This window comes from Acinetobacter sp. AG3, assembly GCF_022343575.1.
Lineage (GTDB): Bacteria > Pseudomonadota > Gammaproteobacteria > Pseudomonadales > Moraxellaceae > Acinetobacter > Acinetobacter guillouiae.
In genome coordinates this window covers 1,384,118-1,499,460 of the sequence record NZ_JAKQZD010000001.1, presented here as the reverse complement: position 1 = coordinate 1,499,460, position 115,343 = coordinate 1,384,118, and the positions used below count along the sequence as shown (strand labels likewise).

The window sequence follows — 115,343 nt, the reverse complement described above, 5'->3', positions numbered from 1 at the left end:
CAGTGCGATTGCAACAGCCATTGCAACTGGCTTTATTGCATTCTGATATAAAGATTGAGACATTCTCTACCCACCCAAGGTTAAATGATAATCATTAACTTCATTCAGTTAAAATAATCTGTGTTTTCATGTGTTCTAAGTTATATGACGAAGCAAAAGTAAAAAAACCGCAATGAAATGCAGTTTTTTTAAATTTTAATTTTCTAAAGCAGCAGCAAATGCATGATTATCTACTTAGGTAACAAGATAAAAATTAATTATAGTGCATTGTATAGTTGACAACAGCATACACATTTTGAGGAGCGACAATTCCAGTCTTAGATGCATACATTACATAGTAGTCTACGACTGAAAAAAAAGTACTGATTATAATTTCACTTGACGCTTGAGTTCCCCAAGGCGCAGAAAAATCGATAATTCTATTCTTCCCAGTACGTATTTGAATAAAAACAGGATTTGTAGTGGGTGCACCTTCGGCTTTATTGATAGAGGTGGATCAGGAAATTTGAACAACACTTATAAGTGATATTTTGCTCCCCAAATGATGTTATAAACATCAATATATGGAGTATTTTATGGCACGTAGACCAAGAAGAAATCATTCAAATGATTTTAAAGCTAAGGTAGCACTTGCTGCGATTAAAGCAGAAAAAACACTTGCTGAATTGAGTGCTGAATTTGATGTTCATCAAAACCAAATTATCGACTGGAAAAATCAACTGATTTCAGCTTCCTCGCAAGCTTTCGATCAATCAAAAGCTCCAACAGAACCACCCATCGATCTAAAAAAACTACATGCAAAAATCGGTGAGCAGGCATTAGAAATTGATTTTTTAGAAGGTGTGTTGAAGAAACTGGGCCGCTTCAACCACAAAAGTTAATCGATGACTCACTTCAGATTTCAGTATCTAAGCAAGCTCAGCTGCTGAAAGTCTCCCGTGGTTGTTATTACTATCGCCCAAAACCTGTGAGTGCATCAGATCTGAAGCTGATGCGGTGTATGGATGAGTTACATATGCAATACCCTTTTGCAGGTAGCCGTATGATGCGTGATTTGTTGAATCGTCAAGGACATCATATAGGACGACGTCATACACGTACTTTAATGAAGAAAATGGGCATTAATGCGTTATATTGCAAACCAAATTTAAGCCAGGCTAATCAAGCTCACCGCAAATATCCATATCTGCTCAAAGGATTGGCTATTCAGCGCAGTAATCAAGTGTGGTCTACGGATATAACGTATATCCCTATGGCAAAAGGCTTTGTTTATTTATGTGCTGTGATTGATTGGCATAGCCGCAAGGTACTTGCGCATAGAGTATCGATTAGTATGGAGGTTACATTTTGCATAGAAACATTAAATGAAGCTATTGAAAAATATGGTCGACCTGAAATATTTAATACAGACCAAGGCAGTCAGTTTACCAGTGATGCATTTATTGATGTATTGAAATCAAATGACATCCAAATCAGCATGGATGGTAAAGGTCGATGGGTTGATAATGTGATGGTTGAACGATTATGGCGGAGCGTTAAATATGAAGAGGTGTATCTCAAAGCCTACAGCAATGTTTTGGATGCGAAGAAGCAATTAAACGCATATTTTGAATTTTATAATTTGAAACGACCTCATTCGAGTCTGGACAAAATGACTCCAGATGAGTTTTACTATGACCAGCTACCACAACAAAATAAGGTAGCTTAACTAGAGCAGAGTATCACTTATAAATAAGCTTTTAGTTGTTCAAACATGTGGGACCACCTCTGACCAATAAGCTCTTATCCGTTGTATCCAAGTCATTAGGTGGTGAACTTACACTCAAATGAATCCCTTTAAAAGCTGCAGTTGTTGCTGCATTACACCACCCTGTACCCGTAGCATTTGTTATCCTCATCTGAATGTATTTGGGCTTTGCTGTTAGAATTGAAGAATTAAACTCTGATTTAAGCACAGCAGGCATGCTAACTGTTAGATCTTTAACACCACTTACTGGACCTTGATAGCCTTGTAATGTACAGGTTTGATCCGTCACCACACCATTGACTGTTATCGTTCCATCTACAGCAAATGCGCTGGTACATAGCAAGCTTAAAGCCAAAGTACTCAATGTGGCTAAAGTCAGTTTCTGCATTCAATAAACCTCATAAGATTTGAATAAGTTTTAATTTTATCAATCATCAATAAACCTAAACTTCCTCAATAAAATCAACATACAAAATTTAATTATAGTGCATTGTATAGTTGACAACAGCATGCACATTTTGAGCATCGACAATTGCTGTCTTAGAAATATATGCTACATAATAACTTAAATATGCCACTGCATAAGCACCCTCAAAAACAGGACTTTTCGCCTGAGTTCCCCAAGGTTCCGAAATATCTACAGGTATTCCATTTCTAGTCGTAATTTGAAAAAAAATAGGATTTGTAGTGGAAGCATCTAAGGCTTTGTTGACCAATAAAGTTTTATCCTCTGTATCCAAGTCAGTAGATGGTGAACTTACACTCAAATGAATCCCTTTAAAGGCTCTAGATGTTGCTACATCACAAACACCCGTACCTGTAGCATTTAGTAACTCCATATAAATGAGTTTTTTACTTAACGGTACATTTGGATAAAACCCTGATTTAGGTACAGTGGGCAAGGTAAGCGTTAGATCTTTAGTACCGCTTGCATCACCGCCAGCACTATGTAATATACATGTTCCGTCAGTCACGACACCATTGACTGTAATGGTTCCATCTACAGCAAACACGCGACTACATGTCAAACTTAAAGCCAAAGCACTCAATGTGGCTAAAGTCAGTTTCTGCATTCAATACATCTCATAAGATTTGAATAAGTTTTAATTTTCTCAATCATCAATAAATCTAAACTTCATCAATAAAATCAACACACAAAATTTAATTATAGTGCAATGTATAATTTATCTTTGTCGTGAAATTTTGAGCATCAACAATCCCCGTTTTGGAAGCAACCGCGACTATGTAATATACATATGTTTCACCATCAGCACGGATACGTACTAAGCTTTTCTCCTGAGTTCCCCAAGCCGCAGAAAAATCTACAGGTTTACTGTTTTCAGTCTGCATTTGAAGAAAAATAGGATGTGCCTTAGAAGCACCACCTGCACCTGTGGCTTGATTCACGAGTAAAGTTTTATCTGTCTCATCCAAATCATCTGGTGAAATTGCACTCAGATGTATTCCTTTAAATGCTTTACTTGTTGCCACATCACAGTGAGCTGTACCTGCTGCATTGGTTAACTGTAGCGTAAATCCATAACGCATTGGCACTGGAACTGTAGGCGTAAACCACGATTTAGGTACAATACCTAATGGAAAAACGATATCTTTCGAACCAGTTGCATAACCACCATCACCTTGCAATGTACAAGTTTGATCCGTGACGACACCATTGACGGTAATGGTGCCATCTACAGCAAATACGTTTGTACATACCGTTAAAAGCAAAGTACTCAATGTGGGTAAAATCAGTTCCTTCATTGAATCCCCCTCCTTTATAAATTTTTAATCATTTTAAATTGCTCAATCTTCAGTAAACGTATACTTCCCAACCAAAAACAACAGAGGCAAATTTAATTATAGTGCAAGGTATAATTTATCTTTGCTTGCACAGTTTGAGCATCGACAATCCAATTCTTAGCAGCGTAATTTATATAGTAAGTAACGGCTGTACGAAGACCAAAATGAAAAACAATGCTTTTCGCCTGTGTTCCCCAAGGTGCAGAAAAATCTACCTGTCTAGCAGAACCAACACCAGTATCAGTCTCGATTTGAATAAAAATAGGATTTTTAATGGATACATCTGCAGCTTTATTGACCAATAAAGTCTTATCATCTACATCCAAGTCAGTTGGTGAAATTGCACTCAGATGTATCCCTTTTAAGGCATAACTTGTTGCGGCATCACAAACACCAGTACCATCAGCATTTCTTAATTCCATCATAAAGTACACTGACATTGTATTAAACTTTGATTTAGGTACAGTGGGCAAAGTAACCGTTAGATCTTTATTACCACTTACACCACTACTACCTTGTAATATACATGTTCCGTCAGTGATAACACCATTGACTCTAATGGTGCCATCTACTGCAAACACGTTGGTACATGCCAAAGTTAAAAGCAAAGTGCTGAATGTAGGTAAAGTCAGTTTATTCATTGAATCAGCCTTATAAAGCTTTAATAAATGCGATAATTTAACGATGCTGTGATTCACATTAGGAGACATGGTAATTTCAACGAAAATAGATAGATCTAAATATATAAACGCTGTTGCTGTTCACTTTAAAACTCTGCTTATTTCAAGCCAGAGCTTATTTTAATATTTATTTTTATTTTAAATTTCCAACAATTTAAAATAAAACTTCATGCTGACAAAAATATCCGCATATCACAATATTTTTAAGTTTACTTTTTATCATGCAAATTCATTACAAAAAATCATGTATAATTTTTTATTATTAAAATTCATAATCATAAATAAAACAAATGATCAAAAATTTATTTTTATTTTAATTTTAAACACCATTTACAACATATCAAAATATGACTAAACATCAATAAAAGCATTTTTCTCATTATAGATTTAACCCGACTAAAATAATATGTTTTATCATTTTGCAATCATATAAATGCCCCCATCATCCAGCTTCCTTATTAAGATCTTCTATACCCATCCAAAGTGTTACCCATCAACATCATTGACTGAATATTCATTAAAGCACTTATGATTTTTTATAAAATGATATTCAATCGATTTCGTTCATCAATCAAAAATGATCGTGTGGCGTAAATCATATTGCTATTCAAAGTGCTTTCTCTCTTTGTGAGAAAGCGAGGATGAGAGGATGAGAGGATGAGAGGATGAGAGGAATTTTTATATCGATCAGAGGTGGTCCCACATGTTTGAACAACTAAAAGCTTATTTATAAGTGATACTCTGCTCTAGTTAAGCTACCTTATTTTGTTGTGGTAGCTGGTCATAGTAAAACTCATCTGGAGTCATTTTGTCCAGACTCGAATGAGGTCGTTTCAAATTATAAAATTCAAAATATGCGTTTAATTGCTTCTTCGCATCCAAAACATTGCTGTAGGCTTTGAGATACACCTCTTCATATTTAACGCTCCGCCATAATCGTTCAACCATCACATTATCAACCCATCGACCTTTACCATCCATGCTGATTTGGATGTCATTTGATTTCAATACATCAATAAATGCATCACTGGTAAACTGACTGCCTTGGTCTGTATTAAATATTTCAGGTCGACCATATTTTTCAATAGCTTCATTTAATGTTTCTATGCAAAATGTAACCTCCATACTAATCGATACTCTATGCGCAAGTACCTTGCGGCTATGCCAATCAATCACAGCACATAAATAAACAAAGCCTTTTGCCATAGGGATATACGTTATATCCGTAGACCACACTTGATTACTGCGCTGAATAGCCAATCCTTTGAGCAGATATGGATATTTGCGGTGAGCTTGATTAGCCTGGCTTAAATTTGGTTTGCAATATAACGCATTAATGCCCATTTTCTTCATTAAAGTACGTGTATGACGTCGTCCTATATGATGTCCTTGACGATTCAACAAATCACGCATCATACGGCTACCTGCAAAAGGGTATTGCATATGTAACTCATCCATACACCGCATCAGCTTCAGATCTGATGCACTCACAGGTTTTGGGCGATAGTAATAACAACCACGGGAGACTTTCAGCAGCTGAGCTTGCTTAGATACTGAAATCTGAAGTGAGTCATCGATTAACTTTTGTGGTTGAAGCGGCCCAGTTTCTTCAACACACCTTCTAAAAAATCAATTTCTAATGCCTGCTCACCGATTTTTGCATGTAGTTTTTTTAGATCGATGGGTGGTTCTGTTGGAGCTTTTGATTGATCGAAAGCTTGCGAGGAAGCTGAAATCAGTTGATTTTTCCAGTCGATAATTTGGTTTTGATGAACATCAAATTCAGCACTCAATTCAGCAAGTGTTTTTTCTGCTTTAATCGCAGCAAGTGCTACCTTAGCTTTAAAATCATTTGAATGATTTCTTCTTGGTCTACGTGCCATAAAATACTCCATATATTGATGTTTATAACATCATTTGGGGAGCAAAATATCACTTATAAGTGTTGTTCAAATTTCCTGATCCACCTCTCAATACTCAAGGTATCAAATACAGTGCTACCAAAACTTAATCAGGAACTCAATCCGTTAGCAAAATCTACACAGGTAAAATATCAACCACCCATCTTATTAATGTATGGAGAAAAAGATATCTATACCCCACCCGAGTTTGGCCACCGGCTTAAAGTAGGGCTCGAACATGTAACACAAGTAGAAATTAAAATCTTCGCGGATGCAGAACATACTTATATTTATCGAGATTTCCCTGAACAATATTCAGAATGCGTAATACCCTTTTTAAAGCAGCATTTTGCTTAGAAACGGTTTTATTACAAACCTATCTCTAAAGGCTTATTCAGCACGATGATTCTTATATGAATAAGCCTGCAACTAAAATCGATGGAAAAATATTTTGTCCAGTTTGGAATGGCTCTGGATGCCGCTATTCGCTGAGATCGCGATCAATACAATAGCAGACAAATGTTGTGTAGCACCGTCAATGGACTTGAGTAGTCATCAGCTAAAATTTCGAATAGTGCCAAATTTGTGCCAAATAAAAAGGGAATCAAACTATTCGTTTGATTCCCTTTTTATTTGGCGGGAGCGGTGACAGTCAAATTTAAAATATAAAATATTGATTAATAACAATAAAAATATTTAAATTTAGTTTTTTACTGCTATTTTTACTACAAAAAAATCAACCAATAATTTTTGCGCTTAGTTATAAAAGATTCTTTAATTCATTGACTTGATGATTGTACCTCAACAATCATCACTTGCCGTAAAATACTTTTATATGTCTTTGACTACCCTGATCAAACGTATGTATGAATAGAAGTTTAAAGAAAATGGCTTAGGCTATATTGATCCTAAACAGAATCTAGTGATCACGACACATGGTTTTCGTTCTACATTCCGCGACTGGTCAGCCGATAAAACAGATTATCCACGGGAAGTTTGTGAGCATGTACTTGCCCATAAACTACCAGATGAAATTGAAGCTTATTACTTACGTGGAAGGTATCTTGAAAAACTAATGGCCGACTGGGCCATTTATATCATGCACAAACGGCCTGAAGCCATAAATTACAGCTAAAAAAAACTACGATACCAAATACAAAAGCAACTAATATAAAAATAAGAGATAAAGGAATTTTATCTCTTATAAATCTGAATTTTAATTGCTCATCTATCCAACTAATTTGATGTTCCCAGAAGAATTTGTAATGAGCATACCAATTACTAAAAAGTATCTGCTTACTGATACAAAGAGAAAAATATCTAGTTTCAATATCTTGTATCCTAACTTGATAGGCAGATACATCCGAATTTTCAGATAAACATTTGACATCAAAATATAACGATTTCAATTCATTAAAAAGTTTCGTTAATTCTTTGCCTGCATTCTCATATCTATTTTTGTCTTTATCATAAAAACTAATATACAGTCCACATATACCAATGATTACAAAAATAGCTGAGACTAATTTTGTTGACAGCGCATCAATTATTAGCCCAAGAATACCAACTGCCGTAGATATAAATCCAATCCATCCCGGCATCTTCTCAATGAGATCATATGTTGCAAAATTCTTTTTTGCTCCAAATCCGACGTTATATCCTGTTTCAGCAATGTATCTCAAAAGTTCCGCTTTATTCATCTTTAATCCTCAATGGGCACATGAATACGGTCACGAGCAACGACTACACCATTCTGAATGACATAACATTCAACTAAATGCTCACCATTGAAGCTTGAATATTCTTCAATCTGTTTATTTCCACTGTCCCAAATAATTTGCCCACGAATACAATTACGTCTTTTAGCCTCTTCACCTCTATTGAGAATTTTCCATTTAACTGAGTAATTTTGTAAATTTGTTGGCGTCGTATTTTCCTCAATATAGAAACTTAAGCTACGACCATGATTTAACTTTTTCCTTCTTCGTTTAAAGCCTCTTAAGAAGTCAATAAACTCCCCATCTTTGGTTACTCTAGACTCAATTTTGAGTTTGTAGCGAATATCTACAGGATATTGATCCTCAATAAATTGTTCCGTATGTTCATAGCGCATATCTTCGATACGAATAGACATACTCGCTTTTTGACTTGGTGCTTTAGGAAAATTACGACCATAAATCATTCTCCATTTAGAATAAGCTTTGTCATCCGTTCCTAATGAAATCGCTTCTAAACAAAGATCATAAGCATCTTGTGCAGCATTTTGGAATTTAGCCTTAACTTTTACATCTTGATTACTACCTAAAGCCTGATAATGATCACGGTCAGGTTGATCTACTAAAAATTTAAAAAAATCACGACTTAACCAATCGTAATATAGATAACTCTTATCATCATATTCAGTGGTAGATTTCATAAAATTATAAGCTAGTGTATCAATGAGCAATCCTCCCATTGATATACCATGCTTATTTTTCCATGCACGTACCATTTTGCATAAACGACGTAAATTTCGATTTTTAGCATCATTCATGACTTTCATTTCATCAATTTCAGCTTGTGGTTTTGTTATCTTCCAGCTTCCTCCATTATAAGTATCAGGATACTTATAAGACCCATCTTCCTGTTTAAAAACAGGTTGAACTTCAACATGAAAATTAGTGTATTGAACACATACGACTAAACGATCTACAAAAACTGTAGTACGAGGATAACGCTTTAAAATTGCATCTTTCGTATCTTTTAGGAGTCTAGACTGCCCACCATCCTCATACTCCTTCCATTTTGAAGAAGGCAGGATATACAGCATATCAAGATCAGAAATACCCTTAATTGCCGTCCAACGCCCATAAGACCCTACTTGTAGACAGTTATCTGTTTTAGATTCTGTGTTACGAAACTCTTGATTTAAAGCCTTTGTAATCTCTTGATATCTATTTGTAATTTGATCTTCATTATCAATTTTGAGATTACTCAAAAAATCTTGGAACATTTGTGAAACGGACATAATTTATCCTTTTAATTCAAGATAATTATTAATATAGTTTCACTTTAGCATAACCAAATAGGTTTAAAATATAACATACTAATTCATACGACAAATTATGACGCATAACTTAAATGTAAGACTTTAACTTTTATCACTTTAAAAACAACATTCACTATTTTGGTTTATCAAATGCTTGAAACCCAATTCTCTCTCAGCGATTACCTATCAACCGTACAGGAAGTCATTCGTCTGTCTTTTGATGAGCCTGTTTGGGTAAAAGCTGAGATACGTAACCTGAGTATCAAGGGTGGACACTTCTATCTTGAATTAGCTGAAAAGGAAGAGGATACAGATAAAGTCATTGCAAGCTGCAAAGCAACAATTTGGAAATTCACCGCCGTAAAAATTGTGCTCAAGTTTGAGCGTGAAAGTGGCATTGAACTTTCAAAAGACTTAAATGTTCTCATTAAAATAAAAGCCCGTTTTGATCCTCAGTACGGGTTTTCCGTCAACATTGAAGACATCGACTCTAGCTTTACATTGGGTGACATTGCCAAACGCTACCAACAGATTATTGCCCGCCTAAGTACTGAGGGCTTGGTGAATCTGAATAAGTCACTTCCTGCTCCTTTTGATATTGAAAATGTTCTGGTGATTGCACCAGAAAATGCTGCTGGTCTGGGTGACTTCAGGAAAGATGCTAATGCTCTAAATAAAGCTGGTGTTTGCCATTTTGTTTACCATACGGCCACTTTTCAGGGTAATACTGCTGCAAATAGTATTATGGACTCCTTAAGCTTAGGGCTACGCCAGTGGGCCAAGGATTATGTTGTTCCACCTGACCTTATTGTAATTATTCGGGGTGGTGGTGCCGTAAATGATTTAGCCTATTTAAATGACTATTATCTTGCTGCCCTACTCTGCAAACGAAAAGTGCCAATTTGGGTGGGCATTGGTCATGAAAAGGATCGAACCATTCTGGATGAAATCGCCCATCGTTCTTTCGATACGCCAAGTAAAGTAATTGCGGGTATTCGGAATATCATTTTAGAACGGTCACAAGACGTGATGGATTATCTGCAAACTATCAAGCTACTGTCTCAACATCAAATAACAGCATATCAAGGCCAGAATGACCAGTTGATGAATACCATCAAGACTCATGCCCAGAATCAGATCAATACAGCTAATAGAAATCTTGATTTGGTTAAGTCAACAACACAATATTTTGCCCAGCAGCAAATTAAAATTGCCTCCACACAGATTGAATCCTTAATGCGTGAGACCCTATTACAGAATCCTAGGAATGTGCTTGCCAAGGGCTATGCTATTGTACGGAATCAAAACAAGGCTATCCGATCTGTACAACAGGTCAGTTCAACTGTTTCAATTGAGATGCAAGATGGCTATATTCATGCCAGTGTAAGTGAGGTGACAAATCATGAGTAAAAATGAATTAAGCTTTAAAAATGGCTATGAACTGCTGAAGAAGAATGCTGCCCTACTGGAATCACAGGAAGAGCCAGACATCGACAACCTGATGAAGATTGTTGAAGAATCCATGACAGCTTACAAAGCATGTAAATCTAGAGTTGATGCAGTACAACAAGCATTGAATGAAACTTTTAAAGAAAACTAACCTTCATTGTTATGATTCAAATATCCCAACTTACTACAGAACAATTACCTCATGCACTCATGCTAGCCATGCGGCATAAAACTACTCCCACTATTGATTGGGAGCTATGTGGCAATATTCTCGAACATGAAAAGATTAGTTTAGTATTCTTTGGAACACATTGGGTTGCAATGGAAATTAATCCGTTTGGTAACCATACTAAAGCAACTCAGAAATCTGTTTCTGCATTAGATGCAGTTATCAAATGTTATATACAGATTAAACTTGGTGACGTTATAGATCTAAAAATTAATAAATAGGTTACTTGTCAACCAAACCGCTCTTTTAAAATCTTTTCACAAAAAAATAAATCATTATTTTGCAATTAAAAATAGTAAAAAACCAACACCATTCCTAATGAACGATGTTGGTTTTTTACTTACAGACTAATCTATTAAATATATGAGGATAGTTAGCCTATTTCTTTGGCTTAATATTAGTAATGACTTGATTTCCACCTTCTGCTTTTAATTCAAAATCAACTTTTTGTCCTACTGCAAGCCCATTTAACAACTGAGGATCAGCAACCTTAAAACCCATTGTCATTGCCGGCCAATTAATCGCTGCAATTGCTTCATGGCTTATTGTCAATATGCTTCCTTTAGTATCAATTGCAGTAATCACGCCAACAGCTTGGACCATTTCTGCTTTCTCATGAGACATATGTTCCATTGGTGCAGCAGAAGTCTTTTGCTCTGCCGCTTCATTTTTACTGCATGCAGTCAATGTTGTCATAGTAGCAACTAGGATCATAACTATTCTTAATTTAAACATGATAAATAACCTCTTTAGACTAAATAAGAAAGCTATCAATTCTTTGATAGCTTTCTTCGGATTAACAGCTGATATGCAGCTGGAATAACAAACATTGATAAAAGTGGAGCTGAAATCATGCCCCCAACCATCGGTAAAGCAATACGGCTCATCAATTCAGAACCTGTCCCTGTTCCCCAAAGAATAGGAAGTAGCCCGATTAAAATTACAGCTACAGTCATCGCTTTTGGGCGAACACGTAGAACAGCCCCTGTACGAAGTGCGTCATTGAGCTGTTGTTCAGTTAAGGATTTTTCAGAAGACTGCGTTTGTTGTATGGCTTGCTTTAAATAAAACAACATGACCACACCAAACTCTGCGGCAACACCCGCAAGTGCAATAAAGCCTACTGCTATGGCAATTGAAAAGTTATAGCCACTGAAATACATTGCCCAAATACCACCGATTAAAGCGAATGGTAGAGTCAGCATAATCAGAGCAGCATCTTGTACTTGTCTAAAAATCAAATAGAGCAATAGAAAAATGATCATCAAAGTAATTGGTATCACCACCTTTAGACGAGCATTTGCTCTTTCCATAAACTCAAATTGACCTGAATAACTAATACTCATACCCGCAGAGCGTTTCACTTGTTCATCAATAGATCGTTTCAAATCCTGAACAACAGAAGCTAAATCACGCTCTTGTACATCAACATAGACCCAGCCACTTGGGCGAGCATTCTCACTTTTTAGCATTGGGGGGCCATCAGTGATTTGAATATTGGCAATGCTACTCAAAACAATTTGCTGACCTGATTCAGTCAGAATTGGTAAATTCCTTAAGGCTTCAAGTGAATCTCGGATTTCTCGTGGATAACGTACATTAATAGGATACCTAGCTAATCCCTCAACAGTTTCCCCAATATTTTCCCCACCAATTGCTGATGACACAATTTGCTGTACATCGTTGATATTAAGACCATAACGTGCAGCTTGCTTTCGATTAATATCGATATCAACATATCGCCCACCAGTGAGTCGTTCAGCTAAAGCTGAGCTAACACCGGGTATCTTTTTGGCAACCTGTTCAATTTGTTGTGCGACCCGATCAATATCTTGCAAATCATTTGCTGAAATCTTAATCCCGATTGGGCTTTTAACCCCAGTTGCCAACATATCAATTCGGTTACGAATAGGTGGCACCCAGATATTTGTTAAACCCGGTACTTGAACGGCTTTATCCAGTTCTTTTACCAACTTGTCGGATGTCATACCTGAACGCCATTCAGATCGCGGTTTAAACTGAATCGTGGTTTCAAACATTTCTAAAGGTGCTGGATCTGTAGCTGACTCTGCTCGCCCAGCTTTACCAAATACCGTGGCAACCTCTGGAACAGTTTTAATCATTCGATCAGTCTGTTGAAGTAACTCAGAAGCTTTTGCTGCGGACAATCCCGGTAAAGCCGAAGGCATATACAGTAAATCACCTTCATCCATATTGGGCAGGAACTCTCCACCTAAGCGAGTTAAAGGGAAAAGACTGAGAAGAAAAATGAATGATGCACCAAATAAAGTTGTCTTTGGATAAGCTAAGACCTTATCCAACATCGGACGGTATATTTTGATTAGAAAACGGTTTAATGGATTGCATTGTTCAGAGGGTAACTTCCCTCGAATCCAGTACCCCATCAAAATTGGAATCAGTGTAATTGATAACCCTGCGGCGGCGGCCATGGCATAAGTTTTAGTAAATGCCAATGGAGAAAACAGTCGTCCTTCTTGTGCTTGTAAAGTAAAAATAGGAACAAAGGATAAAGTAATGATGAGTAAACAGAAAAATAAAGCAGGTCCAACCTCACTAGCAGAATGCGTAATGATGTCCCAACGCTCTTGTGTTTTTAAAACTTGATCAGGATGTTCATGTTGCCAAGCTTCGATATGCTTATGTGCATTTTCGACCATAACCACAGCGGCATCGACCATAGCACCAATTGCAATCGCAATACCACCCAATGACATGATATTGGCATTTAGTCCCTGATAATACATCAATAAAAAAGCTGACAAGATTCCCAAGGGCAAAGAAACAATCGCAACCATTGCTGAACGTAAATGCCAGAGGAATAGTCCACAAACCAAAGCTACTACAATAAATTCTTCAATCAGTTTATGGCTTAAATTTTCTACAGCCCGATCAATCAATTGACTGCGATCATATACTGGAACAACTTGCACGCCTTTCGGTAGACTCTGTTGTAATTCGGCAAGTTTTTCTTTTACAGCAGTAATGGTTTCACGTGCATTTTTACCAGCACGTAAAATCACGATACCTCCAACGGTTTCTCCTTGTCCATTAAGTTCAGTAATTCCACGACGCATTTCAGGTCCGAGTTGAATCGTTGCAACCTCTCCAAGAGTGATTGGGATGCCTAAACTGTTCGTACGTAATGGTATCTGCCGAAAATCTTCTAATGTTTTTAAATAACCAGAAGCTCTTACCATATATTCAGTTTCAGCCATTTCTAGGACTGAACCGCCAGTTTCCTGATTTGCCTTTTGAATTGCCTCAATGATACTTCGTTGAGTTATACCGAATGCTGCCATCTTGGTAGGGTCTAAAACAATTTGATACTGCTTAACCATTCCCCCAATTGTGGCAACCTCAGCCACATTCGGTACTGTCTTTAGTTCATACTTCAAAAACCAGTCTTGTATGCTTCGCAGTTGTGAGAGATCATGTTGCCCTGTTGGATCAACCAAAGCATATTCGTAAATCCAACCAACACCTGTAGCATCTGGTCCTAATGAAGATTTTGCATTTGTAGGCATTCGCCCTTGTATTTGATTCAGATATTCCAACACGCGAGAACGTGCCCAGTAAAGATCAGTATGTTCATCAAAAATGATATAAACAAACGAATCACCAAAAAAAGAATAGCCCCGAACAGCTTTAACACCGGGCACTGATAACATGGTCGTTGTTAAAGGATAAGTCACCTGATTTTCAACAATTTGTGGTGCTTGACCGGGAAAATTAGTTCGCACAATAACTTGTACATCAGACAGATCTGGCAAAGCATCAACCGGAGTATTTTTGACAGCCCAAGTTCCCCAAATGGCAAGAACTACAGCGGCGAATAAGACTAATACTCGATTTGCAATTGAAAAATGAATAATACGGGCGATCATGATGGTTCTCCCGTTTAGTTCTTCATAGATGTCATAGACATCTTGGAAATGTCAGAAATAACATAAGCATCCCCAACATGTGTAAAGCTAAAACTGACCTGATCTCCTTGCTGAATTTGGGTAAATGGTTGTACTGGTTGTTTAAAGCCCATGGTCATAGCCCCCCAACCCAACTCAGCAATTGCCTGATGTGAAATGGTAATGTCTTGAGCTGTAACTTTTTCCACTTTACCAATGCCTTGGTATATTGATGCCTTAGTTACTTGAGATGAAGTAATCGATTGTCCAGTGTTTAACTTATCCAGTACACCCTGTAAATTGGCCTCAGAATCAATTAGGAATTGTCCCGAAACCACTACTTTCTGACCAGCGTTCAAACCCTGTAGAATTGCTATTTTATTTCCATCACTCTGCCCTAACTGTACAACAACAGGTTCAAAACGCCCTTGTTCATGTGCCACAATGACGATATTACGAGTACCGGTACGTATAACAGCTTGCTCTGGCACAACTAAACTGCTTTGAGGATTGTTGGAGAGTTTGACAGAAGCAAACATTCCCGGCTTGAGTTGTCCCTCTCTATTGGGTAACTCAATACGAACTTTTATGGTTCTGCTTGTAGTATCTAGTGTCGGTAAAATATCAATAACTTTACCAGACACTTTTTGAGGATATGCAGCAAAAGTTGCTTCGACTTTAGCTCCTCGTTTTATTCCAGCAATTTGCGTTTCAGGCACTGCTGCTTCTAACCAAATTGGATTAATTCCTTTAATTGAGGCAAGTGTTTGCCCCATAGTTAAAGTCATTCCACTACGAACTTCTAATGAGTCAATGAATCCACTTATGGGAGCACTCAAAGTCATATTAGATTGTACTTGATGTGTCTGTTCGACTTGATGGATCACATTTGGTGGGATTCCCAAAAGCTGTAGGCGTTGTCGACTTGCTTGAATAAGAGAACGGTCTCCTATTTTAAGTACTGCCAAAAACTCGGTCTGCTCCCCAGTCCATTCTGGTATTGAAATATCAGCAATCGGACTCCCTTGAGTCACTATATCCCCGACTGCATGGCCATAGACACGCTGAACAAAACCACTTGCCCGTGTTTGCAGAATCGCTACCTGTCGTTCATTCGCTTGTAATATGCCATTGGTTAACAAAGTATTACCCATTACAACTTGTTCGACTGTGGCATAACGAATAGCTAGATTTTGTTGAAGAGATGGGTCAATCTTTATACCTGCACTTTCGGTCGTTCCAGAATCACCTTCATCAGCATATTTAGGGACTAACTGCATATCCATAAAAGGAGATTTCCCCGGCTTATCAAAATGCTGTTCTGGTTTCATTGGATCGTACCAGTACAATACTTTAGCGGTTGCTTGATCACTTACAGTTTGCTTTTTATCATTTTGATGAGCGTACCAATATCCAGCACCACTACCAATTCCTAAGCTACCCACAATCAAGCCAGTCATTACGAATGCTAATTTATTTTTTAACATTATCGTGACTCCTCAGCATGGTTTAAGGTCGGTTCTACAAAAGAAAAATAGAGCTGGGCTTTGATAATTGCTTGCTGTTGTTGTAAATCGATGAGGCGTAATCGCTGATTTAGTAATGCTTGTCGTGTCTCAATGACATCTGACAAATTGGCTTTACCAGCCTGATAACTTGCTAGCTGTAAATTTACTTTTTGTTTAGTCAAAGGAAGTGTACTTTGAACTGTACGTTGGATTTGTTGATCAAGGGCTTTTAAGTCCGATAGCCCCTCATCTAACATGGTGAGATGCTCGCGGTATTTTATCTCCTGATCTACTGTAATCCTGTTTTGTTCCGCTAAAATGGCTTGAACCAATGAACTACTACGTTTTTTTGAAAATACTGGTAGTTCTGTTGTCAGTTGCACACCAATCATATCTCCAAATTCAGGAGCACGGTGCTGATAGGCAAACTCGATACTCCAATCTGATTTTTGTAGGGCTTGAGCTTGCTTAAGTTTGGCTTCAGCAGTTTGCCTTTCTGCTTGAAATGCTTTCAATTCAGGATGTTGATGCAGATGATGATATAAACGTGATGTATCAAAATTAATTACAGGTTCTTGGCTAGGCAAACTTTCTATTTCAGTTGTACGACTAGAATCCTCACTGATTAATCGGTGTAATTCTAGCTTTGCTTTATTTAAATCTCGAAGTAAATCATCTTTTTGATCAAGTAAAACCGTTTTGTCCAGCTTAGGGGAAATCGCATTAGTAACCATAGTCCGACCAGATGTAACCTGTGTCTGCGTAATCTGGGATAACAATCCATTTTCTGAAAGAAGGTCATCATATAAGGCCAGTTTACGCTCAAGATAAAAACGCTTAAGCCATACCGATGCTACTTTTTGACGTAACTCAATACGAAGAATTTCTGTCTGAGCATTAGCTGAACCCAATTCAGCTTTTGCTAATTCTATTTCGGCCAATCTTTTGGCACGATTTGGAAAATCTTGCATGATGCCAATCTTTTGCATCGTCATGCCTTCTTGTGTGACTGACCATGCGGCATCGCCAGACACGGGGTAATTATCTAAGCCAACAAACAGTTTAGGATTGGGTAAGATACCGGAAGCTGAAACCATATTCTCAGCGCCTTCAATCTGAGCACTATTGGCCCTTAGAGTAGGTGCATATTGCTCAGCAAGCTTCAACGCTGTATCCAAAGTCAATGGCTGGGCATAAGCATGACCATAACTCAAGAAAAAACAGATCGTTGCAATTGAGCATCCACCCCATTTTAGGGACAGCTTTTCTTTATTAAAGTTCATATTTTTAGCTCTAAAATGATGTACACGCGCACGTGCAGAACATCCATAGAAAACTCTATGAATGATGATTAGTCATCAAATTAATTAGAGCGTGGGGGTTTCCATAAATTGGAAGGATCAGATGAGGTGAAATTTTGATTTAATGGAGAAAAAGTAGACTGTTCCACAGGGGAAGAAACCATAGATTGCAAAACACCTAGTGCTGTAGATCTATATGCAATTTTAGAAAATGACATAATACAATCTTGCTTAGACATACATGATGGATCATGTAATTGCTTCTTAATCTTTACTTCAGCTTTCATACAATCCATGTGCATAGTACTTGCTTTTTCATGATCTTCAGAATTCATCATTTGCATCGATTGCATATCTTGAGATGACATTAAACATGGACTATGTACAGATGCAGCTGCTGCTGCCGATCCTACGATAAGGATAGCAAATGATAAAAACAGCGAAAGGCATGTTTTTAACCAGTGCATAATGTCATGACCAAAATTTAAGCTTTTTTAGTTTTACAGATTCTTAGTAAAATAACAATCCTATAATTAATTTAAATAATTACTTAAACAAGAGCATGGTTGTTGATATGAATCAACAACCATGCTCTAGATTAAAAACGACTCACAACTTGATAAGTTATGAAAGAGAATAAGTAGGCCAACGAGAAAAGATAGATGGCCATTATGGTTGGCTGTTTCCAACTCCCTGTTTCTCTTCTGATAGTTGCCAATGTTGCTAAACAATGTGGAGCAAAGATAAACCAAACCAATAGTGACATCCCTGTCGCTAGTCCCCATCCATCAGGACCCGATATTTGAGATAATAAGGTTTGGGTAACTGCATTCTCATCACCAGACATTGCATAGATTACCCCTAATGCAGCAATAATCACTTCACGAGCTGCCATGGCAGGAATCAAAGCAATACAAATTTCCCACGTAAATCCAATCGGAGCAAATATTGGATGGATTAGATGTCCTAACTGTCCAGCAATACTATAATTGATTGGTGGCATTGTTGGGTTATCAGGTGGTAATGGGAACGTTACCAAGAACCATAATAAAATAGAAAGTGCGACAATAATTCCACCAACTCTTTTTAAGAATATAGTCGCTCTATCATAAAGCCCCAAAGCTACATTTCGAACATCTGGAATACGGTATGTAGGTAATTCAAAAATGAAAATACTTTCAGTTTTATCTTTTCTTACTAATTTCAGGAATAAAGAAACCAATAAAGCGGATACGATTCCTGACATGTAAAGCCCGAACAGAACTAGACCTTGTAAACTGAGCCAACCATAAACCAACTTGTTTGGAATGAATGCAGCGATCAGCAAAGCATATACAGGTAATCGTGCAGAACACGTCATCAAAGGTGCAATCATAATCGTTGCCAAACGATCTCTTTCAGAACTGATACTCCGTGTTGCCATAATTCCTGGGATGGCACAGGCAAAGCTTGAAAGCAACGGAATAAATGAACGCCCACTTAAGCCTGCTTTAGACATCAGTTTATCCAACAAAAAGGCAGCTCTAGGTAAGTAACCCGATTCCTCTAAAACTAAAATAAAGAAAAATAAAATAAGAATTTGAGGCATATAGGCAAGCACACTACCTGCACCCGCAATCACACCGTCAACAATCAAACTTCTTAGAAGTTGGTGCGAAATTAAAGGCCCAACAGCCCCACTAAACCATGTAATCGAATTTTCAATAAATGCAATGAAGGGTTGTGCCCAAATGAAAACCGCCTGAAACATTACAAACATGGTAAAGGTCAATATTAATAATCCAAAAAATGGATGTAAGAATATTTTGTCTAAGAAAGCCGTTCGTTTATCACCATTATCATTCTTCAATATGACCTGTTTTGTAATATCTTTGATTTGGTCGAAATGATTTAGATCAGAATGATAAGGGGAAATAAACAAATTTTTTTGGTCTAACTGCGTTAATAAACCCTGAATCCCTTTTGTCTTTACAGCTATCGATTCAACAACAGGAATACCTAAGAGCTGAGATAATTTTGATGTGTCAATCGAGATACCACGTTTTCTAACCTCATCCATCATGTTAAGAACAAGTAACATTGGTCTGTTTAAAGCTCTGACTTCAAGTACAAGACTTAAATGAAGATGAAGATTCGTAGCATCCACAACACATACAAAAATATCAGGTATAACTTCACCTTTTAACTCGCCAAAACAGACTGCTCTAGTTACTTCTTCATCTAAACTACTTGGCTTTAAACTGTAAGTCCCAGGTAAATCCAGTACTCGTACAGTATCGCCAGAAGGTAATTTAAAAAAACCCTCTTTCCGTTCTACCGTTACCCCAGCATAATTAGCAACTTTTTGACGAGTCCCTGTGAGGGTGTTAAAAAGTGATGTTTTACCGCAATTGGGATTACCAACGAGTGCAATATTTTTAGTGTTCATTGGTAATCTCTACAAAAATTCGTTCTGCTTCATTTTTTCTTAATGCGAAACGTGAGGTTTCAATTTGAACCAATACGGGGTCACCACCAAAAAGCCCTTTTGCAAGTACTTGTAAGGATTCACCTACTCTAAAGCCCAGCAGTTCTAAACGCTCTAGAACAGGATCATTTTTATCTTGATACTGATCACCCTTTTTAAGATCAATGATTTTTACAATTTGGTCTTGCTTTACTTGAAATAAATTCATTGTCTACACCTTATTTCAACGCCAAAATTTTTCTAGCGCCGTTAAGCACGAACAATGAAACGAGGATACCAATAATCAAATCAGGGTAAGCTGAGCTAGTCCATGTCACAAGTACACCGGCAAAAATGACTCCCATATTAACGATTACATCATTTGCGGTGAATATCCAACTTGCTTTCATATGGGCACCTCCATTTTTGTGGCCTGTCAGTAAATAGAGACAGGCAACATTTGCAATAAGTGCACAGAAAGCAATAATAATCATTATGCTAGATTCAGGCTCACTACCTAGAATAAAGCGCCTAATCACATCAACAATAACAACAAGAGCTAATGACAATTGAATCCAACCAGCGAAATGAGCTGCTTTTACTTGATACTTAGCTGCTTTTCCTACTACATAAAGTGCTATACCATAAACAGCAGCATCAGCAAACATATCAAGAGAGTCGGCAATAAGACCTGTAGATTCGGCAATAATGCCACTTATGAATTCAATAAAAAAAAGAACACCATTAATCGCTAATAATAATTTTAGTACTTTCGCCTGCTTAGTTGGATCAGGTGCTTCAGGCAATTCCCCCGTAGCTTTTACCGTTTCCACAAGCTTTGCACCAAAGCCAAGGGCTTCAAGTTTTGTGGTAATTTCATTAATCCCATTGGTATGGAAAACAACTAACTGTCTTTGCGCCAAATCAAAAGATAAACCTTTAACTTCATGCAAGGGAGAAAGTGCCATTCTTACCATTTGCTCTTCTGCCGAACAATCCATCTTCGGAATCAGAAAAGTACTAGCTTCTTGTGCTTGTTCTTTATTTTCATAAGCTTCAGTTTTATTTAATTTTGCCCCAAATCCAAGAGCTTCAAGTTTTGCAGTGATTTCATTACTTTCACCATTATGCAGAACTTTTAGGTTTCGGTTCGGCAAATCAAAAACCAAGCTCTTAACATCTACCAATGAAGATAAAGTCATCCGAACCATTTGTTCCTCTGCGGAACAATCCATTTTCGGGATGCTATAGTCACTGATGAAAGTCGCTGTATCTTCACTCCCCCTAATCTTTTCAGGTGAAGTTATCGAATCCGAACCACAGCATGAATTCGACTGCTTACTACAGCAGGAATCTTTTTCATCAGGGGTAGGTTCTTGCTGTACCTCATTATCGCAACAAGAACTTTTACTTTCTTCTGTAGCTAAATCTTTAATTTTACAAGAATCTGTTTTTGATTCATTTTGTTTTTGCTTAGTGTCTTCACAAGAACTTTCTTGATTACAACCGCAACCACTCATTGATGTGCCTATAGTCATATCTTCACGTATTGCATATTAAAATCCCTATAGCTACTATAGAGTCAATAGATCAGGTGACTTGAAATGAACTTAAAAATTGGTGAATTATCTCAGCTATCCGGTTGCCCTGTTGTTACAATACGGTTTTATGAAAAAGAAGCTTTATTACTAGCCCCTAATCGTTCGGAAGCTAATTATCGACTTTATAACAAAGACCACTTAGAGCGACTTCTATTTATTCTTAATTGCCGAACTTTGAATATGAGCTTGGACGAAATAAAAATTTTATTAGCATACAAAGACAAACCTTGTGGAAACTGTAGTTCTATTAACATCTTAGTTGATAAACATATTCATCAATTAGAGCAGAATATCCAAAAACAGATTCAGCTTAAGCAACAACTTTCTGATTTAAGAAGTAAATGCTCTGGTTTTTTGGAAATTAACTCTTGTAAAGTACTTGAAGGGTTATCCGTAAGTTTAAAATAATTAAGAATGAATAATGGAATATCACCATTATTCATTCTTAATAAAATATTTAGAAAACTAATTCAATACCTGCCCCGTATAACCACCCCTTTTCAGAATTTGTAGCTTCTTGAAAAGTTGTTAATTTCTGTCCTTTTTCATATTGATAAGCGACATCAACAAATGGTCTTATACGCTTATTAATCTCGTAACGAGTTTTTAGACCTGTCTTTAACTCAGACAAACCTGACTTTGTAGCAAAATCAGAATTATCATTAAACACAATATCTGCTGCAATATATGGCTGAGTAATTAGCTTTTGAGTGAGTAATAGATCTCGATCAAACTCAAAACTGGCTCCCCAAAAATTATTTTCACCACCATAAAGGTAGGCTTTTGTCTCAAAGAAATAAGGTGCAAGGCCTAATAATCCAATAACGCCATCAATGCGATTACTATTACGGTTATTTTTGTCCTCACTATACCTTACCCCAGCTTGTACATCCCAAAATGGTGCAACATTTCTACTGTAAAGAGCTGATACATCATATTTGGGATCATTACTCTCCGCTTTATTCATATTAGCTTCAACAAACATTCGATTTTCATCTGTTCCAATCAATGCTTCGAAACTCGAACCTAAGCTGCCCTTACCATCTTTATTAACTATCCACTCATTGGAAAATTTAGTTGTCTGATAAATTTGCCCACCATGCTCGTTCATATGATTTTGGCTAAAAGCTAAAGTTTCAGACCCTTTGCTGTTTGAAGACTTTTGATCAGTATTACGTTCAACATAGCCTAATCCGCCTGATTCGCGTAAAAGCACACTCATACTTGACGTACTCTTATTTAGATTTTCAGTCGAATTATCATTCGCAAATGCCATACCCGCTAAGCCAATTAAAGCAACAGATAAAATTGTTTTTGAATATAACTGTTTAGTGATGTGCATGTTGATTCACTCCCTCATGGCTAGTTTGAGGTTGGGCAACGATACTTTTCGTATCATCATCATTGCTATCTACATTTGCCACAATGAGTTTGTTCATCATTCCAGCTGCCATGTGATATAACAAATGGCAGTGGATAGCCCATTCACCCAATTCATCAGCAGTAAGTAAAGTTGTAACTGTTTTCCCCGGTGGCACAATGATCGTGTGTTTATTTGGCATATTACTTGGATCTTGACCATTTTCAAGCTGCATAAACATACCGTGCAAGTGCATTGGGTGAGCCATCATACTGTCATTCACAAATTTTAAGCGTATACGTTCCCCGTATTTCACTTTGAATGGTTCTGTCTCATTAAACTTCTTACCATTAATTGTCCAAATATAGCGCTCCATATTCCCACCAAGACGGATTTCCATTTCACGTTCAGGGGCACGAGTATCTGGTTGAGGATTTAGAGATTGTAAGTCACTATACTGGAGTGCTTTTTGACCAACGGGTGTTGAAGCATTCGCCCAACCATATACAACATCATCATTCTTTTCTTGTGTAGATGCATTAGATGTAGTCATTTGCATGGTATGGTTCATATCTGACATAGATTGATCATTAGAACTACCTGTCATAGATGACATATCGTGATCCATACCTTTCATTGAAGACATGTCATGGTTCATGCCTGACATAGATTGATCATTGGAACTACCTGTCATAGACGACATATCGTGGTTCATGCCCGCCATAGAAGACATATCATGCCCCATCATCCCCATATCTTCCATAGTTAATAAAGAACGAGGACGTGACTTCGGCATTTTGATTTGATTTATTGGAGGAGTATTTTCATCATGTAATGAACCAACTGAAAAACCACTCCTATCAATTGATTCTGCTTCAATTTGATAATTTGATTGTTTGGGTTCTACAATAACATCATACGTTTCAGCCGTTCCTATTCTGAATTCATCAACCGGAACAGGTTTCACTGGTTGCCCATCTGCACTGACTACCGTCATTTTCAAGTTAGGGATTCTGACGTCAAAGAATGACATTGCTGAGGCATTAATAAACCGAAGACGTACTTTTTCACCCGTCTTAAAATTACCAGTCCAATTTTGTTCTGGAGTCTTACCATTCATCAAAAAAGTATATTTTGTCACATCAGACATATCAGTCTTGAGCATTCGCATCTGGTTCCACATCGAACGGTCTTGCCATGTTGCTTTTAAACCATCTTTTTTAATTTGTTTAAAAACATCAAAAACAGTTTCACGACGGTTCTGATAATAGTCAGCTTCTTTCTTTAGATTATTCATGATTTTATCACTAGTTGAATCATGAAAATCTGAGAGCAATACAACATAATCCTTATCTGTTTTCTCAGCTACAGTTAAAGGTGTCCTATTTTTTGGGTAAATGACTAACGGACCATACAAGCCCTCTTGCTCTTGACCTTTACTATGCGAATGATACCAATAGGTACCATTTTGGCGTACCTTAAACTTATATTCATAGGTCTTACTAGGGGCAATACCATCAAACTGATTAAATCCGGGTACGCCATCCATGATGCCCGGTAAAATTAAACCATGCCAATGAATAGAAGAATCTTGTTTTTTTAGCTTGTTATGGACACGAATAATAGCATCATCACCTTCCTCAAATTCAAGAAGAGGTGCAACAAATTTCCCGTTGACCGTAATTCGTTTTAAAGGCTTACCTGTGATATTCACCGTTTGCTCAGCGATTGTTAAATCATATTCTTTAACCGCTGCCACAACCCAAGTTGATGAAAATAAACCTACTCCTATTAAAAGGACATGACTTAATTTTTTAGACATTTATTTCACCTATCTAATATAAAGATGGGGAGCTCAAGCAAACCAATTATTCGCTTTAATCTCCCCAATCTTTCATTTATCGTATTTGTTATTTATTTGATGTATTTGACATGTTCATCTTTGAGTGGTCCATGTTCATCATATTTGAATGATCCATATTACCCATTTTAGACTGATCCATATTCATCATCTTAGAGTGATCCATCTGAGACATATCAGCCATATTGCCATGCTCATGCTGACTATGATCCTGTTGGGTTTTCTCATCATTCTTCATATTACAAGGTTTTTGGCATTTCTCTGACATTTTTGAGTCCGCTTTAGTTTCAGTGACTACAGTGGTTCCCTGTTTAGCATCGGCTGCCCAAGACTGAGTTCCTGCAATTAAAGTTCCAATACACATAAGTGTAGTTAAGCTACGACGGAATAGAGTTTTCATGTTTTGCTCCAAAAATTAACTTTATGTAAATACCTTAAAGGCCTTCACTAAACATCTATGTGACATGAAAATGACATTTTTGTAATCTACAACGAATCACGTATTTATAACGTTATTATGTTCTTAATGAGTGATATGGGATTTTTATCAATGAGAATCTTACTAGTTGAAGATGAACAAAAAACCGGTGACTACCTTAAACAAGGTCTATCTGAAGCTGGGTATATAACGGATTGGGTAACGGATGGATTATCTGGTAAACATCAAGCGCTTTCCGAAGAATATGACCTCATCATTTTAGATGTGATGCTTCCAAAGCTAGATGGTTGGGATATCATTTATGATATCCGAAAAAGTGGCAAAACTATGCCTATTCTTTTTCTTTCAGCACGTGATCAAATTGAAGATCGTGTGAAAGGCTTGGATTTAGGTGCTGATGATTATCTAGTCAAGCCTTTTGCTTTTGCTGAGTTATTAGCACGAATTAAAAGCTTACTCCGACGGGGACAACAAAAAGAAGATAGTAACCTTATTACAATTGCTGATCTTGAACTTGATCTTCGTAAACGCCGCGTCACTCGCGCTGGGCAACGTATTGACTTAACAGCTAAAGAATTCGCGCTGATGGAATTATTTATGCGTAGACGTGGTGAGATATTACCTCGTACGCTCATTGCCTCTCAAATATGGGACATGAATTTTGATAGTGATACCAACGTTGTAGAAGTCGCTATCAAACGTTTGCGCAGTAAAATTGACAGTAATTTTAGCCCAAAGCTGATACAGAACATACGTGGAATGGGGTATGTTTTAGAGGTAGAAGATGACTCGTAAATTGTTTAATGCAATCAGCTTTCGTATAGCAATCATCTTTTCTCTTTCTACTGTTATCATCTTAATGATTATGGGGTTGGTTATTCACAAGCTCGTAATGCATCATTTTGAAGCTCAAGACCGAACTCAATTAGAAGGCAAAATTCAACTTATAGAGAATCTACTTGAACAGAACCCATCTAACTCTCAAGAACTAAATTTATATTTAAAAGATGCCTTAATTGGACATCACGATCTGATTGTTCAGATTGAACGTCCAACAGGTCAAGTTATTTTTAGCTCAGCACCATCAGTAATTCATCCCCAAGCACTCAACAAATCAAAACAAGATCCATGGCTTGAATGGAAAATTAAAAATAAGACTTATCGTGGCTTAATTTATAAAAAGACTTTTGATCATAATGACTCGTTTATATCAGCTCAGATTATTGTTGGAATCGATACCTCTGAGCATCTACATTTCTTAAATGACTTTAGACGTCAACTTTTATACATTGGATTTGTGGGTACAATTTGTTTAATGTTCTTAGGGTGGTTCGCAGCATGGCGAGGGCTACGTCCAGTACAACAAATGGCAAAAGTAGCAGAGGGTATCTCAGCCCAACATCTTTCTGAACGTTTAGAAGTCGAAAATACTCCAACCGAACTTAAATCACTGGCTGTCGCTTTTAATGATATGTTAGATCGGCTAGAAGCCGCAGTAGAAAAACTTTCAGATTTTTCATCTGATCTTGCTCATGAAATAAGAACACCTATTAACAATTTGATGACTCAAACTCAAGTATGTTTATCTCGTAGTCGAAATATTAATACTTATCAGGAAGTTCTATTTTCAAATTTAGAAGAGTTTGAGCATTTAGCTCGCATGGTCTCTGATATGCTATTTTTGGCAAAAGCAGAACATGGTCTACATTTACCTAACCTACAACAGGTTAATTTAGTTAAAGAAGTTTCAGCATTATTTGATTTTTATGATGCTATCGCTGCTGAAAAGGGAATGTCACTCGAACAGAGTGGTTCAGGTAGTATAAAAGGTGATCCTTTAATGCTACGCCGCGCTTTAAGTAATTTGTTATCGAATGCAATTAAATATGGCAAATCAGATTCGGTCATCAAAATCACATGCCAACAAAACTTTGATACAACAACATTCATCATTGAAAATGAAAGCTCCCCACTATCATCAGAACAACTTAATCGGTTATTCGATCGTTTTTATCGAACAGATGTATCTAGACAGAGAGTTGAAGAAGGTACTGGCCTTGGTTTAGCAATTACCAAATCTATTCTTGATGTGCATGGAGCTTCCATTCAAGCGACTTATAACGAGGGACATATTTCTTTTAAAATTATCTTTAAAAATTAGTGATATCTCGGTTATTAAGCACTCATTCTAATGATGCTTACCACTCATTAACTTACGCTAATGAGTGGTAAGTCGTGATTATTTTTGATGACGTAATCGTAAGGCATTACCAATTACCGATGCTGAGCTTAGGCTCATTGCTAATGCAGCAATCATAGGCGAGAGTAACCAGCCAGTAAATGGATACAGTACACCAGCAGCCAAAGGGATACCTAATCCATTATAGAGGAAAGCAAACATCAAGTTTTGTTTCATATTTTTAACAGTTGCCTCTGATAAAGAACGAGCAATTTCAATACCACGTAAGTCACCTTTTACTAATGTAACTTGGGCACTATTCATTGCTACATCAGTACCCGTGCCCATTGCGATTCCAATATCAGCTTGAGCCAAGGCTGGTGCATCATTAATTCCATCACCAGCCATAGCAACAATTCTCCCTTCTTTTTGCAATTTTGTGACCAAATCTAATTTATCAGCAGGTTTAACCTCACCATAAACCTCACTAATTCCTAACTTAGCCCCAACTGATTTTGCTGTAGTTAGCCCATCACCTGTTGCCATGATGATTCTTAAACCTGAGTCTTCCAACGATAAAAGGGCCTCTGGAGTGCTTGCTTTGATTGGATCTGAAACTGCCAGAAGACCTAGCAGTTTTCCATCGGCTGCCAAATACATAACACTGGCACCTTCAGCTCTTAATACCTCTGCTTGTGGAATAAGAGTGTTAACAGATATCCCTAATTGCTTCATCAGTGCCGTATTACCTAGAGCTAATTTTTGTCCGTTTATCTCTCCATTAACACCAATACCTGAACCTGATTCAAATGAAGTAGGTTTACTTAAAGTAAGATTTCGCTCACGGGCGGCACGTACAATTGCATTTGCTAAAGGATGCTCACTGCCCTGATCTAAACTCGCAGCTAAACGGAGGACTTCATTCTTTTCATATCCTGAAGTGGCTACTACTTTATTGAATGATGGTTGTCCTTCTGTCAAAGTTCCTGTTTTATCAATAATCAATGTATCAATTTTACGTAGATTCTCTATTGCGGCAGCGTCTCGAAAAAGTACTCCATTTGATGCACCTCGCCCTGTTGCTACCATAATTGACATTGGCGTAGCTAATCCCAAAGCACATGGGCATGCGATGATTAAAACAGCTACTGCATTGATTAATCCATAAACCCAACTAGGTTCAGGTCCGAATAGCCCCCACCCCAAAAAAGTTAGAACAGCAATACCTATAACCCCCATAACAAATCGTCCTGCAACATGATCCGCCATCCGCTGCATAGGTGCTTTTGAACGTTGAGCCTGAGCAACCATTTGCACGATTTGAGAAAGTACGGTTGATGATCCAACTTTTTCTGATCGCATCACCAATGAACCATTCATGTTCATTGTTGCACCAATGACTTGATCACCCACACGTTTTGTAACTGGCACAGGTTCACCAGTTAACATCGATTCATCTACAGAGCTTGAACCTTCTGTAATGACTCCATCAACAGGAACTTTTTCACCGGGGCGTATCCGTAATAAATCGCCTACGTGTACATGAGATAGTGGAATATCTTCTTCTATACCATCAACACTGATTTTTCTTGCTGTTTTAGGTGCTAGCCCAAGTAGGGATTTAATTGCCGCTGAAGTTTGGGAACGTGCTTTTAACTCTAGCACTTGACCTAACAATGTGAGAGAAATAATCGCTGCGGTCGCCTCAAAATACACAGCAACACGCCCCATAGATACAAATGAGTCTGGAAATACTTGAGGTACTATTGTTCCAACAAGGCTGTATATAAAAGCAGCTCCTGTACCAATTCCAATCAAGGTCCACATATTTGGACTCCGATTAAGGATTGACTGCCAACATCTCACAAAAAATGGCATTCCTGCCCACAAAACAATTGGTAAAGTCAGTACCAGTTCAATCCAGCTTTGCACCTTCATTTCAAACCAATTCAACTGATGTCCAAACATTGCTAAGAAAACCACAATAATGGTTAGCGGTAAGGTCCACCAAAATCTATGCTTAAAATTCTTGAGTTCTGGGTTTTTATCAGCGTCATCTAAGTCAGGAAGTAAAGGCTCTAACGACATGCCACAGATCGGACAGTTTCCCGCATGGTTCTGTCTAATTTCAGGATGCATTGGACAAGTGTATATCGTGAAGGTATTAACATTAGCGGGCTGATTAACTTCATTTGAATCCTCACCATCCTTCTTTTGTGGTTCTTTTAACGTAACTGCATTCTCAACTTTAGTAATATAAAAATGGGGATCACTTTTAAACTTTATGTGGCATTTTTCACTACAAAAGTAAAAAGTTCTATTTTTAACTTCTTCAGAAAAGTTGGATGCTTCTGTAACGGCCATACCACAGACAGGGTCAGTAAGTCTGTTATTGAGTACTTTGTTTTCATGATGGTGATGGTCCATAAAAACCTCCTTCATATTTAATTTTTTAAATTAATAATTTCATTAAGATGGAAATAGACTCCCTCTTATTAGTTTGTTTAATGATCATTGTTTTATTTAAAGTCAGTGTATCACTTGTGGTTTTTTAATTTTTAAAATGACAAAAATGTAATTTTGAAGTCATCGGGATGTTTCTCTCATCCTTTAATAATAAGCATGAGAAAGGTGATGACCAAGCAACCAATTGATGCATTTCATTCGGTCATTACTGAGCCCAAGATTAGTTTAAAGAGGATGAAGTAATGAAAATTTTCCAAAATAAAATGTCAGCTCTACGTAACACTCTCGTAGGTGCAACACTAATTGTTGCTGCTTCAAGTGCATTTGCACACGTGAAACTTGAAAGTGCAATTCCTGCGATCAATGCTTCTGTAGCAAGTCAACCAAAAAACATAACACTCAATTTTGGTGAAGAAGTCATGCTAATGAACGTTAAGTTACTTGATGCCCAACGTAAGGACATCCCTTTGAACTACCAAGTAACTCATGATATGAAAAAATCATTTGACGTAGTGGTTCCTAAACTAAAAAAAGGAAAATATACGGTGGTTTGGACCACAATGGGTACCGATGGCCATAACATGAATGGTGAATATAATTTCACTATTAAATCGGCAAAATAACAATGAGTGAAAATAGTCAACATGCCAGCAGCTTGCTGGCATGTTGCTATAATAAAGGGAGAGAAATATGATTCCTGAGACTTGGATATACGCAACATGGTTGGTTAAAGTCATTCTATATTTAGGGATTGCATTTATTATAGGTGGTGCTTTCTGCTATTTCTTACTTGGACGTTATGTTGAAATAAAGGGAACTATTCTCAAATACATAACTATTGGTACAGGATTAGGTCTTTTTTCAAGTGTTCTCGGCTTCTTCATTCTTATAGGAAGTTTTGCCAACACTGGCCTTTCAGGTATGTGGGATAGCAACTATATAAATATACTAGTCAATACTCCTACTGGACATGTCTATATCATTCGATCAATCAGTTTTGCACTTTTACTCATATTTATGATAGTCAAACTTAGTAAAGGGACGATTGATATTTCCAAAACTGAAGGAGCAATCTTTACCATACTGCTCACACCAATCGTTTTAAGTTTTTCACAACTCGGACACGTCACGAATTTACCCTTATTCGCTCAAGCTTTGTTATCAATACATGTACTTGTAATGTCCTTATGGATGGGGTCGCTTTATCCATTATGGAAAACAAGCAAAAAAATTAATGGCTTACCACTTAAAGAACGTATGCATCTATTTGGGCAAATAGCAGCCTTTATTGTAGGAATACTCATCGCTTGTGGTCTTAGTATTGCTTTATTACTCTTTAAAGATTTTAATACTCTAATCAATACACCTTATGGGCATGGATTTATTATTAAAATATTATTTGTCCTAAGTATTTTATTGTTAGCAGCCTTTAACAAATGGTATTTCACACCTCGCTTACAAGACCCGAAATTTGCGAAACAATTGGGCTATGCCATTTTATTTGAGATGTCATTAGGTCTATCAATTCTTTTAGCCACTGGTTATATCACCACTGTAGTCGGTATTGAGTAAAAAAGGATCACGCTATGACTTCATGGATGAAGTACAATTTATTATTTTTCATTTTTTTGAATACGACATCATGGGCTGAACCTAGCACTTCAAAAACGATTCGCTCCTTAGATGATACCGAATTACGTAATATCACTGATCATAATCATGGCGACACCAAAGTCGAAGAGAATAAAGACCATCATTCTAAAGATAAACAACTACGTAATGAAGATAGTAGACAACAAAAAGTTATAAATGGATTAATGTTACAAAAGCCTAACGTACTACCGCCCTCCAAATAAACGATACTTAAGTAATGTTTATTGATTCAATAAGTAGCTCAAATTTTTTAATAAAAAATAGTAGCAATATTACTGTTGGGGGCTTCTTAGCCCCCAACAGTATTTAATTCAGAGCTTGAACCGACTGCTGTAAGCCTTTCTGAATATCTTGAACATGAGTGAGATCATGCGTTTGCTGATGCTCTGTTTGAGATTCAACGCTGTAAAACTCCTCCACTATATCCAAACCCTCTTCACCTCCCACCTCAAAGCAGGCATTACCATAACCCTGCCGTGCCACATGATCCAAAGCCTCCTGATAAAACCCTGCTGCCTTGCTTTGTTCATCCATCTGTTTGGCTGAGCTAATCGCATCTTTCAGATTTATGCCATCACGTAAAGTTAAGTCCACGTAATAGATCGGGGTACGATAACTTTGCGTGGTGCTTTTACCTCTTAAAGTCAGTTGCAAAGGCAAACATGAAAGTAGATCACCTGATGCAGCATGGTAGTAACGCAGTCGTGCTGCCAAAGTGCGGATGCTGTTAAAGCCTGTGGTTCTAAAGATGAATGTGCCAAACTCATCCGATTCATCTAGGTTGACGTAGAGTCTGCCATAGGGTTTACACAAACCACTTTGTGCCAATGGGCATAAATCAGGTGATGGGCATGGATGTTGCTCAATGCCATTTTGCCCCAGTCGCTGACAGGTTTCCCCATTGCCTGAGCAGATTAAACGTCCTGTTTGTCGGTCAAATAAGCTGTACTCTGCCCGTAAGTTCAATTCAGGATCATTGAAGATCATGCGGACTGGAATGCTTCTCAGCTTTTGGTTCTGATTGGGCGCTTTGGCACGTAGTTGCTCATCCAGTGGATGTTTGACCCACCCATCTTTATTTTGGATTTGGCTGGTAATGGTAAATTGATCATCTTTTTCAGGCAGACGTTTTCCATTCTTTTCGACAATTTTGCCGATACTGATACGCCCCAACACAGGTGGGGTAATAGCTAAACCTTTAATCATGATGATGTACTCTATATAGATGTTGAAATGGCGTTTAAATTTGGATAAATAAATTTTGGGCATAAAAAATCCCATACTTGTTTGGGGTATGGGATCAGTTGGTTGGGGTGTTAGTTAAATTGAAATGGGTTACTTGGGTATCAGCCCTATCCACCATTCGGATAAATCTGAAAGCGTCGTGTTCCTGCTTTGGTTTGGGGAAATTGCTGTAGGTATTCAGGATGCTGTTTAAGCAATGATTTACTGTCTAGGCTGATTGAGTCTTGTGATTTCTTCCATGTGACTGAACCACCTGTAAATACCGCTCGCTCTGCTTCTTTCATCATCATTTGTAGTTGATGTTTCAGTTCATCAAAATACTGCTGGTGTTGTTCAACTTTATGTCGCTCCTCTAGTAACTGATTAAACAAATAATTAGCTTGTTCATTTTGGGTCAGGTCTTCTACTGTTAATGGAATCTGTTCAGGATAAAGTTGTTGCAAGGCTTTAGCTGCTGAATCCGAAGCATCTACACTGGGTGGAATACCTGTTTCGACACATTGCCAGAAATGACGTTCCGCATTAATGATGTGCTGAATCACAGTTTCATTACGAGTCACTTTATAGATTTTGGTTTCATGCCCACAGATCAAGGCACAAATATGCGCGGCTTGTTTACCTGTGACTGCGAGTTGATGTTGTACTTGGCAGAGGACATAAAGCGGTACGCCATCCCGCCATAGTTTTGCGCCATATTCCCCTACGGTTTTGCACTCCAAGATTTGAACTTCTTCACTACCCACCACGGCATAATCTAAGTTTGCTAACATGAAATGTTTGTCAGGGTCGGGATGTTGCAGTACTGCATTGACTCTGCGGACTTTATAATTGGTGTGCATACTGTAGTATTCAGCCACGAGCGGCTCTAATTGCTTGCCCCAATACAAAGGTGCATGACCTGTACTTTCATCTTCAATGGATTGTTTAATACGTCCTGTTTTAATCATCCACAGTTCGAGCATCGACATATAGGGGTTAAGTCCACAGGCTGCGGCACAATCACTACTGCCGATGCCTTGTCTGCGTATTTCTAACCATTCGGCTTGACTGAGTTTTTTGGTCTCCACGAAGCGTTTTGCAGTAAATAATTTTGGGGCAATAAAGGCTTGACTGGCTTGTTGAATAGATGGCTTTAATATGGCTGTATTCATGTTGAATTCCTATTTTTAATCAGGATTAAGATCAAGGTGATAAATAAAGGGCATAAAAAAACCACATCATCGGATGTGGTTTTAAGGGTGTAGCTTGGATGCAATTTAAATCTTTTGTTGAAGTGACATTACTTAGGCTAAATTATGGAGTAATTTAAACAATCATCCTTAGCGCCTGTTCTAATCCTCGCTGTTTTAAGCCTGCTCCTGCTCCGAACCATGCTGAATCCAGTCGATGATCTCGACTCATAGAGCGACGCTCATGGTCTGCAAATTCTGTGATAGAACAGAGTAAGCCATAGGCCGTTTCCTTGGCTGAGGAGAGCTCTGCGCCCCGTCCATGACCATTAAACATGGTCATCACTTTCGACATTGCACGCCCGTTCGGTTCTGCTTTTGTTACATTCGCTTTAATTGACTCAACTGGGTTGTTAGCCACTTTGCGATAGAACTGAATGATGCCTTCATCCTGTTCTGATGGGCTGAGTGTAGTATTGTTAAACACAGCATCGAAATAAGCCGCTGCTTCTTGTTGGGTGACTTTACGCTGACTGAGCTGTTTCATTTCATACATATGTTCATCCCATGCACACACTGAAATGCCCAATTGCTGTTTGATTTTATCGGCATCAAACTTGGTACTGTGGGGTACTTTGACCACACCTCGACTAGCATCCTGTCCTTTCAATGCAATGGCTAAGGTGTTGTTACACACCACTCTGATTGAAGTGAATTGTGCTGTGGTGGCAAGCGTACCATCGCAAGCGGTTGCCAATAAAATATAACCATTACTAACATCTTTGCCTTTCAGTGCGGTACTTTGTCCTGTTTTGGCTAATGCCCAGAATTTCTTACCGCCTTTGAGTACCCCTGCTGTTTCCAATTCAAAGCCTGATTGCACTGTTAAATCTTTGTAGAAATGTAGAATTTCTTTAGGCTGTACTTCTTGATAACGTTGACTGACCACAGATAAAGCCGCATGCGTGTCTGAACGGTATAAGACACGTTGTTCTTCATAAGGCATGATAATACTTTGCCCTCGTTGATTTTGTGCCATATAGCTGACATCGGAAGATTCGATCCGCCAATCCATGCCTGCCTGTTGTGCCCAGACTTCAATCGGTTGGTTTTGAGAAAGCTGATTGCCCAAGCCATGCCAAGGGGTTGTACCCACATATGCCATTTGTTCAATAAGATGTGCCATAAAATATAGTCCTAATTTAAGATAATGAATTTTTTGAATTTAAAAATGAATGTGATTTTTCAATCGTGGTGATTACGTTGAATGCTTGCTGAACATGCTATTTGCTAAAAGGTGGTCGTGCGTTATTTGGCGTTTGTTCGGCAATCACCAAAATCACACCACCCAACATGGCGCCTGCGATTCCACCAATAAAGGGCGAATAGCCCAAAGATCGTGCCAGTGACATGCCCAGTAGGGCTAAAGTGGTCGGTGAATTAGTCAAACCTAAGCCTTGCATCATGGGCTTCATCGTTCCTCGTTGCGGAAATATCCCTTCTTCTTCTTGATCAAAATCTCGATACGGCATAAAAAACTCCTGATGGTCAATAATGAATCTCTTGTGTATTCCCCTAAGCGATTAGGGAAATCTCATTCAGTTCTTCATTCAGGTGTTATGTATCTGAAATTATTTGCATTCTCTTTTTGATTATTTTTAGCTCGTTATCACAGCTTTGTCGGCAAATGAAATTGACCCTGATCGGGCTTGGCATTATCATGGGCGTGCTGACCTACATCGTCAGTCGGTTTTAGCAGACCGCAGATCCAGCACGATATATAAAATCAATTTTGTATGTCGTGAAACCCTCGTGTTCCCCCTTTGCGGTAGAACGGGAGGGGGACGCCTCGTGCGTGCTGGTTCCTTGGATCCCAGTCTGCTAACCCCCTTTCGTTCTGCCACCATTATTTAGCAGTAATTTGGTAGAACTTCTTATAATTCCAAGGAGTCAATCATGACTGTTTCTTTATTTTTTTCACTGCGCTTTATTCCGATTTTATCTCGCCTCACTCAGCCGAATCGTATCTCTACATTGCTTCGGTAATGAAGATCATTGCACGTCTGATTTTAATCGTCGCTGTATTGATCTGGCTAGGACCTGCTGTCATTGGATTTTTGCTGATGATGTTGCTGTTTTGGCTATTGGTTGAACTGGCTGGCTGGAACAAGCCTCCTCAGTAAATCATTTCATTTCTACGCCTTTTGAAGTCAGACACCATTCATGCTCTATTTATGGCGAGAATCATCATGTCTGTTTTTTATCATCTGCCCATTCTTGGGTTGGCACTGTTCACGGCTGTTGTATTAACAGGTTGTGAAAGTAAATCTAAACGTGACTTTAAGGCAGGTTGTCAATCGGGAGGTACCGATCGATCTAGCTGTTCCTGTGTCTATGACAAGCTCGAAGCGCATTATTCCCCTGCTGTGATGGAGAAACTGGCTCAACAAAATGTCAGTCGTCTTGATCTACCGCAAGATTTTGGCGAACAAATGTATCGCGCTGCACAAACTTGTCAAACATCTTAGGAGAGACACCATGCAAATCAAAAATTATCTGATTGGAATTTATATCGTGATTGCCCTGCTGTTTTCTGTTTATTTAAAGGGATGCAGTGCCACAGCCGATCGGAGCTATGCCTATAACTTAGGCAAAGCCGTGGTATGGCCGATCTCGATGTTTAATTAATGTCATTCAATTAAAAATGTATCGAACAACAATAATTAGGAATTAATTTAAATGAACAAACGAATCAAATGCTTTTTACGGTCAGGTGCTGTTTTTACCTGTCTATCTATAGGCTCAGTCTGTCATGCAGATATAAATCAAGTGATGACATTGATCAATACACCCGCCAATGCGCCCGTCGTGAAACGCTGTGAAGGTAATATTAACTGTAACGCCTTTGTTGCGATTAGCAAACAATGGCAAATCATCCCCAAAGGGGATCGTTTACGGTATTTTATTTATAGCGCTGATCTCAATGCCATGATTCGAGAAGGCAAGGATTTAAAGGAGCCAAAGTTAATGGATATTGATGACTTTGCTTATCAAGTCTTTGATTATCATGCTGAGAATGGCAATGACCGATGGCTGTACGTCAAAGGTTTAGCGGTGCTGAAGTATGTGCAACGTACTCAGTTTTCATCACAGTAAGAGGATGCCATCATGAAAAAATTAATCCTTGCAACTGTGATTGTATCAACACTCACCGCCTGCCAAAAGAAACCTGATGAGCATTCTTCTGTAGCATCCTCAGAGGCTCAAGCATCAATTGACGCCCAAACAGAATCTACGCCACAAGCCAAAGAGCAGGAAGCCGAAGCTGCTGCTATTGCCCATGATCTTTATGATCCTGACAGTACTTACTCAGGGGCTGAGAATATTGATATTCCACCACCTCAGCTTAAACGTGAGTTATTGGCAGGTGAAGCACTCGAAGTCAAATACCGCCCTGTTGATGCGTACCCAAACTTTCAAGTTATCACAAGTACTGTTTATGACACCACGCGTTTAAAAGTGGTTTCTGAAGTCAACGATGTGATTGATAAAGTCGAAATAGACAATCCAAACTGTAAAGTCGTGGGGCTAGAGCCTTTTACCACTAAATTTCCGAGTGTGTCTTATTACGGAGCAATATTTAATATTGTGTTAAAAGGCTGTTCTGCTGAGGAAATTAAGGAAGTTTATCTGTATACCACACATGGTAAAATCACTTATCGTGCCATTGTTGAGCAATGAGTGTTTTAACATCAATAAAACACAATCAACCAATAGGAATTATGTTTATTGGTTTAGTTAAGTTTAGAGGTAAAATAAGCAGGAAGTGATTTTAGCTCCCTGCCTCATCACTCATTTTTATGTTTAATTTCACTGTCAAATGATCACTAAAAAAGTAAAAAAATACTGCTCTTTTTAGCTCTTAAAATGCCATGTGAAAGTTATTCTGAGTTGTTCATAATTAAACAGTTTTTTCAAATCTTAATTTCGAAAATTTTGCCTAATTTGTTTGCCCAGTATCGTTTAAAATTCCTTTTTATCATACGTATTTTTTAAGGTCCATTTATCAATTATTACTTCGGTCTTCATGTGAACATTAAATCCCTATTCAGTGGCTTTGGCTTACCCACGCTGTAAGGTTGAGCACATTCGTGAATGTCAGTATTAGTACCGCCAATGGGGCGTATGTTTATCGGATTGGGTAATTTCTATATAGGATGTAGATTCTGTAAAGAATTAAACATCCTCAACTATCCTTTGAAAATTTAAATAGATTTTGATTGAATTACAAGCAATAATCATTAGTGACCTTTTAAACTTTTATAATTCTAAGGAAAATTAAATGCATAATATCTCTAATGATATTAAAGATTGGCTATACACTCAAAAGTACTGGCTACAAGAAGCTGCGGAACGTTTATTAAAAAATGATGACCTTACATCTAAAGACATCATTGAACTTGTAATATTATTAAAGGCTCCTTCTGCACCACAATCTTCGACTAAAAAATTATTTGCTGAATTAACATCAGTTCCTGTTCTCGATAGTGAATTAAGACTAAAAAGTATTGGAAAAATTTCTGGAATTGAAAATTTAGCACCTAGGCAACCATTAAATTTTGGGACTAATAATTTAGTAGTAGTTTTTGGACATAATGGTTCAGGAAAGTCTAGTTACTCCAAAATAATTAAAAACATTTCAGGGAAGCCACGTGCTATCACCTTAAAAGGAAATGTTTTTAAAGATCCTCCAGCATCTCAAAACTGTGAAGTTATTTACTCTCATGAAGCAAAAGAGCATATTTTAGATTGGCACACCCATACAGGTCCAGTAGATACTCTTCGAGTGATAGATATTTTTGACACTGATGAATCACAATACTATTTAGGGAAAGAAAATCCAATTTCATATACACCAAATTTAGTAAAACTATTTGAGGGTCTAGCAAAAGCTTGTGATGAGGTTAAAGAAAAGTTACAGCTTGAAAAAACTACTTTAATTTCCACTTTACCCGATATTCCTCAAATTTATTGGCAAACTGAAACAGCAAAACAGTACAAAAAGTTAAATGCAGCTATGTCTGAAAATGACGTAGAACTATTAACAACATGGGATGATCAACATGAAGTTAATATTAAATCCCTAGATGACCGTTTAAAGACTAGTGATCCGTTGGATGTTGCTAAAAAAAGTCAGGCTACACTTGATCAATTGAATTCACTAATAAAAAAAATAGAAGATGTAACCTCTCAATATAAAAAGCAAAATATTGAAAATATTAAGACTCTAAAACAAGCCTATGATAATAAAAAAAAACTAGCAGAAAATTCAGCACTAATTATTAGCGGTCAATTATTAAATGGCGTTGGTAGTGATGTTTGGAAAGCAATGTGGGAAGCAGCTAGAACGTACTCAATAACTTATGCATACCCTGCAACCAATTTTCCAAAACTAGATAATTCAAAATGTGTTTTATGCCAACAGGAATTATCTCTTGATGCACAACAAAGAATGTCAAATTTTGAACAATTCATCCAAGGAAAACTAGAAACAGATTCGAAAGCCGCAGAAGCTATATATACTAAAAGTATAAATTCATTAGTGACAATTCCATCACCTATTGATACTCAAACTTTTTGTGTTGCATCAGAGCTCAACGAAGATTGGATACGTTACCTGAATCTATATTTTGATAATGCTAGATTAATTAGAACTGCAATGCTAAGCGAGGAAAAACAAGATATTACAGAAATCATTACAATTTTTGAAGCTATTCAGAATTTAAAAATGCAAAGTTCAAACCTAGAAATCAAAATTGCACAGCTAAAAAAAGATGCAGAAAGCTTTAATCGTACTTTAGTTGAGAATGAAAAACTAAATTTAGAAATGAAACGATGGATGTCACAACAAGTTACTCAAATTCATAAAGAAATAAATCATTTAAAGCAATTAGTACAATATGATCAGAGGTGGATCAGGAAATTTGAACAACACTTATAAGTGATATTTTGCTCCCCAAATGATGTTATAAACATCAATATATGGAGTATTTTATGGCACGTAGACCAAGAAGAAATCATTCAAATGATTTTAAAGCTAAGGTAGCACTTGCTGCGATTAAAGCAGAAAAAACACTTGCTGAATTGAGTGCTGAATTTGATGTTCATCAAAACCAAATTATCGACTGGAAAAATCAACTGATTTCAGCTTCCTCGCAAGCTTTCGATCAATCAAAAGCTCCAACAGAACCACCCATCGATCTAAAAAAACTACATGCAAAAATCGGTGAGCAGGCATTAGAAATTGATTTTTTAGAAGGTGTGTTGAAGAAACTGGGCCGCTTCAACCACAAAAGTTAATCGATGACTCACTTCAGATTTCAGTATCTAAGCAAGCTCAGCTGCTGAAAGTCTCCCGTGGTTGTTATTACTATCGCCCAAAACCTGTGAGTGCATCAGATCTGAAGCTGATGCGGTGTATGGATGAGTTACATATGCAATACCCTTTTGCAGGTAGCCGTATGATGCGTGATTTGTTGAATCGTCAAGGACATCATATAGGACGACGTCATACACGTACTTTAATGAAGAAAATGGGCATTAATGCGTTATATTGCAAACCAAATTTAAGCCAGGCTAATCAAGCTCACCGCAAATATCCATATCTGCTCAAAGGATTGGCTATTCAGCGCAGTAATCAAGTGTGGTCTACGGATATAACGTATATCCCTATGGCAAAAGGCTTTGTTTATTTATGTGCTGTGATTGATTGGCATAGCCGCAAGGTACTTGCGCATAGAGTATCGATTAGTATGGAGGTTACATTTTGCATAGAAACATTAAATGAAGCTATTGAAAAATATGGTCGACCTGAAATATTTAATACAGACCAAGGCAGTCAGTTTACCAGTGATGCATTTATTGATGTATTGAAATCAAATGACATCCAAATCAGCATGGATGGTAAAGGTCGATGGGTTGATAATGTGATGGTTGAACGATTATGGCGGAGCGTTAAATATGAAGAGGTGTATCTCAAAGCCTACAGCAATGTTTTGGATGCGAAGAAGCAATTAAACGCATATTTTGAATTTTATAATTTGAAACGACCTCATTCGAGTCTGGACAAAATGACTCCAGATGAGTTTTACTATGACCAGCTACCACAACAAAATAAGGTAGCTTAACTAGAGCAGAGTATCACTTATAAATAAGCTTTTAGTTGTTCAAACATGTGGGACCACCTCTGATCAGTGGATAGCTTTAGCCAACTCTAGAACAGTTTCTGCTAAAGCTAGCAGTGTTGCAGATGCAGTAATAACTGAGTCATATGTAGCAAGGTTTAACCAAGAGCTTCAGAAACTAGGAGCAAAGCACTTAAAAATAGAACTAATAAAAACTAAAACAGCTAAAGGGCGTCCACTTCATAAACTGCAACTAAAAGCAGCTAAACATCAACTTCCAATTGAATCTATCTTAAGCGAAGGAGAGCGTCGAATTATTACTCTTGCAGCATTTTTAGCTGATGTCGCAGAAAAACCATTCAAAGCACCTTTCGTTTTCGATGATCCAATATCATCCCTTGATCAAACTTGGGAAGAAAGAACTATTGAGCGTTTGATTCAGTTAAGCCAAACACGTCAAGTTATTATATTTACACATCGTTTAAGTATGCTTGGTATGCTTACAGAAAAGGCTGATAATATTCATGCAATTCATATCAGACAAGAATCTTGGGGCGCTGGTGAAGCTGGAGAAATTCCACTATATGGGAAGAAGCCTGAAGCAGCTCTTAAAGATTTAAAAATTAGAAGAATTGCGCAAGCACGAAAGATACTAGACACAGAAGGTCAGGAGCTTTACTACCCACTAGCAAAAGCCATATGCAGTGACCTTAGAATATTAACAGAGAGAATTGTTGAGTTCGTTTTTTTAGCTGATGTTATCCAAAGACATCGTCGTGCAGTTAATACCCAAGGGAAAATACAAAAATTGGCACATATTACTTCTGAAGACTGCGACTTAATAGAGGATATAATGACAAAATATTCATGTTATGAACATAGTCAACCTTTAGAAGCACCAGTACAAATGCCTGAACCAAATGAATTAGATCTAGATGTAGATAAACTTTTGAAGTGGCATGCTGAGTTTACAAAGAGAGTTGCTTAGATTTGTTTTAAGCTAAACATGAAATTCGGATTATCTTGAAATGTGCAAATTTAGTGCACATTTCATTTAAAAAATTTCAAACCTCATACAGCTTCTTACCAAAGCTACGCATTAAATTTGAAAATGTGTATTATTGGCGACGAGCACGGATTAATGTACTAGATATCATAATGTTACAAAAATGAATAACATCACTATAGTTACGTAAGGAATATACGCTACGTCCATACTGACTATCCCCTTCATTTTCACGCTCTTCCCACTGATGCACTTGAATATAACCAGATGATGAATTTGCCCAAATTTCAAAAGCAACAGCATTGTGGCGATCAATATAAACTTTAAACTTTCTACTCCCTTCAGTAATTTCATAATTTTGTTCAGTTGCAACTTGCTTAATGATTTCAACCAATTTATCAAAGTCCATATTTTTCCTTGCGCTAGTTATTTAGAAATTAAGCTAGGATATATGTAACACATACAAAAGCTTTCTCAAATATTGATATAAGAATTTTAGAGCGGAATACTTCTCGATAAAGTAATAATCCTTTAAATATTCATAAAACTTATTAACACTACATAGAATGTGTAATGCTGTAATACATTACACATCCCTAACTACCTCAATCGTAGTAATCTGCACACAAGCTAAAACCTTGAGCTACAAGCAATTTTACTACGTTACAGCCTCTGCGTTTATCGATCTTATACTGTCCTTTACCAAAGCTCCGCATTCTAACCACTTTAGCTCTAAGGTGCTGATTGTCTTTTTCTGGATTCACCAAATACATGGCTGCATTGATGGCATTCTCAACTTGCTTAGGCTGAGAACGATGGATCATACCCACACCCAATGTTCCCTTCTGTGCAAATTGCTCCTTGTACTCAGGGGAGTTAGAGGTAAAGTAGTAGCCTTTGTTCGCTGTGATCTCACTCCAGCTTTGCCCAACTTGTATGGCCATACCAAAATCTTTTTGATGTTTATGCCCATCGTAGATCAGTAACACATGACAGTGGTAGCCCTTAGTCTCCCCTTGTTCAATCGCCCATACATAACCTTGTATATCTTTAAAACAAGTATCATGATTTTGTACCCGATTAATAAAGGTGCGTAGGTACTGATTAAACTGCTCAATACCAATTCCATGTTGATGCTCTAATGCTATGCTTAAATCTACCCGTATAAACAGCAATTTAGAATAATGTTGTGTCAGTTGTTTAATGTATTTTTCTAAACCATTCTTGTTATCACGTTCTTGTCGCTTAAATAATATCAATTCATCTTGAATATCACGATAAGCCCCTAGAGCAATGGTAGTCAGGTAATGTAATTGAAATTCTTTTAAATCACCAATACTGGTGATTGATGGTGAGCATAAATACTCATCTAATGCATGTACCATTCTTCGAAATACATTAATACTCGTACTGTACTTTAAATGCACTTGATATATGGTTTTAAATAAAGACGAAAGTACTTTTAATTCAGACTTAAACTGCTGTGGATTAAATTCTTTGATGCAGATTGAATGTATAAATTGATCTATCCTAATCAGCACTTCTGACTCATTTACACTTGTTGAGATTAAGCACATATAAATATCCTAGTGATGGTTTAATTCATATCACTAGGCGTTAAGTTATCTTTTACGTAAGAGCTCATAGTATGTAATCAACTGCGATCAATAGAATATTCATTAAATATATTCGATACCTATAAGATATATATATTCATTATATTAATAACCCACTAAATTCACTGTAGTAAATCACCGTTGTTCACTAGAACTTGAAGTCCTTATATTGCCTTGGATCAGTGAAAATTTGAGATAATGCATCAAGCTAAAGTTAAGTTATTGATCATCTGTATCGTCAGCATGATCTACAGACTCTTTTAAAGCTTTCTGTTTAATCGGCTGAGTAGAAGGTACATTCTTTCTACTAGCAACAGCTATACTACTTTTAATCAGTAGCTTAGCATCGGAGTTGTGATATTTAAATCCGTTTGTCTTCATAGTATTTTCTATAAAAATGCTATGGCTTAAGAAGGTTGGAATAATTTTTTGTAAAAAATCCGATTTCCTTTGCTTATTGGTTGATTCAATCAGCAAACGATTGAGTGAATATTCCTCATTAGTCTGCATGATTGATTTACCTTGTATTTTATGGCTTTTGAAATGAGGCTTTTCATTCATCTCTAAAATAGACTGTGATTTGTTTTTTACAAACTTAATCCACTTTATATTTAACCCTTGAATTATTGAGGTTGGGTCGGCAAATGCCCGATCATCAAATACAATAAACACATCAGCGTAAAAATGCCCTATTTCATCCTGGCGCCACAATCCAAAGTAACCAGTCCTCCATGATAAAGGTTTTGCGCGTTGTGCATGGTGCAAAAAAGCAGTCCATAAAATTGCTAATTTTTCCTGAGTTATAAATTCAGACTCAAGGATCAATTCAACAGTTACTCTAAATATTAAACTATCTTTTTTCATCAAATGTTGAAATAAAATGGTGGCTACTTCTAGGCGTTTTTTATATTTTCTGTAAGCATTGATTCTAATCTCTTTAATTGACTTATCGTTAGAGCCAAGAGACATCTCAGTGAATATGCGACGTAAGTTAAAAATAGATGAATTAATACTCTGAATTAACTCTTTAGAGACCTGTAAACTGGTGAGCTGTTTTAGTGCATTCTTGCTTTCTTGAATTAGACCATTCTCATGTAATTCAAAATCTTGTATTGTTCGTATAACAGGATTCTCTAATTTACTTTCACCTAACAATATAAATTGTTTACCTAGACGCGTAATCGCTCCATGTAAAATTTGACGTGTTAGCATTTTTTGATCACCAGATACACTAAGCTCAAAAGCTTTTAGTTCCGTTGTAACCAATGTCTCAATAAAAATCTCAATATGTATCATCGATTGAAGTTTTTCAGAATCAGGTTCAATCTCACGATAGTAATGCTTCACCGCTTCAATATAAGCTTGACTGGTTTTAGATAGACTACGTGTACTCCAAACAGATTTTCGCTCACTCTCAGATAAAAAGGGTTGATAACCTTTTGATAAAGCTTTGTGCACTTTTTTTAACTCTTTTAAGGAGCTTTCTTCAATAATGTAATTTTTGGAATTCAGATTGTCTGCTGCAACCGTCTTTAGGTAAGCATCTAAAGTTCCATTCGTAGCCAAATGGTCTTTTAAGTGATTCGGTAATTTAGGCTGAATGTACAAATCAAGTCTAAAGAAAAAGCTAAGTACCCAATATTTAAATGCTTGAACATTTTTGATTTGTGAGTTTTTGATCAAACCTACAGCATTCTTAGAATAATTTTTCCTAATGACCTCATTCCAATTACGAATCGAAACGTAATAGGAAATCCCCAAAAAATTCTGGATTTGTTGTTGTAAAACTTCTATTGATTTTTTTTCAGAGAATTTTTTAGAGGGTTTTAATATCAAAATACAATGTAAGTTTAGATCCTCTTTAGCGCCATGTGTTTCAACTTTGGTTAATCCACTGAGCAAATCAGGAAACCTAGCCAAGATAAGCTTAATATCTTGAATGGGGCTATTTTGTACACCTCCTACTTGATCCAATAGATCTGACCTAGGTTTTAAAAAGTCTTGAATCCTAATATCTATTGTAAATACGTTGAGTGATGAATGCGTTCCTAATAAATGATCAAAACTTTGAGCGTGTTGGATTAGCTTATCGAATACGTTTTTTTCCTGCTTAAGATGATGATTCATTCCATGCTTAATCTTACATCTAACGTGGGTTATCACTTGAGCTATACGTTCATACGGGATATTTCTGGTCATCCAAGGAGTTATTTGATGATGAGTATCATAAATAAATGCGACTTCAGCATATTTATCAAGCTGTACATATACCTCATAAACACTTTTAAAAAATAGATGATTAAAAATTTCAGGGTGTGGAAATAAATCTTTTTGCAAACGTATTCCATTAAACGAATCACAAAACTCCGCAAGTTGCTGTTGATCTTCTTGATATCTGAATTTTGAAATGAACACTTCAGCATCCCAGATATCATCACTGACTTCTTGAGCAAAATCATTTATCCGCTTCAAAGCTTCAATTGTTTCTTTAAAAATTATTTTCTCACTCAACGCACCTGTATAGCGTGTTGAATATGAAGTAGGAATTCTATGTTTTAGTAATTTAAAAAAATTTTCATTTGAAATATTTGGAGCTAAAACCATGCTAAACTCGACTGATCGCTATAGATACCAATGCATAAATTTGGATTTATAAAATTTCATATTTTATATTAATCACATTTAATATATACATAAATATCATTTTTAAAATCATAAATCATCTATTAAAATTTAGTTTATCACTCATATTTCTTTTAAAAAAACAAAAAAAATGCACTTCAAAGTGCAACCTTGGTTCTATAAAAACCCTCAATTTAGTGATTTTAAAATTAAAATTTATTCAGTCTATTGCACAAGATTCGATAATTTGTGCGAGCAGATCCTCCTGCTTACGTAATAAATTTTTGATGACTTCTGGCTGATAGGCTGTGTTGAATGGAAGTTGCTTTTTTAGCAATATTGATGGATCTTGCATGTTTAAGGCTTTGTTTAGTTCACTACATTCAACACGGATTTCTCTGATTTTATTGGTATAGGTTTGTGCCCGAGTGGCTGTCATTATTTTGGCTGAGCCAAGTTTATAACGTGGAAGATTCTGTTTATAGTGATCAAATTCTTGCTGGAGTTTTACTAGATTTTTAGTTTTTTCTGCTAATTGCGTTGCAATCCATTCCTTATCAAATTGCTTTAGGACAATATCTAATTCAGATAAAACACTGTCTACAGCAGCATTCAAATTTTGCCATTTCCCCTGCTCTTTGGCTTTATTCAACATAAAATCAAAAATAACTTGATGCTTTTTATAGAGCACATCTTGATAGCGTTTCTGTGCTCCACGAACCCCTCGAATCCTTGTATGAATTTTTCGGCTATATAAAATATCAACATTCATACTGGCATATTTACTCAGTATACTTTTGTACTGTATTTTAATCTGTTTATCAGTAAGTTGTTCCAGTTCGCCTATTAAGTAAATAAGCCCCTCTAAAACCTCTAAAAAGTCATCGCTTAAATAAATTGTATTATATCTTTGGACTGTAATCGGCTGTTCCATAAGTTGAGCGATTGTTTCTAGTTCATCCCCATTGAAAAATCTGCGGATTTCTAGCAATGCATTAAGATTTAGTTCGTCTCGATCAGGCGCTTCAATATCATGCTCATATTTTGATTTTGTACAGTAGTTAAGAAAGCCTTGGCACACTTCAAATACAAAGTCACTTAACTCAACTTGGTCAACATAAGCCATAAACCCACCATTCCAATTATTCTATTATATATCAAATACATTTTATAGCATTATAGTGCAGTAATTCTTTACTTTACCAGTATTATTATAATCCTCAGTATGAATCAATATGATTGTGGCATAGCGAGTCAGATAGGATCCAGTGAATGAGATTCTTGACTTAAATACAAATTAATTTCTGGGAGCATATGCCATGCTAGAACACCGTTATCGTGTTAAAGATTTAGTCAATTATCCTGAGCGTCCAGCCAAGGATTATGTTGATCGTGGTGGTCGCCATCGTCGATTATCCTATAAACCAGCAGCAAAGGGTTTGTTGAATATCGCAGAATCTACCTTCTGGAAGATGATCCGTCGAGGTGATTTTCCTGAACCGACCTATTTAACGGCAAGTATGCCCACTTGGGCTGAAAGTCAAATTAATGGTTGGCTTGAACAGAAAGTACCCAAAGTTGCATAAAAGCTTAAATGCCTGTCATAGACAGGCTTTTTTTATTCTTTTATTTGTATGAGATCAAATCTTTTTACAAACTTTATGCTGAAACATCTAGCAAAGACTCCAAATAATCTGCCCACTCCTGCATCATCTCCCGACGGTTATTTAAAAACTTGGTTCGGTTGTATGCGGTACCATTATTGTCTTTTACTTTATGTGCCAACTGATGTTCAATAAAATCTACTCGCTGTTCAAGAATTTCATCAAGCATTGTTCGTGCCGTTGCACGTAATCCATGTGCCGTTTGCTTTCCACCATATCCTAAACGTTTTAATGCGGTATTAATGGTATTGTCTGATAGATAAGTTTTGCCATCCCGACCAACAAATAAATATTCACTATGTGGGTACAGATCAATAATCGACTCCACCAATTCAAATGCTTGATTTGATAGTGGTACGACATGCTGTTGTTTAGTTTTACTCGCAATAAACTTAAAGCATCGTTCTTCAGGATAGTAGTATGACTTTTTAAGTTTACGGATTTCCCCAGGGCGTTGAAAGGTCAAGACTGAAAGTTTTAAGGCAACTTGAGTTGTTATAAGGCATCGTGCATGTAGTTTGGTATAGTTCCAAATTTTATTTAACATTGGTGCAAGGTCTTGTTCTTCTGTCACCGCTGCAAAATTTCCGCCTTGTGGATTCGGAAGTTCAATATCTTCGATCGGGTTGTATTGGATCAATTTCTTTTTTCGGGCTGATTTAAAAATTTGGTTTAAATCTGATTTTAAGCGCTTCGCAACTGATAGTGCCTCACGATCAATAATTCTTTGAAATACTTTGGCTTCTAATACATCCACAGTCAACTGAGGAAAGCTCATCTCACCAATATAAGGATAAGCATCATGATTTAAGCGACGTAGAGTTTCTTCATCTTGTTTGCCTTCCAGCTCTCTCTTTTTAAGCCATTCTGCACTGACTACTCGAAAGGTATGCTCAGCCTCTTTCTGTTTTTGATTTTTGGTTTCTAACCGCATTGTGGCTGGATCAATGCCCTGCTTGATCAGCTTCTTATATTCATCACGGACTGTACGAGCTTCTTCAAGCGTGACTTCAGGATAAGTACCCAATGACAAATCATTGCGTTTAGCGATATAGGGACGCGTATAATTAAATATCCAGTATTTGCTACCACTGGAATCAATACGCAAGTACAGATTACCCCCATCAGGAAGTTTATACATTTTATCAGGATTAGGTTTTGCTTTTTTAACCTGTAAAGCGGTCAGTTTATTGATTCCACGAGTCGTCATAACGTATAAACAAAAAAATGCAGTAAGAGATTATCTTACTGCATTTTTTACTACTTTATAACCGCTCATTGACGTACTGTGTCATAGCTTGCTATACCGCTTGTTTCTAACTTTAACCTTATAAGTCAATTACTTATATAGTGTTAAACAGTGTCAGAAACTTCAATGTGGCGGAAGCGGTGAGATTCGAACTCACGGAGGACTCACACCCTCGTCGGTTTTCAAGACCGGTGCATTAAACCGCTCTGCCACGCTTCCATGTGCGCAAGAATACTAAGCTTTTCCAACTCTGACAAGAAAAAAATAGACTTAAACCATTCAAATGCATATTGTTTCATCAAAATAGATGATTTTGATTAAAGTTTAGCTGCTATTTCAGCACCTTCACGAATCGCACGCTTTGCATCAAGCTCACCAGCCAATTTTGCACCACCGATAATATGGTAATTTGCTAAAGTTGACTCACCCTCTTGAGGCATTAAGTCCTTAACGGATTCCTGACCTGCACACACCACAATCGTGTCGACTCGTAACAATTGATCATGACCATTGCTTTCAATCCATAATCCTTCATTGGTGACAGACTTGTATTGCACGCCACGCATCATTCTTACCGCATGTTTTTTCAATTGTGCACGGTGTACCCAACCCGAGGTTTTACCTAAACCAATACCCAGAGGTGTGGTTTTACGTTGCATCAAATATATTTGACGAATTGGTTGCTCTACTTCAGCAGGAACAAAACCACCTTCAGTCATATAGTTTGGATTTGGGTCTACACCCCACTCGCGTTGCCAATCTGCCAAAGGTTGCGGTTGCGGCTGATGCTCAGGTTTTAACAAATATTCCGACACATCAAAACCAATACCACCTGCACCAACAACAGCGACTCTGTTCCCAACAGGTGCGCCACGCAAGACTTCCGCATAAGACAATACTTGCGGTGCGTTACTGCCTTCAATATTTAGACCCCGTGGAATCACACCTGTTGCAATCACCACATCATCAAAACCTTCACGTTCTAATTGCTCACGATTCACTTTGGTATTTAAACGTAAGTCCACACCAGTTTTTTCAATCTGAACCTTAAAATAACGTATGGTTTCATGGAACTCTTCTTTACCTGGCACAACTTTAGCAAGGTTAAACTGCCCACCGACCTCAGTAGAGGCTTCAAACAGAGTCACCTGATGTCCACGACTTGCCGCAATAGTGGCTGCTGACATTCCAGCAACACCACCGCCAACAACCGCAATTTTCTTCGGTTTTTTTGTTTTAAGATAAACCAGTTCAGTTTCATGCGCTGCTCGTGGGTTCACCAAACAACTTGCACGCTTGTTTTGAAAACTATGATCTAAACAGGCTTGGTTACATGCAATACAAGTATTGATTTCATCAACACGATTGGTTGCGGTTTTACTTACCCAAAAAGCATCTGCCAATAATGGACGCGCCATTTGCACCATATCCGCTTTACCTGCTGCCAAAATTTCCTCAGCAGTATCAGGCATATTAATTCGGTTGGAAGCAATGACAGGTACAGCGACATGCTTTTTCACTTCTGCAGTGTAGTCTACAAATGCAGCACGCGGGACAGAGGTTACAATCGTGGGTACACGTGCTTCATGCCAACCAATCCCGGTATTGAGTAAAGTAATACCTGCTTTTTCTAATGCCTGCGCAACAGTGATCACTTCATCCATGGTATTACCGTCATGGACCAAATCGAGCATCGACAAACGGAAGCAAATAATAAATTTTTCACCAACTTTGGCACGAATCGCTTTTACAATTTCGACTGCCAAACGCATACGGTTTTCAATTGGCCCGCCCCAACGGTCTTCACGTTGGTTCACATGGCGACTTAAAAATTGATTCAGTAAATAGCCTTCTGAACCCATAATCTCTACGCCATCATAGCCGGCTTTTTTTGCCAGACTAGCTGTTTCAGCATAATCTTGAATGGTTTCAAGAATCAGTTTGTCACTCATCTGACGTGGTTTAAACATCGAAATCGGTGATTTGATTGGGCTTGAAGATACAACAAACGGTTGATAACCATAACGCCCTGCATGCAGAATTTGCATCAGAATTTTTGCACCATGCTTATGTACAGCATGTGTGACTAAACGGTGTGGTGCAATATCACCTAAAGTATTCATCGTACCACCGGCTGGCAACAACCAACCTTGGCGGTTTGGGGAAATCCCCCCTGTAATAATTAGCCCAACACCACCTTTGGCGCGTTCTCCAAAATATGCAGCAAGTTTTGGGTAGTTATAAAAACGATCTTCTAAACCTGTGTGCATTGAACCCATCACGACACGATTTTTAATGGTCGTAAATCCCAGATGGAGTGGTTTTAAGATATTTGCATAGCTATTTGTCATGATGAATCCTTTAAGTTTGGCTTTGCAACTTGTTGCATACTACTTTATCGAGTTTTAATTTTTTTTTGATGGCAATTTTTGATATTTTCATCGTAGATAGTGTCAATTCTATCTGTCTTACCCACAGCAGAAGCAACACATCTTGATATGACTCAAATAAAAGAAAAGTGTTATACAGTTTTATAACAATCTTCTGTGTCAATTTTCGTTATTTTGCAATATAACTGCTGAATAAAAGTAAATAAGAAAAGGCATCAACCTTATGAGCCACCCGGTATTTTTAACCAGTTCTACCTTTAGCCATATGCCAAGAGGTAGTCAAAATCAATGGGCAGAGTTTTTTCAAAGCGCATCTTTTGAACTCGAAGCAAATGCATTCATTCCGATTTTATGGTTTATGCTGTTTAAGCAAGAAAATATTTTCTGGACAAGATATATAGATGATCTTGATATCAACGATGAACGCAACCAAGTTGATCTAGAAGAACGCCAAGAGGACTTTGGTGAAAGTCAGTATGCTTATTTAGTTATTGATCAACAACAAGCACTTCTCAATTTAGCAGATCGAAAACCCTTATTTATAGAAACTTTTGGTGCAGAGAATAGTTACCATTTTGAAGATTTTAAATCTTTAATCGAACAACATTATCCTGAGTATGTTTTATTGCGCACCAGTGGTTTGCCCTTGGATTTAAATGATGCCCATTTCTTAACCCAATTGTTACAACACATTGAAAATTCGGCACAAGGTCATTCACAACAACTTTCTTTTATTGAAATGCAACGTATCGAGCTTGCTCGTTTTGATGATCATCCCTATTTCTTTTATGGTGTGAATCTACATGACCCTATTCACGATTTAAATACCAAAGAAGACCTGTCCACACCAGATCAAATTGACCCTGCTTCATCTCAACAACCTTTAGCAACTTCGGGTTTGGCGATTTGGATTTGTACAGCCATCGTTGCAATCTTAACCATTGCAATTTGGTTTACCACACAATCCGCACTTTATGCTGTTGTTACCTTCTTTATCAGTGCTTTTGTGCTTGGATTTATTTCTTCTAAATTAGGCGAACAGAAATAAAAAAAATAACCATGCTTTTTTGCATGGCTATTTTATTTAGTCAAATAAATGAGTTCGTCATCTAGCAGTTTTTAAAAGACTGTTTATCTGATAAATCACCATAAACAAATCAAATTAATACGACGCAATATCATCACTTCCAGTATTTTAATTTACTGGTCTGCCCAATGCCGACATTAAAGCTATTGGTTGGATCAAGCTTTTGATAATGATTTTTTAAAGTAGGTTTCGCAATATATAAATGTCCTACATTGTGTTCCGCAGGATATTCTGCACCACGGTTATCCAGCAAATGCCACATCTGATGTTCCATCGCCAAAGGATCTACCCCTTTTTTGACTATATAATCTTGATGAAACACATGGCAGAGGAAATGTCCGTAATACAATTTATGGGTAATTAAATCATCCATCTCTTGATGTAAAGTTTCTACCCATTCACGGTCGTTACGGCGTAAAGCAATATCCAGCGCAACAATATCTTCAACTTCCGAACGATGCGTATCACGATAACGAATTGCTGCACCTGCCACTGCGAAACGATGTAAAAAAGCCTTACGCCCTTCTTCATCCGTACAACGGAAAAAATCACCGGATGTTTTATGTTGAAAATAATCTTTTAAAAAAAGTTCAACTTGCTCAACATCCTGATTTTCGATACGAATCATCAAATGATGTTCATATAAATCACGAAACTCATTCATCCGTTTTGGCAAATGATTGGGCAACAGTTTAGTCACCATCTGCAACATTTTATCAGACAAACTGCGTAAGCCGATTTTTTCGAGATACCCATCCACCTTATCTTTTAATGCAAATGCAGCAGGCACTTTTGCCGTACCAAATTTCTCAATAAACATAAAGGTATCTTTGCCATATTCAGCACCGATATCATAGGCAACACGATGAATGTATTCACCCGCAATCGGTAATCTTGGCAAATCTTTAAGTAAGAAACGGCGGATTTCCGTCAAATCATCATGTGAGTTGGTCCCCACATAAAATACCTGACTTGGAATTTTTTCAAAGGTGTCTAAACGTACTGCAAAGACACAGACTTTACCTGCAGAACCTGAAGCTTCAAATAAACGTGATGGATCAGCATTGAATCGTGCAGGTGTATTTTCATCGACCTGTTTAACATCATGCGCATAACGATGGTCAGAAGCACAACAACTGGCATTATTAATAACATCATTGAGTTGATAGTTTTTATTTTCGAGTTTTGTCAAAATTTCTTCAGGTGTTTCACCCAGATTCACCCCCAAGTGATTGACTAACTCTAACTCACCTGACGCATTGACCTGTGCATAAAGTGCCAGTTCAGTATATGCAGGACCTCGGCGGACCAATGCTCCACCTGAGTTATTACATATTCCACCCAGAACCGATGCACCAATACAAGATGAACCAATCACTGAATGTGGCTCACGGTTATAGTGTGCCAACTCTTTTTCAAGACGATCTAAGGTTGCACCAGGTAAGCAAATCACTTGCTGACCTTGGTTAATCACTTGGATACCCGCCAAACGACGTGTACTCATTAAAATAACGGGTCGGTCGTAATCATCACCAAAAGGTGTTGAACCACCCGTGAGCCCAGTATTTGCAGCTTGCATAATCACAATACAGTCTGCATTTACAGCAGCTTGTAGCACTTGCCATTGTTCAAACAAGGTTCCGGGAACCACAACAGCCAGCACTTGCCCTGAGCCATAACGACGACCCTGACGATACAAGCGGGTAGCATGATCATGAGTTAAAACGTGTTGCTGACCGACGATGTTGATCAATTGCTGAATGGTGTGTTGTGAATCAATATTAGATTGCATTTTCCCTATCCTATTGATGAACCCTTATTCAATCTCATTCAATAAGGCATTCATTCCGACAGCGTTTTTTTCAATATTATTTGTATTGAGGGATCAACAATCAGTTCAAACTACTTTTTTGATGAAAAGTAGCTTGAACCATGCTCATCCGCAAAACTCGTTAAATCACATCTTTTCATTTGATGCTTTGCAAAAACATCATGTTATAAGGTCGTTCTGCCTCAAAGCACTACAGATGAAATTTGCATGGATGACATTTGCGTTTATCAAATTGAACACTGTCATTTAGCTTGATGACGTATCAAAAATACATCACGCATCCAATGCTTTGTCTAACTTGACTAAACAATCAGCGTTAATGTCTGCAATTGTTTTGGCGCCTGTCAAAGTCATTGCGACACGCATTTCTTTATCAATTAACTCAAGCAGATTAGAAACGCCTGCACCACCCGCTGCTCCTAATGCATAGACAAAAGCACGTCCGAGCATGCAGGTATCTGCGCCCAATGCCAGCATACGAACCACGTCCAAACCATTACGAATACCAGAGTCAGCAAGGATTTTAATATCCCCTTTAACGGCATCTGCAATTGGCGGAAGCGCACGTGCAGACGATAAGACACCATCTAACTGACGACCACCATGGTTTGATACAACAATACCATCGGCACCGAAACGTACCGCATCTTTGGCATCTTCAGGATCAAGGATCCCTTTAATCACCATCGGGCCATCCCAAAATTCACGAATCCACTCAAGGTCTTTCCATGAAATAGACGGGTCAAAGTTATTGCCCAACCAACCAATATAATCTTCAAGTCCAGTCGGCTTTCCTAAGTATTTGGAAATATTGCCTAAATCATGTGGACGCCCCAGCAAACCGACATTCCAAGCCCAATGCGGATGGAAGCATGACTGCATATAACGACGCATCGCTGCATTTGGACCACTCATACCAGAATGTGCATCACGATAGCGCGCACCAGGTACAGGCATATCAACAGTAAACACCAAAGTTGAGCAACCGGCAGCTTTGGCTCGCTCTAAAGCATTTTTCATAAAGCCACGATCACGCAGCACATATAACTGAAACCACATTGGGCGGTTAATTGCTGGTGCAACTTCTTCAATCGGACAAACAGATACGGTCGACAAGGTAAAAGGAATGCCCTTTTTATCTGCCGCCACAGCAGCTTGAACCTCACCACGACGTGCATACATCCCTGTTAATCCAACAGGAGACAATGCAACAGGCATAGATAAAGTTTCATCAAACAATTTTGTTTCTAGGCTTAGCTGCGACATGTCATTTAAAACACGTTGCCTTAAAGCGATTTTTGATAAATCTTCTACATTTCGTTTTAGTGTATATTCCGCATACGCACCACCATCAATATAATGAAAAAGAAATGGGGGTAAACGACGTCGTGCGGCTTCACGATAGTCATTCGCAGAAGAAATAATCATGCTCATATCCTGTTTAATCGGCTCGCACGCTGACGACGGGCTTCTTCCTCATCAATCATACGCACTTGCTGTACTACAAATTCTATATGCCCACAGACTGCATCTCTTGCAGCATCTGGATCATGACGTTCAATTGCATCCATCACTTTAAAATGCTGATCATGCAATTGATCAAATCGATGTGTTTCTGAGTACACTTTGCGTCTACCCAAGAGCACGTTAAACTGCAACAGATCAAAAACGCCCCGCATCATCTGTATCAACACTAAATTGTGCGATGCTTCAGCAATCGCCAAATGAAATTTAGCATCGGCAAGTGAAGCTTGCTCATCATCACCAATCGACTGAAAATATGAAATCTGATCATAATATTCGCGAATCTGAGCCAGATCTTTAGGTGTTGCACGTTGTGCCGCATACCAAGCTGAACCACCCTCAAGGATTGTTCGCGCCTCCTGCACATCAAAACGATATGCTGGGTCTTCATCAATCAAATTACTTAAAGATTCAACAATCTGGTTTTGTGACCAATTCACCGGGAATTGTTGTAAATAGGTCCCCGCCCCGCCTTTGCTGACCAGCATTCCAGTACTGGTCAGTTGAGAAATCGCTTCTCTTAAAGAGGAACGGGATACGCCCAGTTGTTCACACAACTTTCGTTCAGCAGGTAAACGTTCTCCGACTTGCATGTTTTTTTCTTCAATTAACATACGAAGGCTTTGTACCACTTTGTCAGAGACTTTCATCTGCTTTCCTCATTCAGTGACGTTTTATGCTCATGGAATCATCCATGGGAACACATAAGCTTGTAGTGTAATAATAATACCGATCATTACAGTAAACGTTATACTGTGTTTAACCGTAAAACGGAACAGATCAGACTCTTTACCTACCAGCCCCACCGCCGCACATGCAATTGCAATCGACTGAGGAGAAATCATTTTCCCAGTGACACCACCACTGGTATTTGCAGCAACCAGTAATACTTCTGGGACACCAATTTGTTGCGCAGTCGTGGCTTGTAATGCCCCGAATAAAGCATTTGCAGAAGTATCCGAACCTGTAAGGAATACACCTAACCATCCTAAGAATGGAGAGAAGAATGTAAATGCTTGACCCGTATGTGCCAATGCCAAAGCCAAGGTTGCAGACATTCCTGAATAGTTAGCAATAAAAGCAAATGCCAACACCATACCAATCGAATAAATTGGAATTTTTAATTCATTAACGGTTTCAGCAAAAGTAACCACTGCTTCTTTTGGCTTCATTTTTAAGAAAATAATGGTAATGATTGCAGCAATAATAATTGCGGTACCCGTCGCTGAGAACCAATCAAATTTATAAATTGCATCATAGTCTTTTACTTCAGCAACAACAGGTGGCATCTTTTGAATCATTTGATGCAAATATGGCACTTTGATAGAAATCACTAAATCATGCAGCGCGCCATCTTTGGTAAATAAATCCTTAAATGGTTTTACACTCCAGATCGTAACCATCACAGTTAAAATCGCAAATGGTGACCACGCTTTGGCAATTTGAGCAAGGCTATATTTCTGCTGTTTCTGTTCAGCAAGATTTTCGCTCATGCTGTCATCTTCATTTGCAAAACGGAAGATATGCTTTGGCTGCCAATATTTTAATAAAATCGTTAATGAAACCAAAGACGCAATTGAAGCGGTAATATCGGGTAATTCTGGACCCACAAAGTTTGAAGTCAAATATTGTGCAAGCGCAAAAGAACCACCACCGACAATCACAGCAGGCCAAGTTTCTTTTACACCACGCCAACCGTCCATAATTGCCATGATCCAGAACAGCACAATTGGAACCATAAATGGCAACTGACGTCCAACCATCTGACTGATTTCCATTGTTTCTACACCAGAAACCTGTCCAGCCACAATAATTGGAATCCCCATTGCACCAAATGCTACAGGTGCTGTATTCACAATCAAACATAGACCCGCCGCATAAAGTGGTTTAAAACCAAGCCCCACCAATAACGCTGCGGTAATCGCAACAGGCGCACCAAAGCCAGCAGCACCTTCCAAGAAAGTACCGAAAGCAAAACCAACAAAAAGCATTTGCAGACGTTGATCTTCAGTAATCGACAAAATCGAAGAACGAATAATATCGAACTGCCCTGTTTTTACTGAAACTTTATATAGGAATACTGCGCCAATAATGATCCAAGCAATTGGCCATAAACCATAAAAGAAACCATAGACCAATGATGCCAATGCCATCATCGTTGGCATTTGATAAGCAAATAATGAAACCAGTAAAGCCAATACAACTGTAATTGTCCCCGCAACACTTCCTTTCATGCGGAATACAGCAAGGGCTAAAAAGAAAAAGATAATTGGTATCAGCGCAATGGCACTGGATACCCAGATATTGCCCATCGGATCATAAATCTGTTGCCAATGTTGAAGCATTGTCATCTCCTTGAAATGCTTGCTAGAACGTGGAATGTCATTGAATCATCCATTTATTTCTCAATAATCGGTATGACCAATTTAGTTTTAAATTAAAAAATTTTGCACTAACTGCCACTTAATATTAATTTTTGCTGATTTAAAGATCAATAGTTGGCACTCAATTAATTATTTTGGTATGACCAATATTGCAAGTATTTCAGTTGATTCACAGATCAATCCTTCAGATTTCAGGGTTTCAAATCGAACAACTCATTTGTTTTATATTATATTTTTTTAAATTAAACTAATTTTCTACAACTTTAGTCGTATCCTATTCTTTCATACACTTTTTAGTAACACTGATTTAAGTTTATTATCGGGTTTAGAAATACTGCAAAACCAAAATTAGTCAGACCAATTTAAAAATCAGTTAAAATAAGCTTCAATGCATCGCTTTAAACAAACAAATATCAAGTAAAAATAGAAAGAAAAAACAGAAAGAAAAAAAAGCAAAACCAATAAATTTTCACTGATTTTGCTTTTTACTTTAATTAAAAATTATATAAATTTAATCAACTATAAATTAATTCAACAATGTCCACTCATTGATTTAACGATGCTCACAACTCAATAAGGTTTCAGGTTTTTTCTTGATTTTAAGATTTAAAGAACTTGAAATAATTCCTGAACAAATAAACGCAGCACCGATAATAATGTTGATTGTAATCGGCTCATGCCAAAGCACATAACCAAAAAATAAACTTAGAATAGGAATACACATGATTGAAATAGACGCAACAAAGGTATCCACCTGACTCACAATCCAATTCCACAAGGCAAAGGCAAAACCTGTCCCAATCACAGCAATATAGAACAGGATTGAATCATTCAGTGGATTCATCCAAACTTTAACATCTACAGGTTCAAAAATTAAAGCACCGATCAGAATCACCACCCCACCCATCAGCAATTGCCAACAGGTCAATTTGATTTTGTCATAAGTTGCAAAATTCTGTTTGATATACACTGTGGTTAAAGCCCAGAAGAAGCCAGACAAGATTAAGAAAGCTTGACCAATTAACGATAAATTCAAATGAATATGATGTAATTGTGGCCAAAGAATTGCAACCAAGCCCAATGTGCCAAGAACCAACCCAATCATTTTTTGGCTATTTAAACGCTCATTTAAAATATAATGCGCCAATACACCAATAAAAATAGGCATAGTAAACACTAAAACCGCAGACAATCCTGAATCAACAAATTGCATGGCAAAGGTTTGTGTTGCATAAAAACCAATACATATCATCAAACTTGAGATCATCAGTTTTTGCCATTCACCTTTTGCGGGTAAAACAGATTTCCTTAACAGTACTTGAACCAACATAAGGGTAAGCGCAGCTAAGATTAAACGCGTAGAAATAAATAAGAATGGCGGAAATATTTGCAAACTATGTTTGACCAATCCCCACAAAGATCCCCAGACGAGACACAATAATACAATTGCACCAATCACTCGAAGATTCATTTGCTGTACTCAACAGATGGAAAGTACATAGAGTATAGAAAATAAATGACATCATGAATAATGCTATGTTTTAATGTACACATCATTTTTTTTGATGCTAAAGCAGATACTTTAGTGTCAGCACGTATTCAATGCATTATTGAGGAATTGAAATGAATATCGATATGGGTGATATCAAATCATTTGTGACTGTTGCTGAACTAAAAAGCATTACCGCAGCAGCAAATAAACTCAATTATTTACAATCGAATATGACTGCAAAAATAAAAAAGATTGAAAATCACTATAAACGTCAACTATTCATCCGAAAACCCAAAGGTGTTGAGCTGACCGAATCAGGAATGAATTTATATCAACAATATAAAAAAATGATCTTCACGTGGGAAGAAACAGAAAATAAAATCTATCAACAGGAAAAATATTTACGCTTTGGTACCAACACCAGTTTAGGCGGGATGCGTTTCTACCCATCTTTTAGTCAACTTTATGAAACCTACCCTGAGCTTTCAATCACCATGAAAACAGGTGCTACAGGCTATATTGAAGATGAAATTTTACGCGGAAACTTAGATATCGCTTATGTTCTAGGTCACCCAAAACAGAAAAATATTCAGTATATTCAAAAGGCAGATGATCAATTGGTGATTATTGGGAAAAATGTCATCAACCATGACAGCCTTGAAGACTGTCTCAATCATCAAAATATTTTACTTGCCTCAGAAGAATGCTGTTATGCAACCACTTTAGATCATATTTATACAGATTATCATTTAACCAAAGGTGAATTAACCCATATTTATGATCATGAAGCCTTAGTCAATTTCACTCAATTGGGTATGGGAATTTCAATGATTGCAAAATCACTGATTAAAAAATTTAATATTCAATATTATCGAGAAACACCCGAACAATATCGAGATATCGGATTCTATCTAATTGCACGAAGTGAACATGTATTTACCCCAATTGAAAAGCAGTTTATTGGTTTAAATGATCAGCTATGATCCCAAACGAATCAGATAAATTGGGTTAACCCTATACATCCAATTTATCTTACTTTTAACATAGGTCAATCCGCAGCTTGCCATTTGGTCTTACGCACATTCAGCAAATCAGCAAATCAGCAAATCAGCAGCCCTATACAAATACCCATTGGAAATCCAATCAAAAATAAACATCCAATAATGGTAGACATCAATCTCCCCATTTCACTACCCTTTTCAACTTCCTATTAAATTTCACACCTCGTTAATTTGACTTTTCTTATAAGTTTTTAAATGGGGTGCATGGGTCATTTAAGTAAATTAATTTCGCTCTATAAATTGTCATTTTTTTCAATGTTAACCTTCAAATCCAATAAAACATTGATTGAAAAAGTGCTACAATACTGCGTTTATAAAATTCTCTTTGGCCACCCATGTATGTGGTGCCTCTTTCGAAATAGTTAGGACGAGCAATGACTGATAATGCAACGATCTTGCAGAATGTACCAGTAGGCAAAAAAGTGGGTATCGCTTTTTCTGGTGGTCTAGATACTTCAGCAGCTTTATTGTGGATGAAACAAAAAGGCGCAGAACCTTATGCTTATACAGCAAACTTAGGTCAACCTGATGAAGATGACTACGATGCAATTCCGCGTAAAGCTGAAAACTACGGTGCTGTAAAAGCCCGATTGGTTGACTGCCGCTTACAACTTGCATTGGAAGGTATTGCTGCAATTCAATGTGGTGCATTCCATATCAGCACTGGTGGTGTTCCTTATTTCAACACAACACCATTAGGTCGTGCAGTAACAGGTACAATGCTTGTTACAGCAATGAAAGAAGATGATGTTAATATTTGGGGTGATGGTTCAACCTATAAAGGGAACGATATTGAACGTTTCTATCGTTATGGTTTATTAACCAACCCTGCACTTAAAATTTACAAACCTTGGTTAGATCAGCAATTTATTGATGAATTAGGCGGTCGCGCTGAAATGTCACAATTCTTGATCGACAATGGTTTTGATTACAAAATGTCGAAAGAGAAAGCCTATTCAACAGATTCAAACATGTTGGGTGCAACTCACGAAGCGAAAGATCTTGAATACCTCAATGCCGGCATCAAAATCGTTGAGCCAATCATGGGCGTTGCGTTCTGGAAAGAAGACGTAAAAGTTGAAGCTGAAGAAGTTTCTGTAACGTTTGAAGAAGGCTTTCCTGTTGCATTAAATGGCAAACGTATTGAAGACCCTGTTGAATTCATTCTTGAAGCCAATCGCATTGGTGGTCGTCATGGTCTAGGTATGTCTGACCAAATCGAAAACCGTATTATTGAAGCAAAATCTCGTGGCATCTATGAAGCTCCGGGAATGGCGCTTCTTCATATTGCTTATGAACGTCTTGTAACTGGTATTCATAACGAAGACACTATTGAACAATATCGTATCAATGGTTTACGTCTAGGTCGTTTATTGTACCAAGGTCGTTGGTTCGATTCACAAGCATTGATGCTACGTGAAACAGCACAACGCTGGGTTGCTAAAGCAATCTCAGGTACTGTGACTTTAGAACTTCGTCGTGGTAATGACTACACGATTATGAACACTGAATCAGAGAACCTCACTTATGAAGCTGAGCGTTTAACCATGGAAAAAGGTGATTCAATGTTTAGTCCTGCTGACCGTATCGGCCAATTGACTATGCGTAATCTTGATATCACGGACACTCGCGCAAAACTTGGTATTTATACCAATACTGGTTTATTGGCTGTCGGTACAGGATCTGCGATCCCTCAGTTGAAAGACAAAAATAAATAATTTTTGATGAAAAATAAAACCGCCAAATTGGCGGTTTTTTTAGCTTTAGCCTTAATGACTTTTCATTAAAGATTGCTTATCAAGACACTGCATTCTTCGTTTCAGGCTGCGATAAGTTTTGTTGCTCTAATTTTTGCTGTTGTTTTTGCAACTCAATCTTTTCAGCATGTTCTTGGCGAATTTGATCATATTCTCGTTTGGTTTCGGCATCACTTTTAGCCGCAAGAAAAGCCATTCCAACTAAAAATACCGGAAAAAATAATGCTAATGTCGCAAAGATATAAAATTTTTTCGAACTTGTCTGTGACATAAATTCAAGGCTTTCAATAAATTTAACTAGGCTGGTTAATATAACAGAATAATCCCATCCAATACATTACTCGCCTACAGCCATAGGATTACAATCCCCTATTTATTGAAAGCGAAAAACTTAAGTAAAAAGCATATCACCTTGTGATTTAGAAGCTTCAGCAATCACTTCCACCAATACTCTTCATCCATCAAATTATTGTTATATTGAGCTTATTCTCCAAACCGCTTTAATAGAATCCGCTTTAATAAAAACCAGTTGCCCATAAAACAAAAACGGTCTAAGCAAATTTAAAAAACAATTAACGATTTTTCGTTTGCTTATAAGCCTCTTGGGCTATAGCCAAGCTTTTCTTTTTACCTTCAACAGTATCTGGAATCTCATTAGATGTTCCGTTTCCAGAGTGGCGTTGCAGATGTTGCTGCTGAGAATACTGATGCATTTCAGACTGAGTTTTTTGTTGTTGTATCGAAGTTTGGTTTGCAGTTCGTTGAGTTAATTTTTGTTGAAGTTGTTGCTGTGGATTTACTGTAGCAGTTCCAGCACAGGGTCTAGATTGGTAAGTTACCGAACCTTTTACCACACATTTGTGTACGTCTTTAGCAAATACATGATGAGAAATCCCTAAAGCTAAGATAACCAACAATACTTTTTTCACAACCAACACTCCATTTAAGTTTCAACAAAATATCAACAAATGATTTAAATTGCTATTTACACAGGAGTTTTCTTATTCACAGGAGTTTGCATCTACAATTAAGGTATAAATATGACTTTTTTTGCCAAGTTTTACAGCATTTTGTCATACGTCAAATCCTTCAGTTTCAAGATTTAATTTGAAGGTTTTTAAGTGATTGCTGAACAATAAAACCATGAACCATAGAAACAGGCAGCATATAAATTTTCCCAAAAAGATTATATGTCACTACACTGGTACATATCGTTAATTCATTTCTAAGCTCATCATATTCCTCGATTTGCAAAACCAACAATACACTCAAATGTTTATCGGTTGACTGTAAAAAAAGCTCACGATCTGAGACTTTGACCACATCAAAAAAATCTGCTTTCCCACCGACTTGAAGCGGTTTAGTTAATTCACCAAAGCCTTGAATAGGTTGCACACCACCTAAATGCCGGCTTAAAAAATCTCTTAGCTTAAACGCAGCTCTCAACCAAACTGGCGGCTTACTGGTCATTAGATAATAGGCTTGAGTACTGGTAAGATTTTTATCAATATATTGCTTGGCTTCATGTAAAAAATTTAATTGATCAAGTGGAGCAACCAGTATTTTAGGATCTTTTTCTATATTCATTCGATTAACTCCTTAAAATATAATTAATATTTTTTTAAATAGATACTAAAAACAGTCTACAGTAATCAGTTGTTGGTGCAATTACTCACAGCCTAAAGTTTAATAAATATACTTAGATTCTAGAATAAAATAGACAAACCATAAATAAAAAAAGGCCCACACTTGGCAGACCTTTGATTATGTTGTGTTTAGATTAATTATCCATGTTATCAATAATTGCTTGACCAAATTCAGAACAACGAAGCAAAGTTGCACCTGGCATCAAGCGCTCAAAGTCGTAGGTGACAGTTTTCGCAGCAATCGCTCCCGATACGCCCTGAATAATCAAATCAGCAGCTTCAATCCACCCCATATCTCGAAGCATCATTTCTGCAGAAAGAATAATAGAGCCTGGATTGACTTTATCTTGGCCTGCATATTTTGGTGCCGTACCGTGGGTTGCTTCATATACAGAAATTGCACCACCAATATTTGCACCCGGCGCAATTCCAATACCACCTACTTCAGCTGCCAAGGCATCAGAAATATAGTCACCATTTAAGTTAAGTGTCGCAATCACAGAGTATTCAGAAGGACGCATTAAGATTTGCTGTAGGAAGGCATCGGCAATCACATCTTTAATAATGATCTCTTTACCCGTTCTTGGATTTTTAATTTTTACCCAAGGGCCACCATCAATCAGCTCGCCACCGAAACGATCAATTGCCAGTTCATAGCCCCACTCTTTGAATGCACCTTCGGTATATTTCATAATGTTGCCTTTATGCACTAAAGTTACACTTGGCTTATCATTATCAATCGCAAACTGGATCGCCTTACGCACTAAACGCTGAGTACCTTCTTTCGATACAGGTTTAATACCAATCCCACAATTATCTTCAAAACGAATCTTGGTTACACCCATTTCTTCTTTTAAGAATTTAATGACTTTTTTCGCTTCAGGAGAATCCGCTTTCCATTCGATACCTGCATAGATATCTTCGGAATTTTCACGAAAAATCACCATGTCGGTCAATTCAGGGTGTTGAACAGGTGACGGTACTCCTTCAAACCAACGCACAGGACGTACACAAACATAAAGGTCGAGCTCTTGGCGTAAAGCGACATTCAATGAACGAATACCACCACCCACAGGTGTAGTTAATGGACCCTTAATCGAAACCACAAATTCCCGCAGTGCCTCAAAAGTTTCTTCAGGCATATAGGTCCCGTAGATTTTATCTGCCTTTTCACCACAGTAAACTTCCATCCATTCGATCGAACGTTTGCCAGCATATGCTTTTTGAATTGCGGCATCTACAACAGCTTTCATGGCTGGAGTAATATCAACACCAATACCATCCCCTTCAATAAAAGGAATGATTGGATGATTTGGAACATTCAGTGACAAGTCTGCATTTACAGTAATTTTGCTACCATCGGCAGGTACTACGATCTTCTGATAACCCATTGTTCAGGTTCTCCCTTTTATTATAGTTGGCAAATCCAAAATAATTGCCAAATAGACAATACTTCTAACCCTTCTTAGCGCATATCAGTCTAGTCTAATTCGTACATTTTTTGAGATTTATACGAGGAATAACAACATTTCTCTACTGAATAAAGCACAATGTTTCATTATTTAATATCATTCAAACCATCATTTTTTATATAAATCGACAAGCTCAATCATCCCTAATGCTTAAAATAAAAATATTAGCTTTGCTTTTCCATACACATAAATTTTCCAAGAGCCAGATCTTTAAAAGTGAGACTTACTATACATTTTCACTATAAACATGATTTCTAATTTTTTGATTTTATATTCGCCATTTAATTTAAAAATCTATAACATTTTGACAATAGATTAATGAACAAACCAGCCACCTTAAAACCACAATATATTCATATATTTCATTGCATTAAATTATGCACCACAATAGATCACAAACAAAAATCGGTAATTTTATTTTTATTATTGGTGTTTTTTGCCATTGATTTATATTTTAAAAAAATAATTTTCACAAGGTCACAATCAAGTTAAGATTAATTACAAAAGTAATTCACTTTTACTATATGTTTTCACATGAATTTTAATGAAAAAATAAATCAAAATTCATTTTTTAATTCTTTCTGCCTATCCTATCGTCTCCAATCAAATTAACCATCTTTGCAATTATTATTTAGTCTTAAAATCTTTAACATTATTCCTGTTTTTTAAATCGTAATGAATTTTGAATTTATTGTGATTCAACCTATCTCATGGATGTAAATAATGGATAAAACTTACACTAAAGAAGAGAAGCGAGGTCGTATACGCGGTATCGTCGGCGCAGCTTCAGGAAACTTAGTAGAATGGTTTGATTTTTATATTTATGCTGTGTTTGCGGCATATTTCACTAAAGCATTAACTGCACCTGATATGGACTCCGGTACTCAAGCAATTTATGTATGGGGTGTCTTTGCAGCCAGCTTCTTTATGCGACCAATTGGTAGCTGGGTTTTCGGACGAATTGCCGATAAACATGGCCGTAAAAAATCAATGGTCATTTCCATCTGTCTTATGGCAGTAAGCTCTTTCTTATTTGCCGCACTCCCAACCTATGAACAAGTTGGAATGGCAGCACCTTTCCTACTTTTACTTGTTCGCCTGCTACAGGGTTTATCTGTAGGTGGTGAATATGGTGCTGTAGCAACCTATATGAGCGAGCTTGGCTTAAAGGGTCAACGAGGCTTTTTTGCTTCTTTCCAATATGTCACCTTGTCGGGCGGTCAATTATTAGCAAGCTTGCTCGGTGTTATTATGCTGGCATTCCTTTCAGAGCAGCAATTGCTTGATGGTGGCTGGCGTATTCCTTTTGTCATTGGTGGTATTGCTGCAATTATCTCTCTACTTGCACGTAGCCGTTTAGAAGAAACATTATCTAGCGAAGACAGTGATAAAGAAGAATCGGGAAGCTTAAGTGAACTATTTAAAAATCACTGGAAAACCTTCTTATTGGTTGTAGGTTATACCTCTGCGGGCTCCCTCACTTTCTATGTGATTACAGTATATTCAAAGACCTACCTCACCAATATGGGTGTAGATAGTAAAACTGTCGGATTCATTATGACAGCTTCACTCTTTATCTTTATGCTTGCACAACCGGTGTTTGGTGCTATTTCTGACCGTATTGGCCGTCGTGCTGCAATGCTTGCCTTCAGTGGTACTATGGCGATTTTCATCTATCCAGTCATGGTGATCTGGATGCCACATTTCAGTTATTCGCCATTGATGGTTGCTCTGTTACTTATTTTCCTCATGATGTTGCTCAGCTTCTATACCTCTATCAGCGGATTGGTTAAGGCAGAAATGTTCCCACCACATGTTCGCGCATTGGGTGTTGGTTTCTCTTATGCTGTGGGTAATGCAATCTTTGGTGGTTCTGCACCGTCTGTTGCACTACAGTTCAAAGCGGCGGGTATTGAAAGCACCTTCTTCCTTTATGTGATTGTCATGTTAGTGATCTGTTTCTTATGTAGTTTTAAATTACCGAAAGAACCTGAATATCTAAAACATGACCACTAAACAACATGATCAACCAACTAATAGCTTGTGATCACTGATTAAAACTTGAGATCTACGCTATTCAAAAAAGCTGTACTACCCAAAGGTGGTACAGCTTTTTTATTATTAGGCTTAGCTTCAATAGATGCTGTTTGCAAGTTACCTAGCTCAATTTCACGCAATGGTAAATTCTAGCAAGATAAAACCACCAATCCCCCGCCTAAGAAAAATGTATTTACAACTCAGCCTCGGTAAATAAATAAAGTTGAAGAATACAAAGCGTAATCTGATATAGTAGCGCACATATCGTAGTCTTTATCTTTACCCAACTCTCTTCAAACGGGTAACTTTATCAAACTCAAAAATTTTATTGATATTTATTAGTGGTCTAAAGTGAAAATTGTCATTCTTAATAAACCTTATGACGTCCTCTCCCAGTTTCGTAAAGACGAAGCACATATGACGATGTCTGACTTCGTAGATGACTCGACTTTGCGTTTGGCGGGTCGTCTCGATATGGACTCTGAAGGTTTAGTTTTTTTAACTGATCATGGTGGTTTAAATCAATACATTACCAATCCTGCCAATAAGAAATTTAAAACTTATTTGGTGCAAGTTGATGGTGATGTGACTGAAGAAGCCCTAGAACAGTTGCGTAAAGGTGTTGAGCTAAAAGATGGTATGACTTTACCTGCTCAAGCGAATAAAGTTGAACAACCTGAATGGTTATGGGATCGTGATCCACCAGTACGTTTCCGTGCCAATATTCCAACATCTTGGATTGAAATTTCTATTTGTGAAGGCCGTAACCGTCAAGTCCGTCGTATGACTTCGGCTGTTGGTTTTCCAACTTTACGTTTAATCCGTACCAAGATTGGTGCAATTGATTTGGTGCAAATGGGTTTACAACCTGGTGAAACTAAAGAAATTGAACCATTACTTTATCCAGACTTCCAAAATATTCCAGCAGATGAACCTTATCGCTCACGCTCTTATGTGAAGAAACCTGGCGGTACAGGCGGAAAACCAATTGTTCGTAAGAATAAAGATGGTTCAACAAAGAAATCTGGAACTAAACGTATCTGGCAAATGGAAGATGGTGAAAAACCACGCCGTAAGACCAATGGTACCACCCGCCCTAATACCAAAGCACCACGTGGTCGTGGACGTAATGGCCGCTAGAATTTAATACTTCTAAGCCATTAATCAATTGCCGCATATTGCAAAAATGCCCAATGAAACTCATTGGGCATTTTTATTTTATAACTAAAAAACTCAAGACCAATTAAAACCAATCGCCCCCTCATCATTTAAATTGATTCATGCGTAAACTTGCAAATAAATAACTTAAACAAAGATTTACTCCCTCAATAAAAAAGCCGATGCGTATGCATCGGCTTTTCTCACCAACAAGATCGTCGGTTTATAGCATTTAAAACTTAAACAGTTGCAAGTGTAGCGTTAAGCGTCGCACTTGGACGCATAACAGCTTCAACCTTAGCGGTATCAACTGCATAATAACCACCGATATCCGCTGGTTTACCTTGAACAGCTGCAAGCTCAGCAAGGATTTTGTCTTCGTTCTCATCCAATGCTTTTGCAAGTGGTGCAAACTTGGCTTTTAATTCAGCATCGTCATTTTGTGCAGCAAGTGCTTCAGCCCAGAACTTCGCAAGGTAGAAATGGCTACCACGGTTGTCAAGCTCACCTGTACGGCGTGATGGAGACTTGACGTTATCCAACAATTGACCAGTTGCTTGATCCAATGTTTTCGCCAATAACTTAGCACGCGCATTGTCTTCTTTAATACCTAGCTCTTCTAAAGAAACAGCCAAGGCCAAGAATTCACCAAGAGAGTCCCAACGCAAGTGGTTTTCTTCTACAAGCTGTTGTACGTGTTTAGGTGCTGAACCACCCGCACCTGTTTCGTACATACCACCACCCGCCATTAACGGAACGATAGACAACATTTTCGCAGAAGTACCCAATTCCATGATTGGGAACAAGTCAGTTAAGTAATCACGTAAAATGTTACCAGTCACTGAAATTGTATCTAAACCACGAGCAACACGTTCAAGCGTATAACGCATTGCACGTACTTGTGACATGATTTGGATATCAAGACCCGCTGTATCATGATCTTTCAAGTATTTTTGTACTTTCTTGATCAATTCATTTTCATGCGGACGGTATGGGTCAAGCCAGAAGATTGCAGGCATACCTGAGTTACGCGCACGCGTTACCGCAAGTTTTACCCAGTCACGAATCGGTGCGTCTTTCACCTGACACATACGCCAGATATCGCCTTCCTCAACGTTTTGTGACATCAACACTTCACCAGTTTCAAGATCTGTGATGTTTGCAACACCCGCTTCAGTGATCTCAAAAGTTTTGTCATGTGAACCATATTCTTCAGCTTTTTGCGCCATCAAACCAACGTTTGGCACAGTACCCATAGTACGTGGGTCAAAGTTACCATTCCACTTACAGAAATTAATCATTTCTTGGTAAATACGTGCGAATGTTGACTCTGGCATAACAGCTTTACAATCATACTGCTTACCATCAGCACCCCACATTTTACCACCGCCACGAATCATCGCAGGCATAGATGCATCCACAATCACATCATTTGGTGAATGGAAGTTGGTAATGCCTTTCGCTGAATCCACCATTGCAAGTGCAGGACGGTGTTCTTGGCAAGCATGAAGATCTTCAATGATCTCTTCACGCAATGATGTTGGTAAAGTTGCAATCTTCTCGTAAAGACCAGCCATACCGTTATTGACGTTAATACCTAACTCATCAAATAACTTAGCGTGCTTTTCAAATGCTTCTTTATAGTAAATTTTTACACAGTGACCGAATACAATCGGGTGTGAAACTTTCATCATAGTTGCTTTTACATGCAACGAAAATAAAATGCCTGCTTCACGGCAATCATCAAGTTCTTTCTCATAGAAATCGCAAAGCGCTTTCTTGCTCATAAACATTGAATCGATGATTTCGCCATCAAGTAATGCAACTTTTGGCTTAAGCACAATGCTCTCACCATTTTTGGTGATCAGTTCCATTTTTACGTTACGCGCACGGTCAAGTGTCATTGACTTTTCACCGTGATAGAAATCGCCCTCATCCATATGCGAAACATGTGTTTGTGACCACTGTTTCCATTCGCTCATTGAATGTGGATGTTTCTTCGCATAGTTTTTCACTGCTGCAGGTGCACGACGGTCAGAGTTACCTTCACGTAACACTGGATTCACCGCAGAACCAAGGCACTTGCTATAACGTACCTTAATTGCTTTTTCTTCTTCAGTTGTTGGATTTTCAGGATAGTCTGGGATTGCATAACCCTTTGACTGAAGTTCCTTAATACATGCGCTCAACTGAGCAACAGATGCACTGATATTTGGGAGTTTGATAATGTTAGTGTCTGGATCTTGAGTAAGACGCCCTAAATGCGCAAGGTTGTCAGATACTTTCTGTTCATCGCTTAAGTATTCCGCGAATTCTGCAAGAACACGAGCAGCTACAGAAATATCAGTTTTGACAATCTCTACGCCAGCTGGCTTAGTAAAGGTCTCAATGATCGGCAGTAGCGAATAAGTCGCCAACAATGGCGCCTCGTCAGTCAGTGTGTAAATGATTGTTGACTTTCCACCAGCCATATATAGCCCCTTGCTTTAAATTGTGTTTTGAGAACCGAGCTTGTGACCCAGCCCTTACGAACCGACTTGCTTAAATTTAACCCCAAGAGTATCAGCCTTCCTGGTATTACAGTCAACGTAAGATCTGTGATAACGACATTTCGTAAAAAAATGGTACATCACAAATATTGCATTAATATCAATATTTGCACAAAAATTAAGCATTTTCTTGTAAAAATAGTCATTCCGACCAAGAGCAACAACAATCCATGCCGTCTTGTGCTGTATTGTTTTAATCATTAAAAATTTTATCTTGCTGATTCTTACAGACTGAGCAGCAAATTGAAAGCCATTGAAAATACATCGACGCGCTTCAGTGACATAAAACAAGCCAAACAGCACAAGCAAAAATCAGCTAAATACTGTTTAAATTTTAAATCATTCAAGTCGGCCTAAAAAATGAATAAGCAAATGAAAGGAAAATTATTTACCCCCCTAATGCTCTGGTCACGATATGACAATAAATATGCTTTGGTTAACTTATACTCACAAAACAACAATACTTTTACCTTGAATAGTAAGTCAAAAAATCGTTATTAATAAATTACATGTTTAATTTTTCATCACATCATTGATGAAAGAATAATCTTCAATGATGTATTTCCGATCTCAAAATTAATATTAAAACTGTAGAGGTAATATGTTAATGCTATTACTCATCGCAATACTTATTCAAATCATCTCACTCTGGGCCGTTTTCTTTTTTGCACTTCATCGAACAGTCGGAAGTATCACTACGATTGTCATTGCAATTCTGAGTGCAGTGATCAGCCCATGGTCTCTCATCCTTGGTCTACCGCTTATTCTCATCAGTTTAGTGTTACTGATTGAACCACTGCGAATGCAAGTTTTGACTAAACCGGCCTATAAAACATTAGCCAATGCAATGCCAAGCATGAGTACCACTGAACGTGAAGCATTGGATGCGGGTACCAGTTGGTGGGAAAAAGAATTATTTATGGGGGCGCCAGATTGGGAAAAATTTAACAATTACCCCTACCCGACGCTTAGCAATGAAGAGCAATCTTTTTTAGATCATGAGGTTGAACAACTCTGTCAGTTGCTAGATGAATGGGAAATTCATCAAAATAAAGACCTGAACGCTGAGACATGGCAATTTATTAAAGACAATGGCTTTTTTGGACTCATCATCCCTAAAACTTATGGTGGTCGTGAATTTAGCTCTTTTGCACAAAGTCGCATTATGAGCAAAATTGCTTCACGTTCATTAACCACCGCTGTAACCTGTATGGTGCCTAACTCATTAGGACCGGGTGAGCTTTTACTGAATTATGGTACAGACGAACAAAAAAATCGTTATTTGCCCGGCTTAGCCAAGGGTGAAGAAATTCCTTGCTTTGGACTCACCAGCCCTGAAGCGGGTTCTGATGCTGGGGCGATTCCAGATACTGGCGTGGTTTATTATGGAGAGTTCGAAGGTCAACAAGTGCTTGGCTTAACAATGAATTTCTCAAAACGCTGGATTACTTTAGCACCCGTTGCAACAGTAGTCGGTCTCGCCTTCAAACTGTATGACCCAGATGGCTTATTGGGAGATAAAACTAAAACTGAGTATGGTATTACCTGTGCACTTATACCCGCCTCTCATGCAGGCGTAGAGGTTGGACCAAGGCACCATCCGGGTGGTTCTCCATTTATGAATGGTACAGTTGAAGGTAAAGATGTTTTTATTCCAATTGACTGGATTATTGGTGGCGCAAAAAATGCCGGGAATGGCTGGCGTATGCTGATGGAATGTCTGGCTGTTGGACGTGGTATTTCACTTCCTGCACTGTCTACAGCCGCAGGTGAAATGACATATTTATCTGTAGGTGCATTCGCTAAAATTCGTCAACAATTTAAATTATCAGTAGGTAAGTTTGAAGGGGTGCAAGAAGTTAGTAGTGACATCGTCAGCCATACCTATATGCTGGAAGCTTTTCGCTATTTAGTCACTTGCGGTTTAAATCAAGGTGGCAAACCCGCTGTTATGACCGCGATGGCAAAATACTATGCCACTGAAACGATGCGAAAAATCGTCAATCATGGTATGGACATCACAGGTGGTCGTGGTATTCAACAAGGTCCGCGTAACTTTCTTGCCAATATGTATCAAGCTATTCCGATCTCGATAACAGTTGAAGGGGCAAATATCTTAAGCCGTTCGTTAATGATCTTTGGTCAAGGTTCAATGCGTTGCCATCCTTATTTATTTGAGGAATTACAACTGTTACAGGCCGAAGATAAAGCCTCTGCCTTAAATACATTTAACACCATGTTATATCAACATTTAGGCTACACCTTAAACCGTGGCGCGCGTGCGTTCACTTATGGATGGTTTGGGGCAAGTAGTCAACGACCTGACTCATCAGATGCTTTTACTCAACCTTATTATAAAATCATCAATCGATTCAGTACTGACTTCGCCCTAACCGCAGATATGTGTCTTGGACTGTTAGCCGGTGATATTAAACGTAAAGAAATGCTCTCAGGGCGATTAGCTGACATTCACTCCAAAATGTTTATTGCGACAGCCATTCTCAAATTTTATGAAAATGGTCAGAGATCCTCGCAAGAACAGGTACATGCCAAACTTGCATTAGACGAAACGCTTTATGATGCCCAAGAAGCATTTTATGGCTTATTTGATAATTTTCCGATTCAAATTGCATCAAGTCTGGTTAAATTTGTTTGTTTCCCATTTGGTCGACCAATCAAGAAACCGAGCGATCGTCAAAAGAGTGAAGCAGCGGAACTGCTCATGCAAGATAACCCGTTCCGAGATTATTTAAAAACGCAGGTTTATTATACTGTTGATCCGAATGATGCTTTTGGACGAATGGAAGCCACCTTCAATCTACTCACAACTGTTGAAGACGATTGGAACAGCTTTAAAAAAGCAGAATCTAAAGGTGAATATCAAGGGCTAACATTTGAAGAGCGCATACAGGATGCAGTCACTCGTGGCTTAATCAGCGATGATTTAGCCACAAAATTAACCCAATATAATGCACTTCGTTATGACAGTATGCTCACAGATATTTTTGATGAAAAATTAGAGCAGGTGTTGGTATTAGAAAATCCTCATCTTCACTCAACTTAACTCGATTTGGTAAATGCCATTTAACAGATAAGGCAATATAAAACCTTAACCATAAACAGCGATTCACCATCGCTGTTTTTTAACATAGACATATTGCCAATGGGTTATTTGCCTATTTCGGTATAGTGTTAAAAATATAACAGCTGAGGAAAAAAGACGATGTCTCAACAAGATTATGAAAATGGCTTAAAAGTCCGTACAGAAGTAATGGGGGAAAGTTTTGTAAAACGCGCTCAAGACAACACTGTTGCTTTTACAAGACCTTTGCAAGACTGGATCAATGAGCATGCATGGGGTTCAACTTGGCAACGTGAGGGTGTTTTACCACGTAAATACCGCTCTTTGATTACCATTGCATTTTTAGTTGCACAAAAAAGCCCAACCGAACTAAAAGGTCATATTCGTGGTGCATTGAATAATGGTGCAACAGTTGAAGAAATTCAGGAAGTGTTACTACACAGCCTACCTTACTGTGGCGCACCCACAACCCAAGAAGCATTTCGTGCCGCGCTCGAAGTCATCAATGAATATCAAAAAGAATCATAAACAAGCAATACCTGCTAATTCTTCAATATAGGCCATGCTCAAAACTATGGCCTATATTGCCGAGTTAATTCCAAAACACATTAAAACTATAAAAAAACTCATCCACTTCAAAGCGGACATGATATCCCAGTTGAGTTAACTCAGAAGAAAGCTCCCGAATATCCTCTAAAGCTAGATGTTTAGGTAGAACTGTAAAAGCCACAGTATTGCCCTGCTTGGCATTCTCTTCAATCATTTGAGCCAAACGACCTTTATATAGCTCTATATTTAAGTTTGAGTTGGCTGCCAATCGTTTCGCGTCTTCAGCATGAATAAACATTGTTCAAATTCCATATTATTGTTTTCAAAGATGTCACTACAAGATATAAATAAATATCGGAATACGCTGTATGCTTTATGTTCGAAGGCACATGCTAGAAAATATAGTCACTATAAGATCGTATAACCATCTAAAATTATAAGAATTTTTTCAATTATTCTGGATAAACTTGTAGCCAAGCCTGTACATAAAAATTGAAATAAATCCAGTGCTTTATTTTAATCAAATTTAACTTTTGTATTTAAAAAGTAAATGATAATTGTTATTATTTACTTAATTTTTAACCTTTCCGTATTTGATTGCCTATGAATAGCCAGACTGAACTCGATGTACTAAACGCATCAGTTTCAACTCCGACTGTATCAACACGAGCTAAATCCGCACCCTCTCTCATACAATATCGCGTCATGATTGCCTATCGTTTTGCTCTGGCAATTCTTGGTGGTTATCTGCTTGCATCTTTGTCCGCTATAGTGATTGCAAAAGCATTTGCTGATTATCGTGCCGCGGCTGCGATGAGTGCAACGCTACTTGCTTTCTGTATTCACTGTGCTGCATTCATTTGGGTTTTTATGGTCAATAAGACATTAAAAGCCAGCTTAGGCATACTTCTTCCAAGTATCATTTTATTTGCCATTTATAAAATGATGGGGAATTAAGATGCGCGTAGATGCAAAAGTTGAAGGTCCACGCCAATCCATGTCATGGTTACATACATGGGCAAGCTTAATTCTTGGTTGGTTACTCTATGCAATTTTTTTGACAGGAACATTGAGTTTCTTTCAGTCTGAAATAACGGCTTGGATGAAACCAGAAATACACCAATCCGTTCCAAGTGATTCTCAAGTACAGCAAACCCAAGTTGCCTTAGATTATCTACAAAAGAACTATCCTGATGCTGGTAGTTGGACGATTCAATTACCCAATTCTAGACAGACCACAACTGAATTAAATATTCGTAAACAAGGTGAAGATCTACAAGCACGGCGTGGTGGGGAAAGGATCACTATTGACAGTGCAACTGGACAAGTTATTGAAGCACGAGACACCCGTGGTGGTGGCTTTCTATATCGCTTTCACTTTGAACTGTATGGATTTGATCGTATTTGGGCACGTTGGATCGTCGGTTTAGCTACGATGCTGATGTTTGTGGCAATTATCAGTGGCATTATTACCCATAAAAAAATTTTTAAAGATTTCTTTACGTTCCGTTCAGGTAAAGGACAACGCTCTTGGTTAGATGCACATAATGCCACAGCTGTTTTTGCCCTTCCCTTTCATATCATGATCACCTTCAGTGGTTTGTTATTACTGATGTTTATGTTTATGCCTTGGGGAATCAACCAAGTCTATAAAGATCGACAAGAGTTTTTTCAAGAGATGCGCGGCGGTGCAGTTCAGCAAAATAATGCTCACAATAGAAATGCTGAAAACCGTTCTGGATCCGCAAATACAAATCAAACTCAAGGTCAAAATGAACAACGCTCGCGAGGCGAAAGAGGCAAAAAACATCAACAAGATGTTGGTCATCCTGCGCCACTCACCGACTTAACCCCGCTTATTACAACCGCGCAAGCACAGTGGAAAGAAAATCCGATTGCTTCTATTCAAATCATTGCGCCAAATACATCCAATGCGACCATTGAACTTCGCGCTTTATATGCGAAAAGTGCGGTTCAGCGTGGTGTTTACCCCATTTTAAAATTCGATGGCGTGACTGGCAAAGACATCAGCGAAACGGCTCAAGCAAACAATGCCTCTATCCCAATGGGGATTTACAATGTGGTGACTGTATTGCATGAAGCGCGTGGTCTTGATTTAACCTTCCGCTGGTTATTGTTCTTCTCTGGTGTAATGGGCACCTTAATGGTTGCAACGGGGCTGATCTTATGGTGCGTCAAACGTGCACCGCAACAACAAAAACAAGGTTATAAATCATTTGGTTATCGTTTCGTTGAAGTGATGAATATTGCTGCTGTGATTGGATTACCTATTGCATGTGCCGCCTACTTCTACGCCAATCGTTTCATTCCATTTGAAATAGAAACACGCTTAAATTGGGAAATTAGAGCTTTCTTTATTGTATGGTTAGCTACGTTAATTTATGCAGCGATTCGCCCACATCGCCAAGCTTGGCTAGAACTTCTATTGTTCTCTGGTGCTGCTTTTGCCCTATTGCCTATTGTCAATTTTATCACGGGTGGTCAAGCACTTTGGAACAGCATTGCCAATGACCAATGGATGATTGCGTCTTTTGATTTAATGACATGGTCGCTTGCGATTTTGTTTTTCTACTCATTTTATAAAGTTAAAAAACATAAAGGGCTTCCTGTCAAAAAAGCCAGAAATGTACCTTCAAATAAGGAGATTTCAGCGTGATTTTCTTCTTATTAATTTGGTCTTTGTCTAGCTTGGCTTTTATCGCGCTTGCCAGCGCAATGTCAAAACATCAAAAACAGTTCTATGGACATGAACTAAGCCCCAAACAAACCCAACTTGCTTCTATTACTGGTTGGGCTTTACTGCTGATTTCACTGATCATTTGTGTCATGTCAGGGCAGCTGAGCAGCATGCTCAGCATTTGGGTTGGAGTACTGACCTTTTCAGCATTATTTGTTGGGGTGTTATTAAGCTATTACAGTTTAAAAATGAAATTGGCTGCCAGCTTTTGTGTGGGTATCAGCTTAATCACAAGTGTGATGCTACTCATTTAAACTGTTTCACAAAAATCAGTTATAATCATAAGCCAATCTGCGGATTGGCTTTTTTTATCAAATTTATTGCCTTGTATTGGTATTTTTATGTCTAAACCACTTTCAATCCCTTCAGAATTACTCAATCGTGCTGCAATGGGTAATCCAGCTGCACAATTTGAACTTGCTGAAATATATATGCAAAGTGAAGATGAAGATAACAATCAACTTGCAGAAGAATGGGCACTCAAAGCAGCACAATTAGGCCATGTTGAAGCCATGTATTGGTTAGGTGAAGGCTATGCTTATTATGCAAAAGATATCCTTGAAGAAGATCCTAAAGAAGCCAAGGCTTATTTTGAACATGCCCATCGCTGGTTAGAGCAAGCGGCCAAACATCAACATCCTGCTGCGATTTTAGAGTTATCCAATTTCTATCGCCGTGGTGATGTGGTTGAAAAAGATCTGCTGAAATCAGTAGAGCTGGTTGAGCAGGCAGCAAAACTGGGTGAAGTTCAAGCCATGCGTGATCTTGTTTGTATTTATGAACACGGGATGGGCGTTGATGTTGATGAAGAAAAAGCTGATTTTTGGGCTGAAAAAGCCAAGTCAGCTGAAGGCACTTCGGTATAATTTGTAAATTTAAGCCCATATAAAATGGGCTTAAATTTGATTCACTAATTTAATTACCTAAATGCACAAAAATTACATCTAAATCTTGTTTAGGTACAAAGTTTTTCTCAACCATTTGGAATTGTGTCGGGCTAATTTTATTGACTTTACCTTTCCAACAAAACGATACCAACTCTCCCGGATCTCGTTCAATGGTCAATTTAAAGTTTTCAATCGGTTTTGCCCAATTTGCCCCAGTAGTCAAAATATAACTCAGTGCATTAAAAGGCGAATGTTCCGACTGTGCTTTTTTCAAGCCTTTCTTAAAATTACTATCCATACAAAATTGTTGATTATATTCATCTGGATATAGTGCAACCGAACCACCCACTAAAGGTTTATATTGATGTTTTACCTGTGTAATTGAATTGGCTTTAAAAGTTTGCTTCCAGCTATAAACCACTTGTGATGACCAGTTGATGACTTCATCTGGATTTTTAGGCAAAATGCTTTTTACTTTAGGGTTTGAACAGCCTTTTAGTTTCTTTTCAAATACCCCATATTCATCACTTTTGCGATTCCAAGGATTTAACATTTCAGTTTGTGAAAAGCCACACTGTTTAAATAACTCAGTGACATCAATCGCTTTAGACTTTTCATCTCTTTGTATAAATGTCTGCACATGCATTGTCGGTTGAACTGCTTTTCCATTAACCTGAATTTTAAAACTTTTTAATAAATCCTCAGTGTGGGCAAAATCGGATTCAAAAGCATTATCAACTCGTGGTAAAGGGAACAAAACAGTTTCAGTAATATCCTGATTACTGAGGTTTTTAAATTGATAATCGACCTTAATTAATTTTTTACTAATGAATAAGTCTTCACGTTGCATGGCAATATTTTTATTTTTAAGGTACTCAATTCCCCCTGTTCCCACATAGCCTGTAGAATCATTGGCGAAAGCTGATGTCGCTGTCAGAATCGATGTGATCAATATGATTTTTTTCATTCTCTTTAATCCAAATCAGTTAATCCAAATCAGGAAACTCTATTGTTTGATAATGCACACAATAAATGGATTCATCAAAAATAATATGTGTAGCAATCTGTTTGATAATCTGCTCTTGTAAAAGAATTTCTTTTTCTAAAACTTCATTCCAATAGATTGAGTTTTCTGAAAAATTCTCATAATAATCCAGTACTTCAATCATCGCATTAAACAAAGCCACTAAATGCTGGCTTTTGTTTTGATTTGATACCATCAAGAAAAAGGCATCCAAAGAAATCACCTCAATGGCCGCTAATTCCTCATAATCATCGGCATATTCATCTACGCAAGCATTTGATTGTCGAATTCGCTTTTGATAATCAATTAAATTTTCTTGATCAATATCCTGAAATAATTGTTTTTTATCAATTTTAATTTGATAATTTTGTTCGATAGCAGATTGAAAGTTCGGTAATTTTTCATAAAAAGCAAAAACAGCTTTCACCAAACTTTTCCGCTGTTCAAGCGAAGCCTGCTCAATGGCTTGTCGCAATGCAAAACTATGCTGATCAATTATTTTTACAATATCCATCAATTTAATCTCCCCGATATTCACTTTTTTAAACCAAAAAACCCAGAGATAAAAAAAGCAAAGTACGCAGCATAATCACAAATACAGCAATCATCGTGGCACAGCTCTAGCACTTGGCAAACGCTTAAATGCATCATCTTGATTTTATTTCTGTTTATAGATCAGTAAATACTGATCATATTTTTGCATAGCTTAGCGATTCAAAACAATTCTATCTTTTAGTTGAATATTAACCAACTACATTTGAACTCTATTAAAATCTAGGTACAATAGTCGCCAGTCGAGGGATGCTGCGACTTTTTCACAGGCACATAAATGTGAAATCGCTAGGCTCGACGATTCGGTCAGACCTTCGTGCTGATCAACAACGGCATCCGCGAACTGAATGATCAATATTTTTTTAATATAAAGGAGATCGTGATGAACGCGGTTAATGCTTCATTTACAGATTATAAAGTTGCAGATATTTCCCTCGCTGACTACGGTCGTAAAGAAATCAAACTTGCTGAAGCAGAAATGCCAGCATTGATGGGCTTACGTAAACGTTATTCAGCAGCAAAACCTCTTGCTGGCGCAAAAATTCTGGGTTGTATTCATATGACCATTCAAACTGCTGTTTTAATTGAAACACTGGTTGAATTAGGCGCAGAAGTACGTTGGACTTCATGTAACATCTTCTCAACTCAAGACCATGCAGCAGCAGCAATTGCCGCATCTGGTGTTCCAGTATTCGCTTGGAAAGGTGAAACTGAAGAAGAATACATGTGGTGTCTTGAACAACAAATCAATGTTAATGGCACACCTTGGGATGCCAACATGATTCTTGATGATGGTGGTGATTTAACTGCTGTTGTTCATGAAAAATATCCTGAACTTATTGCTAAAATTCATGGTATTACAGAAGAAACGACTACGGGTGTTCAACGTCTAAACGAAATGTTCCGTGATGGTACTTTAAAAGTTCCTGCAATTAACGTGAATGATTCAATCACAAAATCTAAAAACGACAATAAATATGGCTGCCGTCATTCATTAAATGACGCCATCAAACGCGGTACAGATATGTTGTTATCTGGTCGTCGTGCGCTAGTAATTGGTTATGGTGATGTTGGTAAAGGTTCTGCTCAATCTCTTCGCCAAGAAGGTATGATTGTACGTGTAACTGAAATTGACCCAATCTGTGCAATGCAAGCATGTATGGACGGTTATGAAGTTGTTTCTCCATATAAAAATGGTGTACAAACAGGTAAAAAAGAAGACATTAACCTAGACCTTCTTCAAAATACTGATTTGATCGTAACAACTACAGGTAACTACCACGTATGTGATTCTGCAATGTTAGATACATTAAAAGCAGGTTCAGTGGTGTGTAATATCGGACACTTTGATACTGAAATCGATACAAACTATTTACGTGGTTATAAGTGGGTTGAAGTTAAGCCTCAAGTGCACCAAGTGTATCGTACAGAAAATGAAAATGATTATCTGATTCTTCTTTCAGAAGGTCGTTTGGTTAACCTTGGTAATGCAACAGGTCACCCTTCACGCGTGATGGATGGTTCTTTTGCAAACCAAGTATTAGGTCAAATGCACTTATTCGCAGAAAAATTTGCTGATCTTCCAGAAGATCAAAAAGCAGCACAGATCCGTGTTGAACTGATTCCTAAGAAATTAGATGAAGAAGTTGCTGCTGCAATGGTAGTTGGTTTTGGTGGTGTATTGACGCAATTGACTCAAGTTCAAGCAGATTACTTGGGCGTTGCAGTTGAAGGTCCATTTAAAACTGAGGCTTATAAGTACTAAGTTTTAACCCCCTCTCCTTCGCTTTCTCCCTTAGGGAGAAAGAATATTCATTTACAGATTAATGAATATAAAGGCGAAGTCCTCTCCTTTTAGGAAAGGACTTCGAAGAGGTTAGAACAAATTAAAAAAGTATGAATAAAAAAGGATTTAACCATGACCAAACGTGTTCCAATTTCGTTTGAGTTTTTCCCGACCAAAACTGATGCAGGGGCGGAAAAACTTAAGCTTGTTCATCAAGAATTACAGCTTTTAAATCCAGAGTTTTTCTCGATTACTTATGGGGCTGGTGGTTCGACGCGTGAACGTACATTAGCCGCAATTGCTGACTTTAATGGTAAAGGCACACCTGTTGCCCCTCACCTTTCATGTATTGGTGATGACAAAGTACGTATTGCTGAATTACTCGATATCTATAAAGCTCAAGGGATTGATCGTATTGTTGCACTTCGAGGTGACTTACCTTCTGGTCAAGTCGGCCTTGGTGAGCTTCCTTATGCGACTGATTTGGTTCGTTTTATTCGCGAACACTCCGGTGATCATTTTAAAATTGAAGTTGCGGCATATCCTGAAATGCATCCACAAGCTGACAACTTTGATGCAGACATTAAGCACTTTGCAGAAAAAGTCAAAGCTGGTGCAAATGCAGCCATCACTCAATTTTTCTTTAATCCAGATGCCTATTTCTATTTTGTAGAGCGTATCCAAAAACAAGGAATTGATATTCCTGTTGCGCCAGGAATTATGCCAATTACCAATGCCAGCAATTTAATCCGCTTTGCAGATGGGACAGGTGCAGAAATTCCACGCTGGATTCGTAAGCAACTTGCGACCTATGGTGATGACACTGCAAGTATCAAAGCTTTTGGACATGAAGTTGTGATCAAACTGTGTGAACGCCTTATTGCAGGAGGTGCACCAAGTTTGCACTTCTATAGCATGAATCATACTGAGCCAAACCGCCAATTGGTACTTGATCTCGGTTTAGCTTAAATCAAAATTGCATCATCAACTTGTGAGTAATACTGCATGCCCCGTTTTTATATTGAAACTGATTTAGCTGTCGAAACTACGGTTGAACTCACTGAAACAGTATTTCATCATTGGGTCAAAGTATTGCGTGCACAAGTGGGTGAAAAAGCCACCTTGTTCAATGGACAAGGGGGTGAATATGAAGTGACTTTAACAGCAGTCGCTAAAAAATCTGCTTCTGTTTTAGTCAATTCATTTAATCCAGATAACCGTACCCCTGCTTTTACAGCGCTACTTGGACAAGTCATGAGTAAGGGCGATCGTATGGATTATGCGATTCAAAAAGCTGTGGAATTGGGCGTAGCTCAAATTCAACTGCTCACATCAGAACGTTGTGAAATGCGTTTAAAATATGATCGAGATCAAAAAAAATTAGATCATTGGCAAGGTATAGCGATTGCAGCTTGTGAACAGTGTGGTATGAATCTTGTTCCGCAGATTTTAGCGCCATTAAGTCTAAATGAATGGATCAAAACTGAATTACCGCAGAGTAAATTTGTCCTTGCGCCTGAAAAAGAGCAGACAGATGTACTGAAAGACATAAGCCCAGATATTGCCCTTTTAATTGGCCCTGAAGGTGGTTTAAATGAAGCTGAAATTGATCAGGCGAACCAATATGGATTTAAAAATTGGTGCATCGGTGATCGTATTTTAAGAACTGAAACAGCACCTGTAGTTGCATTATCAATTTTGAATTATCAAAGCTTTAAAAAGTGATGTATGTCATGTAAAATAATTGCAAATTGGATGATTTCACAGTATTTTAATTCCAAAGAAACTATTAATTAGCAAATTTTAAATAGTTGCTCCGTTAAACCTACACATTCTAAAAATAGCAGAGGTGCAAGCGCTAATGAATGATGTTCAGGAAGAGCTTCTTTCATATGATGTGAATTCGTCGAACATCAGAAAGATAACCAAAGATATCCGGATATTTTTTATTTGGGTATTTTTTACGTGTATCTGTGACGCTTTAATTTATCTTTACTTATTTAAGACCTCCTCTGAATTATTAAGCGGTTGGTTTATTCTGACTATTTTATTTATATTATCGGGATTTTTTTCTTCTACCTATCTGTTACAACAAAATAAAGTTCAAGTATTTAAAAATATTGATCTTTTCTTTCAGTTTTCTTGTTTGATCTTAGGAAGCTTATTTGGGATTGGCGTTTATATCATCAATTTAGAATTTATGATGATGCCAAATGTGGTTGACCCATTTTTTTCATTTCTGTTATCTAGCTTTTTGCTGAGTTTTTCATATGTTTTAGCAATGAATTTTCTCAATCAAAGATTTAGTTATTTTATTGCTTTATTTGTTCCATCTGCGATTCCGGTGCTCACGCTCCCTCTGCTTTTCCCTCAAAATACCAACGAAATCTATAGCACCATTTTCATTGTTTGGTTCTCTTTATTATTCTTTAGCACATATGCTTCACATAAAATTTATATTAATTCTGAAATATTAGACCTGAAAAATAAGTTTTTATTTAAGCAATCACAAGAACAACTTGCAAATTATAAAGGCTTAGAAATACAACTTAAAAATGAAATCTCAAAAACACAGGTCATGAAAAGTGAATTGCAGTTACATAATCATTTATTAGAACAAAAAGTAAAAGAACGAATTTTCGATTTTAAACAGATGAATGACCGCTTAGAAAATCATCAAGCCAACTTAGCTTTTGCCCATGAAACCGCGGGTATTCATTCTTGGGTCTGGAATATTGAAAAAAGAACTTTTGAAATTTCCGACTCAAAAAGCGGTGCAGAATTCAAACAACTCAATCTAAAACACAATAGCGTAGATGAATATGTTCATCCTGATGATATTGTCAATTATAAAACCATCCTGAAACAACACATCAAAGGCCAAACTGAGCGCTTTGAGGCAATCTACCGTGTTAAACGAGATGGTCAATGGTGCTGGATTCAAGACATTGGCAAAGTGGTTTCTAAGAATATCAATAACAAACCGCTTAGAATGGTGGGTATCCAACGCGACATTCAAAAAGAAAAGACCGACCAAGAAAAGTTAAAACTCGCCGCAAATGTATTAGCACAAGTGGCTGAAGGTGTTTTTATTTTAGATAATAATTTATGCTACTTAGAAGTAAACCCTTATTTTGAAAAGCTCTTAGATTACAAACAACACAATATCGTTGGAAATCATCTATTTGATATCACCATTAACAATAATTCTCGCACCCAACAAATGTATAATGTGATTACTCAAAGTTTAATTCAAAAAGGAGAATTTGAGTCTGAATTACAGATTGATTTTACCTCTGGGAAGAAACTTGCACTTTGGGTACACATCAATGCAATTTATGATGAAAAAAATAAATTTTCCAACTATGTTGGCATTATTACCGATTTAACTGATCGTAAAAAACAAGAGCAACGACTCTCGTATTTAGAACATTATGACATCCTAACCGATTTGCCAAATCGCTTTTATTTCAAACAACAACTGCATAATTATTTAATTCACTATTCTGATTCATTTAAAAATTTTGCGGTTTTACGTATCAACATTGACCGTTTTAAATTATTCAATGAATTTATGAGCCATAAAGAAGGTGATGAATTATTAAAACAAGTCGCTCACAGATTAAGATTATGTTGTCCAAATGCCTCTCTGATCGCTTATTTAAATAATGATGATTTTGCAGTGATCTATAATTTAAGTAGCAATAACATCAATATTCATCAACATACGCAACATATTTTAGATGCATTTAAACAACCTTTTGATGTTAAAGAACAAGAACAAACCATCACCATTTCTATTGGCGTTGCGCTATATCCAGAGCATGGCTTACAGCTCGACAGTCTCAATGGTCATGCAGAATCAGCATTACACGAAGCCAAGCGTTTAGGCGGAAATACCGTATATTTTTATTCAAACAAAAAAACGCCGTTGCTCAATCAAGGGATCAACTTAGAAAACGAATTAAGAAAAGCCATAAAGCACAAAGAACTGACCGTACATTATCAACCTAAAATCTGTGTTAAAACTCAACGCATTTATGGTTTTGAAGCATTAGTCCGTTGGCAACATCCAACTTTGGGTTATATCTTGCCAGACATTTTTATCCCGCTTGCCGAAGAAACCAGCCTCATTTCAGATATTGGTTTAATTGTATTGCATGAAACCTGTAAGCAAATACAACAGTGGCAATCCTTGGGTTTTGATCATTTTAGGGTATCGATTAATATTGTTGCACAACAAATTTACCGCGGACAGTTAGTCAAAGATATCGACTACGCCCTTAAAAAATATAATATTTCGGGTGATATGCTTGAACTAGAACTGACTGAATCGTCTTTGTTTGATAAATCAGAAGAAGTCAATTTTCTTCTACAACAATTAAAAGATCGCCATATTTCTATTTCTTTAGATGATTTTGGAACAGGCTACTCATCTTTAGCTTATCTAACCAGTTACCCTTTTGATATCTTAAAAATAGATCGTGCTTTTATTTCAAAAATTGGACAAGAAAAAGACGAAGCAATCGTCAATGCGATTATTGCTATGGGCAATGCAATCGGCATTACCTTGGTGGCTGAAGGCGTTGAAACTAAAGAACAAGCACTATTTTTACAAAAACACGGTTGTTATATTTTACAAGGCTTTTACTTTTCCAAAGCATTGTCATCTGCCGACAGCACAAAATATTTGGAACAGCATAAACTTATAAAGATTTGTTAATTTTTTTAGACTTTATATCTATTACTTTGTTTGAAATAACTATTTTTTGACTGTCGGTATCTCTCAACAAATGTTATATTCGATGAAATTTAGTCAAACCACCAGCCTCGCTGGAACATGTAATAATCGAGATTCAGATGGATGATCAATCTTTAAAACAGCAAGCCCTTTACTATCACGAATTTCCAACACCAGGAAAAATTAGCGTTACGCCAAGTAAGCAACTTGTCAATCAACATGACCTTGCGCTTGCTTACTCACCAGGTGTGGCAGCGCCTTGTTTAGAAATTGAAAAAGACCCTTCAAAAGCAGCGCTTTATACTGCTCGTGGCAACTTGGTTGCAGTGGTCAGTAATGGTACAGCCGTTTTAGGTCTAGGTAATATTGGTCCATTAGCATCTAAGCCTGTAATGGAAGGCAAAGGCGTATTATTTAAAAAGTTTGCTGGTGTAGACGTTTTTGATATTGAAATTGCTGAAAATGATCCTGACAAAATTGTGGATATCGTTGCGGCTTTAGAACCTACTTTTGGTGGTATTAACCTCGAAGATATTAAAGCACCTGAGTGTTTTTATATTGAGCAAAAGCTTCGTGAACGCATGAAAATACCTGTGTTCCATGATGACCAACACGGTACATCAATTATCGTAGGTTCAGCCCTTCTCAATGCTTTGCAATTGAATGGCAAAAAAATTGACGAAATCAAAATTGTTGCTTCAGGTGCAGGTGCTGCGGCACTTTCTTGTTTAGACTTGCTGTGTGCAATTGGTGCTAAAAAAGAAAATATCGTGGTTGCTGACTCACGCGGTTTATTGACCACTAAACGTGAAGGCTTGGATGAGTCTAAAAAGCGTTATGTGCAAGATATTGAGGGAACTCAACTTGCAGATGTGATTGCAGATGCCGATATGTTCCTTGGCCTTTCTGCGGCAGGCATTTTAACCAAAGAAATGGTTAAAGTCATGGCGGCTGATCCAATCATCTTTGCATTGGCAAACCCAGATCCAGAGATTTTACCTGAACATGCGCATGAAGTACGTCCAGATGTAATCATGGCAACTGGTCGTTCAGATTATCCGAACCAAGTAAACAATGCGCTTTGCTTCCCTTATATCTTCCGTGGTGCGCTAGATGTTGGCGCTACGACGATTAATGAAGAAATGAAAATTGCTTGTGTACATGCAATTGCACGTATGGCACATGTTGAAGCGGATGCCGCATCTTATGGTGAAAAATCTGCATCATTTGGTCGTGATTATTTAATTCCACGTCCACTTGATCAACGCCTAATTCTTGAAATTGCTCCTGCTGTTGCACAAGCTGCAATGGATTCAGGTGTTGCAAGTCGCCCAATTGCGGATTTCTCGGCTTATCGTCAACGTCTATCTGAATTTGTTTATAATTCAGCATTGATGATGAAACCAATTTTTGCACAAGCGAAAACAGCGCCTAAACGTATTGCTTATGCGGAAGGTGAAGATCTTCGTGTATTACGTGCGATTCAAATCGCTGTTGATGAAGGTTTGGCACAACCTATTCTGGTTGGTCGTACTGCAGTCATTGAAGCAAATATCAAGAAATTAGGTTTGCGTCTTGAACACGGTGTAAATATTACCATCGTAGATCAAGAAAAAAATCCTGATTACGATAAGTTTGCAGATGACTATTACAACTTGATGCAACGTAAAGGTGTAACGCCTGAGTATGCACAACGTGAAACACGTCGTCGTTCTACCTTGATCGCAGCAATGTTGGTTCGTCATGGTCTTGCAGATGGTATGCTATGCGGCACTTATGCAAGTTATGATATCCATTTAGACTTTGTAAGAAATGTGATTGGTTTAAAAGAAGGTCGTAATAACTTCTTTACGCTTAATGCATTGATGCTTGAAGATCGCAATATCTTTATGGCTGATACATATGTAAATACCAACCCGACTGCTGAACAGTTGGCTGAAATGACTATTTTAGCGGCTGAGGAAGTTCGTCGTTTTGGTATGACGCCAAAAGTTGCATTACTTTCGCATTCTAGCTTTGGTTCAGATCAAAATGATCCAAGTGCACAAAAAATGCGTAAAGTATTTGAAATCTTGACTGAAATCGCACCTGAATTAGAAGTAGATGGTGAAATGCATGCAGATGCTGCACTTGATGAAAATATTCGTCATTTTGCATTCCCAAATTCACGCTTCAAAGGTTCAGCGAACTTGTTGATTATGCCAAATCTTGATGCGGCAAATATTTCATTCAACTTGTTAAAATCAACGTCAGGCAATAATGTGACTATTGGTCCTATCTTGCTTGGTGCTGCTAAACCTGTGCATATTTTAACACCTACAGCGACAACACGTCGTTTGGTTAATATGACAGCTTTAACCGTTGCTGAGATTCAACAAGCTGAAGGCTAAGCTTGAAGTCAATTTAACATCAATACCGCAGAACTTTAGTCAATCACTCAAGTTCTGTACTTGAGAAAACCTCTATTCTGATGCATGATGGCAGTAAGAATAGAGGTTTTTTCATGCAAGTTTATTTAGTAGGCGGTGCCGTTAGAGATCATTTACTCGGTCATCCCTATCACGAAAAGGATTATGTTGTTGTTGGCGCCACGCCAGAGCAACTTCTTGCCCAAGGTTATCAACCCGTTGGGAAAGATTTCCCTGTGTTTTTACATCCCCAAACAAAAGAAGAATATGCCCTAGCCCGTACTGAGCGTAAATCGGGACACGGTTATCATGGATTTGAGTTTTTTACCGATCCAGATGTCACCTTGGAAGAGGATTTAATTCGTCGTGACTTAACCATCAATGCCATCGCGATGGATGAAGCAGGTCAAGTGTACGATCCCTATCATGGACAAGATGATTTAGCACATAAAATCCTACGTCATGTTTCAGACGCTTTTGCAGAAGATCCTTTACGCGTACTGCGTGTGGCTCGTTTTGCTGCTCGTTATGCACAATATGGTTTTCGTATTGCTGATGAAACACTTGCATTGATGCGTCAACTGGCTGAATCTGGCGAATTAGAAGCATTGACACCTGAACGTGTTTGGAAAGAAACCTCTCGTGCTTTAATGGAACGTCATGCCGATGTTTACTTTGAAGTGTTACGTGAGTGTGGTGCATTAAAAGTGCTCTTTCCTGAAATAGATGCCCTGTTTGGCGTTCCACAACGACCTGAATATCATCCTGAGATTGATTGCGGTATTCATACACTGATGTCTTTACAGCAAGCATGTAAAGCCAATTATTCTTTAGATGTTCGTTTTGCCGTATTGGTACATGACTTGGGCAAAGCTTTAACACCGAAAGATGAATTACCTCGTCATATCATGCATGAAGAACGTGGGATTCAGCCTGTCACAGATGTATGTGATCGTTTACGTGTACCTACTCAAACGAAACAGCTTGCTCTAGCAGTATGTAAAGAACATCTAAAATGTCATCAGGCTTTTACCTTAAAACCAGGCACCTTATGGCGTTTGTTACAGCGATTAGATGTGCTACGTCGTCCTGAGCGGGTCGAAGCTTTTGCGCAAGCCTGTGAATGTGATGCTAAAGGCCGTTTAGGTTTAGAAAATCGCGAATACCCACAAGCGCATTATCTATTAGATGCAATGAAAACTGTACGCACGATTAAAGCATCGGATTTACCCTCAGATATTCAAGGTCCTGATATTGGTGAAATGTTGATTCAAAAACGTATTGAAGCGATTGCTGATTTAAAGCATGAGTTAGGTCATCATCATCATACGGTATAAAAAATGCCTCTCAGTAATGAGAGGCGTTTTTAGATTTTAGATATCGTATTTTCTTTTAAATAACATCCAATCATTCATTGACCATAGCATGAATAAATATCTACCTATGGTCCAAAACGACATTATTTCAAGACACATCCGCAGGAAATGTAATCACCTTTTCCAACTTCATTTGGTTCATCACCACCATTAACAAACGATCAATTCCCAAAGCTATACCCGCACATTCCGACATATTCGGTAAAGCAGCGAGCAAATACTCATCGATTGGCATCACATGTAGGCCCAGCTTTTCACGCTCTGCATTATCTGCTTGAAAACGACTACGCAAAACCTCAGCATCAATCAACTCATCATAGGCATTGGCGAGTTCTAACCCTTCAATATAGAGCTCAAAACGTGCAGCAACGAACTCACCATCCTCATCCAGTTTGGTCTTTGCCAAAGAGGCCAATTCTGGGGGAAAATCAGTTAAAAATACCGGCGTATCAAAACCTAAACTTGGCTCAACCATATGAGAAAATAACAAATCAATATAGGCTAAACGATCATCACCCAAATCAAGATTGAGTCCTACACGGTGTGCCGCATCTTTTAATTGTTGCAACGTTGCTTGCAGTGGATTCAAGTCCAAACGATCAATAAATGCATGCTTATAACTGAGTACGGTTGGTCGAACTTCACCAAAACGTTCAGCCAAAACCACATTCAATAAATCAGTGACTTCTAACATTAAATCTTTCAAGCTGAACTGCGGACGATACCATTCCAACATGGTAAATTCACTATTGTGCTTACGCCCATGTTCATCATCTCGAAAAACTTTACAAATTTGATAAATCGCGCCACTGCCACTCGCCAATAAACGCTTCATGGCAAACTCTGGTGAAGTTTGTAAATAATGCGTTTGTTTTTTGCCATGTAGATGACGCTGAGCCTGTACAGAAGCCAGATGGACATCGGTTACACCCGCTTGAGACAAGATCGGAGTTTCAACCTCTAAAACATCACGCTCAATAAAAAATTGGCGAATTTGTCTATAGAGTTTTGCTCGTGCTTTAAGCGCCTGAATATCACATGTTGGTTTAAAATCTATGCTCATGCTTTTGGCCCTCCATGAGCAGCCCATTCACGGCGCAAAGGATAAGTTTTACGAAGGTAATCAAAGGCTTTTTGATCCACCTTGCCGTCCTTTAAGCAATCTCTTAAATTTTCATCATCTCGCTGAATATTGTAAATTTCAGCTAAGTATTTTTTTAGCGTTTGTTTAATGTTATTGCCATAAAAATATTGTTCACATGCCGGTAATTGTGATTCAAATTTCTTATGCGCGGTATAGGCAAATGTTTTACAAAATGCGTCATAAATCATCTGAGTACCACGTGCTTTACCTTCCAGACTGTAACCCGCAATATGTGGCGTCACAATTGTAATTAAATCCAATAGACGTTGTGAAATCTCAGGCTCATGTTCAAATACATCCAACACCACTTTACGACGTGTTTTTAAGATATCTGCCATTAATGCCGCTTCTTCAACAACAGCACCACGCGCAGAATTAATTAAGATGGTTTCAGGCTGCATTAGCGCCAATGCATCAGCATTGATTAAATGATGTGTTGCAAACGGCCCTGTTTGGGTTAAAGGCACATGTATGCTGATCGCATCGGCTTTCTTTAATAAAGCGTCAAATTCAACTTGCTGAACATTTTCTCGTTGTACCAAGGGATCATAGCCAATGACATTCCAGCCCAACAACTGAGCCATATATGCTAATCGTGTTCCCACATTGCCTAAACCAATAATGCCTAAAGTAAACTTTTTCCCTAAATCTAGAAAATCCTGATTGAGATACAGTAAAGCCGTGATGACATATTCTGCAACGGCTTGTGCATTGCAACCAGCCGCATTTGACCATGCGATTTGGTGCTTTTCTAATGCTGGAATATCTAAATGGTCTGTCCCTATGGTTGCACTACCGACAAATTTTAGTGCTGTATCTTGGATCAACTGTTCATTGACTTTTGTTATAGAGCGTACCAATAACGCATCTGCATCATTCACATCATGATGAGTCAAATTGCGTCCTGCTGCTTGATGAATGGTTCCGAATTCTGAAAAGAAATATTCAGTAAATGCTAGATTTTCATCTGCAACAATTTTCATAGCGTCATCCACAAGTTTAACTGCCGCTATGATAAACCTTTGAACCACTTAAGACTATGCAGTTCATACATCAAATTTTTTAAATATGGCATAAAAAACCCGCAAGATGACTTACGGGTTTTTAATTCTGAATATTTGTTTAGAACAAACGATTCATACCATTCAATGTTGCCACACGATAGGCTTCTGCCATTGTTGGATAGTTAAATGTCGTTTCAACAAAATACTTAATGGTATTGTTTCCACTTTGCATCACAGCCTGTCCAATATGGATAATTTCAGCCGCATTATTACCGAAACAATGCACACCTAATAACTCTAAGGTATCACGGTGGAATAACAGTTTAAGTTCACCAACGGTATCCCCTGTAATTTGCGCACGTGCCAAATGACGGAATGATGCTTGTCCAACTTCATATGGAATTTTTTCAGCAGTTAACTGACTTTCAGTTTTACCAAAGAATGAAATTTCAGGGATGGTGTAAATCCCCGTTGGAATATCTTTCACTGGTTTAACATTTTCTTCGCCGCTCATATTTGAACCAGCGCAACGACCTTGGTCATATGCTGCAGAAGCAAGGGACGGCCAACCCACAACATCGCCTGCTGCATAGATATTTTCAACTTCGGTTTGATATTGATCATTTACCGCAAGTTGCCCACGGCTGTTTGGTGTAATACCTACATTTTCAAGACCTAAACCATCGGTATTTCCTGAACGGCCATTACACCAAAGAATGGCATCAGCTTTAATTTTTTTACCGCTTTGCAAATACAAGACCACATGATCATCAAACGTTTCTAAATGATCAATTTGCTCATTGTGACGCATCAACACGCCTTGTTCACGTAAGTGATAAGACAACGCATCTGCAATTTCATCATCGAGATAACTGAGCAGCTGATGCTGTGTATTGATCAAGTCAACTTTATGGTCTAAACCAATAAAGATAGATGCATATTCACAACCAATTACACCTGCGCCATAAATGATAATTTTATGAATTGGATAATCCAGATCTAAAATTTTATCTGAATCAAATACACGCGGATGATTAAAGTCTAAACCTTGTGGGTGATAAGGACGGCTACCTGTTGCAACCACAAGCTGTTTGAAAACTAAAGTTTCTTTAACACCATCTTCGCTAAAAATAATCACCGTATTTTTATCTTGGATATATGCGCGACCGTGAAATACATCAATATGGTTACGGTCATAAAAACGTGAATGTGTATCAACTTGCTGTTGAATCACTTTATGCGCATTACGCAAAACTTGCTTCATAGTGAATTGTTTCCAATCCCCTACTTTTTTAAACATTGGATCACGTTGGTAACGGATAATACTTGAAACTGTCTGACGTAAAGCCTTACTTGGGATGGTGCCGACATGGGTACAGTTACCACCAAGTTGCTCACGAATATCTACAATTGCAACACGCTTACCCGATTTAGCAAGCTTCATTGCCGCGCCTTCACCAGCAGGACCAGAGCCAAGTACGACCGCATCGTATTTCACAAATTTCCCACTAACGACTTCTTTCTTACGTGGCATTCAAAGCTCCTTATAGTAAATTCAGTCTATATCTTGTCTTATGCGATATTATGACCTAAACCAAAACAATTTTCTGTATTTCGCATGCATATATTCTGTGATAACGACATTTAGTATATGAATAGTGTTTTTGCCCTATCTTTTTGCATTTCCGCTATAATGAGCATAATCTCCCCCGTAGAAAACAGTGGAAAAGTTGAATATGTCAGAGAACCGTAAACCAGAACAGGGTGTCAAATTACGTGGCGCGGAAAAAGTTGCTCGTATACCTGTAAAAGTTATTCCCACGGTTGAAGCACCACGAAAGCCGGATTGGATTCGTGTCAAAATGGCTGCGCCTGATGAAGTTCAACGAATCAAAACCACTTTACGTGCACAAAAATTACATACTGTGTGTGAAGAGGCGGCTTGTCCTAACCTTCCAGAATGTTTCGGTGGTGGTACTGCAACCTTTATGATCATGGGTGATATTTGTACCCGTCGCTGCCCGTTCTGCGATGTTGCACATGGTCGTCCAAATGCACTTGATCCTGATGAACCTCGTCATATGGCAGAAACCATCGCCAATCTCGGTTTAAAGTATGCAGTGATTACCTCTGTAGACCGTGATGATCTTTTAGATGGTGGTGCGCAACATTTCGTTGATTGTATTCAAGAAGCACGTCAACTCAGTCCAAAAACATTATTAGAAATATTGGTTCCTGATTTTCGTGGTCGTATGGATATTGCACTGCGTATCATGACTGAATGTCCACCAGATGTATTTAACCATAACATCGAAACGGTACCTCGCCTCTATAAAGCGATGCGCCCGGGTTCAGACTATCAACATTCTTTAAACTTATTAAAAATGTTTAAAGAATACTGCCCTGATGTGCCAACAAAATGTGGTTTGATGGTGGGTATTGGTGAAACCGAAGAAGAAGTGATTGCCCTGTTAGATGATCTACATGCACACGGTGTTGATTATGTGACAATTGGTCAATACTTACAGCCTTCTAAAGAACATGCACCAATTGACCGTTTTGTCACACCAGAAGAATTTGAGCGTTATACTGCACACGGTCACAAGCTTGGTTTCAGAAATATCTGGGCTGCTCCAATGGTTCGTTCAAGCTATTTTGCAGATCGTCAATATTATGGTGAACCTGTTCCAGTGGTACGTCGTAAAGTTGATCCAGCGAAAAAAATTGCGGTACAAGCCATCGAAGCTTAAGTCATCGTTCACAAATTTAAACGTCAAAAAGCACTCAATATTGAGTGCTTTTTTACAGATATTTTTAATCTTTAACGACACTTCCCTGTAGTTTTACCTTCAACACTGCTCATACTGCTTTGTAGTTTCGTCAGTGTGGAACATTGTAAGTTTCCTGAAATCATGGATTTATTTAAACTCAATGTTGACGATACCTGACCTGCAAGCACATCCCCCTCAACAGAAGAATTGACTAACTTTAATACTTTGGCTGTATTGGCTTGCACATTTCCACTCACTGAAGAATTATTTAAAATCAAACTCCCACCATTGAGTACATTCACATTTCCATCAACAGATGTACTATTTAAAGTACATGTTGCACCTGCTGGGACAGTTAAGTTTGCCACAGCATTATTGCTAATTGTACTTGAACAATTTGCAGCAAATCCAAGAGGAGCTACGCCTAAACCACATGCAATTGTGATGAGCTTTAAGAAACGCTTTTTCATTGACATTACCTTTTTGTATTATGAATTCAAAATTTAGAATAAATTTATTGTTGAATGATTTTAAAATATACAGTTAGAAAGTTTAATGACAAATATGTTGATTTCTTTTAACTGGGAATAATGAATATAAAAATGGATGACGCTTTAGCTTATTTGTCTCGTTTTACTGTTGTTGCAGATTTCGGTTGAAATAAATCATTGCTGATTTATCGACTTAGCGACTTTGACTGATTTCAAAATCAAAAAGCCGCTTAAAATTAGGGCGGTGTCGTTATTTTACTTTCTGCTTAAGTTCATCTAGATTCTGCTTGAGTTCCTTTACATAGTCTGCGTAATCCAACATTAAGCCCTTTCCTGTCAATTCATCAGGTAGTCCCTTTGTACAATACCAGTTGTCAGTCCACGTATGATTCTGCGGAAAATACATATTTACTAACTCATTCTGAACTTCTGTTTTAAGGTGGACAATGAACTCCTGTGCTTTTGCTTCTCCCATTTGTTCGCTAAGCAACTTAAATAAGAGCTGTTGCAACTCTTTCTGATAACGTCCATGCTTTTGATTCCACTGATCATACAATCGTTGTAACTCAACTCTCGTCGAAGGATCAAATTGCTCACAGGACGCAAGCATATTTGAAATTAAGGCAGGTACATCTAAATAAGCCGTATATAAAAACTGTAGCTTGCCTGTACCGTCTGCACGTGCAACAGATGTCGCCAATAGCAAAACGCAACACAAAACTATCCGTGGAATGTTGAAAAGAGATTTTTTCATATTATATTTTCCTTCTCACTATCGAATGTATGATTGCACATCGTGTTAGACCACGACAAAGTACATACTGGACTAGATTTAAGCACCAACTATAAATAGTTGATTAATATTTTATTTATATAAACTTAACAATAAGCTTTGACTATGCCATTTAAAAAACCACAAGGCTAAGGTTTGCTTCAGTTTTTTGACTGCCTCAAATCACATTATAAATAGTCGTATAAATCGCCAAGAACAGTAGCTAAGTTTAAATCTGTCAAAATTTTTATAGGGTAGTTATCCAGTCAAATCGATTTCTCACTTATGCAAGCATTTAAATAAAATACGCATCATTTTTTAGAAAGGCTCGTTTGCAAGCCTAAGCATTTCATTTGAAAACCTCTCAACAATACTGTTTTATCTATTATTTTAATTATCTATCTTATTGTTAAATCAAAATTATTTAATTCCCCATACATCGTTAAATTTTAACGATTAATATAATTTTACATTTTTTTAACGGCAACACTTCAACTTGACCTTAACATAGTGATTTTAGTCTTAGTAAAAATTGATGATGAAAAAATTAACTTTAGCTATTTCAGCAACCCTATTTTCTGGGCTTTGTTTTGCCCAAAACCCATTAAGCGTACATGTATTAAATCTTGAAAATGGCTTACCTTCAAGCAATGTTAAAGTCATTCTTGAAGCGCAACAAAAAGATAAATGGGTAAAAATTAATGAGGGAAGTACTGATAGTAATGGACGAATTTCATCCTTATACCCTGAAAACAAAGCCTTAGATAAAGGTGTCTACAAGGTTACTTTTCAAACTGGTGAATGGTTTAAACAAAATAACCAACGTGCTTTTTTCCCAGAAGTTCCTGTGGTTTTTGTGATTGATGGAAGTCTTGAACATTATCATATTCCACTGTTGATTAGCCCTTATGGATATTCAACATATCGTGGTAATTGATTGATCATACCACGTTAAATTTTAGGCGAAAAAAAACCGATGTGTTTTAACATCGGTTTTTTGGGGTACACAACTTAATTAAGCCTTTAACCATTTCTCAGCTTTGGCTTGATCTAATACAGTCAACTCAACCGTAGTCAACGCAACTTCGCCGCCTTGCAACTCAAATTGTAAAAACTCATCACGACGGAATGCATAAACCGTAAATTGACCTTGCTGTTTTGCATATTGGTTTAAAAGTTTTTCAGACGCTTTTAAACCATCAATCGCAATGATCACATCATTGGCAGACAGCCCCGCTTTTGCACCAACACCATCACGACGCGCTTGCTGAATAATGACACCCTCAGCTTTTTCAGCAACTTTTAAACCAAATGGAAGTGCTTTTTCATTTTGCAAGCTATAGCTCAAACCAAATTCAGGGAACAATTGATCCAGTGGTAATTCATCTGTGGTATTAATCAAATGATTAATCTGTTCAATCCAATTATCGCCAGTCAGTTCATTACACAGCTCGACAATCGTACGCTCATTGACTTGCATGCCCTTTTGGGTATTTTCATACAAACGGCGCATTAACGCATCCAAACTAGAACCACGTAAACGTAGACCCAAATCTAAACTGAGTGCAACCAAACAGCCTTTATTGTAATAACTGGTCCCAGCATTATTTGAGTTTTCATCCTGACGATAAAATTTAATCCAAGCATCAAAACTAGACTCTGAAACAGATTGAATAAAACGTCCCGGATTCTGTAGATAACGATCAATTTGCCCTTTTAGCAACTTTAAATAAGATGCTTGAGAAATCACACCACTGCGATACAGAATCAAATCATCATAATAAGAGGTGAAACCTTCAAAAATCCATAACAGTGAGGTGTAGCCTTCCTGATCTAAATCGTAATTTGCAAAGTTTTCAGGGCGGATAAATTTAACCAACCATGAATGAAAATATTCATGACTACACAACCCAAGGAAGCGTTGATAATCCGCAGAAGGCTCTACAGGTTCATTTGCTTTAGGAAAATCATCACGTGGCGAAATCAGGCTGGTACTATTCGGATGCTCTAAACCACCATAACTATTGCCAGTCGCCATAGTCATAAAAGTATAGTTTTCAAAAGGTGCTGAACCAAACATTGAAATTTCTGTACTACAGATTTTTTCAAGGTCTTGCTTCATACGCGCTGCATTCATTGTATGCTGACCAGAAACCACAAATTCATGTGGAATCCCATTCGCTTCAAAACTAAAACGGGTTTGATCCGCCAATTCGAATGGTGCATCAATCAATTGTGCATAATTGTTGGCTTTTAAGGTATAGCGCCCTTTCACCAAGCTTCTTGACTCTAAACCTGTGGCAATTTGAAAATGCTTTAATTCTTCAGGTAAAAATACTTCAACTTCGATTGCTGATTCTTCTTGGTCTTGTAGCCCTAGGCAGACACAAGCAGGATTGACATATAAACGGGTTTGATCGACATATGCGCCACGTACAGAAAGGTCATAGGCATAAACATCATATTCAACAGTAATCAGTTCATGGTCGGTGTTATATAAACGCCATTTATTTTTTTCAAACTTATTAATTTGCAGTTGACGACCCGCTTCATCATAGGCTTTCACAGATTCGATATGTTTAGAAAACTCACGGATCAAATAGCTACCAGGAATCCATGTAGGAAGTGACAAAACTTGAGTAGGGTTCGCCAGAAAGCGCAATGTGACATGAATGAGGTGCTGACGGTAATCGTCAAATTCAATCTGATAATGCAACATAAATATATATTCGAAAATAGACAGTGAGAAATTACCAATTAGATTAGCATTTTTTTACAAAGTCAGGCGATTTTAGTCGCAATTGTCTACGATTCTGACTAGCGAAGAGTGCAAAAAAGGCATAGCATTCGCAAAGTTTATGCACTCTTGCCATAGGATTGGCTTAAAGGTAAATCTGTTGAAAATTCTTGCTTCTTTTATCGCGATAACTGGCTTGGTTTGCTCCACGTTTGTTAACGCCGCTTTACTTAATATTAATCCGCAATCTGTTGAAGCTGAAGCTTGGACAATATTAGATACACAATCGGGTCAAACCATTGCTGAATATAATAGTCATGTACAGCGTGCCCCAGCATCCATGACCAAAATGATGGTCGCCTATATTGCGTTGAAAGAACTCAAAGCAGGTCATATCAAAAAAGAAGAGATTATTACTGCAACCCCTGTAGTTCAGATCGTGCAATGGGATGAATCTCAAATGTACCTGAAGCAAGGTGAGCAAATCTCAATTGACCAACTTCTTGCTGGATTGATTGTGATGTCTGCCAATGATGCAGCAGTAACGCTGGCAGAACGTATCTCAGGTAGCGTACCCGCATTTGTTGCTCGTATGAACCAAGAAGCACAAGCCTTGGGAATGAAGGATACTCATTTTGCCAACCCTCCGGGCATTACCATGCCTGATCATTTTTCGTCAGCTCATGATATGGCGATCTTAGGTCAAGCAGTAACATCACAAACCCCTGAATATATGCATTATTCAGTGATGCCAAGTTTTAGTTATAACCAACATTTTCATCATGCCACCAACCTTGTTTTAAAGTCTGATCCAAGTGTAGATGGTTTAAAAACGGGTTTTACTAAAGCAGCCGGCTATAACTTAGCACTGACAGCGCATCGTCCTTCTGCTATTACAGAGTCTCCTGATCGTCGTTTAATTGTGGTGGTGATGGGTGCAAAAAGTGCAGTTAAACGCGCGGAAATTGCACATAAACTGTTAAACTTGGGCTATGCCTACACCCGTGATGAAGTCGCAATTAAAGACAAACAATTGATTGCTGAGCTTCCTGTAGTTAAATCCACCTTAAAAATGTTTAAGGTTGAAGCAAAAAAACCTCAACTCATTACCACATCTTTATATAACGATGCGACACCAATTGATTTAGCGACTTTTGATGTTGTAAATAGCCGTATCATGAAAACTGAGGCAAATGGTCTCTTGGCAGCAGTTGAACCGCTTACAACAACTCAAACCCATTTGAATGTTGAACTGAATGAGACATCACTTACCGCACCTTTAGAAAAGATCATGCATTTGGCAAAAGTGAATGTTTACCAAAACAATCAACTGATTCAAAGTTTTGATATTGAAGATGAAGTGCATATTGAACAAGCCTCTTGGTTTGAGCGTTTAATGGAATGGATCAAGTCGATTTTTGGAATTTAATTAAAACCAACCAATTTACTTAGATTTATTATAATTATGTAACCTGTAATACAAAAAAAACCTAAACAATTAAATAGAATGGCATATTTATGCCATTCTATTTTCATAACAACAATTTAGGTTTTCTATGTCAAATCTACATCATATCGTGATTGTTGGTGGTGGCGCTGGTGGTTTAGAACTGGTGACACAACTCGGTGATACGCTTGGAAAGAGTAAAAAAGCCAAAATCACCCTTGTTGACCAAAAACTCACCCATATCTGGAAACCATTGCTGCATGAAATTGCAGCTGGCACCATGAACCCAAGTGATGAAGAAACCAATTATTATGCGCATGCAGCCAAGCATCACTATGAATTTGTCTTGGGTCGTTTTGAACATTTAGATCGTGATAACAAAACCATCGAGCTCAGCAAAACCCAAACCAGTAAATATGAATCCAATCAAGAGCAAATCACACTGCATTATGACACCTTAATTCTGGCTGTCGGCTCAGTCTCCAATGACTTTAATACGCCTGGGGTTAAAGAATTTTGTCATTATCTCGACAGTCGCCAACAAGCAGAAGTCTTCCAACAGGACTTACTACACTTGTATTTAGATGCTCAAAATAAAAATATTGATCGTGAATTACACATTGCCGTGATTGGTGCAGGCGCAACAGGTGTTGAACTTTCAGCTGAGTTGGTTCAAGCCAAACAGAACTTTTATAAATATGGTTTAAATAAAATTAACCCAAACAATGTCAAAATTACTTTGGTTGAAGGCGCTGATCGTATCTTACCAGCACTTTCTGAAAAAATGGCAGAGCATGCCACACAGCAATTACAACGAATGAAAATAGATGTATTAACGGGCAAACGTGTTGAAAAAGTAGATGCTGAAAAAGTCTATTTTAGTGATGGCACATCCGTAGAAGCACAATTAAAAGTTTGGGCAGCAGGGATAAAAACCCCTAAAGTAATTGCCAATTTAGCAGGCTTTGAAAAAGATCGCATGGGGCGTTTAAACGTATACGCAACTTTACAGACTCAGGCTGATCCAAACATTTTTGCCTTTGGTGATTGCGCCCACTGTATCTTAGATGCAAGAGAAGCACCACTTGGTCCACGTGCACAAGTCGCAAGTCAACAAGCTTCGTTTCTAGTAGATGCAATGAATGCGCGCATCAAAGGACGACCACAGCCAATGTTCCAGTTCGCAGACAAAGGCTCACTGGTATCACTCAGTGAAAATAGAGCGGTCGGTGAACTACTTGGTCAGGTCAATGTTCAAGGTTTCGTGGCAAAATCGATGTATGTGTCTTTATATCGTATTCATCAAGCGACGATATATGGCTATGCTCATGCAGGCTTGTTAACGGCTAAAGATTTTGTTACACGAAAAATCGCGCCAAAAATAAAATTGCATTGAAATTTAAATTTTTGCCCATATTTATGAAAAAATGGTCAAAATACAGATGAAAATGCAATTTTTTAGTAATTTTAGTCTACAAAAATTGCTTTTCACTTTATGATGTAGCCTTAAAATTATCGATTACCGAATGGATCAATAACATGACTGCTATTGCAAATAACAACGTGGTTTCTTTCCACTATACGCTGACTAACGCTGAGGGTGAAACTCTCGATAAATCACAAGGTGAACCACTTGCATATTTACATGGCGCAGGTAACATCATTCCTGGTTTAGAAAAAGCTTTAGAAGGTAAAACTGTAGGTGACAAATTTACAGTAACTATCCCAGCTGCTGAAGGTTATGGCGAATACAACCCTGACCTCGTTCAAGAAGTTCCTGCTCAAATGTTCCAAGGTGTTGAGAACATTGAAGCTGGTATGCAGTTCCAAGCTCAAACTGATGACGGTGTTCAAATCGTTACTGTTAAAGCAATCGAAGGTGACAACATCATCGTTGATGCTAACTTCCCATTAGCTGGCCAAGATCTTACTTTTGAAGTTGAAATCGCAGAAGTTCGTGATGCTTCTCCAGAAGAATTAGAGCACGGTCATGTACACGGTGCAGGTGGTCATCACCACTAAGATCTGCTTGATCTGATCGAAAAGGCAAAGTTTTTACTTTGCCTTTTTTATACGTATTGGTTTAAATTGATGAAAACCTAGTGTGAATGAATCCATTCCTATCAATCCTATGCAAAAACAACTTCTTTGGTTCCGTCAAGACTTACGTATTCAAGACCATACTGCCCTATGGCATGCAGCGCAAAGCGGTCCTGTAATTGCACTGGTGATTCTTTCACCTGAACAATGGCGAATGCATGATGATGCACCGATTAAGCTTGATTTCTATTTACGTCAAATTCAAGCCATTCAACAAGAACTTGCTTCTATTCAAATTCCGCTGATTATCCGCAGCATCCCCTTATGGGAAAACATTGCAGCAGAGATCGATCAACTCTGTCAAAAACTGGACATTGAAAATGTACACGCCAATATTGAGTGTGGTGTTAATGAATTAAATCGAGATTTCCAAGTTCAAACACAACTGAATCAAAGTAACCGTGATTTGGTTTTATATCATGATCGCACTCTGTTCCCTGTCGGTTCAATTCGCAATAAATCCAATCAACCCTATCAAGTCTTCGGTGCATTTAAAAAATACTGCTATGAACAACTGAGTATTTCGATCCCTCGATGCTTTCCTATTCCAGAAACTCAAGCCTTAAATGATGCAATAGATGTGGGCAAGTTGGATAACAATAGCCTGCCGACTTTGGCCGAGCTTGGTTTTACATTCGATCCGAATCAGATCAACAAGCAGTGGCAAATTGGCGAACAATATGCTTTGAATCTCTTGGATGATTTTATTGAAAACAAAGTCCGTCATTATCAACTTGAACGTGATTTCCCCCAAATTGAAGCCACCAGCCAGCTTTCAGCCTATTTAAATATAGGCATCCTTTCAATTCGACAGTGTTTCAATGCCCTCTTTCGAGCACAATTTGGACATTTTTCTATTGATCATATTGGACAACAAACATGGCTCGATGAGCTGCTTTGGCGTGAGTTTTATCAGCATATTCTGTTTGATTTCCCGCGTGTGTCAAAGCACTTGCCCTTTAAAATGCCAACACAGCAACTACAATGGCGTGATGCTGCAAATGATTTAAGCGCTTGGCAAACAGGTCAGACAGGGATTCCGATCGTCGATGCAGGTATGCGCCAGTTACTTCACACAGGCTGGATGCATAATCGGATCCGTATGGTTGTCGCCATGTTTCTCACCAAGAACCTATTGATTGATTGGCGTTTAGGTGAGCAATGGTTTATGCAACATCTTATTGATGGGGATTTGGCTGCCAATAACGGCGGATGGCAATGGTGTGCATCCACAGGAACTGATTCCGTACCTTATTTCCGTATTTTTAACCCTATCAGCCAATCGCAGAAATTTGATGCACAAGGTGATTACATTCGACAATGGGTTCCAGAACTTGCAGATTTAGACGCAAAAACCATTCATGAACCTTATGCAAAAAATCCCAATATAGAACTCAACTATCCAAAGCCAATTGTGGATTTAAAACAAAGTCGTATTCGAGCAATTGAAGCTTTTAAGCAGATTTAAAGTCACACTTAAAAGCGTTCTCAATGCGTTTGATTAAATCGCGTGTTGAAACAATTTAAATGGATTTTGAGGATGTTTTTTTGGGCGTTCAATCGATTCAAAATAGCAGTAATATTTAAAGATGCGATCCAAAGAAACATAAAGCACTTTTTGTTCTGAAACTGACCAGATTTGCGCATGGTTAGAACCTGATAAGGTACTTCCACTCAATTGGAACAGATAAAAATCTTGTGTCCGTTGAACTGGTTTTTGAGTAGCCTGCGTGTCTGAACTTGATGAAACCCGACTGGATGAATTTAATAATCGACACGGTGTATTAATGAGCCATTTTTCACTAAACCAAAGCTGCAACAGATCGCCCAAATACAGTTTTTTTTCAGTAAATGGCCAAACATCTAAATAGGCTTGTTCAACTTGGATAAAATATTGTTCAGGATCTTGCAGGATTGAAAGGTAATTTTCTTTGTAGACTGAGAAATTTTCAAAAATTTGAGAAATAGTAAGCGTATTCATTCGCTGTCTCCTATTTAGCCATTTAGTGCTGGCAAGTTGGTTTTAAATCCACACTGTTTAAGTCAAACTTAAACACTCTTTATGGTTTTAATCTAACAAGACCGTTTCACTATTGCAACTGTCAGAATCAATTTTTTTAAATTATCTATAGATTGTTCAAATAAAAAGCATACAGTGTACAAATGAAGAAAAGATGACAGGAAAGGCTTGACCCATAAAGATATATCCTTATAATCGCATTCAGATTCTCCAATAGCTCAGTCGGTAGAGCGACGGACTGTTAATCCGCAGGTCCCTGGTTCGAGCCCAGGTTGGAGAGCCAAATTCTAAAAGCCCACTTATCAAAGTGGGCTTTTTTTATTTCAAAACTAGACACAGCGTGTGACAAACTAAAGCAACAGTTCCATCAGGTTTTTATTAAACAGCACAATGAAATAGACCAAAGCAATGCTTTGGTCTATTTTCTAAATTCAGCTTTTAATCAGATAAGTAATTAAGCAGGCACACCGCTATGGAAACGGAAAGTCTTATCAGGCGTTAAAATCAAATCCTTCTCTACTTCACGGATCAATTCGATGCGTTGCTGAATATCCTCTTCTGGATCTTTTAATTTAGCAGTTTTAGCAACATCTAAAGCCAAAGCTAAATAGTCCTCATAGTGACGAGATTCAGATTTCAGCAAGTAACGGTAATAACGACCCAACTCATCATCTACCAATGGTGCTAAGGCATAAAATCGTTCACAAGAACGTGCTTCAACAAACGCACCAATCACCAAAACATCAATCAAAGCTTCTGGTTCATAAGTACGAATTTCTTTACGCAAACCACCTGCGTAACGACCTGCACTCAGACCTTTCCATTCTTGACCACGTTTGCTCATAAACTCTAACACTTGTTCATAATGCAACATTTCTTCACGCACTAGTTGCGCTAATTTGATCTGCAAATCGGTAAAAAAACTGTAGCGAAACATCAAGTTCATTGCTGTTCCAGCCGCTTTCTTTTCACAATTCGCATGATCCTGCATGAGCAATGGGAGATTGTTCAATGCCTCATCCAACCATGCCTTTGGCGTTTCACAGCCTAAAAAAGCAATCACAGGTTGCATAAGCTCATCATAATTCATATTCGACATGATCAATATTCAACAACGTAAATCAAAAATTAAATTAACCAGCTGCATGAAGTGCGGCCTTCATGTCCTTCACTGCTTGTTCCAAACCGACAAAAACACTTTCGGCAATAATCGAATGTCCAATATTGAGTTCATGAATCTGAGGAATTGCAGCAATTGCAGCCACATTGTCCAAATTCAAACCATGACCAGCATTGACGACCAAACCTTTAGATGCTGCGTACTCTGTACCTTTAATAATTCTTTCGAGTTCAATCTGTTGAGCTTCAGCAGTTTTAGCGTCTGCATAAGCACCCGTATGTAATTCAATAGTGGGTGCACCACAAGCAATTGCAGCATCGATTTGTGCAAAATCAGCATCAATAAACAAAGATACATCACAACCAATTGCAGTTAATGCCTGAGTCGCAGCTTTAACATCTTCAAAATGCCCAAGCACATCTAAACCACCTTCTGTGGTGATTTCTTGACGTTTCTCTGGCACAAAACACACATGATGTGGTTGAATCTCTTTTGCAAATGCAACCATTTCATCAGTTACAGCAATTTCCAAGTTCATTCTTGTCGTCAATACAGGTCGCATACGGCGCACATCATCATCTTGAATATGACGACGATCTTCACGTAAGTGTAAAGTGATGCCTTCCGCCCCTGCTTGTTCGCAAATTAATGCAGCTTTCACAGGATCAGGATAAGTCGTTCCACGTGCTTGTCTGAGGGTTGCAACATGGTCAATGTTTACACCTAGCAATGCAGCCATAACATTCTCCTAATTAACCAATAAATTAAAATTAACGGCTCAACGTTTTAGATTGAGCGTTTTGAACCCAAAGCTGACGACTTTTTAATGGTCGATCACCTAAAAGTGAAGTAATCATTTGTCGATAGAGTTTAGCCAATAATTGTAACTGTTCTGGGCTAAAATCCCTACCCTTTTCATAATTTGCCATGCTTAGAATTTGTTGGCCCAACAACGTCCCAGACGAAGTATATGACACTGGTGTAAAGCCTTCCGCCAATTGAAATTGATAACGTTGGGTCAGCATAATCTCTTGTTGATTTGAATCATGCCCATAATCCAGCGGATAACCCAGCTCTTCTAACAGTGCGTGTTCAAACTGGCGTAAAATTTGTCGAAGAAATAAATCAGCTTGTGGATGTTCAGCCAATTTTTGTAAATGTTGTAAAGTTAAATGGTATTGCTGAAATGTTTCAGACATCATTTCTTCAAGCGGACATAAACGAAGCAGCAGTTCATTTAAATAAAAGCCCGAAAAGAAAGCATCCCCATAAAAGAAAATCGGTTGATTGAGTATTTCGAGTTTTGAAAAGTTTTTAAGCTCGGATTTTCCCGATGCTTGCAAAGTAATCGGTTGGTATTGTGGTGGTGGGGTTTGTCTAAGAATACCGTCGACACGACCATGCTCTTGTGTAAATAAGTGCACAATATGACTACGTTCTCTATATTTTCGATGATGGATTAAATAACCATGCAAGATTTCATTACGCATCTAGCTTGAACTTAATCATCCTTTTGTTTTTTCTTATCATCGTCATCATCCCCGTCAGGAATAACAGCGCCTACAACCGCAGCAGTGCCTTTAACCACACCTTTTGTGGTTTTATAAGCAACTTTGACGGGAACTGTCACAATTTTAGTGATACAGCCTTGTAACATGATTATGCAAGCAAGAATTGCTATAACTCGAATCATTTCAGTTCCCAAAAAGTCAATTAAATATCGCTGTAGCCTAAACTTTTTAAAGCACGTTCGTCATCAGACCAACCACCTTTAACTTTCACCCAAAGTGTTAGCATGATTTTTTGCTCAAACATTTTTTCCATGTCGACACGAGCATCCATACCAATTTTCTTCAGCTTAGCACCTTTTTCACCGATCACGATGGCTTTTTGCCCAGGGCGATCAACAAAAATTGTGGCATCAATATAAGTACATGCAGCTTTTGGGCGACCCGTTTTTTCATTCACTGTCGCTTCTTCTGTTTTAAATGATTCAATTTGAACCGTTAAATCATAAGGCAGCTCTTCGCCTAACTGACGCATAATTTTCTCACGAATGATTTCACTGGCAAGAAAACGTTCTGAACGGTCAGTTAACTGTTCTAAAGAGTATAATGGAGGCTGGAATGGTAGATACTTTTCAATCGCTTCACGCAAATGATCCAAGTTTGCACCACGTAATGCTGAAACAGGAACAATTTCAGCAAAATTCATCAACTTCGCACGTTCTTGGATCAACGGTAAAATCATACGCTTATTTTCTAAGGTATCGATTTTATTGATAATCAAAACGACTGGCATTTCTGCATTTTGCAGTTTCTCTAAAACCAAGTCATCATTTGGTGTCCATTTCTGGGCATCTAAAACAAATAGAACCAAATTGACATCACGCAATGCAGAATGTGCAGCTTTGTTCATCATTTTATTGATCGCACGCACTTCTTTCTTGTGCATCCCCGGTGTATCAACAAATACAGCCTGAGACTTTTCACGACTATCAATACCAATGATTTTATGGCGCGTCGTTTGTGGCTTACGTGAAGTAATTGACAATTTTTGACCCAATAAATGGTTCATCAATGTCGATTTACCCACGTTTGGACGTCCTACAATCGCAACAAATCCACTTCGATAATCCGAAGGGATTTCTGTACCTTGTGAGCTAAAAAATTGATTAATTAACTCATTACCGTTTTCAGACGGCTCGTGATCAGCATCATTGTGATCGGAATGTGTACTCATGCAGTTTACTGCTCCAATATCTTTAAAAAATCCGCCGCGACTGCTTGTTCTGCAAAACGGCGACTTGATCCCTCACCCATCATTTTAGGCAAGCCATCTACTGTACATTCTACTTTAAAATGCTGGTTAGGTGCATCACCCTGAATATCTACGACCTCATAAACTGGGAGATGCTTTTTACGAGCTTGTAGATATTCTTGTAAACGTGATTTCGGGTCTTTAAGTTGATCTGTCGGTTCGATATGATCTAAATACGGTTCATACCATTTTAAAACAATCGATTCCAACAAAGGCAAATCCCGCGTTTCGGTGTAAATTGCGCCAATAATTGCTTCAACTGTATCTGCTAATATTGACTCACGATGATGACCGCCTGATTTCAATTCACCTGTACTTAAAATTAAACTTTGACTTAACTTTAAATCATTGGCAATTTTACCCAATGCTTCTTGGCGTACCAAAGTTGCGCGCATACGCGTCAAACGACCTTCATTTTCATGAGGATACGCATGATATAAGTAGTTTGCGATGATCATACCCAACAATGCATCACCTAAAAACTCTAGGCGCTCATAGTTGTATTTGTGACTCACCGAGCGATGAGTCAGCGCGAGTTGTAATAACTCGTATTGTTTAAACTGGTAACCGATTCTACTCTGTAAGCGAGGATCACTTACTTTCAACTGACCTTTGATCAAAACTCTTCTCGAAAGTGAGGACTAAATCTATATTCAGCATGAAATTTTTTCGTACTTCATATTTTTTAGTCACTTGTAAACCATCTTTAGTTGATACAGTCGCAATATCCTCAAATTTAGTATCTCGGATATTGTTCATTTCTAACCGTTTATCAACTTCTGTTGCAAATTTCATTGGTGTGATTTCAGCAGAGCTATTCTTTATCTGCTCTACAATTTGATTATTAATCACACGATCATCCCAGTATAAAGGCCATACAGCAACTATGATTTTCAACATAAAAGCTAAAGCAATTATCCCCAGTAAAATTCCAATATATGAAGCGCCTTGTTGATTTTTACGCATTTTTTTTATCCAACAGCTCAGAATGAATAATCTTTAATCGCAATTGAAAATAATCATATAATTGAGTCAAATACACTGCTGCAGACCCACTGATCATTTTCAATTGTTATAAATTTTTTATCCACTGCAAACCTTGGTGTGATAAAAAACTTTACCGCGCTATTATCCTTGAAACTGCATCAAGTTGCTAGTTTAAATCATTTGTTCTATTTCATTTTTCTTATAAATCAAGACAACTTTATAGCTTTAACAGATAAAAATAAAGGTCAATAAAAATTGACCTTTATTTGATTTTCTAAACTGTAGCCGATTAGTTAATTGCACCATTGCGACTAAATGAAGGCATTTTTAAACCAGGTTCCTTATGCATCCACACATAGATTGCATGACCAGTTAAGTTCTCTTCAGGTACAAAGCCCCAAAAACGACTGTCTGCACTTTGGTCACGGTTATCACCCATGGCAAAATAATGGCCTTTTGGAACAGTCACTTCCCAACTTTGACCATTTGATTTTACAAAGCGGTCATTTGCAGTTGCTACATAAGGTAGGTCTTGTTTTTTCTGTGCATAATTAAATGCTGAAATCAAAGTATTTTGACCTTCCAGCAAACGAACTAAATGCTTATGTGTACCCATCGTTTCATAATAGTAGATTGACTTAGGCGTATCTAAAATATCTTTTTCACGACTAAACTCAGTAGGTACTTGCTCAACATTTTTACCATTGATTGTAAGTTGACCATTATTGAATTCAAGATGGTCACCCGGTAAACCAATAATACGTTTGATATAGCTAATTTTGGGATTTTCTGGATAACGGAAAACAGCAACATCACCACGTTGTGGCTCACCAATATCAATAATCTTGGTATTGGTAATCGGTAAACGAACACCATACTGGAACTTATTCACCAAAATATAATCACCTGTTTCTAAAGTCGGCACCATAGAATCAGAAGGAATATTAAACGGTTCAAATAAGAATGAACGCAACACCAAAACCACTGCTAGAACAGGCCAGAAATCATATGCCCATGAAATGATGACATTTTCATTCCCCTTACCTTTTGTTGCACGTTGTTTCAGTACAAACTTATCCAGTAACCATAGCCCAAAAAATATAAGCGTTGCAGGAACGAGAATTAAATTAAAATCAAAATCCATGAGCAATAAGACCTCTAGTTTTTATCTTTCTACTTTTAACACAGCAAGGAACGCTTCTTGTGGGATTTCAACACTACCCACTTGCTTCATGCGTTTCTTACCTTCTTTTTGTTTCGATAACAGTTTCTTCTTACGAGAAACGTCACCACCATAACATTTAGCCAATACGTTTTTACGCATCGCTTTAACTGTTGAACGTGCAATGATTTGTGCACCTATTGCAGCTTGAATCGCCACATCAAACATTTGACGCGGAATCAAGTCTTTCATCTTTTCAACTAAAGCAATACCACGGTGACGCGCATCATTACGATGACAAATCATTGCCAAAGCATCAACCTTATCACCATTAATTAACACATCGACCTTAACTAGAGATGAACTCTCAAAACGCACGAAATTGTAATCCAACGAAGCAAAGCCACGTGAGCAAGATTTCAATTTATCAAAGAAATCCATAACCACTTCTGCCATTGGAATTTCAAAGGTAATCGATACTTGGTTACCCAAGAATTTCATATCTTTTTGCACACCACGACGCTCGATACACAGGGTCATGACATTACCCAAGTATTCTTGAGGCACTAAAATATGACATTCAGCAATCGGCTCACGTAAATCTTCAACCGTTGAACCATCAGGCATTTTAGATGGGCTATCGATATAAATCGTTTCGCCATTTTTCATCAATGCTTCATAGATTACGGTAGGCGCAGAACTGATTAAGTCTAAATCATACTCACGCTCTAGACGTTCTTGTACAATTTCCATGTGTAGCATTCCCAAGAAGCCACAACGGAAACCAAAACCTAAAGCATCTGAGCTTTCAGGTTCAAAGAACAACGCAGAATCGTTAATTTGTAACTTATGTAGCGCTTCACGGAATGGTTCAAAATCACTGGCATCAATTGGGAATAAACCCGCATAAACCTGTGGTTTTACCTTTTTAAAACCCGGTAAAGTTGCAACATCAGGTGTGGTTGCCAAGGTAATCGTATCACCAACTGGCGCACCAAAAATGTCTTTGATCCCAGCAATGATAAAGCCAACTTCACCCGCTTCTAAAATACCTGTATCGGTATGTTTTGGATTAAAAATACCAACAGAAGTGATGATGTGCGATTGACCTGTTGATTTCATCAACATTTTATCGCCTTTACGCACACGACCTTGTTTGATACGAACAAGTGATACCACACCTAAATAGTTATCAAACCAAGAGTCAATAATTAAGGCTTGTAAAGGTGCGTCACGGTCACCTTGCGGTGCTGGAATAATGTCAACCAATGTCTCTAAAACAGACTCTACACCTAGACCTGTTTTTGCCGAACATGTTGGTGCATGTGTTGCTTCAATACCGATAATTTCTTCGATTTCATGAATAACACGTTCAGGTTCTGCTTGTGGCAAATCGATTTTATTCAGGACAGGTAGTACTTCTAGACCCTGTTCAATTGCGGTATAGCAGTTTGCAACAGATTGCGCCTCAACCCCTTGTGCAGCATCGACAACCAACAATGCACCTTCACAGGCAGCAAGAGAACGCGATACTTCATAAGAGAAATCCACGTGCCCCGGTGTATCAATAAAGTTTAATTGATACTCTTGCCCATTTGGATGGGTATAGTACAAGGTTACAGAAGCCGCTTTAATGGTAATCCCACGTTCACGCTCAAGCTCCATAGAGTCTAGGACTTGAGCCTGCATTTCACGGTCTTGCAATCCACCACACATTTGAATGAAACGGTCTGCAAGTGTCGACTTGCCGTGGTCGATATGAGCGATAATCGAAAAATTACGTATATTGTTGATATTAACGGATTTCTTAGCTACTGCCATACACTACTCTAAAAATATGTACACAATCATGTACTCAATATCAAAAGTACTTATGACGTGCAAAAAATGAAATATCTTAATTGCTGCACAGTATAAGCAGAACATGGTCAAAAATATAGTAATTACATATAAAAATAAGACCTGCTGTGTATTGTTTTATCAACTGCGCCAATCCATGCTTTTAATCTGGTGACCCACAATAACAAGCAGAACCAAGCACTTTTTCTTGGTACTTATACTTCCAGATGCTGACGAATAATACATTAATGCAGAAATAAGCGATGTTCTTTCTGTTCGTAAAATCTATAATCGTCTTTTTAATAAAAACAGGATCGGACTCAAAAAAAGTTTGAGCCAGACTATAAAAAAATAACTGATTAAATCTCATGATAAAAAAGAATGATCCTGCTAAATATCAATAAAACACATAAAATAATTGCAGCAGCTTCAAACAAAATTAAAATTATTTACAACTTTTTGACTCTTTTTATATTCCTCAATCGTTTTAGTAATAGCTTATCTAAACAAAAACATTAACGTGGTGCTGTGCAGATAGAAATTAACCTTATTGGCGGATCTAAAGCACTTGATTCATGCTCAATAGAAATCTTTGTTCAACAACAAATTACAGTGACCGCAAAATGACAAAACAGTCAGGTCATTGATATCAATATATCCTTTTAGATTGCAGCGGCCATACCGCTGTGACCATGATTGAATGGTGAGACAATTTGAATAAAGACCATGATCCTAAGCCTCACATGCAACAGACCCAACTGATTAATCTGGCAGAACAGCTTCGCCCTGAACTGCATCGCTACTGTTCGCGACTGATGGGCTCTGTCATTGAAGGTGAAGATGTCGTTCAGGATACGCTTGCTCGGGCATTGCTTGTGATTAACAAAATACAAGATTTTCAGATGTTACGTGCCTGGTTATTCCGCGTAGCACATAACCGAGCACTTGACTTACTTCGAAGTCGAGCCATTCGAATAACAGAAGCTATGGATAGTGTTACTGACGATATTGAAGATATAAATACCTCTGATCCGATGGAGATGCTGATGCGCGAGGAAACAATTAAAATGGCAGTTTCACGATTTATGCAACTCCCAGTACTTCAGCGCAGTGTCATCATTCTTAAAGACGTTCTTGATGAGCCTCTTGTAGACATTGCTACCCTACTGAATCTGTCAGTAGACTCAGTAAAAGCCCATCTTTCCCGTGGACGTGCTCGACTGCGCGAAATCAACATAACCACGGAAGAAGCACAAATTGCCCGACCAACATCTGATGCAGTAGCAAACTATGTAAAGCTGTTTAACCTCCGCGACTGGAATGGGCTAAAAGCATTACTTTCTGATGATGTCAAACTCAGTCAGTCTACTCATCCTGTCCGTGTTGGCGCTGCCGATGTCTCCATGTTCTTTGGTGCCTACGCAAAAATTGACCATATCTGGCTAGTTCCCGCATGGCTTGGAGATCGCGAGGTCATTGCTGTCTTTGAAAACCGTATAGACCTCAAACCAAGTTATATCATGTGGCTGGAATGGCAAGAAGGCAAGATTAGCTTTATTCGAGATTACCGCTATGTGCGATATGTTGCCGCTGATGCAGAGCTGATATTAACCCCAAATAAATAAACAATTAGGCTCATCATCATACTCAAACCCATTCGCCATTGAGCATATAGCTATTGTTGATGAGCCAAATGCCTTAAGGAGAATGCCATGAAAGCACAAGCAATCCGTATTCCAGATCTAGCACGTGAAGTATGTCCTTTAGAAAATATTGGCTATGAAGATGCTTTTAGCATTGATATTCCGACTCCCATGATGAATAAAAAGTACAGCGCTGAAAAATGGGCATATGAGATTTTTGCCAATGCTCCTCCAGCAATCAATCAGATCGTTAGTCAGTCATGGAATACCTTGGGATTTAAATCTAAATCTGAATCACACTGGCAATCACTAGAATCAGCAACAATGATCAAGCAAGATGATTTAATCATGATGGTTGTTCACTCTGATTCAGTTGATATTCAAATATGTATGGTCATCAACCTGA

The 115,343-nt window shown here is 37.9% G+C and carries 102 protein-coding genes, 2 tRNA genes and 2 pseudogenes (2 of these 106 running past the window's edge); 46 read left to right on the top strand and 60 right to left on the bottom strand.

Annotated elements, in window-relative coordinates:
• Positions 1–63 carry the 5' portion of a TonB-dependent hemoglobin/transferrin/lactoferrin family receptor gene (locus L3V46_RS06935; protein ID WP_239045281.1) on the bottom strand. It extends 2,538 nt beyond the left edge of the window, so the window shows 63 of its 2,601 coding nt (coding positions 1–63); its start codon is at positions 61–63; its stop codon lies beyond the left edge, outside the window.
• Between the two features lie 512 nt (positions 64–575).
• Here L3V46_RS06935 and L3V46_RS06930 point away from each other — a divergent pair.
• Positions 576–1,708 (top strand): IS3 family transposase gene (locus L3V46_RS06930; protein WP_225367773.1). Its coding sequence is split into 2 segments (ribosomal slippage): positions 576–828 and positions 828–1,708, totalling 1,134 coding nucleotides; the frame shifts between segments, so codons are not numbered across the junction.
• A gap of 31 nt (positions 1,709–1,739) precedes the next feature.
• Here the strand turns inward: L3V46_RS06930 and L3V46_RS06925 are convergent.
• The 5 genes from L3V46_RS06925 to L3V46_RS06905 form a co-directional block, all read right to left on the bottom strand.
• A complete protein-coding gene (locus L3V46_RS06925) occupies positions 1,740–2,135 on the bottom strand; it encodes a hypothetical protein (RefSeq protein ID WP_239045280.1) in 396 nt (131 codons plus the stop codon).
• A gap of 88 nt (positions 2,136–2,223) precedes the next feature.
• A complete protein-coding gene (locus L3V46_RS06920; protein ID WP_239045279.1) occupies positions 2,224–2,820 on the bottom strand; it encodes a type 1 fimbrial protein in 597 nt (198 codons plus the stop codon).
• Between the two features lie 88 nt (positions 2,821–2,908).
• The gene (locus L3V46_RS06915) at positions 2,909–3,511 is read right to left on the bottom strand and encodes a type 1 fimbrial protein (protein ID WP_239045278.1); all 603 of its coding nucleotides are present in this window, start codon (positions 3,509–3,511) and stop codon (positions 2,909–2,911) included.
• A 92-nt stretch (positions 3,512–3,603) separates the two neighbouring features.
• Entirely contained in the window at positions 3,604–4,191 is a 588-nt protein-coding gene (locus tag L3V46_RS06910) for a type 1 fimbrial protein (RefSeq protein WP_239045277.1), read from the bottom strand.
• Between the two features lie 789 nt (positions 4,192–4,980).
• Positions 4,981–6,113, bottom strand: a protein-coding gene (locus tag L3V46_RS06905; RefSeq protein WP_225367773.1) for an IS3 family transposase whose coding sequence is annotated in 2 segments (ribosomal slippage) — positions 4,981–5,861 and positions 5,861–6,113 — 1,134 coding nt in all. Because the reading frame shifts where the segments join, the coding sequence is not laid out codon by codon here.
• An 853-nt stretch (positions 6,114–6,966) separates the two neighbouring features.
• On the opposite strand from L3V46_RS06905, the pseudogene L3V46_RS06900 reads away from it, so the two are divergent.
• Positions 6,967–7,266, top strand: a pseudogene (locus L3V46_RS06900) (integrase); the annotation flags it as partial.
• Here the strand turns inward: L3V46_RS06900 and L3V46_RS06895 are convergent.
• Both L3V46_RS06895 and L3V46_RS06890 read right to left on the bottom strand, forming a co-directional pair.
• Complete coding sequence (locus L3V46_RS06895) at positions 7,229–7,831, bottom strand: SLATT domain-containing protein (RefSeq protein WP_004722307.1); 603 nt, start codon at positions 7,829–7,831, stop codon at positions 7,229–7,231. The pseudogene L3V46_RS06900 and the gene L3V46_RS06895 sit on opposite strands and share 38 nt — an antisense overlap.
• Before the next feature lie 2 nt (positions 7,832–7,833).
• Complete coding sequence (locus L3V46_RS06890; protein ID WP_004722309.1) at positions 7,834–9,138, bottom strand: nucleotidyltransferase; 1,305 nt, start codon at positions 9,136–9,138, stop codon at positions 7,834–7,836.
• A 171-nt stretch (positions 9,139–9,309) separates the two neighbouring features.
• Here L3V46_RS06890 and xseA point away from each other — a divergent pair, with 171 nt between their 5' ends.
• From xseA to L3V46_RS06875, 3 genes are read left to right on the top strand one after another with little or no spacing between them, the layout of a single operon-like run.
• Positions 9,310–10,569, top strand: a complete 1,260-nt coding sequence (xseA, locus tag L3V46_RS06885; RefSeq protein ID WP_239045276.1) for an exodeoxyribonuclease VII large subunit — start codon at positions 9,310–9,312, stop codon at positions 10,567–10,569.
• A complete protein-coding gene (gene xseB, locus L3V46_RS06880) occupies positions 10,562–10,759 on the top strand; it encodes an exodeoxyribonuclease VII small subunit (protein ID WP_004722313.1) in 198 nt (65 codons plus the stop codon). The genes xseA and xseB overlap by 8 nt, the downstream gene beginning before the upstream one ends.
• A gap of 11 nt (positions 10,760–10,770) precedes the next feature.
• Positions 10,771–11,058, top strand: a complete 288-nt coding sequence (locus tag L3V46_RS06875) for a phage protein NinX family protein (RefSeq protein WP_004722315.1) — start codon at positions 10,771–10,773, stop codon at positions 11,056–11,058.
• A 157-nt stretch (positions 11,059–11,215) separates the two neighbouring features.
• Here the strand turns inward: L3V46_RS06875 and L3V46_RS06870 are convergent, their stop codons facing one another.
• The 8 genes from L3V46_RS06870 to L3V46_RS06835 form a co-directional block, all read right to left on the bottom strand.
• On the bottom strand, positions 11,216–11,572 hold the full coding sequence (locus L3V46_RS06870) for a copper-binding protein (RefSeq protein WP_004722317.1): 357 nt from the start codon (positions 11,570–11,572) through the stop codon (positions 11,216–11,218).
• A gap of 35 nt (positions 11,573–11,607) precedes the next feature.
• On the bottom strand, positions 11,608–14,742 hold the full coding sequence (locus L3V46_RS06865) for an efflux RND transporter permease subunit (RefSeq protein WP_004823018.1): 3,135 nt from the start codon (positions 14,740–14,742) through the stop codon (positions 11,608–11,610).
• A gap of 14 nt (positions 14,743–14,756) precedes the next feature.
• On the bottom strand, positions 14,757–16,247 hold the full coding sequence (locus tag L3V46_RS06860) for an efflux RND transporter periplasmic adaptor subunit (protein WP_239045275.1): 1,491 nt from the start codon (positions 16,245–16,247) through the stop codon (positions 14,757–14,759).
• Positions 16,247–17,551, bottom strand: a complete 1,305-nt coding sequence (locus tag L3V46_RS06855) for a TolC family protein (protein WP_004722321.1) — start codon at positions 17,549–17,551, stop codon at positions 16,247–16,249. Before L3V46_RS06855 ends, L3V46_RS06860 begins: the two co-directional genes overlap by 1 nt.
• Before the next feature lie 80 nt (positions 17,552–17,631).
• Complete coding sequence (locus tag L3V46_RS06850) at positions 17,632–18,036, bottom strand: hypothetical protein (RefSeq protein ID WP_239045274.1); 405 nt, start codon at positions 18,034–18,036, stop codon at positions 17,632–17,634.
• A 131-nt stretch (positions 18,037–18,167) separates the two neighbouring features.
• Complete coding sequence (locus L3V46_RS06845; protein WP_004722327.1) at positions 18,168–19,997, bottom strand: ferrous iron transporter B; 1,830 nt, start codon at positions 19,995–19,997, stop codon at positions 18,168–18,170.
• On the bottom strand, positions 19,987–20,244 hold the full coding sequence (locus tag L3V46_RS06840) for a FeoA family protein (protein ID WP_004722330.1): 258 nt from the start codon (positions 20,242–20,244) through the stop codon (positions 19,987–19,989). Before L3V46_RS06840 ends, L3V46_RS06845 begins: the two co-directional genes overlap by 11 nt.
• A gap of 10 nt (positions 20,245–20,254) precedes the next feature.
• Positions 20,255–21,535, bottom strand: a complete 1,281-nt coding sequence (locus L3V46_RS06835; RefSeq protein WP_004722331.1) for a cation diffusion facilitator family transporter — start codon at positions 21,533–21,535, stop codon at positions 20,255–20,257.
• An 84-nt stretch (positions 21,536–21,619) separates the two neighbouring features.
• Here L3V46_RS06835 and cadR point away from each other — a divergent pair, with 84 nt between their 5' ends.
• Positions 21,620–22,024 (top strand): Cd(II)/Pb(II)-responsive transcriptional regulator, encoded by a 405-nt coding sequence (gene cadR / locus L3V46_RS06830; protein ID WP_004699715.1) that lies wholly within the window; start codon positions 21,620–21,622, stop codon positions 22,022–22,024.
• 49 nt (positions 22,025–22,073) lie between these two features.
• On the opposite strand, the gene L3V46_RS06825 is transcribed toward cadR, so the two are convergent.
• From L3V46_RS06825 to L3V46_RS06815, 3 genes are all read right to left on the bottom strand, one after another.
• Entirely contained in the window at positions 22,074–22,958 is an 885-nt protein-coding gene (locus L3V46_RS06825) for a copper resistance protein B (protein ID WP_239045273.1), read from the bottom strand.
• Positions 22,945–24,798, bottom strand: a complete 1,854-nt coding sequence (locus L3V46_RS06820) for a copper resistance system multicopper oxidase (protein WP_239045272.1) — start codon at positions 24,796–24,798, stop codon at positions 22,945–22,947. Before L3V46_RS06820 ends, L3V46_RS06825 begins: the two co-directional genes overlap by 14 nt.
• A gap of 88 nt (positions 24,799–24,886) precedes the next feature.
• Positions 24,887–25,237 (bottom strand): hypothetical protein, encoded by a 351-nt coding sequence (locus L3V46_RS06815; RefSeq protein ID WP_002058521.1) that lies wholly within the window; start codon positions 25,235–25,237, stop codon positions 24,887–24,889.
• Between the two features lie 150 nt (positions 25,238–25,387).
• Between L3V46_RS06815 and L3V46_RS06810 the strand changes: the two genes are divergently transcribed.
• Together L3V46_RS06810 and L3V46_RS06805 are read left to right on the top strand one after the other, a co-directional pair.
• Entirely contained in the window at positions 25,388–26,071 is a 684-nt protein-coding gene (locus tag L3V46_RS06810) for a heavy metal response regulator transcription factor (protein ID WP_004722337.1), read from the top strand.
• Positions 26,061–27,437, top strand: coding sequence for a heavy metal sensor histidine kinase (locus tag L3V46_RS06805; RefSeq protein ID WP_004801537.1), 1,377 nt, complete (start codon positions 26,061–26,063; stop codon positions 27,435–27,437). Before L3V46_RS06810 ends, L3V46_RS06805 begins: the two co-directional genes overlap by 11 nt.
• Positions 27,438–27,515: 78 nt before the next feature.
• Here the strand turns inward: L3V46_RS06805 and L3V46_RS06800 are convergent, their stop codons facing one another.
• Positions 27,516–29,882: a heavy metal translocating P-type ATPase gene (locus tag L3V46_RS06800; RefSeq protein ID WP_239045271.1), complete on the bottom strand. Its 2,367-nt coding sequence runs from the start codon at positions 29,880–29,882 to the stop codon at positions 27,516–27,518.
• A 281-nt stretch (positions 29,883–30,163) separates the two neighbouring features.
• Here L3V46_RS06800 and L3V46_RS06795 point away from each other — a divergent pair, with 281 nt between their 5' ends.
• The 3 genes from L3V46_RS06795 to L3V46_RS06785 all read left to right on the top strand — a co-directional run bounded on the left by L3V46_RS06795 (position 30,164) and on the right by L3V46_RS06785 (position 31,777).
• Positions 30,164–30,544, top strand: a complete 381-nt coding sequence (locus L3V46_RS06795) for a copper resistance protein CopC (protein WP_004823034.1) — start codon at positions 30,164–30,166, stop codon at positions 30,542–30,544.
• A gap of 67 nt (positions 30,545–30,611) precedes the next feature.
• On the top strand, positions 30,612–31,493 hold the full coding sequence (locus tag L3V46_RS06790; RefSeq protein ID WP_004722341.1) for a CopD family protein: 882 nt from the start codon (positions 30,612–30,614) through the stop codon (positions 31,491–31,493).
• A gap of 14 nt (positions 31,494–31,507) precedes the next feature.
• Complete coding sequence (locus L3V46_RS06785) at positions 31,508–31,777, top strand: hypothetical protein (protein ID WP_004722342.1); 270 nt, start codon at positions 31,508–31,510, stop codon at positions 31,775–31,777.
• Positions 31,778–31,880: 103 nt separating this feature from the next.
• Here L3V46_RS06785 and L3V46_RS06780 read toward each other — a convergent pair whose 3' ends face one another.
• The 4 genes and pseudogenes from L3V46_RS06780 to L3V46_RS06765 all read right to left on the bottom strand — a co-directional run bounded on the left by L3V46_RS06780 (position 31,881) and on the right by L3V46_RS06765 (position 35,463).
• Complete coding sequence (locus L3V46_RS06780; RefSeq protein WP_239046760.1) at positions 31,881–32,780, bottom strand: hydrolase or metal-binding protein; 900 nt, start codon at positions 32,778–32,780, stop codon at positions 31,881–31,883.
• Positions 32,781–32,926: 146 nt separating this feature from the next.
• Positions 32,927–33,901: pseudogene (locus tag L3V46_RS06775) on the bottom strand (lambda-exonuclease family protein); the annotation flags it as partial.
• 223 nt (positions 33,902–34,124) lie between these two features.
• Positions 34,125–35,174: a DUF932 domain-containing protein gene (locus tag L3V46_RS06770; protein ID WP_239045269.1), complete on the bottom strand. Its 1,050-nt coding sequence runs from the start codon at positions 35,172–35,174 to the stop codon at positions 34,125–34,127.
• A gap of 97 nt (positions 35,175–35,271) precedes the next feature.
• Entirely contained in the window at positions 35,272–35,463 is a 192-nt protein-coding gene (locus L3V46_RS06765; protein ID WP_239046759.1) for a hypothetical protein, read from the bottom strand.
• A gap of 570 nt (positions 35,464–36,033) precedes the next feature.
• Between L3V46_RS06765 and L3V46_RS06760 the strand changes: the two genes are divergently transcribed.
• From L3V46_RS06760 to L3V46_RS06725, 8 genes are all read left to right on the top strand, one after another.
• Entirely contained in the window at positions 36,034–36,171 is a 138-nt protein-coding gene (locus tag L3V46_RS06760; protein WP_239045268.1) for a hypothetical protein, read from the top strand.
• Between the two features lie 66 nt (positions 36,172–36,237).
• On the top strand, positions 36,238–36,516 hold the full coding sequence (locus L3V46_RS06755) for a hypothetical protein (protein ID WP_239045267.1): 279 nt from the start codon (positions 36,238–36,240) through the stop codon (positions 36,514–36,516).
• Positions 36,517–36,526: 10 nt separating this feature from the next.
• The gene (locus L3V46_RS06750; protein ID WP_239045266.1) at positions 36,527–36,676 is read left to right on the top strand and encodes a hypothetical protein; all 150 of its coding nucleotides are present in this window, start codon (positions 36,527–36,529) and stop codon (positions 36,674–36,676) included.
• 51 nt (positions 36,677–36,727) lie between these two features.
• Complete coding sequence (locus L3V46_RS06745; RefSeq protein ID WP_239045265.1) at positions 36,728–37,144, top strand: hypothetical protein; 417 nt, start codon at positions 36,728–36,730, stop codon at positions 37,142–37,144.
• Positions 37,145–37,156: 12 nt separating this feature from the next.
• Positions 37,157–37,729 (top strand): hypothetical protein, encoded by a 573-nt coding sequence (locus tag L3V46_RS06740; protein ID WP_239045264.1) that lies wholly within the window; start codon positions 37,157–37,159, stop codon positions 37,727–37,729.
• 601 nt (positions 37,730–38,330) lie between these two features.
• On the top strand, positions 38,331–39,989 hold the full coding sequence (locus tag L3V46_RS06735) for a hypothetical protein (RefSeq protein ID WP_239045263.1): 1,659 nt from the start codon (positions 38,331–38,333) through the stop codon (positions 39,987–39,989).
• A gap of 53 nt (positions 39,990–40,042) precedes the next feature.
• Positions 40,043–41,175, top strand: a protein-coding gene (locus L3V46_RS06730; RefSeq protein ID WP_225367773.1) for an IS3 family transposase whose coding sequence is annotated in 2 segments (ribosomal slippage) — positions 40,043–40,295 and positions 40,295–41,175 — 1,134 coding nt in all. Because the reading frame shifts where the segments join, the coding sequence is not laid out codon by codon here.
• 19 nt (positions 41,176–41,194) lie between these two features.
• Positions 41,195–42,160, top strand: a complete 966-nt coding sequence (locus L3V46_RS06725) for an AAA family ATPase (RefSeq protein ID WP_343212682.1) — start codon at positions 41,195–41,197, stop codon at positions 42,158–42,160.
• Positions 42,161–42,290: 130 nt separating this feature from the next.
• On the opposite strand, the gene L3V46_RS06720 is transcribed toward L3V46_RS06725, so the two are convergent.
• The 4 genes from L3V46_RS06720 to L3V46_RS06705 form a co-directional block, all read right to left on the bottom strand.
• Positions 42,291–42,587: a hypothetical protein gene (locus L3V46_RS06720; protein WP_239045262.1), complete on the bottom strand. Its 297-nt coding sequence runs from the start codon at positions 42,585–42,587 to the stop codon at positions 42,291–42,293.
• 196 nt (positions 42,588–42,783) lie between these two features.
• The gene (locus L3V46_RS06715; RefSeq protein WP_239045261.1) at positions 42,784–43,755 is read right to left on the bottom strand and encodes an inovirus-type Gp2 protein; all 972 of its coding nucleotides are present in this window, start codon (positions 43,753–43,755) and stop codon (positions 42,784–42,786) included.
• A gap of 258 nt (positions 43,756–44,013) precedes the next feature.
• The gene (locus tag L3V46_RS06710) at positions 44,014–46,398 is read right to left on the bottom strand and encodes a hypothetical protein (protein ID WP_239045260.1); all 2,385 of its coding nucleotides are present in this window, start codon (positions 46,396–46,398) and stop codon (positions 44,014–44,016) included.
• Positions 46,399–46,636: 238 nt separating this feature from the next.
• Complete coding sequence (locus L3V46_RS06705; protein WP_239045259.1) at positions 46,637–47,542, bottom strand: hypothetical protein; 906 nt, start codon at positions 47,540–47,542, stop codon at positions 46,637–46,639.
• Between the two features lie 193 nt (positions 47,543–47,735).
• Here L3V46_RS06705 and L3V46_RS06700 point away from each other — a divergent pair, with 193 nt between their 5' ends.
• Positions 47,736–48,002 carry an AlpA family phage regulatory protein gene (locus L3V46_RS06700; protein WP_239045258.1) on the top strand — a complete coding sequence of 89 codons (267 nt, stop codon included), beginning with the start codon at positions 47,736–47,738 and terminating at the stop codon, positions 48,000–48,002.
• Positions 48,003–48,075: 73 nt separating this feature from the next.
• Here the strand turns inward: L3V46_RS06700 and L3V46_RS06695 are convergent, their stop codons facing one another.
• The 3 genes from L3V46_RS06695 to L3V46_RS06685 all read right to left on the bottom strand — a co-directional run bounded on the left by L3V46_RS06695 (position 48,076) and on the right by L3V46_RS06685 (position 51,680).
• Positions 48,076–49,290, bottom strand: a complete 1,215-nt coding sequence (locus tag L3V46_RS06695; RefSeq protein WP_239045257.1) for an integrase arm-type DNA-binding domain-containing protein — start codon at positions 49,288–49,290, stop codon at positions 48,076–48,078.
• A gap of 168 nt (positions 49,291–49,458) precedes the next feature.
• Positions 49,459–49,548: transfer RNA gene (locus tag L3V46_RS06690), tRNA-Ser, on the bottom strand.
• A gap of 98 nt (positions 49,549–49,646) precedes the next feature.
• On the bottom strand, positions 49,647–51,680 hold the full coding sequence (locus L3V46_RS06685; RefSeq protein WP_004823046.1) for an NADPH-dependent 2,4-dienoyl-CoA reductase: 2,034 nt from the start codon (positions 51,678–51,680) through the stop codon (positions 49,647–49,649).
• A gap of 262 nt (positions 51,681–51,942) precedes the next feature.
• On the opposite strand from L3V46_RS06685, the gene L3V46_RS06680 reads away from it, so the two are divergent.
• Positions 51,943–52,767 (top strand): hypothetical protein, encoded by an 825-nt coding sequence (locus L3V46_RS06680; protein ID WP_239045256.1) that lies wholly within the window; start codon positions 51,943–51,945, stop codon positions 52,765–52,767.
• Between the two features lie 133 nt (positions 52,768–52,900).
• On the opposite strand, the gene dld is transcribed toward L3V46_RS06680, so the two are convergent.
• The 5 genes from dld to L3V46_RS06655 all read right to left on the bottom strand — a co-directional run bounded on the left by dld (position 52,901) and on the right by L3V46_RS06655 (position 60,016).
• Positions 52,901–54,598, bottom strand: a complete 1,698-nt coding sequence (gene dld, locus L3V46_RS06675) for a D-lactate dehydrogenase (RefSeq protein ID WP_239045255.1) — start codon at positions 54,596–54,598, stop codon at positions 52,901–52,903.
• Positions 54,599–54,910: 312 nt separating this feature from the next.
• Positions 54,911–56,065, bottom strand: coding sequence for an FMN-dependent L-lactate dehydrogenase LldD (gene lldD / locus L3V46_RS06670; RefSeq protein ID WP_004823052.1), 1,155 nt, complete (start codon positions 56,063–56,065; stop codon positions 54,911–54,913).
• A gap of 2 nt (positions 56,066–56,067) precedes the next feature.
• On the bottom strand, positions 56,068–56,811 hold the full coding sequence (gene lldR, locus L3V46_RS06665; protein WP_034618110.1) for a transcriptional regulator LldR: 744 nt from the start codon (positions 56,809–56,811) through the stop codon (positions 56,068–56,070).
• Between the two features lie 30 nt (positions 56,812–56,841).
• Positions 56,842–58,512, bottom strand: a complete 1,671-nt coding sequence (gene lldP, locus L3V46_RS06660) for an L-lactate permease (protein ID WP_171066882.1) — start codon at positions 58,510–58,512, stop codon at positions 56,842–56,844.
• Between the two features lie 586 nt (positions 58,513–59,098).
• Positions 59,099–60,016: a DMT family transporter gene (locus L3V46_RS06655; RefSeq protein WP_239045254.1), complete on the bottom strand. Its 918-nt coding sequence runs from the start codon at positions 60,014–60,016 to the stop codon at positions 59,099–59,101.
• Positions 60,017–60,168: 152 nt separating this feature from the next.
• On the opposite strand from L3V46_RS06655, the gene L3V46_RS06650 reads away from it, so the two are divergent.
• Both L3V46_RS06650 and argG read left to right on the top strand, forming a co-directional pair.
• A complete protein-coding gene (locus tag L3V46_RS06650; protein ID WP_004724903.1) occupies positions 60,169–61,020 on the top strand; it encodes a LysR family transcriptional regulator in 852 nt (283 codons plus the stop codon).
• A 452-nt stretch (positions 61,021–61,472) separates the two neighbouring features.
• On the top strand, positions 61,473–62,816 hold the full coding sequence (gene argG, locus L3V46_RS06645; RefSeq protein WP_004724905.1) for an argininosuccinate synthase: 1,344 nt from the start codon (positions 61,473–61,475) through the stop codon (positions 62,814–62,816).
• A 79-nt stretch (positions 62,817–62,895) separates the two neighbouring features.
• Here argG and L3V46_RS06640 read toward each other — a convergent pair whose 3' ends face one another.
• From L3V46_RS06640 to icd, 4 genes are all read right to left on the bottom strand, one after another.
• Positions 62,896–63,126 (bottom strand): hypothetical protein, encoded by a 231-nt coding sequence (locus L3V46_RS06640; protein ID WP_239045253.1) that lies wholly within the window; start codon positions 63,124–63,126, stop codon positions 62,896–62,898.
• Between the two features lie 301 nt (positions 63,127–63,427).
• Entirely contained in the window at positions 63,428–63,784 is a 357-nt protein-coding gene (locus tag L3V46_RS06635) for a hypothetical protein (RefSeq protein WP_034616240.1), read from the bottom strand.
• A gap of 166 nt (positions 63,785–63,950) precedes the next feature.
• Entirely contained in the window at positions 63,951–64,442 is a 492-nt protein-coding gene (locus tag L3V46_RS06630) for a DUF2867 domain-containing protein (RefSeq protein WP_239045252.1), read from the bottom strand.
• 193 nt (positions 64,443–64,635) lie between these two features.
• Positions 64,636–65,892, bottom strand: a complete 1,257-nt coding sequence (gene icd / locus L3V46_RS06625; RefSeq protein ID WP_034616235.1) for an NADP-dependent isocitrate dehydrogenase — start codon at positions 65,890–65,892, stop codon at positions 64,636–64,638.
• 804 nt (positions 65,893–66,696) lie between these two features.
• Here icd and L3V46_RS06620 point away from each other — a divergent pair.
• Together L3V46_RS06620 and L3V46_RS06615 are read left to right on the top strand one after the other, a co-directional pair.
• Positions 66,697–67,989, top strand: a complete 1,293-nt coding sequence (locus tag L3V46_RS06620) for an MFS transporter (protein WP_004823065.1) — start codon at positions 66,697–66,699, stop codon at positions 67,987–67,989.
• Positions 67,990–68,361: 372 nt separating this feature from the next.
• Positions 68,362–69,150 carry a pseudouridine synthase gene (locus L3V46_RS06615; protein ID WP_004823066.1) on the top strand — a complete coding sequence of 263 codons (789 nt, stop codon included), beginning with the start codon at positions 68,362–68,364 and terminating at the stop codon, positions 69,148–69,150.
• Positions 69,151–69,407: 257 nt separating this feature from the next.
• Here L3V46_RS06615 and L3V46_RS06610 read toward each other — a convergent pair whose 3' ends face one another.
• Positions 69,408–71,639 carry an NADP-dependent isocitrate dehydrogenase gene (locus tag L3V46_RS06610; protein WP_239045251.1) on the bottom strand — a complete coding sequence of 744 codons (2,232 nt, stop codon included), beginning with the start codon at positions 71,637–71,639 and terminating at the stop codon, positions 69,408–69,410.
• 685 nt (positions 71,640–72,324) lie between these two features.
• Here L3V46_RS06610 and L3V46_RS06605 point away from each other — a divergent pair.
• Positions 72,325–74,781 carry an acyl-CoA dehydrogenase gene (locus L3V46_RS06605; RefSeq protein WP_239045250.1) on the top strand — a complete coding sequence of 819 codons (2,457 nt, stop codon included), beginning with the start codon at positions 72,325–72,327 and terminating at the stop codon, positions 74,779–74,781.
• Positions 74,782–74,940: 159 nt separating this feature from the next.
• Positions 74,941–75,327, top strand: coding sequence for a carboxymuconolactone decarboxylase family protein (locus L3V46_RS06600; protein ID WP_004823072.1), 387 nt, complete (start codon positions 74,941–74,943; stop codon positions 75,325–75,327).
• Positions 75,328–75,391: 64 nt separating this feature from the next.
• On the opposite strand, the gene L3V46_RS06595 is transcribed toward L3V46_RS06600, so the two are convergent.
• Positions 75,392–75,646, bottom strand: a complete 255-nt coding sequence (locus L3V46_RS06595) for a hypothetical protein (protein WP_239045249.1) — start codon at positions 75,644–75,646, stop codon at positions 75,392–75,394.
• Between the two features lie 305 nt (positions 75,647–75,951).
• On the opposite strand from L3V46_RS06595, the gene L3V46_RS06590 reads away from it, so the two are divergent.
• The 4 genes from L3V46_RS06590 (at position 75,952) to L3V46_RS06575 (ending at position 78,972) form a co-directional block, all read left to right on the top strand.
• Positions 75,952–76,305 (top strand): hypothetical protein, encoded by a 354-nt coding sequence (locus L3V46_RS06590; protein ID WP_096734737.1) that lies wholly within the window; start codon positions 75,952–75,954, stop codon positions 76,303–76,305.
• A 1-nt stretch (position 76,306) separates the two neighbouring features.
• Complete coding sequence (locus tag L3V46_RS06585) at positions 76,307–78,025, top strand: PepSY-associated TM helix domain-containing protein (RefSeq protein WP_239045248.1); 1,719 nt, start codon at positions 76,307–76,309, stop codon at positions 78,023–78,025.
• On the top strand, positions 78,022–78,360 hold the full coding sequence (locus L3V46_RS06580; protein ID WP_239045247.1) for a DUF3325 domain-containing protein: 339 nt from the start codon (positions 78,022–78,024) through the stop codon (positions 78,358–78,360). The genes L3V46_RS06585 and L3V46_RS06580 overlap by 4 nt, the downstream gene beginning before the upstream one ends.
• Before the next feature lie 87 nt (positions 78,361–78,447).
• On the top strand, positions 78,448–78,972 hold the full coding sequence (locus tag L3V46_RS06575) for a tetratricopeptide repeat protein (RefSeq protein ID WP_239045246.1): 525 nt from the start codon (positions 78,448–78,450) through the stop codon (positions 78,970–78,972).
• Between the two features lie 49 nt (positions 78,973–79,021).
• On the opposite strand, the gene L3V46_RS06570 is transcribed toward L3V46_RS06575, so the two are convergent.
• A complete protein-coding gene (locus L3V46_RS06570) occupies positions 79,022–79,960 on the bottom strand; it encodes a DUF4424 family protein (RefSeq protein WP_239045245.1) in 939 nt (312 codons plus the stop codon).
• A gap of 19 nt (positions 79,961–79,979) precedes the next feature.
• On the bottom strand, positions 79,980–80,444 hold the full coding sequence (locus L3V46_RS06565; RefSeq protein ID WP_239045244.1) for a hypothetical protein: 465 nt from the start codon (positions 80,442–80,444) through the stop codon (positions 79,980–79,982).
• Between the two features lie 507 nt (positions 80,445–80,951).
• Between L3V46_RS06565 and ahcY the strand changes: the two genes are divergently transcribed.
• The 6 genes from ahcY to L3V46_RS06535 all read left to right on the top strand — a co-directional run bounded on the left by ahcY (position 80,952) and on the right by L3V46_RS06535 (position 90,841).
• The gene (gene ahcY, locus L3V46_RS06560) at positions 80,952–82,334 is read left to right on the top strand and encodes an adenosylhomocysteinase (protein ID WP_239045243.1); all 1,383 of its coding nucleotides are present in this window, start codon (positions 80,952–80,954) and stop codon (positions 82,332–82,334) included.
• Between the two features lie 153 nt (positions 82,335–82,487).
• Positions 82,488–83,324, top strand: coding sequence for a methylenetetrahydrofolate reductase [NAD(P)H] (metF, locus tag L3V46_RS06555; protein ID WP_034616209.1), 837 nt, complete (start codon positions 82,488–82,490; stop codon positions 83,322–83,324).
• A 36-nt stretch (positions 83,325–83,360) separates the two neighbouring features.
• On the top strand, positions 83,361–84,080 hold the full coding sequence (locus L3V46_RS06550; protein ID WP_209827187.1) for a 16S rRNA (uracil(1498)-N(3))-methyltransferase: 720 nt from the start codon (positions 83,361–83,363) through the stop codon (positions 84,078–84,080).
• 136 nt (positions 84,081–84,216) lie between these two features.
• Positions 84,217–87,078: an EAL domain-containing protein gene (locus tag L3V46_RS06545; protein WP_343212620.1), complete on the top strand. Its 2,862-nt coding sequence runs from the start codon at positions 84,217–84,219 to the stop codon at positions 87,076–87,078.
• A gap of 137 nt (positions 87,079–87,215) precedes the next feature.
• Complete coding sequence (locus L3V46_RS06540; RefSeq protein WP_004717035.1) at positions 87,216–89,486, top strand: NADP-dependent malic enzyme; 2,271 nt, start codon at positions 87,216–87,218, stop codon at positions 89,484–89,486.
• A gap of 113 nt (positions 89,487–89,599) precedes the next feature.
• Positions 89,600–90,841: a multifunctional CCA addition/repair protein gene (locus tag L3V46_RS06535; protein ID WP_239045241.1), complete on the top strand. Its 1,242-nt coding sequence runs from the start codon at positions 89,600–89,602 to the stop codon at positions 90,839–90,841.
• Between the two features lie 127 nt (positions 90,842–90,968).
• On the opposite strand, the gene epmA is transcribed toward L3V46_RS06535, so the two are convergent.
• The 3 genes from epmA to sthA all read right to left on the bottom strand — a co-directional run bounded on the left by epmA (position 90,969) and on the right by sthA (position 94,562).
• A complete protein-coding gene (gene epmA / locus L3V46_RS06530; RefSeq protein ID WP_239045240.1) occupies positions 90,969–91,943 on the bottom strand; it encodes an EF-P lysine aminoacylase EpmA in 975 nt (324 codons plus the stop codon).
• Positions 91,940–93,007 carry a 4-phosphoerythronate dehydrogenase gene (locus L3V46_RS06525; RefSeq protein WP_239045239.1) on the bottom strand — a complete coding sequence of 356 codons (1,068 nt, stop codon included), beginning with the start codon at positions 93,005–93,007 and terminating at the stop codon, positions 91,940–91,942. The genes epmA and L3V46_RS06525 overlap by 4 nt, the downstream gene beginning before the upstream one ends.
• A 139-nt stretch (positions 93,008–93,146) precedes the next feature.
• Positions 93,147–94,562, bottom strand: coding sequence for a Si-specific NAD(P)(+) transhydrogenase (gene sthA, locus L3V46_RS06520; protein ID WP_004717049.1), 1,416 nt, complete (start codon positions 94,560–94,562; stop codon positions 93,147–93,149).
• A gap of 202 nt (positions 94,563–94,764) precedes the next feature.
• On the opposite strand from sthA, the gene lipA reads away from it, so the two are divergent.
• Positions 94,765–95,778, top strand: a complete 1,014-nt coding sequence (gene lipA, locus L3V46_RS06515; protein WP_004717052.1) for a lipoyl synthase — start codon at positions 94,765–94,767, stop codon at positions 95,776–95,778.
• 71 nt (positions 95,779–95,849) lie between these two features.
• On the opposite strand, the gene L3V46_RS06510 is transcribed toward lipA, so the two are convergent.
• Complete coding sequence (locus L3V46_RS06510) at positions 95,850–96,269, bottom strand: hypothetical protein (RefSeq protein WP_239045238.1); 420 nt, start codon at positions 96,267–96,269, stop codon at positions 95,850–95,852.
• Positions 96,270–96,540: 271 nt separating this feature from the next.
• Positions 96,541–97,044 (bottom strand): hypothetical protein, encoded by a 504-nt coding sequence (locus tag L3V46_RS06505; RefSeq protein ID WP_239045237.1) that lies wholly within the window; start codon positions 97,042–97,044, stop codon positions 96,541–96,543.
• Between the two features lie 553 nt (positions 97,045–97,597).
• Here L3V46_RS06505 and uraH point away from each other — a divergent pair.
• Positions 97,598–97,999 (top strand): hydroxyisourate hydrolase, encoded by a 402-nt coding sequence (uraH, locus tag L3V46_RS06500; RefSeq protein WP_081407419.1) that lies wholly within the window; start codon positions 97,598–97,600, stop codon positions 97,997–97,999.
• A 78-nt stretch (positions 98,000–98,077) separates the two neighbouring features.
• On the opposite strand, the gene L3V46_RS06495 is transcribed toward uraH, so the two are convergent.
• Positions 98,078–99,781: a M61 family peptidase gene (locus tag L3V46_RS06495; RefSeq protein ID WP_239045236.1), complete on the bottom strand. Its 1,704-nt coding sequence runs from the start codon at positions 99,779–99,781 to the stop codon at positions 98,078–98,080.
• A gap of 178 nt (positions 99,782–99,959) precedes the next feature.
• Between L3V46_RS06495 and L3V46_RS06490 the strand changes: the two genes are divergently transcribed.
• The 4 genes from L3V46_RS06490 to L3V46_RS06475 all read left to right on the top strand — a co-directional run bounded on the left by L3V46_RS06490 (position 99,960) and on the right by L3V46_RS06475 (position 104,814).
• On the top strand, positions 99,960–101,228 hold the full coding sequence (locus L3V46_RS06490; RefSeq protein ID WP_239045235.1) for a D-alanyl-D-alanine carboxypeptidase PBP6B: 1,269 nt from the start codon (positions 99,960–99,962) through the stop codon (positions 101,226–101,228).
• A 127-nt stretch (positions 101,229–101,355) separates the two neighbouring features.
• Positions 101,356–102,642, top strand: coding sequence for an NAD(P)/FAD-dependent oxidoreductase (locus L3V46_RS06485; protein ID WP_239045234.1), 1,287 nt, complete (start codon positions 101,356–101,358; stop codon positions 102,640–102,642).
• Between the two features lie 143 nt (positions 102,643–102,785).
• The gene (locus L3V46_RS06480) at positions 102,786–103,268 is read left to right on the top strand and encodes a peptidylprolyl isomerase (protein WP_004717066.1); all 483 of its coding nucleotides are present in this window, start codon (positions 102,786–102,788) and stop codon (positions 103,266–103,268) included.
• Between the two features lie 109 nt (positions 103,269–103,377).
• Entirely contained in the window at positions 103,378–104,814 is a 1,437-nt protein-coding gene (locus tag L3V46_RS06475) for a deoxyribodipyrimidine photo-lyase (RefSeq protein ID WP_239046757.1), read from the top strand.
• 33 nt (positions 104,815–104,847) lie between these two features.
• Here the strand turns inward: L3V46_RS06475 and L3V46_RS06470 are convergent, their stop codons facing one another.
• Complete coding sequence (locus L3V46_RS06470) at positions 104,848–105,327, bottom strand: hypothetical protein (protein ID WP_239045233.1); 480 nt, start codon at positions 105,325–105,327, stop codon at positions 104,848–104,850.
• Positions 105,328–105,573: 246 nt separating this feature from the next.
• Here L3V46_RS06470 and L3V46_RS06465 point away from each other — a divergent pair.
• Positions 105,574–105,649: transfer RNA gene (locus L3V46_RS06465), tRNA-Asn, on the top strand.
• A 171-nt stretch (positions 105,650–105,820) separates the two neighbouring features.
• Here the strand turns inward: L3V46_RS06465 and L3V46_RS06460 are convergent.
• The 9 genes from L3V46_RS06460 to lepA form a co-directional block, all read right to left on the bottom strand.
• Positions 105,821–106,465, bottom strand: coding sequence for a tRNA-(ms[2]io[6]A)-hydroxylase (locus L3V46_RS06460; RefSeq protein WP_239045232.1), 645 nt, complete (start codon positions 106,463–106,465; stop codon positions 105,821–105,823).
• Positions 106,466–106,499: 34 nt separating this feature from the next.
• Complete coding sequence (pdxJ, locus tag L3V46_RS06455; protein WP_004717080.1) at positions 106,500–107,225, bottom strand: pyridoxine 5'-phosphate synthase; 726 nt, start codon at positions 107,223–107,225, stop codon at positions 106,500–106,502.
• Positions 107,226–107,256: 31 nt separating this feature from the next.
• The gene (gene recO, locus L3V46_RS06450; protein WP_004717082.1) at positions 107,257–107,976 is read right to left on the bottom strand and encodes a DNA repair protein RecO; all 720 of its coding nucleotides are present in this window, start codon (positions 107,974–107,976) and stop codon (positions 107,257–107,259) included.
• A gap of 11 nt (positions 107,977–107,987) precedes the next feature.
• Complete coding sequence (locus L3V46_RS06445) at positions 107,988–108,179, bottom strand: NF038104 family lipoprotein (RefSeq protein WP_004717085.1); 192 nt, start codon at positions 108,177–108,179, stop codon at positions 107,988–107,990.
• Positions 108,180–108,199: 20 nt separating this feature from the next.
• Positions 108,200–109,228, bottom strand: a complete 1,029-nt coding sequence (gene era, locus L3V46_RS06440; protein WP_004823128.1) for a GTPase Era — start codon at positions 109,226–109,228, stop codon at positions 108,200–108,202.
• A gap of 5 nt (positions 109,229–109,233) precedes the next feature.
• Positions 109,234–109,926, bottom strand: a complete 693-nt coding sequence (gene rnc, locus L3V46_RS06435; protein ID WP_004717088.1) for a ribonuclease III — start codon at positions 109,924–109,926, stop codon at positions 109,234–109,236.
• A complete protein-coding gene (locus L3V46_RS06430; RefSeq protein WP_239045231.1) occupies positions 109,898–110,272 on the bottom strand; it encodes a DUF4845 domain-containing protein in 375 nt (124 codons plus the stop codon). Before L3V46_RS06430 ends, rnc begins: the two co-directional genes overlap by 29 nt.
• 310 nt (positions 110,273–110,582) lie before the next feature.
• Positions 110,583–111,437, bottom strand: coding sequence for a signal peptidase I (gene lepB, locus L3V46_RS06425; protein ID WP_034616309.1), 855 nt, complete (start codon positions 111,435–111,437; stop codon positions 110,583–110,585).
• A 21-nt stretch (positions 111,438–111,458) separates the two neighbouring features.
• Positions 111,459–113,276: a translation elongation factor 4 gene (lepA, locus tag L3V46_RS06420; protein ID WP_004717093.1), complete on the bottom strand. Its 1,818-nt coding sequence runs from the start codon at positions 113,274–113,276 to the stop codon at positions 111,459–111,461.
• 761 nt (positions 113,277–114,037) lie between these two features.
• Between lepA and L3V46_RS06415 the strand changes: the two genes are divergently transcribed.
• On the top strand, positions 114,038–114,919 hold the full coding sequence (locus L3V46_RS06415) for a sigma-70 family RNA polymerase sigma factor (RefSeq protein ID WP_275424546.1): 882 nt from the start codon (positions 114,038–114,040) through the stop codon (positions 114,917–114,919).
• 87 nt (positions 114,920–115,006) lie between these two features.
• Positions 115,007–115,343 carry the 5' portion of a hypothetical protein gene (locus L3V46_RS06410; protein ID WP_239045230.1) on the top strand. Its footprint extends 164 nt past the window's final position, so 337 of the gene's 501 nt are visible here — the first part of the coding sequence; the start codon lies at positions 115,007–115,009; its stop codon lies beyond the right edge, outside the window.

Bases quoted from the DNA above. Each gene is read 5' to 3' on its own strand.
- L3V46_RS06510 (WP_239045238.1), bottom strand. From the start codon at position 96,269: ATGAAAAAGCGTTTCTTAAAGCTCATCACAATTGCATGTGGTTTAGGC.
- L3V46_RS06590 (WP_096734737.1), top strand. From the start codon at position 75,952: ATGAATAGCCAGACTGAACTCGATGTACTAAACGCATCAGTTTCAACT.
- L3V46_RS06740 (WP_239045264.1), top strand. From the start codon at position 37,157: ATGAAAAAATTAATCCTTGCAACTGTGATTGTATCAACACTCACCGCC.
- L3V46_RS06875 (WP_004722315.1), top strand. From the start codon at position 10,771: ATGATTCAAATATCCCAACTTACTACAGAACAATTACCTCATGCACTC.
- lldD (WP_004823052.1), bottom strand. From the start codon at position 56,065: ATGATTATTTCTTCTGCGAATGACTATCGTGAAGCCGCACGACGTCGT.
- L3V46_RS06430 (WP_239045231.1), bottom strand. From the start codon at position 110,272: ATGCGTAAAAATCAACAAGGCGCTTCATATATTGGAATTTTACTGGGG.
- L3V46_RS06585 (WP_239045248.1), top strand. From the start codon at position 76,307: ATGCGCGTAGATGCAAAAGTTGAAGGTCCACGCCAATCCATGTCATGG.
- L3V46_RS06800 (WP_239045271.1), bottom strand. From the start codon at position 29,882: ATGGACCATCACCATCATGAAAACAAAGTACTCAATAACAGACTTACT.
- L3V46_RS06700 (WP_239045258.1), top strand. From the start codon at position 47,736: ATGCTAGAACACCGTTATCGTGTTAAAGATTTAGTCAATTATCCTGAG.
- L3V46_RS06480 (WP_004717066.1), top strand. From the start codon at position 102,786: ATGACTGCTATTGCAAATAACAACGTGGTTTCTTTCCACTATACGCTG.
- ahcY (WP_239045243.1), top strand. From the start codon at position 80,952: ATGAACGCGGTTAATGCTTCATTTACAGATTATAAAGTTGCAGATATT.
- L3V46_RS06695 (WP_239045257.1), bottom strand. From the start codon at position 49,290: ATGACGACTCGTGGAATCAATAAACTGACCGCTTTACAGGTTAAAAAA.
- L3V46_RS06505 (WP_239045237.1), bottom strand. From the start codon at position 97,044: ATGAAAAAATCTCTTTTCAACATTCCACGGATAGTTTTGTGTTGCGTT.
- pdxJ (WP_004717080.1), bottom strand. From the start codon at position 107,225: ATGGCTGCATTGCTAGGTGTAAACATTGACCATGTTGCAACCCTCAGA.
- L3V46_RS06790 (WP_004722341.1), top strand. From the start codon at position 30,612: ATGATTCCTGAGACTTGGATATACGCAACATGGTTGGTTAAAGTCATT.
- L3V46_RS06920 (WP_239045279.1), bottom strand. From the start codon at position 2,820: ATGCAGAAACTGACTTTAGCCACATTGAGTGCTTTGGCTTTAAGTTTG.
- L3V46_RS06785 (WP_004722342.1), top strand. From the start codon at position 31,508: ATGACTTCATGGATGAAGTACAATTTATTATTTTTCATTTTTTTGAAT.
- L3V46_RS06715 (WP_239045261.1), bottom strand. From the start codon at position 43,755: ATGTGCTTAATCTCAACAAGTGTAAATGAGTCAGAAGTGCTGATTAGG.
- L3V46_RS06745 (WP_239045265.1), top strand. From the start codon at position 36,728: ATGAACAAACGAATCAAATGCTTTTTACGGTCAGGTGCTGTTTTTACC.
- xseA (WP_239045276.1), top strand. From the start codon at position 9,310: ATGCTTGAAACCCAATTCTCTCTCAGCGATTACCTATCAACCGTACAG.
- L3V46_RS06600 (WP_004823072.1), top strand. From the start codon at position 74,941: ATGTCTCAACAAGATTATGAAAATGGCTTAAAAGTCCGTACAGAAGTA.
- lepA (WP_004717093.1), bottom strand. From the start codon at position 113,276: ATGGCAGTAGCTAAGAAATCCGTTAATATCAACAATATACGTAATTTT.
- L3V46_RS06525 (WP_239045239.1), bottom strand. From the start codon at position 93,007: ATGAAAATTGTTGCAGATGAAAATCTAGCATTTACTGAATATTTCTTT.
- L3V46_RS06540 (WP_004717035.1), top strand. From the start codon at position 87,216: ATGGATGATCAATCTTTAAAACAGCAAGCCCTTTACTATCACGAATTT.
- recO (WP_004717082.1), bottom strand. From the start codon at position 107,976: ATGCGTAATGAAATCTTGCATGGTTATTTAATCCATCATCGAAAATAT.
- L3V46_RS06630 (WP_239045252.1), bottom strand. From the start codon at position 64,442: ATGAATATAGAAAAAGATCCTAAAATACTGGTTGCTCCACTTGATCAA.
- L3V46_RS06460 (WP_239045232.1), bottom strand. From the start codon at position 106,465: ATGTCGAATATGAATTATGATGAGCTTATGCAACCTGTGATTGCTTTT.
- L3V46_RS06765 (WP_239046759.1), bottom strand. From the start codon at position 35,463: ATGAAGCCCATGATGCAAGGCTTAGGTTTGACTAATTCACCGACCACT.
- L3V46_RS06610 (WP_239045251.1), bottom strand. From the start codon at position 71,639: ATGGCTGGTGGAAAGTCAACAATCATTTACACACTGACTGACGAGGCG.
- L3V46_RS06890 (WP_004722309.1), bottom strand. From the start codon at position 9,138: ATGTCCGTTTCACAAATGTTCCAAGATTTTTTGAGTAATCTCAAAATT.
- L3V46_RS06760 (WP_239045268.1), top strand. From the start codon at position 36,034: ATGAAGATCATTGCACGTCTGATTTTAATCGTCGCTGTATTGATCTGG.
- L3V46_RS06470 (WP_239045233.1), bottom strand. From the start codon at position 105,327: ATGAATACGCTTACTATTTCTCAAATTTTTGAAAATTTCTCAGTCTAC.
- metF (WP_034616209.1), top strand. From the start codon at position 82,488: ATGACCAAACGTGTTCCAATTTCGTTTGAGTTTTTCCCGACCAAAACT.
- lepB (WP_034616309.1), bottom strand. From the start codon at position 111,437: ATGGATTTTGATTTTAATTTAATTCTCGTTCCTGCAACGCTTATATTT.
- L3V46_RS06495 (WP_239045236.1), bottom strand. From the start codon at position 99,781: ATGTTGCATTATCAGATTGAATTTGACGATTACCGTCAGCACCTCATT.
- L3V46_RS06870 (WP_004722317.1), bottom strand. From the start codon at position 11,572: ATGTTTAAATTAAGAATAGTTATGATCCTAGTTGCTACTATGACAACA.
- L3V46_RS06825 (WP_239045273.1), bottom strand. From the start codon at position 22,958: ATGCACATCACTAAACAGTTATATTCAAAAACAATTTTATCTGTTGCT.
- L3V46_RS06780 (WP_239046760.1), bottom strand. From the start codon at position 32,780: ATGATTAAAGGTTTAGCTATTACCCCACCTGTGTTGGGGCGTATCAGT.
- L3V46_RS06445 (WP_004717085.1), bottom strand. From the start codon at position 108,179: ATGATTCGAGTTATAGCAATTCTTGCTTGCATAATCATGTTACAAGGC.
- L3V46_RS06865 (WP_004823018.1), bottom strand. From the start codon at position 14,742: ATGATCGCCCGTATTATTCATTTTTCAATTGCAAATCGAGTATTAGTC.
- epmA (WP_239045240.1), bottom strand. From the start codon at position 91,943: ATGAGCATAGATTTTAAACCAACATGTGATATTCAGGCGCTTAAAGCA.
- L3V46_RS06570 (WP_239045245.1), bottom strand. From the start codon at position 79,960: ATGAAAAAAATCATATTGATCACATCGATTCTGACAGCGACATCAGCT.
- L3V46_RS06770 (WP_239045269.1), bottom strand. From the start codon at position 35,174: ATGGCACATCTTATTGAACAAATGGCATATGTGGGTACAACCCCTTGG.
- L3V46_RS06545 (WP_343212620.1), top strand. From the start codon at position 84,217: ATGAATGATGTTCAGGAAGAGCTTCTTTCATATGATGTGAATTCGTCG.
- L3V46_RS06810 (WP_004722337.1), top strand. From the start codon at position 25,388: ATGAGAATCTTACTAGTTGAAGATGAACAAAAAACCGGTGACTACCTT.
- L3V46_RS06475 (WP_239046757.1), top strand. From the start codon at position 103,378: ATGCAAAAACAACTTCTTTGGTTCCGTCAAGACTTACGTATTCAAGAC.
- L3V46_RS06755 (WP_239045267.1), top strand. From the start codon at position 36,238: ATGTCTGTTTTTTATCATCTGCCCATTCTTGGGTTGGCACTGTTCACG.
- lipA (WP_004717052.1), top strand. From the start codon at position 94,765: ATGTCAGAGAACCGTAAACCAGAACAGGGTGTCAAATTACGTGGCGCG.
- L3V46_RS06815 (WP_002058521.1), bottom strand. From the start codon at position 25,237: ATGAAAACTCTATTCCGTCGTAGCTTAACTACACTTATGTGTATTGGA.
- L3V46_RS06575 (WP_239045246.1), top strand. From the start codon at position 78,448: ATGTCTAAACCACTTTCAATCCCTTCAGAATTACTCAATCGTGCTGCA.
- L3V46_RS06605 (WP_239045250.1), top strand. From the start codon at position 72,325: ATGCTATTACTCATCGCAATACTTATTCAAATCATCTCACTCTGGGCC.
- L3V46_RS06655 (WP_239045254.1), bottom strand. From the start codon at position 60,016: ATGAATCTTCGAGTGATTGGTGCAATTGTATTATTGTGTCTCGTCTGG.
- L3V46_RS06620 (WP_004823065.1), top strand. From the start codon at position 66,697: ATGGATAAAACTTACACTAAAGAAGAGAAGCGAGGTCGTATACGCGGT.
- sthA (WP_004717049.1), bottom strand. From the start codon at position 94,562: ATGCCACGTAAGAAAGAAGTCGTTAGTGGGAAATTTGTGAAATACGAT.
- L3V46_RS06650 (WP_004724903.1), top strand. From the start codon at position 60,169: ATGAATATCGATATGGGTGATATCAAATCATTTGTGACTGTTGCTGAA.
- L3V46_RS06910 (WP_239045277.1), bottom strand. From the start codon at position 4,191: ATGAATAAACTGACTTTACCTACATTCAGCACTTTGCTTTTAACTTTG.
- era (WP_004823128.1), bottom strand. From the start codon at position 109,228: ATGAGTACACATTCCGATCACAATGATGCTGATCACGAGCCGTCTGAA.
- L3V46_RS06720 (WP_239045262.1), bottom strand. From the start codon at position 42,587: ATGGACTTTGATAAATTGGTTGAAATCATTAAGCAAGTTGCAACTGAA.
- L3V46_RS06860 (WP_239045275.1), bottom strand. From the start codon at position 16,247: ATGTTAAAAAATAAATTAGCATTCGTAATGACTGGCTTGATTGTGGGT.
- L3V46_RS06640 (WP_239045253.1), bottom strand. From the start codon at position 63,126: ATGTCACAGACAAGTTCGAAAAAATTTTATATCTTTGCGACATTAGCA.
- L3V46_RS06840 (WP_004722330.1), bottom strand. From the start codon at position 20,244: ATGAATTTATTTCAAGTAAAGCAAGACCAAATTGTAAAAATCATTGAT.
- L3V46_RS06820 (WP_239045272.1), bottom strand. From the start codon at position 24,798: ATGTCTAAAAAATTAAGTCATGTCCTTTTAATAGGAGTAGGTTTATTT.
- L3V46_RS06415 (WP_275424546.1), top strand. From the start codon at position 114,038: ATGCAACAGACCCAACTGATTAATCTGGCAGAACAGCTTCGCCCTGAA.
- uraH (WP_081407419.1), top strand. From the start codon at position 97,598: ATGATGAAAAAATTAACTTTAGCTATTTCAGCAACCCTATTTTCTGGG.
- L3V46_RS06915 (WP_239045278.1), bottom strand. From the start codon at position 3,511: ATGAAGGAACTGATTTTACCCACATTGAGTACTTTGCTTTTAACGGTA.
- xseB (WP_004722313.1), top strand. From the start codon at position 10,562: ATGAGTAAAAATGAATTAAGCTTTAAAAATGGCTATGAACTGCTGAAG.
- L3V46_RS06845 (WP_004722327.1), bottom strand. From the start codon at position 19,997: ATGAACACTAAAAATATTGCACTCGTTGGTAATCCCAATTGCGGTAAA.
- L3V46_RS06595 (WP_239045249.1), bottom strand. From the start codon at position 75,646: ATGTTTATTCATGCTGAAGACGCGAAACGATTGGCAGCCAACTCAAAC.
- L3V46_RS06710 (WP_239045260.1), bottom strand. From the start codon at position 46,398: ATGGTTTTAGCTCCAAATATTTCAAATGAAAATTTTTTTAAATTACTA.
- L3V46_RS06685 (WP_004823046.1), bottom strand. From the start codon at position 51,680: ATGACAAATAGCTATGCAAATATCTTAAAACCACTCCATCTGGGATTT.
- lldR (WP_034618110.1), bottom strand. From the start codon at position 56,811: ATGAAAGTCTCTGACAAAGTGGTACAAAGCCTTCGTATGTTAATTGAA.
- L3V46_RS06735 (WP_239045263.1), top strand. From the start codon at position 38,331: ATGCATAATATCTCTAATGATATTAAAGATTGGCTATACACTCAAAAG.
- icd (WP_034616235.1), bottom strand. From the start codon at position 65,892: ATGGGTTATCAGAAGATCGTAGTACCTGCCGATGGTAGCAAAATTACT.
- L3V46_RS06680 (WP_239045256.1), top strand. From the start codon at position 51,943: ATGAGCCACCCGGTATTTTTAACCAGTTCTACCTTTAGCCATATGCCA.
- cadR (WP_004699715.1), top strand. From the start codon at position 21,620: ATGAACTTAAAAATTGGTGAATTATCTCAGCTATCCGGTTGCCCTGTT.
- lldP (WP_171066882.1), bottom strand. From the start codon at position 58,512: ATGACAATGCTTCAACATTGGCAACAGATTTATGATCCGATGGGCAAT.
- L3V46_RS06550 (WP_209827187.1), top strand. From the start codon at position 83,361: ATGCCCCGTTTTTATATTGAAACTGATTTAGCTGTCGAAACTACGGTT.
- L3V46_RS06485 (WP_239045234.1), top strand. From the start codon at position 101,356: ATGTCAAATCTACATCATATCGTGATTGTTGGTGGTGGCGCTGGTGGT.
- L3V46_RS06855 (WP_004722321.1), bottom strand. From the start codon at position 17,551: ATGAACTTTAATAAAGAAAAGCTGTCCCTAAAATGGGGTGGATGCTCA.
- L3V46_RS06805 (WP_004801537.1), top strand. From the start codon at position 26,061: ATGACTCGTAAATTGTTTAATGCAATCAGCTTTCGTATAGCAATCATC.
- L3V46_RS06535 (WP_239045241.1), top strand. From the start codon at position 89,600: ATGCAAGTTTATTTAGTAGGCGGTGCCGTTAGAGATCATTTACTCGGT.
- L3V46_RS06750 (WP_239045266.1), top strand. From the start codon at position 36,527: ATGCAAATCAAAAATTATCTGATTGGAATTTATATCGTGATTGCCCTG.
- L3V46_RS06795 (WP_004823034.1), top strand. From the start codon at position 30,164: ATGAAAATTTTCCAAAATAAAATGTCAGCTCTACGTAACACTCTCGTA.
- L3V46_RS06835 (WP_004722331.1), bottom strand. From the start codon at position 21,535: ATGAGTGGTTGCGGTTGTAATCAAGAAAGTTCTTGTGAAGACACTAAG.
- L3V46_RS06705 (WP_239045259.1), bottom strand. From the start codon at position 47,542: ATGGCTTATGTTGACCAAGTTGAGTTAAGTGACTTTGTATTTGAAGTG.
- L3V46_RS06850 (WP_239045274.1), bottom strand. From the start codon at position 18,036: ATGCACTGGTTAAAAACATGCCTTTCGCTGTTTTTATCATTTGCTATC.
- L3V46_RS06925 (WP_239045280.1), bottom strand. From the start codon at position 2,135: ATGCAGAAACTGACTTTAGCCACATTGAGTACTTTGGCTTTAAGCTTG.
- L3V46_RS06895 (WP_004722307.1), bottom strand. From the start codon at position 7,831: ATGAATAAAGCGGAACTTTTGAGATACATTGCTGAAACAGGATATAAC.
- argG (WP_004724905.1), top strand. From the start codon at position 61,473: ATGACTGATAATGCAACGATCTTGCAGAATGTACCAGTAGGCAAAAAA.
- dld (WP_239045255.1), bottom strand. From the start codon at position 54,598: ATGCAATCTAATATTGATTCACAACACACCATTCAGCAATTGATCAAC.